The organism is Azospirillum agricola (assembly GCF_017876095.1).
Classification (GTDB): Bacteria; Pseudomonadota; Alphaproteobacteria; order Azospirillales; family Azospirillaceae; genus Azospirillum; species Azospirillum agricola.
Genome location: NZ_JAGINM010000002.1, coordinates 167817 through 278859 on the forward strand (window position 1 = coordinate 167817; position 111043 = coordinate 278859).

Sequence of the window (111043 nt, forward strand, 5' to 3'; positions counted from 1 at the left end):
TTCGATGGAGGCCAGCACGTGGCCGTCCGGCGGCGTGAACTTCACCGCGTTGTCGAGCACGTTGAGGATCATCTCGCGCAGCCGCCGGTGGTCGGCGCGCAGGCGGAAGGGCGCGCAGGGCTGCGCCGCCACGGTCAGCCGCTTCGGATCGGCCTTCGGCCCCAGCAGGTCGACGCAGGAACTCAGCAGCTGCGGCAGGTTGACGTCGGATTCCTGAAGCTCGATGGCCCCGGTCGAGCCGCGCGTGTAGTCGAGGATGTTGTTGACCATGGTCAGCAGCGACTTGCCGCTGTCCTCGATCAGCTTGGCGTACTCCACGTAGTCGGGGTGGCCGAGCTTGCCCATCCCCTCGCTGCCCAGCACGTCGGCGAAGCCGATGATCGAGTTCAGCGGCGTGCGCAGCTCGTGGCTCATCACCGACAGGAAATCCAGCTTGGCGCGGTCGGCCTGCCGGGCGGCGTCGAGCGCGCTGCTCAGCTCGGCGGTGCGCTCGGAGACGCGGCGCTCCAGGTCGCGGTTCTGCTCGACGGTGCGGCGGTAGAGGGTGCGGATCTCCACCATGTTGCGGACCCGGTGCAACAGCTCCCAGGCGATGAAGGGCTTGGTCAGGAAGTCGTTGGCGCCGAGCTCCAGCGACTTGCGCCGGGTCTCCTGGTCGGTCTGGGCGGTCAGCACCAGGATCGGAACATAGTCGGCGCCGAACACCGGCCTCAGACGCTCCATCAGTTCGAACCCGCTCATGTGCGGCATGCGGATGTCGATGAGCAGCAGGTCGAAGGATTCGCCGGCGCACAGGTAGGGGACCTTGCGCGGATCGGTCTCGCCGCGGATGCGGGCGTAGCCGTCATGGGTCAGGATCTCGCGCAACAGCTCCACGTTGGAGATGTTGTCGTCGACGATCAGGATGCTGGCATCCTTGATCTGGCGTTCGAGCGACGGATCGATCTGGCTTCGGATCATCGGGACGCGGCCCTCACGTTCGAGACGAACCGTCTGTTTGGGACACAAGCCTTGCCGGGTCACCGCTGAAATGCAACGACTTTATTGCAATGGTTCGGCACCTTTCCCGGCAACGACGCGTCGTCCAATGCCTCACGCGCGCTTGTCCCAGCCGCCGCGCTCGTTCTGCTGCCAGTAGGTCAGGGAATGGCCGGCGGCCTTGCACGCCTTCCAGCGGCCGCGCGCGGCGAGAACGGCCTCCTCGTCGTTGCCGTCGAACAGGTCGCAGACAAGCTCGAAGCCGCCCATGCGGTCGCTGACCGACCCATCCACCGTGACCAGCACGGTGGCGCCGTTGGGGTTCTCGTCCTCGGCGGTCAGCCAGACCGGCTGCTGGTCGGCGAATCCGTCGCGCGCGGCGCCGTGTGGCAGGAAGGAGCCGGGATCGTAGGTCCACAGATGCTGGTTGAGCGCGTCCACCCGCTCGGCCGAGCCGGCGAGGACGACGGCGCGCCAGTTCCGCTCCAGCACCTTTTCCAGGATCTTGGGAAGCGCCTGCTCCAGCGTCCGGCGCTGGAGATGATAGAATCGGACTTCGGTCATGGGCCTCGTTCCGGGGAACGCCCCTCTCCCGCCCTGGGAGAGGGGCTTGATCGTCAGCCCTCGTGGAAGTCCGCGACGAAGCGGTCGAGCAGGCGCACGCCGAAGGCGGTGGCGCCCTTCGGCACCGTGGCGCTGTCCTTCTTGGCCCAGGCGACGCCGGCGATGTCGATGTGGGCCCACGGCACGTCGTTGACGAAGCGCTTGAGGAACTGCGCCCCGACGATGCTGCCGGCGCCGCCGCCCGACCCGACATTCTTCATGTCGGCGGCCGGAGTCTCGATCTCCTTGTCGTAGGCGTCGTTCATCGGCAGGCGCCAGACCGGCTGGCCGACCTTCAGGCCGGCGGCGGTCAGGTTGGCCGACAGCGCGTCGTCGTTGCTGAACAGGCCGGCGTGCTCATGCCCGAGCGCGACGATGATGGCGCCGGTCAGGGTGGCGAGGTCGATCATCAGCTTGGGCTTGAAGACGTCCTGCGCGTAGGACAGGCAGTCGGCCAGCACCAGACGGCCCTCGGCGTCGGTGTTGATGACCTCGATGGTCTGGCCCGACAGCGAGGTGACGATGTCGCCCGGCCGCTGCGCGGTGCCCGACGGCATGTTCTCCACCAGCCCGACGATGCCGACGGCGTTGACCTTGGCCTTGCGGGCGGCCAGCGCGTACATGGTGCCGATGACGGTCGCCGAACCGCCCATGTCCCACTTCATGTCCTCCATGCCGGCCGCGCCCTTGATCGAGATGCCGCCGGTGTCGAAGGTCACGCCCTTGCCGATGAAGGCGACCGGGCGCTGGTCCTCGGCGTCGCCGTTGCCGTTGTAGCGCATCACCACGACGCGCGCCTCGTTGGCGCTGCCCTGCGCCACGCCGAGCAGCGCGCCCATGCCGATCTTGCGCAGCTTCTTCTGGTCGAGGATCTCGACCTCGACGCCGAACTCGGTCAGCGCGCGGGTGCGCTCGGCGAGGCTCTCCGGATAGATGACGTTGGCCGGCTCGGACACCAGATCGCGGGCGAAGAACACCGCGTCGGCCAGACCGTCGAGCTTGGCGAAGGCCTTCTTGGCGGCGTCGGGCTCGGCGACCAGCAGCGTCAGCTTGCGCAGGCTCGGCTTCGGCTCCTTCTTGTCGGCCTTGCGGTCGTTGGTGCGGTACTTGTCGAACTTGTAGGAGCGCAGGCGGGCGCCGAAGGCGATCTCGGCGGCGGCCGCCGCGCCGGCCAGGGCGGCGCCGGACGGCAGGTCGACCAGCACCGACACCTCGTCGCCGGCCTTGTCGAGCGCCGCGAACAGCGTGCCGCCGGCCGATTGCAGCACGAGGTCGGAGATCTCCCCGGCCTTGCCGACGCCGACCAGCAGGATGCGCTCCAGTTCGACGCCCGCCGGGGCCAGCAGGGTCAGCGTCTCGTCCTTCTTGCCGCTGTAGCGCGCGGCGGCCATCGCGCGGCCGAGCGCGCCGCCGGTCTTCTGGTCGAGTTCCTGGCCGAGCACGCCCAGGCTGCGGTCGGCGGCGACGGTGACGGCGAGGATGCCGCTGCTGGGCAGGGCCGGCTTGGCGAAGGAGAACTTCATGTGGTCCTCTTGAGATGTCGGCTTGGGATGGCGGGGGCGGCGGGACGCGCCCGGAAGCGATGAAGCGGGGGAAACCCTAACCCAGCGATAAGGAGCGCGCCACCCCGCCTGTCAAGGCATAGGACGGCGCGACCTCCCTGGCCCGGCCCTTACGGGATCAGGCGTCGATCGCCTTGCCGAGTTCGAGCGGATCGACCTCCTCCAGCCCGGCCCCCTCCCCGGCCCCCTCCCCGGCCTCGGCGGTGGGGAAGCTTTCCTCCGCCTTGCGGTCGAGCACGGCGGCGAAGAAGCCGTCGGTGTCGTGGCGGGCCGGCGTCAGGCGCAGGAACGGGCCGTCGACCGGCGGCGTGCCGGCCTCCTCCTCCGCCCAGACCTCGGCGATCGGCTTCACCGTGAAGTCGGGATGGGTCTGGAGGAACGCCTCGACCTGCCCCTCGTTCTCGTCGTGCAGCATCGAGCAGGTGGCGTAGATCAGCCGCCCGCCCGGCTTCACCAGACGCGCGGCGCTGTCCAGGATGTTGGCCTGGAGCGGCAGCAGCTGCTCCAGCCCCGGCCCGAGCTGGCGCCAGCGGGCGTCGGGGTTGCGGCGCCAGGTGCCGGTGCCCGAACAGGGCGCATCGACCAGCACGCGGTCGAACTTGCGCTTGTGGCGCTTCACCCAGGGGTCGCGCTCGCTGGTCAGCGGGTGCGCCTCGATGTTGTGCAGGCCGGCGCGGCGGAACCGCTCGGTGGCGCGCTTGAGGCGCTTCTCCAGCACGTCGCAGGCGACGACGCGGCCCTTGTTCTTCATGTAGGCGGCGATGGCCAGCGTCTTGCCGCCGGCCCCGGCGCAGAAATCCACCACCTGATGGCCGGGCCGGGGCGCCACGGCGAGCGCCACGAGCTGCGACCCCTCGTCCTGGATCTCGACCAGCCCGTCCTTGAAGGCGCCGACGCCGGCCAGCTGCGGGCGGCCCTTGACCCGCAGGCCCCAGGGCGACCACTGCGTCGTCTCCGCCGTGATCTGCACCTTGCTCAGCGCCTTGATGGCGCTCGCCTGGTTGGCCTTCATGGAGTTGACGCGCAGGTCGAGCGGCGCCGCGTCGAGCAGCTTCTCCATCTCCACCGCGAAGCGGTCGCCGAGCGCGGCGCGCATCGGGCCTTCCGCCCACTCCGGACACTCGACGCGCACGGTCTCCGGCATGTCCGGGTGGTCGAGCGTGTGGGTGTCGAGCGCTGTGACCAGCGCCAGCTCCTCGTCCGTCAGGCGGGCCGGGGCGAACTTGCCGCCGCTGAACATCTCCAGCACGACGCCGGCGTTGCGGCGCTCCTCCAGCAGCGAATAGGCCAGCACGCGGGCGCGCGGCGTGGCGCGCGGGAAGCCCGTCCGCTCGATCCACCAGCCGAGCCGGGCGTGGCGCCGCAGGATCGCGTAGGAGGTCTGCGCGATGTGCGTGCGGTCCTTCGACCCGATGAAGCGGCGGTTGCGGAAATAGGCGCTCATCACCGCGTCGGCGGGGCGGGGGGTCTCGTCGATCTCGGTCAGCAGATCGATGACCGCCTGGAGGCGGGCGGCGGGTGTCATGGCGGCGAAGTCCTGCGGAGATGAAAAGGAGGGCATGGCAATGCCGGCGGACGCGAAGCCGCGTCGGCCCATCCTGTCGATACCGCGTTTACCGGTGGCTTGTCACGCCTTGCGCGCGCGGCGGCGGCGAGGCCCGCCGGGAGGGAGCCGTGACAACACCGCGCGGGTTACTCCGAACGCGCAGACGGCCATTGACGGACATTCCGCCACCCGGCAAAAACGAAGGAGGGATGTGACCAAGCCGTGACAGTTCACGGTGGGGACCCGCCTCCCGGGGCCTTTCGAAAATTCCGGATCCTGTGGGGGCGTGGGCAATGGCGGCTGCGGTCGGAGGGGGAGTCGTGCGTGGGATGGCGCGTGCGGCTGTGATGTGCGGCATGGCGCTGCTGGCGGCCTGCGCCGGGACGGCCGGGCCGGAGTCGCTGGCCCAGCGCCCGGCCTCGCAGCGGGTGAGCCTGGATCAGGTGGCACCCGACTTCCGCACGCTGGCCGGCTGGACCGACGACGACCACGCCCAGGCGGTTCCCGCCGTGCAGCGCACCTGCGGCTGGGTGAAGGGACAGCCGCCGGGACGCGCGCTGGGGCCGCTGCGCGCCGCCGGCACCACCGACGACTGGCGTTCCATCTGCGCCGCCGCCCGCGACCTGCCGGCCGGCGACCCCGAGGCGGCCCGCCGCTTCTTCGAGACCTTCTTCACCCCGGTGGCGCTCGGCACCGGGCAGGACGGGCTGTTCACCGGCTATTACGAGATCGAGCTGCGCGGAAGCTGGACGCGCACCGACCGCTACACCGTGCCGCTCTACCGGATGCCGCCGCGCGGCAAGCGCGGCCTGCCCACCCGCGCCCGCATCACCGACGGCGCGCTGAAGGGCAAGGGGCTGGAGCTGATGTGGGTCGACGACGCGGTCGACGCCTTCTTCCTGGAAATCCAAGGATCGGGCCGGGTGCGGATGACCGACGGCTCGCTGGTCGGGCTGGGCTACGCCGGGCAGAACGGTCACGGCTATTATCCGATCGGCCGCCACATCATCGACCGGGGCGACGCCACGCCGGAGCAGATGTCGCTGCAACTGATCCGCTCCTGGCTGAAGGCCCATCCCGGCGAGGCCAAGCGGGTGATGGACCTGAATCCCTCCTACGTGTTCTTCAAGCCGCGCGCCGACGGCGGCCCGCGCGGCGCCCGCAACATGGAGCTGACGCCGGGCCGCAGCCTCGCGGTGGACCCCGAGCACATCCCGCTCGGCGTGCCGCTGTGGCTGGAGGTGCGCGAGGCGCCGGTGCCGGGCGGGGCGATCAACCGGCTGGTGCTGGCCCAGGACACCGGCGGCGCCATCAAGGGGCCGGTGCGCGGCGACCTCTACTGGGGCCACGGCGCGGAGGCCGAGGACGGGGCCGGCGTCATGAAGGCGCGCGGGCGCTACACCATGCTGTCGCCGCGCAACCTGTCCATCGAGACCGCCCAGCGGAGATAGGGAGATCACTCTTGCGGCTGGCCCGCCTGACCGCCCTGCCCGACCGCGCGGGCGCGCTCGCCGCGCTGGAGGCGATCTTCTTCGCCTCGACGACGCGGACCGAATTCGCCTCCGAGGCGGAACGCCGCGCCTTCCTGGCGACCTGGACCGGCTGGTACGTCGGGCACGCGCCGGCCGACCTCTGGTTCGCCCTGGCGGAGGACGGCTCCGGGAGCGAGACGGTCGTCGGCTACCTGACCGGCTGCAAGGACAGCGCCGGAGCGGAAGCGCTGGCGCGGGTCATCCCGAAATACGAGGTCTTCGCCGACCGCTTCGCCGCCTACCCCGCGCATTTCCACGTCAACGTCCGGCCCGGCTGGCGCGACCATGGAATCGGACGGCGGTTGGTGGACGGCTTCGCCGAGGATTGCCGGGCCGACGGCCTGCCCGGCGTGCATCTGGTGACGGGGGTCTTCGCGCGCAACGTGACCTTCTACCAGCGGGCCGGCTTCACCGACGCGCTGCAACGCGGCGCCCTGCTGTTTTTGGGCCGGAGGCTGTGCTAGGCAGGGCGAAACCTCCGAAAGCCCGTTCCCATGTCCCGCCCGCCGCTGCTCATCGAAAGCCCGCACAACGCGCAGTTCAAGCTGTGGGAATCCGCGCTCGACGGGCGCGGCCTGAAGAAGCACGGCAAGTTTCTGCTCGCCGGGCTGAAGACGGTGCCGGAGGCCCTGCGCCACCACCCCGGCCGGTTCGAGCGCCTGCTGTTCACCGATCCGGCGCAGATCGCCGGCTGGTCCATCCCGCCGGGCGTCGAACCGGTGCAGCTCGCCCCTGCCCTGTTCCGGACGCTGGACGTCTCGGGAACCGGCTTCCCGCTGCTGGTCGGCGATGTGCCGCGCCTGCCCGCCCTCGATCTGAGCCGGCCGCCGCAAGGGCTGGAACTGCTGTGCGCGCTCGGCGATCCCAGCAACCTCGGCGCCCTGCTGCGCAGCGCCGCCGCCTTCGGCGCGTCGCGGATCGTGCTGCTGGAGGGGGCGGCGCATCCCTTCCACCCGAAATGCCTGCGCGCGGCGTCCAACGCGCAGTTCACGCTGACGCTGCTGCGCGGCCCGCGCTGGGCCGAGGTCAACGCGGCGGCGGGGCCGCTCTACGCGCTCGACGGCGGCGGCGCGGATTTGACCGGCTTCGACTGGCCGGCGGACATGCGGCTGATTCTGGGGGAGGAAGGCCAGGGCGTGCCGGACGACTGCCCGGCAACGCGGCTGTCGGTGCCGACGACCGGCAACGTGGAATCGCTGAACGCGACCGTCGCCGTGAGCGTCGCGTTGTTCGCGCGCTTCGCGGCGGTGGGCCGGTAACGCCCTCTCCCACTCCGGGAGAGGGAGGGGATCCGCCGAAGGTGGGGAGGGTGAGGGGCTATGGGAACATGGACTTTGCACCAAGCCCGATACCCCCTCACCCTTCCCACGGCTTTGCCGCGGGCCCCTTCCCTCTCCCGGGGCGGGAGAGGGAGGACACGGACCTCACCCCTGACGGTAGTTCGGCGACTCGTTGGTGATGGTGATGTCGTGGACGTGGCTTTCGCGCAGGCCGGCGTTGGTGATGCGGACGAACTGGCACTTCTCGCGCATCTCGGCGATCGAGGCGCTGCCGGTGTAGCCCATGGCCGCGCGCAGGCCGCCGACGAGCTGGTGGATCACCGCCGACACCGGGCCCTTGTAGGGGACGCGGCCCTCGACGCCTTCCGGCACCAGCTTCATGGTCGAGACTTCCTGCTGGAAGTAGCGGTCCGCCGAGCCGCGCGCCATCGCGCCGACCGAGCCCATGCCACGGTAGCTCTTGTAGGAGCGGCCCTGGAACAGGATGACCTCGCCGGGGCTCTCGTCGGTGCCGGCGAACAGGCTGCCCAGCATGGCGACGCTGGCGCCGCCGGCGATGGCCTTGGCGAGATCGCCCGAATATTTGATGCCGCCGTCGGCGATCACCGGGATGCCGTGCTTCTCGCACTCGTCCACCACGTCCATCACGGCGGTGAGCTGCGGCACGCCGACGCCGGCGATGATGCGGGTGGTGCAGATGGACCCCGGACCGATGCCGACCTTCACGGCGTCGACGCCGGCGTCGATCAGCGCCTTGGCGGCCTCCGCCGTGGCGACGTTGCCGGCGATGACCTGGGTGTAGCTGGACAGGGCGCGGGCGGCGCGGACCTGATCGAGGACCTTCAGCGAATGGCCGTGCGCGGTGTCGACCACCAGCACGTCGACGCCCGCGTCGAACAGCGCCTCGGCGCGCGCCAGCCCATCGTTGCCGGTGCCGGTGGCGGCGGCGACGCGCAGGCGGCCCTTGCCGTCCTTGCAGGCGTTGGGATAGGCCTGCGCCTTCTCGATGTCCTTGACGGTGAGGAGGCCGATGCAGCGGTAATCCTCGTCGACCACCAGCAGCTTCTCGATGCGGTGCTGGTGGAGAAGGCGCTTGCCCTCCTCCTGGCTGACGCCCTCACGCACCGTCACCAAGTCCTTGGTCATCAGCTCGCTGATCGGCTGGCGCGGGTCGGTGGCGAAGCGGACGTCGCGGTTGGTCAGCATGCCGACCAGCTTGCCGCTGCCGAGCGCGTCGCGGCTCTCCACCACCGGGATGCCGGAGATGCGGTAGTCGGCCATCAGTTGCAGCGCGTCGGCCAGCGTCGCGTCCGGCGTGATGGTGATCGGATTGACCACCATGCCCGATTCGTACCGCTTGACCTTGCGGACCTCCTCGGCCTGCTGCTCGATGGTCAGGTTGCGGTGGACGACGCCGATGCCGCCGGCCTGGGCCATGGCGATGGCGAGACGGCTCTCCGTCACGGTGTCCATCGCCGAGGACATCAGCGGGATGCCCAGCTCGATGGACTTGGTCAGCCTTGTCCGGGTGTCCACGTCGTTCGGCAGGACGGAACTCTCGGCCGGAACCAAAAGGACGTCGTCGAAGGTCAGGGCCTCGCGGATTTTCGTGTCGCGCGCCATGCTGTGGATCTCCCGGAAGAAAAACGTGGCGCACTATACACAAGAGAATGGGCTTGTGAACCCGTGCGCACACAGCATCTGTCATGCAAAGCGGTGAAGGAGGACCGAATTCGCGGGCCCTCCCAACCATCCGCTCAATCGTTGGCGTTCCCGCCACGGAAACCGGTGGCGACCACGTAGGTCTCCGAGGATTCCGCGCGGCTGGCCGGCGGCTTGGCGTGGCGGACCACGGCGAAGTCGCGCTTCAGCCGGTCGAGCAGCGACCGTTCCGCCCCGCCCTGGAACAGCTTGGCGACGAAGGCGCCGCCCGGCGCCAGCACCTCCTCGGCGAAGTCGTAGGCGGCCTCGGCCAGCGCCATGATGCGCAGGTGGTCGGTCTGCTGGTGGCCGGTCGTCGGCGCCGCCATGTCGCTCAGCACGACGTCGGCCGGTCCGCCCAGCGCCTCCTTCAGCCGGTCGGAGGCGCCGTCCTCCAGGAAGTCGGCCTGCATGGTGGTGGCGCCGGGAACCGCGTCCATCGGCAGGATGTCGAGCCCGACGACCTTCCAGCCCTCCTTGGAGACCTGCACCTTCTCCACCGCGATCTGCGTCCAGCCGCCGGGGGCGGCGCCCAGATCGACCACCCGCTTGCCGGGGCCGAGCAGCCGGAACTTCTCGTCCAGTTGCAGCAGCTTGAAGGCGGCGCGCGAGCGGTAGCCGCGCTTGGTCGCCTCCGCCACGTAGGGGTCGTTCAGGTGCCGCTCCAGCCAGCGCGTGGAGGATTCCGAGCGCTTGCCGGCGGTCTTCACGCGAACCGTGGCGCGGCGCCCACCCGGACGCGACGACGAATTCTTCTCAACCATGATGCTTCTCAATACCCTCGATCACCCGGCCCGGCGGCCGGTCATTCCCCGGCCGACCCGATCAGGTCCACCAGAATTCCCTCGCGCAGGCCGCGGTCGGCGATGCGCAGCCGCTCGACCGGCCAGACGTCGCACAGCGCCTCCAGCACGGCGCAGCCGGCGACGACCAGATCGGCGCGGTCCTGCCCGATGCAGGGATGCCGCGCGCGGCCGTCGAAGTCCAGTCCGACGAGGTGCCCGATCACCGTGCGGGCGTGATCGATGCGCAGATAGCTGCCGTCCACCGCCCGGCGGTCGTAGCGGCACAGCCCCAGATGCACGCCGGCCAGCGTCGTCACCGTGCCCGAGGTGCCGAGCATCTGCACCTGGCCGGCGGCGACGCGGCGCTGGATGTTGTTGCGCGCCTCGAAGGGGGCGATGGCGTCGGCCACCGCCTCGACCATGCGGGCGTACATGGCGGGCGTCACCTCCGGCCCGCCGAACTCCTCGGTCAGGCCGATGACGCCGCAGCGGATGGAGGTCTGGTCGAGGACGCGCGGCGCCCGGCCGCGCGCCTGCTCCAGCCACATCAGCTCGGTCGAGCCGCCGCCGATGTCGAAGACCAGCGCGTAGGGGCTGTGGGTTTCCAGCAGCGAGGCGCAGCCGGCCAGCGCCAGCCGGCCCTCCTCCTGGCTGGAGATGATCTCCAGGGCGATGCCGGTCTCGCGCTCCACCGCCTCGACGAACTCGCCGCAATTGACGGCGCGCCGGCAGGCCTCGGTGCCGACGGCGCGGGCGGCGGTGACGCCGCGCCGCTCGATCTTGGAGCCGCAGATCCGCAACGCGTCGATGGTGCGCTCCATCGCGCTGTCGGACAGCCGGTCGTTGCGGCTCAGCCCCTCGCCCAGCCGGACGATGCGCGAAAAGGCGTCGATCACGCGAAAGCCGCCGCCGGGGGCGGCCTTCGCGATCAGCAGGCGGCAGTTGTTGGTCCCGAGATCCAGCGCGGCGAAGACCGGGCGCGCCAGCGCCGACGAACGCAACCGTCCGGTGTCGTTCTGCCGTTCGCCTTGCACCTGCAAATCCACGAAGTCTTCCCGCCGCGCTTAAAGAGCGGAGTGTAACCCGGTTTGCGGTCCGGCGGGAACCCCTCTTCCGGGAAATCCCGCCGGCTGGATGATGGCATGCGCTACTTGCCGGTCACGAAGGGACAGGTGCTGGACTCCAGCGGCAGGAAAGCCTCCGACGCCGGAATGCTGCGGACCTGGGTGTAATAGTCCCACGGCGCCTTGCTTTCCGCCGGGCTCTTCACCTGATAGAGCGCCAGATCATAGAGCACGCGGCCGTCCTTGCGGATGCTGCCGGGGGTGCCGAAATAGTCGGTCGGCATCGCCTTCATCCTGGCGGTCACCGGCTCGGAATCGGTGGTGCCGGCGGCCTTGACCGCCTTCAGCCAGTGCAGGGTGGCGAGGTAGGTGTTCGCCTGCTCCTTGCTCGGCATCTTGCCGTGGCGCTCGAAGAAGCGCTTGGACCAGGCGCGGGTTTTATCATTCTGGTCCCAGTAGAAGCCCTCGGTGACGTAGAGGCCCTTGGCCAGATCCAGCCCCAGCGAATGCACGTCGGTGATGAAGACGATGTAGCCGACCATGCGCTGGCCGCCGGCCGTCAAGCCGAACTCGCCGGCCTGCTTGATGGCCCCGATGGTGTCGGCCCCGACGTTGGCGAGCGCCACGACCTTGGCGCCGCTGGCCTGGGCGCTCAGCAGGTAGGAGCCGAAATCGCTGGTGCCGATCGGGTGCTTGACGCTGCCCAGCACGCTGCCGCCGGCCTGTTTGATGGCGTCGGTCGCCGCCTTCTCCATCGCCGTGCCGAAGGCGAAGTCGGCGGTGATGAAGTACCAGGAGGTGCCGCCGGCCTGCACCACCGCCTTGGTGGCACCAACCGCCAGCGACGCCGTGTCGTCCGCCCAGTGGATGCTGTAGGGCGAGCATTGGGCGTTGGTCAGCTCGGTCGTCGTCGCGGCGCTGATCATCAGCACCTTCTTCTTCTCGCGCGCCACCGCCTGCACGGCCAGCGCCACCGAGGAAACGGGGATGTCCGTCACCATGTCGACGCCATCGAGGTCGAACCAGCGCCGCACGATGTTGGAGGCGACGTCCGGCTTGTTCTGCATGTCGGCCGAAACGATCTCGATCGGCCGGTCGAGCACCGTGCCGCCGAAATCCTCCACCGCCATGCGGGCGGCGACCGTGGCGCCCTTGCCGCCGATGTCCGACGCGAAGCCGGCCTCGTCCGCCAGGACGCCGATCCTCACCGGCTGGGCGGCCTGGGCCGGAATGGTGAGCGCCGTGCCGGCGAGCAGCGCCGCCGCGACGGCTAGGGGCCGTATCGTTGCGTTCAATGGTTCCTCCCGTTTGCTTTGTTGGCCGTTTGCTTTCCTGGAACGCTTCTTGCCGTCTTTTTCGGAACGCCAACCGTTTGCCGGCCCGTGGTGAGAGCCAGACCGTTTGTTAGTCAACACAAACAGTATCGTATGAAACTTTATCGCTGTCGAGAGGCCGTGTCGCGGGGCGGAGAGACGAAACCCTCCCGCCGATCGCCGTTGCGACGTCCGGGGAGAACGCCGTGCTGGAGCGGAAGCCGCCCCCCAACAGACAAAAAGAAAACCCCCGCACAGACTGCGGGGGTTTCCGTTGAGGGGCCTGACGGCCCACAGGTCTTGTCGCCGGTCAGGCGAGGAACCTTCGAAATGTTCAGGCCGAATGTTTCGGCTTCATCAAGTAAGCGCCGGTGGAGCCATGATATTACTCACCCTCCCTTGCTTCGGTATCGAGTATCCGCCTCAAGTCGAGCGACTTGAGCGAAACCTTGAGCGGTGAAGCTGTTTTCGTCACCTCAGCGATTACTGTAAGAAGAAGCCTGAACCTGATTGGACCGGCTGTCAACAGAGGAAAACATCGGAAACGGCGATTTTTTGCTGACGATCAAACAAAAAAGAAACCCTCGCAAAGCATTGCGAGGGTTTCCGTTGCAAGCGCTGATGGCTCGCATGTCTTTCGCCCGATGGGCGACAAATCTCAAAACTGTTTAGGCCGAACAGATCGGCATGCTCAAGTAAGCGCCGGTGGAGTCATGATTTTACTCACCCTCCCTTGCTTCGGTATCGACTTTCGCTCGCGCAGTGTTGCTTGAGCTTAGCGGTTGACAGTGAAGCCGTTTTGTTCACCTCAGGCACGATTACTGTAATAAGAAGCCTGCGCCTGTTCGCCGGGCCTGTCAAGAGCCCGTCCTATTCCCGCATTGCGAAATTCGACGCAGCGGCGCGGGCTGGCCTTTTGCCCCCTCCGCACCACTTTGTGATCCATGCCGAACGAGGACGAGAACCGATTGGGTGGCCGGATCGCGCGCTACGCGCGGGTCGGAACCGCCGTGGGCGGCCTGGCCGCCCGTTTCGCCGGGGAACGGGTGCTGGGCATCCCCCTGCAACGCGACAAGCACGCGGCCGAGCTGCGGGCCGCGCTGGGCGGGCTGAAGGGGCCGCTGATGAAGGTGGCCCAGCTTCTCTCCACCATCCCCGACGCCCTGCCCCGCGAGTATGTGCAGGAGCTGTCGCAGCTCCAGGCCGACGCGCCGTCGATGGGCTGGCCCTTCGTCAAGCGGCGGATGGCGAGCGAGCTGGGGCCGTCCTGGCAATCCCGCTTCCAGAGCTTCGAGCATGACGCCGCCGCCGCCGCCTCGCTCGGGCAGGTCCATCGGGCCATCGGGCCGGACGGGCGGCGGCTGGCCTGCAAGCTGCAATACCCCGACATGGCCTCGGCGGTGGAGGCGGATCTGCGGCAGCTCGGGCTGATCCTCGCCATCTTCGAGCGCACCGACAGCGCCATCTCGACCCGCCACATCCAGACGGAGATCGGCGCCCGCCTGCGCGAGGAGCTGGATTACGAGCGCGAGGCCAAGCACGCCCGCCTCTACCGCGCCATGCTGGCCGACACGCCCGGCGTCCATGTGCCGGAGATCGTCGGGGAGCTGTCGACCCGCCGCCTGCTGACCCTGGAATGGGTGGACGGCCGCAAGATCCTGGAGTTCGTCGCCGAGCATCCGGAGGCGCGCGACGAGCTGGCGATGAACATGTTCCGCGCCTGGTACGTGCCCTTCTACAATTACGGGGTGATCCACGGCGACCCGCATCTGGGCAATTATTCGGTCCGCCCCGACCGCTCGATCAACCTGCTGGATTTCGGCTGCGTGCGCGTCTTCCGGCCGAGCTTCGTCAAGGGCGTGATCGACCTCTACAACGCGCTGCGCAACGACGACCAGGAGGCGGCGACCGAGGCCTACCGGACCTGGGGCTTCGCCGACCCGTCCAAGGAGCTGGTCGAGGTCCTGAACATCTGGGCGCGCTTCGTCTACGCCCCGATCATGGACGACCGCAGCCGCCGCATCGAGGAGACCAACGCCGGCCATTACGGCCGCGAGACCGCCGGCAAGGTCCATGCCGAGCTGCGCCGGGTCGGCGGCGTGGCGATCCCGCGCGAGTTCGTCTTCATGGACCGCGCCGCCGTCGGGCTGGGCTCGGTCTTCCTGCACCTGAAGGCGGAGGTGAACTGGTACCAGCTGTTCCAGGGGCTGATCCGCGACTTCGACGTCGAGGGGCTCGCCGCCCGGCAAGCCGCCGCGCTCGCCGCCCAGGGGCTGCCTCCGCCGGAATGAACGGCGTTCGGACAGAAGCGATTTTGACACGGATGAACAGGATGCGGGCTTCGCCCGCCCACGGATGAACATGGATGAACGCCGGTCGGCCGTCATCCGTGTTCATCCGTGTCAAAATCCGTGTTCATTCGTGTAAAAAGCCACTCTCCACCGGCCGCACCCCACCGATTGTCCCGCCCTGCCCTACCGCATGCCTTCCCAAGGGCGGGTGGTTCGGTCTATAGCTGCCGCCTCCATGAAGACCGCCGATTTCGATTTCGACCTGCCGCCCGACCGGATCGCCGAGCATCCCGTCCGGCCGCGCGACGCCGCCCGCCTGCTGGAGGTGGGCGAAAGTCTGCACGACCGCGTCGTGCGCGACCTGCCGGCGCTGTTGCAGCCCGGCGACCTGATGGTCGTCAACGACACCCGCGTCATCCCCGCCCGGCTCGACGGCCGGCGCGGCGAGGTCGCGGTGGAGATCACCCTGCACAAGCGGCTGGGCGAACGGGACTGGGCGAGCTTCGCCCGGCCCGGCAAGCGGCTGAAGCCCGGCGACGTCATCGTGATCGCCGAGGATTTCTCTGCCGAGGTCATCGCCAAGGACGGCATGGAGGTGCGGCTGCGCTTCTCCGCCGGCGGCCCGGATCTCATGGAGGCGCTGCACCGCCACGGCCGCATGCCCCTGCCCCCCTACATCCGCCGCAAGTCGGACACGGACGACGACGCCGACTACCAGACCGTCTTCGCCGCGCGCGAGGGCGCCGTCGCCGCCCCCACCGCCGGTCTGCACTTCACGCCGGAGCTGCTGGCGGCGCTCGACGCGCGCGGCGTCCGGCGGGTTCCGGTGACGCTGCATGTCGGGGCCGGCACCTTCCTGCCGGTGAAGGTCGACGACATCGCCGAGCACAGGATGCACAGCGAGTGGGGCGAGATCTCCCCGCAAACCGCCGAGGCGGTGAACGCCGCCCGGCGCGACGGCGGGCGGATCGTCTCGGTCGGCACCACCGCGCTGCGCATCCTGGAGACGGCGGGGCGCCCGGACGGCACGCTCGCCCCCTTCAGCGGCGACACCAGCATCTTCATCACGCCGGGCTACCGGTTCCGCATCGTCGATCTGCTGTGGACCAACTTCCACCTGCCGAAATCGACGTTGTTCATGCTGGTCTGCGCCTTCGCCGGCTTCGACCGCATGAGGGCGGCCTACGCCCACGCCATCGCCGCCGAGTACCGCTTCTTCAGCTACGGCGACGCCTCGCTTCTGCACAGGACGGACACACCATGACCGGAATCGGCTTCGAGCTTCTGGCGACCGACGGCCGGGCGCGGCGCGGGCGCGTGACCACCGCCCACGGCTCCATCGAGACGCCGGCCTTCATGCCGGTCGGCACCGCCGCCACCGTCAAGGCGATGACCACCGACGCCGTGGCCTCGACCGGGGCCGAGATCCTGCTCGGCAACACCTACCACCTGATGCTGCGGCCGACGGCGGAGCGGGTGGCGCAGCTCGGCGGGCTGCACCGCTTCATGAACTGGGACAAGCCGATCCTGACCGACAGCGGCGGCTTCCAGGTGATGAGCCTGTCCGACCTGCGCACCATGTCGGAAGAGGGCGTCACCTTCAAATCGCACCTCGACGGCAGCCGCCACCACCTGACGCCGGAACGCTCGATCCAAATCCAGCACCTGCTGGACAGCAACATCACCATGTGCCTGGACGAATGCACGCCCTTCCCGGCGACCCAGGCGCAGGCGGAATCCTCGATGCGGCTGTCGATGCGCTGGGCGAAGCGCAGCAAGGACGCCTTCGTCGAGCGGCCCGGCTACGGCCTGTTCGGCATCGTCCAGGGCAGCGTCTACCCGGAGCTGCGGGCGGAGAGCGTCGCGGCCCTGTCCGACATCGGCTTCGACGGCTACGCCATCGGTGGGCTGGCGGTCGGCGAGGGGCAGGAGACGATGTTCACCGTGCTCGACTTCACCGAGCCGGCGATGGTCCGGGAGCGCCCGCGCTACCTGATGGGCGTCGGCCGGCCGAGCGACCTGATCGGCGCGGTGCGGCGCGGCGTCGACATGTTCGACTGCGTGATGCCGACGCGCTCGGGCCGGACGGGGCAAGCCTTCGTGCGGCGCGGCACCATCAACATCCGCAACGCCCGCCACACCCACGACGAGCGCCCGCTCGACGCCGAGTGCGGCTGCCCGGCTTGCCAAAAATACAGCCGGGGCTATCTGCATCATCTGTTCAAGGCGAACGAGATGCTGGGGCCGATGCTGCTGACCTGGCACAACCTGCATTACTACCAGGATCTGATGCGGGAGATGCGGCAAGCCATCGCCGAGGGCCGGTTCGAACAGGTCGCCACCGCCCTGGAAGCCCGGCTGAACGAGGGCGACGTCGAGGCGACCGCCGATCCCATCGGCAAGCCGCCGAAGCCGCCCAAGCAGAACCGCCCGCAGCAGACGCCGAAAGCCGAAAAGGCCCCTGTCGAGAAGACCGAGGCCGGGACCGCCGTGGCCGCAGAGGACAAGAGCGATGAGTGAGAACATCTACGCCAACCTGACCCAGCTCGGCGGCGCCACGGTCCAGCCGAAGACGCCGGAAGAGGCGGTGCTGGAGCGCGTGCCCAACCCGAACCCCGGCGACGGCTACGTCGTGCGCTTCACCGCGCCGGAGTTCACCTCGCTGTGCCCGATCACCGGCCAGCCCGACTTCGCCCATCTGGTCATCGACTATGTGCCCGGCGACTGGCTGGTCGAGAGCAAGTCGCTGAAGCTGTTCCTCACCAGCTTCCGCAACCACGGCGCCTTCCACGAGGCCTGCACCGTCGGCATCGGCAAGCGTCTGGTGGCGGAGCTGTCGCCGGTCTGGCTGCGCATCGGCGGCTACTGGTACCCGCGTGGCGGCATCCCCATCGACGTCTTCTACCAGACCGGCGAACCGCCGAAGGGCGTGTGGATCCCGTCGCAGGACGTCCAGACCTACCGTGGCCGGGGCTGAGCGGCCGCCGAGCGACCCGGCGCTGTTGCGGGAACGCATCCGCGACCGCGCGCTGGCGCTGGGCTTCGACGCGGTCGGCTTCGCGCCGGCCGCCCTCGGACCGGAGGCGCGTGAAAAGCTGGCCGCTTTCCTGGCCGCCGGCCGTCACGGCGACATGGGCTGGATGGCCGAGCGCAGCGACCAGCGCAGCCACCCCCGGGATCTGTGGGACGAGGCGCGGACGATCATCGCGCTCGGCACCAGCTACGCCCCGCACGCCGACCCGCGCGGGCTGCTGGAGCATCCCGACCGGGGAATCGTCTCGGTCTACGCGCGCAACCGCGACTACCACGACCTGATCAAGGGGCGGCTGAAGACGCTCGGCCACTGGCTGCACCACCAGACCAAGGCCGGGGTGAAGGTGTTCGTCGACACCGCCCCCGTCATGGAAAAGCCGCTGGCCGAGCGCGCCGGGCTGGGCTGGCAGGGCAAGCACACCAACCTCGTGTCGCGCGACCACGGATCCTGGCTGTTCCTCGGCGAAATCTACACGACGCTGGATCTGCCCGCCGACGAGCCGGGCCGCGACCGCTGCGGCTCCTGCACCGCCTGCCAGACCGCCTGCCCGACGAACGCCTTCCCGGCGCCCTACCAGCTCGACGCGCGGCGCTGCATCTCCTATTTGACCATCGAGAACAAGGGGCCGATCCCCGACGACCTCAAGCCGCTGATCGGCAACCACATCTACGGCTGCGACGACTGCCTCGCCGCCTGCCCGTGGAACAAGTTCGCCCGCGCGACGCGCGAGCCGGCCTTCCTGCCGCGCGCCGAGCTGACCGCGCCGCGCCTCGCCGATCTGGCGCAGTTGGACGATCCGGGGTTCCGGCAGGTGTTCAGCGGCTCGCCGGTCAAGCGGATCGGCCGCGACCGCTTCGTGCGCAACGTGCTGGTGGCCTTGGGCAACAGCGGCGACCGCCGCCTGCGCCCGGCCGCCGAAGCCCTGATCGACGACCCCGGCGACGTCGTGCGCGATTCGGCGCGCTGGGCCATGGAAAGACTGACGCGATGACTGTTTACGGCCCCGCCTCCCCCGACGATTTCGACGCCATCGCCCGGCTGTCGCGGACCGGCTTCGGCGTCCCCCGCGACCTGTTCGACCGCTACGCCGCGCTGTTCGGCAACGACACCATCCGCAGCCTGCGCGGCGCGGACGGGCGCTCCATCGCCGGCTGCGCCGCGCTGTGGGGCATGGACCAGTGGTTCGGCGGCCGCCCGGTGCCGGCCCAGGGAGTCGCCATGGTGGCGGTCGAGCCGGCCCTGCGCGGCGGCGGGACCGGATCGGCCCTGATGCGGAGGGTGCTTGCCGAGGGGCGGGAGGCCGGGGCCGCCGTCTCCGTCCTGTGGCATTCCACCCTGCCCTTCTACCGGCGGCTCGGCTACGGGCGCGGCGGGGTGTCCTGCGGCTGGAGCGCGCCCCCGGCCGCCCTGGGCGCCCCCTCCGCCGAACCCGGAGATTGCATCCGGCCGGCCGACCCGCTCGACGCGGCCCCGCTGGCCGCGCTGCGCCGCGCGCTGCTGGCCGGCGCGAACGGCCTGCCCGAGCGCAACGAGGCCCTGTGGAACCTCGCCCTCTGCCCGGACGGCGAGCCGTCCGACGTCTTCCTGCTGTGCGGGGCGGACGGGCCGGAAGGCTACGTCGCGGTGACGCCGCCCAAGGACGGGCTTCTGACCGTCGCCGACCTGTGCGCGCCGACCCCGCTGGCGCTGCGGCTGGCCCGGCGCCTGCTCGCCGGCTACCGCGCCCAGGTGGAGCGGGTGGCGTGGCAAGGCGGCCCCGACGACCCGCTGGCGCTGCTGGCCGACGATGCCGGGGTGCGGATGGACGGGCGCGAGGAATGGCTTCTGCGCGTCCTGGATGTGCGGCGCGCGCTCACGGCCCGTGGTTATCCGCCGAGCGTCGTGGGTTCTATGACTTTCGATACAAATGATCCTCTAATTCCCGACAATTCGGGATGCTTCCATCTTCAGGTTGACGGAGGCACCGGCGTAATCGCCGAACGCGCGCAAGACGACTCGGCGGTCGCGAGAATTGGGATCGCCGCTTTTTCGACGCTGTTCAGCGGCCACGCCTCCGCTCGCGCGCTTCGGCAAGCAGGGATGTTGGACGGCGAAGATGTCGTGATTGAAACCCTCGACCGGTTGTTTTGCGGCGCACACCCCTGGATGAACGATCGCTTCTGAAAATCAGGGGCGCTACCTGACCTGCATCAAACCTGAAATTAACCCATGGTGCTTAACTAAGGGGGTAAGAGCGGCAATCGCACCGCAGGCCATCGGGGAGTTCACCATCCATGACGATCGGAACACGGATCGCGCTCGGTTTCGCCACCGTGCTGCTGCTGACGGTTGCCGTGGCGTTCGTCGGCTGGAACAGCTTGCGCACCTATGCCGAGCGCGTCGATCTCGCCGCCCACACGGCCGAACTCGACGCCCGGCTGAAGTCCGTCCGCATCGAGGAGGCGCGCTTCGTGACCGAGCGCGACGCCAAGGCGGCAACCAGCGTGCCGGTGATGCTCGACGCGCTGCGCGGCGAGGCGCAGGACACCCGCGCGGCGCTCGCCGCCGGCGAGGGCTTGCGGCTGGTGGACGACATCCTGGCGGGCATCGACGGCTACCGCGCCGCCTTCGCCAACTTCGTCGCCCAGGACAACGAGGCGCACACCCGCACCGCCAGCATGGAGACGCGGGCCAGCGCCCTGAAGGACAACGCCGAGAAGATCGGCAGGCAGCAGTCCGACCGCTACGACCAGAACATGGTCAGCCAGAAGGACGCCGACACCGCCGTCCGCCACAGCGCCGAGACGGCCGAGCGCGCCAACCGGCTGATCGAGCGCGTGCAGGAGGCCCGCCGGCTTCAGAGCGAGTATCTGCGCACCGGCGCCACCCTGCTGCCCGACCGCATCGCCGCCGCCATCGACGAGCTGGTGGCGACCGCCGAGACGGTGGAAAAGGATCTCGCCGGCACCAACGACGAGACGCTGTCCCAGCAGATCACCGCCGACACCCACGCCTACCGCGACGCCTTCCGGGCGATGCGCGCCATCGCCGGCCCCGTTCCCGAGGACCGCGCCCAGGCCGTCGACGAGGCGGCGCGCGCCGCGCAGACCCGCGCGCTGGAGCTTCAGGAAAACCAGACCATGGTGTCCTCGGCCCTGCTGGAGGCGTCGGCCTACGCCCAGTCCGAGGTGAACGAGGCGGTGCTTCTGCGCGGTCTGGCGATGCGGCTGGTGCAGAGCGCACAGTCGGCCATGCTCGGCCAGCGCGACTTCCTGCTGAGCGGTTCGGCCGCCTCTCAGGCCCTGGTGACGGGCGCCGTCAAGGAGACGCTGGACCTCGCCGCCAAGGCCGCCCCCCTGCTGGTCGACAAGGAGGGCCGCGCCCTGATCGCCGCGACCACCGAGGCGGCGCGGGCCTTCGACACCGAATTCGCGGCGCTGGTCGCCACCAGCCGCAAGCAGCACGACGCCTCGCTGGCGATGGCCAAGGCCGCCGCGTCGGTCAGCGACCAGGTCGGCCGTCTGGTGACGATGCAGCGCGACGACCGCGAGAGCGGGCGCGCCAGCTCCGGCATGGTCATCGCCGTCGGCTCCGCCGTGGCGCTGCTGCTCGGCGCCATCATGGCCTTCGTCATCGACCGCGCCATCACCCACCCGCTGCACGCGATGACCGGCGCCATGGGCCGTCTGGCCGAGGGCGACCTGTCGGTCGACGTGCCCGGCAGCGACCGCAAGGACGAGCTGCGCGCCATGGCCCAGGCCATGACCATCTTCAAGGACAACGCCCTGGAGATGCAGCGGATGGAGCGCGAGCGCGAGGAGATGCGCCAGCAGATCGACGCCGACCGCCGCCGCACCATGAACGAGTTCGCCAACGGCTTCGAGCAGGCGGTGTCGGGCGTGGTGGTGTCGCTGACCGAATCGGCCGGCACGCTGGGCCGCGACGCCCAGGAGATGTCGTCGGACGCGGCGCTGACCACCGCCAAGTCGACCGCCGTCGCCACCGCCTCGCAGCAGGCGACCAACAACGTGCAGACCGTCGCCGCGGCGGCGGAGGAGCTGTCGGCCTCCATCGCCGAGATCTCGCGCCAGCTCAACGCCAGCTCCGACGCGGCGGTTGGCGCCGCGCAGAAGGCGGTGCAGACCAACGGCATCGTCGAGGGGCTGTCGCACGCCGCCGAGCGCATCGGCCAGGTGGTCGGGCTGATCGGCGAGATCGCCGAGCAGACCAACCTGCTGGCGCTGAACGCCACCATCGAGGCGGCGCGGGCGGGCGAGGCGGGCAAGGGATTCGCCGTGGTGGCGACCGAGGTGAAGAACCTCGCCGGCCAGACGGCGAAGGCCACCGAGGAGATCTCGACCCAGGTGACGGAGATGCAGTCGGCCACCGTCAGCGCGGTCGACGCGATCCGCACCATCTCCGACGCGGTGACCACCATCAGCCGCACCGTGACCGACATCGCCCAGGCGATGGAGCAGCAGGGCATGGCGACCCGCGAGATCGCCCAGAACGTCCAGCAGGCCGCCGAGGGCACCCAGCAGGTCATGCAGAACATCGCCGAGGTGACGACCGCCGCCAGCAAGACCGGCGGAGCCGCCGACGCGGTGCTGCTGGCCAGCCGCACGCTGGCCGGTCAGGCCGACCGGCTGCGCGGCGAGGTGCAGGGCTTCCTCAACAAGGTGCGGACGGCGTAGGGCTTCGAAAGCCCTTCCCTCACGGGGGGAGGGGCTTTTGCCTTTTTGAGAAATCTCCGCTCAGGCGGCGGCGGTCCAGCGGCGGATCGGCGCGCGCGACAGCGAGGAGTTGCTGTAGGCGCGCAGGCTGGTGATCTCCGCCCCGATCCAGTCGGGAAGCGGCAGAAGCTGGTTCGGATCGGACAGCTCGACCTCGGCGATGACGAGGCCGGCGTTCTCCCCCTCGAACACGTCGATCTCCCAGCAGAGGCCGTCCTGGCGGTGCAGGTAGCGGGTCTTGCGGACGACGCGGCCGGTGCAGGAATGGCGCAGAAGCTTGCGGGCCAGATCGACGCCCAGCGGGTATTCCAGCTCCTCGCGGCAGGCCCCGGTCTTCCGGGTCTTGATGGTGAGGGTGGCCTCGTCGTCGGTCAGACGGACACGGACGGTGTTGTCGCCGCTCTGCGGCAGATACCCCTGGATGATGCGCACCCCGTTCCGGCACAGATGCCGGATGTTCCTGCGGACCAGGAAGCGGCGCTCGATCTCCAGTGCCATGGCTTGGCCTTTTGGACAGTCCGATGGCAGGGAGCCTAGTAAAAACGGATGGGTTGGGCAAGCCATCCAGTCGCGTGCTTTTCGCGCTGCCGCCATGACCGCCGGACGGCGGTGCGCGACGGATGGCCGCAACGATGCTACCCTGCGGCATGTCCGACGCCGATTTCCTGCCCTGGCTGATCCTGTCGGCTCTTTATGGGCTGCCGCTGCTGCACGTCGCGCTGTCGCCGCGCGGGGGCGGCTGGCGTCCGCCGCCGGGGTCGCGCTGCCCGTTCGGCCCGCGCGCCGGCTGGCTGGTGATGGTGCTGATGCTGGGGCCGGTCGGTTGGCTGCTGTTCGCGCTCCGCCGGCCCTCCCGCATCCGGGGAAAACGGGGCTAGGTCAGATCCGCCCCATCAGCAGCAGCACGATCAGGACGATCAGCAGAACGCCCAGGATCCCGCTCGGCCCATAGCCCCAGCCGCGGCTGTGCGGCCAGGCCGGGACGGCACCGAGCAGCATAAGAATCAGAATGATGAGCAAAATCGTGCCGATCATGGCATCCTCCCAAGTGACGGACAGGCAGTGATCGGAACGGGAATTCCACGGCTTTGTTCCAGCTTGGGGAGAGTGCCCCCTCCGGTTGCCACGAAGGGGTGAGGCGCCTCCCCGTCCGACACCCCCGAACGGGACCGGCGGATCGTCCGCGTCACTCCACCGGCCGCAGCAGCGCGCCCTGGCGCAGCAGTTCCTTCTGCACCGCGCGGGCGGGGATGGCGCGGGGCTGCTCGCGCCGGGCGCTGGCGAAGGCGGCGCAGACTCCGGCCGCCTGCCCCGTCGCCATGCAGGTCGGCGTCACCCGGTAGGAGGAATGCGCCTCGTGGCTGCCCGAGATGCAGCGGCCGGCGACCAGCAGATTGTCCATCCCCTTCGGGAGCAGGGCCCCCAGCGGCACCTCGTACCATTCGCCGCTCGGCACCTTCCTCAGCGTCGTGCCCTTGCCGGTCGGGCTGTGGATGTCCACCGGGTAGGTGCCGCGCGCCACCGCGTCCTCGAACTTCGCGGCGCCCAGCACGTCCTCGGCGGTCATGCGGTAGTCGCCGACGATCCGCCGCGTCTCTCGCACGCCGGCGGCGACGCCGGTCTGGCACAGGTGCGAGTCGGCGAAACCCGGCACGTATTTCCGCATGAAGGCGGCGATCTGCGCGGCCTGCCGCCGGCTTTCCCATTCCGCCCGCGTCAGGTCGAAGACATCGGTGCCGAGCACGCCGGTCACGCGGGTGCAGTTCAGCGCCACCTCGTCGGGATGGGTGGTGCCGAAGAACAGGATGTCCTCGCGGGTCAGCGACAGGTCGCCGTTGGCCGTCGCCTTCGAGACGAGGTCCCACAGCCCGTGCACGCCGCGCCACTGCGTCGGGTTCTCGTGGACGAAGCGCGAGAACAGGTCGCGGTCGAAACCGACCAGCCGGAACATCAGCGTCATCGGCTGGACCAGACCGTCCTCCTCGCGGCCGACCTCGTAATCGGCCCCGGACAGCGCCGCGATGTCGCCGTCGCCGGTGCCGTCGACGATGGTGCCGGCCTCGATCACCAGCGGGCCGGACTTGGTCTCGAACACCACGCCGGTCGGCCGTCCGCGCTCGCCGACGATGCCGGAGGCGAAGGCGTGCAGCAGCACCTTCACCCCGGATTCGTCGAGCACCTCCTGCGAGACGGCCTTCAGGATCTCCGGGTCGAAGGGCACGGTGAAGCCGGTGTCCGGCGACGGCGGGATGGCGCCGTGGGCGGCGTAGAGCCGGCCGAGGAACAGCGACAGGGCGCCGCCGACCACCGGCTCGCCGGGGCCGTGGTCCTGCGGCATCAGCTTGGTGTTGTCGACCACCGCGACCGAGCCGCGCTGGGTGTAGAAGCTCATCCACGGCATGACCAGCGCCACCGTGGCGTTGCCACCGAGGAAGCCGTAGCGCTCGACCAGGATGGTGTCCGCCCCGGCCTGGGAAGCACCGATCGCCGCCGCCATCCCCGCCGGCCCGCCGCCGACGACCAGCACGTCGCAGCGGCCGACGCGGGTGGCGGCGCGCGGCGGCAGCATCACGGTGGCGGGGTTGGACGGCAGGGTCAGGACGGGCACGGGTCGGTCTCCTTCATGCTGGGCGTGTTGCCTGTCCCCTCTCCGCCTGGAGGGGGAACAGGCGAATGCGAAGCGGCTCCCTCACTCCCCCCTTGCGGCGCGGGTGGCGAGCGGAGCGGTGGTGCGGGCGAGATCCTGGAGCGCGGGCACCCGGTCGCGCAGCAGGGCGCGCTGCTCGTCGCGGTGGTCCCACAGCCGGTCGAGGTCGGCCAGGAAGGTTCCCGCCGTGGTGTGGGCGACCGTGGCGCGCGGCTCCATCCCCAGCGAGGTCAGGAAATCGAACACCTTGGAGGCGTAGGGCAAGGCGATCAGCGGGGTTCCGGTGATCGCCGCGAAGATCAGGAAATGCAGCCGCATCCCGACCGCCATCTGGAAATGCCGCATCAGCCCGATGATCTGGCGCGGCCCGTACTGGTACTTCAGCAGATGCGCTCGATCGGGCAGCGCCATGCGGCCCATGACGCGGTGGGCCTCGCGCACGTCGGCGCGCTCCATCGGCACGAACACCACGTCGGCGCCGAAACGCTCGACGATGAAGTCGGCCGCCTCGGCGAGAAGCTGGTGATAGGCGGCGTCGGACAGGTCGGGTGCGGCCGCCCCCTGCTCGCGCACCGACAGGCCGACCAGCGGCCGGTCGCGCGGAATGCCGGCCTCGGCCAGCATCTCGTCGGTGAAGGGATCGGGGGTCAGCAGCAGGGCCGGGTCGGCGGTGACGTCCACCGGCAGGCGGACGCCGATCTCCTCGATCAGCCGCTTGGCGCTGAGTTCGCGCACGGTGATGCCGCCCATGCGGTCGAGCCCGTCGCGCACCGCGTCGCGCTCGGTCTGGTCGCGCAGCGGGCCGACGCCGATGGCGAAGGTGTGGGTGGGAATGCCGAGCCGCTGGGCGATGGTGACCTCGCGCAGGTAGGTCCGCGCCTCGCTGTCGTAGAGGATGCCGCCGCCGCCGAGCAGCAGCAGGTCGAGCCGCTCGACCTCCGGCATGATCTCGTCGCGCATCGCCTCGCGCGGGTTCAGCACGCGGTCGACCGCGTGGTGCTGGCGGGTGTGGTCGGCGTTGCGGGTGAAGACGACGATCTCCACGCCGGGGACCGTGGCCCGCAACTGCTCGATGGCGGAGGTCAGGATCGCCTCGTCGCCCGTGTTCAGACCGCCGTAAGAGCCTGAAATGCCGATGACCGTCATGCCGCCTCGCTGGGTTGCGCGTTCAGAAGGCAACCGGCCGGCCCACGCGAAAGTTCCCCTTTCGGGGCTGCACTCAAGGGACAGACAAGCGGCCGGAAGCTGCGCTATGCTCCCCCTCAATCCGAGGCGCCGAACAATCCGGCCCCACCATGGTAACGAGGGAAAACGAGAGCATGGACACTCCGCTGTGGCGCCCGAGCGAGGAACGCGTCGCCCAGGCCAACCTGACCGCCTTCCGCGAGGCGGCGAACGCGCGCTTCGGGCTGCGGCTGGATGATTACGAGGCGCTCTACAACTGGACCATCGCCGAGAAGGAGCGCTTCTGGCGTTTCCTGTGGGAGTGGGCCGGGCTGACGGGCGACCTCGGCGGGGTCGATCTGCTGGACGGCGACAAGATGCCGGGCGCCCGCTGGTTCCCCGAGGCCAGCCTGAGCTACGCCGAGAACATGCTGGCCAACGCGCCCGACGACACGGCGCTGGTCTTCTGGGGCGAGGACAAGGTCAAATACCGCTGGTCGGGCGCCGAGCTGCGGGCGACCGTCTCGCGGCTCCAGCAGGCGCTGAAGGCCAAGGGCGTGACCAAGGGAGACCGGGTGGCGGCGATCATGCCGAACATGCCGGAGACGCTGGCGGCGATGATCGCGACGGCCAGCCTGGGCGCGGTATGGTCCTCCTGCTCGCCCGACTTCGGCGTGCAGGGCATCGTCGACCGCTTCGGCCAGATCGAGCCGAAGGTGGTCTTCGCCCCCGACGCCTACTGGTACAACGGCAAGAGCCACGACGTCCGCGCCAAGGTCGCCGAGGTGCTGAAGGATCTGCCGACCGTCGTCGCCACCGTCATCGTGCCCTACGTCGCCGAGGCGCCGGATCTGTCCGCCATCCCGAACGCCGTCGGCTTCCGGGAGTTCATGGCGCCGCACCCGGCCGCCGAGCCGGTGTTCGAGCGGGTCGCCTTCGACCACCCGCTGTTCATCCTCTATTCGTCGGGCACCACCGGAAAGCCGAAATGCATCGTGCACGGCACCGGCGGCACGCTGCTCCAGCACGTCAAGGAGCACCGGCTGCACTGCGACCTGAAGCCGGGCGACCGGCTGTTCTACTTCACCACCTGCGGCTGGATGATGTGGAACTGGCTGATCAGTGGGCTGACGAGCGGCACGACGCTGGTCCTCTATGACGGCTCGCCCTTCGCGCCGAACGGCAACATCCTGTTCGACTACGCCGACGCCGAGGCGATCAACGTCTTCGGCACCTCGGCCAAGTTCATCCAGTCGCTGGAGAAGTCCGGGCTTCGGCCGATCGAGACCCATTCGCTGGCCAGCTTGCGGGCGATCGCCTCGACCGGCTCGCCGCTGATGCCCGAGAACTTCGACTTCGTCTACGAAGGCATCAAAAAGGACGTGCATCTCGCCTCGATCAGCGGCGGCACCGACATCATGTCCTGCTTCGTGCTCGGCAACCCGATCGCCCCGGTGTGGAAGGGCGAGATCCAGACGCGCGGCCTCGGCATGGCGGTGGAGGCGTTCGACGACAACGGCCACGCCGTGCGCGGCGAGAAGGGCGAACTGGTCTGCACCCGCCCCTTCCCCAGCATGCCCATCGGCTTCTGGGCCGACCCGGACGGCGCCAAGTACCGCGCCGCCTATTTCGACCGCTTCTCCAACGTCTGGGTCCACGGCGACTTCATCGAGCAGACGCAGCATGGCGGCTGGGTGATCTACGGCCGCTCCGACGCGGTGCTCAACCCCGGCGGCGTGCGCATCGGCACCGCCGAGATCTACCGGCAGGTCGAGCAGCTTCCCGAGATCATGGAGGCGGTCTGCATCGGCCAGGAGTGGGACGGCGACGTCCGCGTCATCCTGTTCGTCGTGCTGCGCGAAGGCATGACCCTCGATTCCGGGCTGGAGGCGACGATCCGCAAGCGGATCAAGGACAACTGCTCGCCGCGCCATGTGCCGGCGAAGATCGTCCAGGTCAGCGACATCCCGCGCACGCGGTCGGGCAAGATCACCGAGCTGGCGGTGCGCGACGCCGTTCACGGCCGCCCGATCAAGAACACCGAGGCGCTCGCCAATCCGCAGGCGCTCGACGAGTTCCGCGAGCGGGCCGAGCTGGGCGGCGCCTGATGGGGCTGCCGGCGCTGTTCCTCGACCTCGACGGGGTGCTGGCCGATTTCGACCGGGGCGTCGTCGCGGCCACCGGCAAACGGCCGGAGCAGTTGCCGATGAAGGAGATGTGGCGGGCGCTGTCCCGCCACCCCGACTTCTTCGGCACGCTGGAGTTCATGCACGACGCGCAGGAGCTGTGGGCCTTCTGCGCGCCCCACCGGCCGACCATCCTGACCGGCCTGCCGCTGGGGAGCTGGGCGCCGGCGCAGAAGACCCGCTGGGTCGCCCGGATGCTCGGGGCCGACGTCCCGGTCATCACCTGCATGGCCCGCGACAAGCCGCGCCACGGCGGCCCCGGCACCGTGCTGGTCGACGACCGGGAAAGGGCGCAAGAGCCCTGGGAGGCGGCGGGCGGCGCCTTCATCCTGCACCGCAGCGCGGCGGAAAGCATCGCCATGCTGAGCAAGCTGGGGTTCTGAACCCGATCCTTGGAAGCGGCGCGGGAGAAACCGTGCTTCGCAAGATCCCCCTCTCCCCCCCGGGGAGAGGGCCGGGGTGAGGGGGACACACCGCAAGAATTCTCGGGAATGGGCCGCCACGCATCCCCCTCACCCTAACCCTCTCCCCGGGGGGGAGAGGGGATCTGGTCCGGCTCCAAAGGATGTGTGAATGCCGTAGCGTGACGGCACCGAGAGCGGCGGCCGTCAGTCCGCTTCCAGACCGAGGAAGCTCCAGGACACGTCGCCGCGTCCGAGCATGTCCTCCCGCTGGCCGTGATGGATGCAGCGGAGGCCGGCGGAAGCGGCGAGTTCGATGGTCTCGGCGGCCGACACGTCGTGCATCGTCCGCCCCGCCGGCACCGGCCCGTGCCGCAAGGACATCACGACCCTGCCCTTGCGGGTCAGCAGGGCCGCGAGATGCGGCATGGCGACGCCGCGCTGGGCTTCGTCGAGGTGCATCCACACGGCGGTCAGCATCACGACGTCGTAGCGCCCGCCCCGGCCTCTCACCACCGCCAGCTCCGGCAGGCTGTCGTCGATCCAGACGATCGGCTGCGCGGCGTGGATGCGCATCCCCGCGCCGCGAAGCTCCATCGTCGGTTCGACGGCGGTCACGTCGTGACCGGAGCTCGCAAGGGCGGCCGCGTCGCGCCCCGTGCCCGCGCCGATGTCGAGGATACGGCTCGGCTGGGACGGAAAAAGGTGAAGCACATCGCGGTGGACATCGGAAAACGTCACGCTCTCGTACTGCTCCGTGAGCGCTTCCGCGTTCTCGCCATACCCGCTGTTGCTGCGCATTTCGTCCCTCCTTGTGCCCGCGCGTGGCGGCAGCCGGCGCGTTACTTCGGCGTGCCCTTCCACACCTGGAACTGGGTGGTCTCCAGCAGCAGGTCGGCGTGGCCGAAGGCGGTCTTGAACAGCTTGCCGACGCCGGCCGTCCGCTGCGTCACCGCCACCAGCGAGCCGCGCAGCTTGAGATACTGCTTGGTGCCGGCGACCAGCGCCTCCAGCATGCCGAAATCCTCGTCCTTGCCGCGGTGGAGCGGCGGGTTGGACAGGATCAGCCCGAAGCGCTCGCGCGTGCCGAGACCGGCCAGCCCGTCGCTCAGCACCAGTTCGGCGTCCGGCACGTTCTGCCGCGCGGCATGGAGGGCCACCGCGTCGATGTCCAGCAGGGTCAGCGGCGCATCCGGCTGGCGCTCGCGCACCGCCCGCGCGATCACCCCGGCGCCGCAGCCGAAATCGAGCACCCGCGTGCCGGCCGCGACCTCCGGCAGCACCCGCAGCAGGCACTCGGTGCCGGGGTCGAGATGGCCGTGGGCGAACAGGCCGGGGTAGGAGACGAGATCCAGCGGGGCGGCCGGTTCGGGCAGCGGCAGGGTCACGCTCTCCCGCCACGCCTCCAGCGCGCCGCGCGCCGGGGCGTCGGTGCGGCGGGTTTCCAGGACGCGGGCGCGGCGCTTGATGGTCAGCGTCTCCGCCCCCTCGACCAGCCCGTCGAAGCGCTTGGGCGCCGATGTCACGCCCTCGTCGTTGCTGCCGACGATCCACAGCGGCGCCCCCGGCGCCAGCCGCGCCGCCAGCGCGTGCAGCGCCATCCCGAAGGAGGCCCAGCCGCGCGGCAGCCGCAGCACCGCCCCGTCGAAGGGACCGTCCGCCGGCCAGGGCGTCGCCACGCGGCCGTCTTGGGCCAGCCGCAGCCAGGACACGACCTCCGCCCCGCCCTCGGCGAGCGCCCGTTCGATGCCGCCGTCGGAATCGAAGGCGACGAGGATGCGCCCCTGCGGCCGGCGCTCGGCCAGGGCTTCCGCCGCGACGGCGGCGATGGTGGAATCGCGGTCCGTCGCGCGGTTGTCCAATCGGCTCACTGTATCTTGACCTTCAGACGGTGAGGATTGCCCTCTCCCCCCCGGGGAGAGGGTTGGGTGAGGGGGACGCATCGCATGCCGTCAGCGGAAAGAAGTCGCTGAGCGATTCTTTCTTCCGCCCTTCCGGGCGTGACGCCCCCTCACCGGCCCTTCGGGCCAGAGGTCGCTCGCAAGTCTCGCGACCGCGCTCCACCTCTGGTCACCTTCGGTGCCCAGCCGGCCTTCGGCCGGCCGGTTCCACGCCTCTCCCCGGGGAGGAGAGGGTTGAACGACGAAAAGCCTCAGTTCTTGTCGCGCATCAGGCGCGCCTTGTCGCGCTGCCAGGTGCGTTCCTTCTCGGTGTTGCGCTTGTCGTGCTTCTTCTTGCCGGTGGCGATGCCGAGCTCGACCTTGGCCATGCCGCGGTCGTTGAAATAGACCGACATCGGAATCAGCGTGACGCCCTTCTGCTTGATCCCGGCCGCCAGCTTGTCCAGCTCGCGGCGACGGATCAGCAGCTTGCGCGGGCGCTTGGGCTCGTGCTGGAGCCAGCGCCCGGCCTGGAGGTATTCGGGGATGTAGGCGTTGAACAGGAACAGCTCCCCGCCCTTCAACCCCGCATAGGCCTCGTTCACGCTGGCGCGGCCGTTCCGCAGCGACTTCACCTCGGTGCCGGTCAGCATGATGCCGGCCTCCAAGGTGTCGTCGATGAAGAAGTCGAAGCGCGCGCGACGGTTCTGCGCCGCGTATTTTTTTACTTCCGTGTCGCGCGACACTGCGTTCTCCTCGGCAGCCCGTTGTCCTTACGACAGCAGGCCGGCTTTGCTCATGGCCGCGCGCACGGCGGTGCGGGCGGCGTCGGAGGCCGTGACCAGCGGCAGGCGGACCTCGTCGGTCGACAGGCCGAGCAGGCTGGCGGCGAACTTCACCGGGGCCGGGCTGGTCTCGACGAACATGGCGTCGTGCAGCGGCGACAGCACGTCGCGCAGGCGGAACGCCTCCTTCAGGTCGCCCTTGGCCCAGGCGGTCTGCATCGCCGAGCAGAGCGCCGGCGCGATGTTGGCCGTCACCGAGATGCAGCCGGTGCCGCCCTGCGCGTTGAAGCCCAGCGCGGTGGCGTCCTCGCCGGAGAGCTGGATGAAGTCGGGGCCGACCTCGGCCAGCAGGCGCGACGGGCGCGACAGGTCGGCGGTGGCGTCCTTCACGCCGACGATGTTCGGCAGCTTGGCCAGCCGGGCCATCGTGGCCACAGACATATCCACGACACTGCGGCCCGGAATGTTGTAAATGAAGATCGGCAAATCCGCCGCGTCATGGATCGCCTTGAAATGCTGGTACAGACCCTCTTGAGACGGCTTGTTGTAGTAGGGCGTGACCACGAGCGCCGCCTGCGCGCCCGCCTTCTTGGCGTGGCGGGTGAGCGCGATCGCCTCGTCGGTCGAGTTGGAGCCGCTGCCGGCCATCACCGGCACCTTGCCGCCGGCCGCCTCGATGCACAGCTCGACGACGCGGTTGTGCTCGTCGTGGGACAGGGTGGGCGATTCGCCGGTGGTGCCGCAGGGGACCAGGCCATGGGTGCCCTGGGCGACGTGCCACTCCACGAAGGACTGGAAGGCGGCCTCGTCCACTTTCCCGCCCTTGAACGGAGTCAAGAGAGCGACGATGGAACCGTGGAACATGGCAGCCTCCTCAGACGGACTTCTGGAAAAAAAGAGTTGCGCACATTAGACCTCCCCGCCGTCTTGGGCAAGAGCGCCAGAACGGCAATTTTGGCGGCTTTGCTCGCCCTCCCCGCCCCCGTTTCCGTGGTGGCCGGAGCCTTGACCCCGCAGGATCTGGCGCTCTACCGGCAGGCCTTCAAGGCGGCCGACAACGAGCGCCACGACGAGGCGCTGCGGCTGGCCGGACAGGCCGCCGATCCGCTGCCCGCCAAGGTGATCCGCTGGATGGCGCTGGCGACGCCGGGCGGCGGCAACTTCGCCGAGATATCCTCCTTCATCCGCGACAACCCCGACTGGCCCAACCAGGCGCAGTTGCGCCGGCAGGCCGAGAAGGCGATGCCGGTCGATCTCGACGCCGACCAGGTGCTGGCCTGGTTCCGCCAGTATCCGCCGCTGTCCAACGACGGCTTCCTGATGCACGCCGACACGCTGATCGGCAGCGGCAGCACGGAACGCGCCGTCCCCCTGATCCGCGCCCGCTGGGTCGAGAGCAACTTCACCGCCGACGAGGAGGCCGCCTTCCTCGTCCGCTACCGCTCGCACCTGCGTCAGCAGGACCACAAGGCGCGCATCGACCGGCTGCTGTGGGAGCGGCAGGAGGCGCCGGTGCGCCGGATGCTGCCCTTCTTCGACGACGCCTACGACACGCTGATCGAGGCGCGCATCGCGCTCGACACCGACAGCGGCAACGCCGACGCGGCGGTCGGGCGGGTGGCGCCGAACCTGCGCAACGACCCCGGCCTGCTGTTCGACCGCGCCCGCTGGCGGCGGCGCAAGGGCGACGACGCCGGGGCGCTGGAGATCATCACCCAGGCCCCCGCCGAGATGGGCCGCCCGCAGGCGTGGTGGAGCGAGCGCCATCTGCTGGCGCGGCGCGCCATCGAGCGCGGCGACCACAACCTCGCCTACCGGCTGGTGAAGGCGCATGGACAGAAGGACGGCTCCGGCTTCGCCGAGGCCGAGTTCCTGGCCGGCTTCCTGGCGCTGCGCTTCCTCGACCAGCCGTCGGAGGCGTTCAACCATTTCAACAAGCTCTACCGCTCGGTCAGCGCGCCGATCAGCAAGGCGCGCGGCGCCTACTGGTGCGGGCGCGCCGCCGAGGCGCTCGGCCAGACCGCCCAGGCCAACGAGTGGTACGCCAAGGCCGCCCCCTACGGCACGACCTTCTACGGCCAGCTCTCCGCCCGGCACCTCGCCGGCGGCAAGGTCACCCTGCCCGCCCCGCCGCAGGTGTCGAACGCCGAGGCGACCGCCTTCGAGCGCCGCGAGGTGGTGCGCGTGGTGCGGCTGCTCGCCGAGATCGAGGGCAGCGACGACGAGCGGGTGACCGCTTTCCTGCGCCGCCTCAGCCTCGACGCCAAGACGCCGGCCGACTACACGCTGGCCGCCCGGCTGGCGAGCGCCGTCGGCCGCCGCGATCTGGCGGTCGCCGCCGCCAAGGACGCGGCGCAGAACGACGTCTTCCTGGTCGAGGCCGGCTACCCGATGATCGACGCCCGCCCCGCCTCGCCGGAGCTGGCGCTGGTCCATGGCATCATCCGCCAGGAGAGCACCTTCAACACCCGCGTCGTCTCCTCGGCGGGAGCGCGCGGGCTGATGCAGCTCATGCCGGCCACGGCGCAGCTCGTCGCCGGCAAGCTCGGGCTGAAGCACGCCAGCGGGCGGCTGACCAGCGACCCCGACTACAACGTCACGCTGGGGTCGGCCTACCTGTCGGATCTGATCGACCGCTTCAACGGCTCCTACGTGCTGGCGATCGCCGGCTACAACGCCGGGCCGAACCGGGTGCGGCAGTGGATCCAGACCTACGGCGACCCGCGCTCCGGCAGCATCGACGTGGTGGACTGGATCGAACTGATCCCGATCTACGAGACGCGCAACTACGTGCAGCGGGTGATGGAGGCCGTGCTGGTCTACCGCTCGCGCCTCCAGGGGACGAAGGCCGATCTGAATCTCGACCGCGACCTGCGGCGCTGACCGTCGCGCCGCCGCTTCCGCCGGTTCAGAAAACGCAGGATTCGGGGACCGAGTCCTGCGTCCAGTCCGCCAGCGGCACGGGTCTGGCCGGGATGGCGATGGGCTTCCCGTTCCGCACCCCCTTGCCGGACAGCAGGTTCAGGTCGCATGACCCGCCGCCCTTCGGATCCAGTGTGTCGCGGGACGCATTGGTGTAGCCGGCAACCACCAGAACGCCGTTGCGGAAGGCGATGGTCAACTGCTCGCGCCAGCGGTTGCGGCCGATGGCGTCGTTCTGGAACACCACCACCAGCGAGCCGCGCGGCGTGATCGACATCTCCGGCAGCGTCCCGGCGAGCTCGCCCTTCCAGCCGATGGCCTGCCGGTACAGCGTCGGATCGGCCGGCAATGCGCCATCGACCGACAGATGGACCGCCAGATCGGCCTCGTCGTCCAGCCCGGTCAGCACCGCGCGGTCGGGAACGCCGTCGCCGTTGAGGTCGCCCGACAGCGTGGCGATCACCGGACGAGCGACGCCGCGCGGGCTGTCCGACGCCGCCGGATGCGGGGTGACCGTAAGAAGAATGGCGGAAAGCAGCGCAAAGGCGGCCGGCGTGTTGCGGGTCAGCATGATTGACGAAGCCTCGCGGTCGGGTGAAGCCGGAATGATCGGAAGCCGCTCCCGACGGAACCGCGCGGATTGGGCCACGAGCGCCCCCACCCAGCCCTTCCCTGCCGGGTAGGCCTTTGGTCCGCCGGAAGCGGAGAAGGGGCAAGGGGGCAGTCGCGGCCGCCATGCGGGCGGGGCGCGGGGGGACAGGTCCCGGAACGGGGTGTCCTTATGAAGCATCCGCATCGCTTTCCGAACGAAAAACGGAATGTTATTCTATATTCCAGGATAATAGATCATTTTCGTCCCTCGGAGATTGCATTCATCATGACGATAAGACGGATTTTCGTCACCCTTGCCGCGGCCATCGCGCTGTCGGGTTGCGTAAAAACCATGGCCGACATGTCGGGGGTTCCGAATTCGAAATACCAGCCGATTCTTGCGGACGACTCCGACAAGAAGGAGTGGATTTCCCTGATAACCGCCAACATGGGAAAAGTCGTTACCGACGAAACCGGCGAGTATTATTTCGGAGATAAGGAGATCGCCGGGCGAAAATACATTCAGTCCCTGACGCTTCGTAAACCGTACATTGATTTGGCACGTTCGATGCTGGCGCAGGGTGTCGGCGTGCTTGAACCGGTTTACCGGCCGCAGTTGACGGCGGGCGGAGTCCTCCGCAACGAAATCGACTGGGCGGAGACCCAGGAACTGCACAAGGCGCTGTCGGGCAGCTTCAAGCTGGCTCCGCTGGCGACCAGCCGGAAATACGCCACGCTCCTGGACCAGTGGCGCAAGACGCTGGAGCAGAAATACGCGGACGCGGTGCGCAGGCACCTTACCCCGACCCACGCCAATCCGATCCTCGCCGCCGCCGACAACATGTCGAACGAGAACGGGCTGATGGCGACGACCCTGCGGGGGGATTTCGCCTTCTACGGCAAATTCTATTACGAGAATGTGCTGGAGCGCCTGAAAACCGAAAAGGTCGATTTCGTTCTCTCGACCTCGGTCATGGCCAATGAAATGAACCAGTCGCTCAAGATGATCGGGGCGTTCATGGACGATCCGTTGCAGCGGGCCGGCACCGAGAACACCGTCAAGGCGATTCCCTCCTACCGCGAGTATACGGAGGCGTCGCGCCTGAACATGGCGCTGAAGTCCAACCGCATGGCGATGGGCGACCGCATCGACTGGAATTTCCTGTCGGAAGCGGTGTACCGCGACCTGAAGGTGACCGGATTCACCAACGCCCCGGCGCTGGTGGCGCTCAGCCTCTTCACGCCCGACAATGTGCAGACCGTCGAACAGATGAGCTACAACCCGATCTCGGCCAAGAGCATCGGACTTCAAATGATCGGGGCGACCAACGTCGCCTACAAGGAGATGGCGGCCGACATGCAGGAGGAGAACAGGAAAATCCTCGCGGAGATCGATCGTGAATACGTGGTGGGAAAGGCGAACCGCCGCCAGATGATCAACGCCCTGCTGAACCACATGGCGGAAGGCAAGCGGGCGATGGGCATCGTCTCCGGCCTGAAGAGCAACACCCTGCGCTGACGGAAGCGCCGAGCCGGCATTCCCCGCACATCGTCCCGGAACCGATCCCACACATGCGGGATCGGCTCCGGAAGGGATGCGCAACGAAGCTCCGTGGGCGTTTCACGGCCTTTCGACCTTACCCGAGAGCGTCCGGTCGATTTCAGAACGGGATTTCGTCGTCCAGATCCTCGTGACGGGGCGGAGCGCCACCGCCGCTGCGGCCACCGCCGGAACCGGCGCCACCGCCATACCCACCGCCGCCGCCACGGGACTCGCCGCGCGACTCGTAACCGCCACCGCCACCGCCACCGCCATAGCTGCCACCGCCGCCTTCCTCGCGGTTGCCGCCGGTGAAGTCGATCTCGGCCACGCGGACCGACAGGCCGGCGCCGCGGGTACCGTCGCGCTTCTCGAACTCGCGCAGCGTCACCTCGCCGGAGATGACGACGGCCTTGCCCTTGGTCAGGTGCGGAGCCAGCGACTCGGCGCGGCGGCCCCAGATCGAGCAATCGACCCACTGGGTCGTCTTGCGGTCGCCGAAGCCAACGTCGTTGGCGACGCGGAAGCCCAGCACCTTCTCGCCGCTCTGGGTCGTGCGCAACTCGCCGTCGGCGCCCAAGCGTCCCGTAAACGTCCAAACATTCATCGCTCGATACTCCGTAAGCGCGAGTGTCCCAGCATCCTTGCCGGCCCATGGGGATGCCCGGCGGTGGGCATCCGGATGCCGAGGGTTCCCGTTCGCGGGGGCCAGCGTGACAAGTCGCGACCCCGCCATGGTCCGGCCGCACCGAAGCACGGGGACGGGGCGCGGGTCAACCGCCGTCGAAGCGTTCCCATCGCGCCGGCGCGGAGCACTCACCCCACCGCGCCGAACAAGAACACTCCATGAACATTTATAGCAGAACAAGGGGCGCCGGGAAACGGATTCCTTCGGCGTAACGTCGAGGAGACGAAAAAGACCGGATGCCCGCGCTCAGCGCAGACGGCGGGCGGCCAGATCCAGCACCACCTTCAGCTGCCCGTGCGAAAAGGGCTTGTGGACCACGCCCAGCGGGTAGGTCTCGGTGATGCGCGCCATGACGCCATGGTCGGCGTAACCGGACAGGAAGATGGAGCGGATGCCATGGTCGGTGTGAAGCCGCCGCGCGGCCGCGATGCCATCGCCGCCGGCCAGACGGACATCCATCAGCGCGACGTCCGGGCGGACCCGCGCCGCGATCTCGACCGCTTCGGCTTCCGTCGCCGCCGTCCCGCAGACGGTGTGGCCAAGATCGCTGACCACCATGCAGACGGCTTCCGCCGACAGCTGCTCGTCTTCGACGACCAGAAGGCGCAGGGGGCGGCTCGGCGGGCGGGGCCGGGAGGCACCGGTCGATCGGGTCAGGGTATCGGCCTTCAGCATCGGGACCGACCTCGGCGAACGTTGCGGGCAATCGCTGCGTTTTTTGGTAAAATTTAATTTACCATTTCTCCAGTCATATTACCCTCACCCCGAAATTGCAAGCGCATTCGTTGCGAAAATGAACTTTCGGGCGGGACTCCGGACAGAGTGCGCCGCCCCGCAGCCAGCGGGCCGAAGCCAAGCGGGATGACGGACAAGGATCAGCGGCCGGCCGGGCCGAGCCAGTCGATGCCGCCCGGCTTCACGGGGGACGGGCCGCCGCTTCGCGTCGCCGCCGCGCGGGACGGGGGAGGCGTGGGGGACGGCCGGGCGGCGAGCCAGGAGGCCGACGGCGCGCCGGGACCGGGACCCGAGGCCGCCGGGGCAGCCGGGGCGGCCGGGACCGGAGGAACGGCGTCGGGGACGTGGGGCGGCGGGACCGGGAAAGGCGACGCCGCCCGCGCGACCGGCGCGGGCTCCTCCGGCGGGAGCGGTTGGGCGGGCGGCGCCGGCGCGCAGGGCGGGGCGGCGGCGGACGGGCGGACGGGCGGGGCGTCGGCGGCGGCCAGCCAGGAGGACCGGTCGTCGTCGGGCAGCGGGCCGGTCCGCGTGTTCAGCCGCCGCGTCTGCTCGCGGATGTCCAGCAGGGTGGTGACGGCGACCTGGAGCAGCGGCGCCATCGCCGCCGCGTCGGTCAGCTGTTCGGCGCTGAGCGCGGCGAAGCGGTCGCGGATGTCCTCGACCGCCTCCTCGACGCGGTCGCGCAGCGTGGCGGCCTCGTGCGCCAGACGCTCCACATCCTCCCGCAGGGTCGAGATCTCACACGCCTGCCGCAATTCGTGGAAGCCGATTCCCGAAGCGGAAGCCGATCCGGAACGACGGTCGCGCGACCCGAAAGACCCGAAGTCGTGAGGCATCCTGACCAGACCCTGGAGATTCGATCCTGTTCGATCCTGAAACCGCGCCAACACCGGAAACCGTCGCGCGGCACGCCGCAAGCTGCTTGTTTAACGCCGTTAAGAGCGCTTGGAAACCGTTTGCGCGCTGTGGCCGCTTGTACTATTTTTTGCCCGCCGGGGGAACGGATTCCTTGCGGCTTCTCGTTCCCGCGGCATCCAATCCAACGCCCAATTCTTTCCGGAATCCCCGACGGTGTCGATCGATCGCACGGAACTTGAACGGCTCCTTGCCGATCGCCCCACCGGCAACCGCAGCGCCATGCAGGCGGTACGCGAAAGCTATGCCGACATCGGGCTGATGCGCGAACGCGGCCTGTCCTGGGCCGAAATCTCCGAACTGCTGGCCAGGCTGGGCGTGACCGCCCGCGACAACCAGCCGATCTCGGCGGTGACGCTGCGCTCCGCCTTCTTCCTGGTCGGCAACGAGGGGCGCGGCGACGAATCGGCGGAGGATGCCTCCGCGACCCCGCCGGAAACGCTGGCCGCCGTGCATCAGGCGGCGCTGGAGGCCCGGCGCCCGCCGGCCGCCGCCGATGGCCCCACCGAACCTCCCACGCGTCCGCCCCCCCAGCCGCGACGCAGCGACGCGGCCGGCGGCCTGGAAACGGGCGCGGAGGAGGCGCGGAGCGAATCGGCGGACAACGCCCCACCGAGCGACGGGATTCCGGTGGACGAAATCCACACGGACCAAATCCACACGGACCAAATCCCGGCGGACCAAATCCCCGACAGCGAAGCGACGGCCCCGGAGACAGGGATCGCCGCCGCGGCGCCCCCGCCGGCGGAGGACCCCGCCGCGGCCCCTCCCGAGCCGGAACCCGCCCCCACGGAACCGCCCGTTCCGGAGCCCCAGGCTCCGGCAACTCCGGCGGCTCCGGTCGACGCACCGCTCCCCGACGCACCGAACCCCGGACCGGACCATCCCGAACCGGCGCATTGGGACATGGGCTTGCCGGAACCGGCGGCCGTGCCCCCCCTGCCCGCGGCTCCGCCGCCCACGGCATCGCACGTCACCCGCTCACCCCTCTCTCACGACGAAACAACGAACGTTTTTTGGAAAGGCGATCGCATGCTGGGCACGATCTTCGTCCTCAATGACCGCGGCGGCGTCGGCAAGACGCTGCTGTCCCATCACCTGATGGCGACCGCCATGCTGGAAGGCCTGCAACTGAAGGTCGTCGAGTACGAGGTGAACGAGCGTCTCGCCCGCCTGTTCGGTCCGGAGGTGGTCGAACACCGCCGCATCACCCAGGACTTCATGAACATGATGGGCTCGGGCGACGGCTTCTACGAGTTCTGGGATCTGATCGGGCCGGAGTTGCAGCGCGGCGGCCGCCTGTACGACTTCGGCGGCAACATCTCGCAGTGGTTCTTCAACTGGGCCGAGGTGTCGGGCTTCGACTATTACGTCGGCGATGGCGAACGGCTGACCTTCATGGTGCCGGTCACGGTCGATCTCGCCTCGCTGTCCACCGGCATGGCGACGCTGGAGCGGGTGGCGGCCATCGCGCCGAAGGCCAAGCGCGTGCTGGTCGAGAACGGCTCCTCCGGCCCCTTCAGCCAGTTGGAGGACAGCCAGTACGCCCGCCGCAAGGCCGAGATGGTCGAGCGCGAGGGCGTCCACGTCATCGCGATGCCCCCCTGCACCGCCCCGGCCTGGGCGCGGCTGACCGGCCACCGGCTGGATCAGGTCGCCACCATGACCCGCGAGGATCTGGTGAAGCTGGGCATGACGCCGCCGGTCGCCTCGCGCTCGCTGATCGTCATCCACGAGTGGCTGCGCAACATGCGTCTGGCGCTGTCGCCCTACCTGCACGACGCCTTCCGCCAGACCGGCAACGCCCCGGCCAAGGCCGGCGCCCGCTGAGCCCCTTCCCTTCCCCGGCCACGCCCGGCCGGGGAAGGGTCTTTCGGACGGAGCGCGAAAGCGCGGAGCGGGACCTAGGCCGCGCCGCGCGCCGCGCCCGCCGAATACAAGTCGCCCTTCACGGGCGCCACCGTCTTCACCTGATAACCCGGCCGGGCGCTGAAGCGGCGGTTGGCGCGTTCGGCGGCTTCGCGCTCCGAGTCCGCCCACACCAGATACTCGCGCCCGCGCGCCCAATCGAGCGCCAGCGGGTGCGCGGCGTCGATCTCGCCGATCTGCTGGTTCACCACCGTAACCAGCCACTCCTTGTCGTTGGGGTTGCGACGGTCGGTCAGGATCAGGATCTGCGGGCGCCGCCTGGCCTGGGCTTCCGACAGGCGGCGCTGGACCTCCGACTGCTCCTTGCGCAGACCGACCACGTCGCGCATCAGCTCCTCCATCTCGGCGTGCAGCTTCTCCTCCTCGCGGTGGAGGCGCCGGATGTTGCCCTCGAGCGTGTCGAGCTTGCTCCGCGCACCCCGCACCCGGTTGCGGGTCTGCGACACCCGCGCCTCCACCGTCAGCAGCACGTTGCCGAGCCACGCCCCGATGGCGACGATGGCGAGGACGATGATGAAGTTGAGCATCATCAGACGGCATCCACCTTCGGCGGCAGCGCCGGCTTCTTCGGCGCGCCCTTGCCGGCGCGCTGGAAGGACGTCTCGAAGCCCATCTTGAAGGGAAAGGCCACGTCCACCATCTGCCGCGCCTCCTCCTGGCTGGCCGCCCAGATCTCGGCGACGTTGGCGCAGCGCCAGATCGGGTTGACCTGCGCCCGGTCCCCGTTGAGCCGGGCGGCGGCCGACGCCTTCTCCTGGCTGACGCTGGCGACGAACTTGGTCAGTCCGGCCTGCGGGTCGCCGACCTCGTGGACGAACAGCGGCGGCTGCTCGGCCAGCTCCCGGATCTGCTTCTCCGCCTTGCGGATGTCGGCCTCCAGCCGGTGCTTGTCGGACGCCTGCCCGTTGCGGCGCTGGACCAGCCCGTTCACCCGGTCCTGGAGGTCGTGCGACTCGGCATGGAGGACGTAGATGCGGTTCTCCAGCTGGTCGAAGCCGGAGCTTTTCTCCAGGATGCCCGGCAGGAAATCCTTCAGCATCATGGCCACGGGGATCGCGGCCAGCATGATGACGACGATGGCGATCAGGAACAGCGTCGTGTTCGACATCCGTCCGCCAGCACTCCCAAACCCGCGCGCTCGCGCCCTGGAGCCGGGCCAGCGCCACCCGACGGGGCGCGACCGGAACCGCATGGAAAGCAGAATCCCCGAACAATCCGGTTTCGTCAACGAAACGTGACGGAATTCGACGATCCGAATCGCAACCGCCACGGGTCGTTACGCCAGCGCCACATCGACCATGCGGCGGAGCCCGTCGCGCACCGGGCCGGGCCGGCGTTCGTCGGCCAGGGTGGTGAACCAGTGCGGCGGCGGGTTGCGGCCGGCGGCGCGGGTCCAGGTCAGGGCGCGCAGAACCGCCTCGGCCTCCGGCGTCGGGTCCGTCACCGGGTCGATGCCGTTCAGAATCGCCCAGATCCCGGCCCAGCAGCGCCCGACCGACCACGGGTTGTAACCGCCGCCGCCGACCACGAGGATCCTGGGCGCCAGCGGCAGCAGCGCCGCCACCGAGTCCCACAGCGCGCGGTTGGACAGCTCCAGCCGGCTCAGCGGATCCTCGGCCAGAGCGTCGGCGCCGGTCTGGATGACGAGAATCTCCGGCCGGAAGGCGCGGCCCAGCGGTAGGATGGCCTTCTCCATCAGGTACGCCATCTCGCTGTCGTTGAAGCCGGGCGGCACCGGCAGGTTGCGGGCCTGGACGGCGTGGCGATCCTCCGCCCTTCCCGTGCGGGGCCAGCGGCCCTCCTCGTGGACCGAGACGGTCAGCACCCGCCCATCCTCCGCGAACGCCTCCTCGACCCCGTCGCCGTGGTGGGCGTCGAGATCGACGTACAGCACCCGCCGCACCCCCTGGTCGAGCAGTTCCAGGATGCCCAGCACCGGCGCGTTGAAGTAGCAGAAGCCGCTGGCCCGTCCGGCCCGCGCGTGGTGGGTGCCGCTGGCCGGGGCGTAGACGATGCCGGACGGACGCTCCAGCAGCAGCCGCGCCGCCTGGATCGCCGAACCGGCGCTGGTCGCCGGGCGCCGGTACATCTCGGGGAAGACCGGATTCTCCAGCTTGCCGAGGTTGTGGCGGGCGGCGGTCTCCGCATCGACCCGCTGCTCCGCCTCGGCGCGGCGCAGGGCGGCGATGTAGTCGGGCGTATGGAACCGGGCAAGCTCGCGCTCCGTCGCCACATGGGTGTCGAGATACCGCGCCTCGGGAAGCCAGCCCATGGCGCGGCTGAGGTCGATCACGGTCGAGACGCGCGGAATCGCCAGCGGGTGCTTCGGCCCGTAGGTCGAGCCGCGGTAAATCTCGCCGCCGATGAACAGGGGAACAGGCAAGGGATGATCCGGTCTGGCCGCGGCGCGAGCGGGACGCCGCCGTCGATGACGTGGCGCGGCCGGAACCTCCGGTCAAGGGCCGGCGCCATGCGCGTTTCCGCAAGGCGGGATGGCGCCACCGCCCCCTTGCGGCGCCCGCCGCCGCCCGCCTATAGTCGGCGCCTTCACTGGGGGGAGCCGATGGTCGGCTGAGAGGTCCCGAGGCGTGGGACGACCCCTGGAACCTGATCCGGTTCACACCGGCGTAGGGATCAGTGAGTCATGACCGACGTCCTTCTCCGTTCCGGCGCCCGGCCGGTCCCTCCCCCCGTCGCGGCCCTGCCCGTCACGGTGTCGTCGGCGCGGCTGACCTATGGCGGGACGGTGCTGTTCTCCGACCTGACCCTGACGCTGGAAGCCGGGCGGACGACCTGCCTGCTGGGGCCGAGCGGCGTCGGCAAGACCACGCTGCTGCGCGTGCTGGCCGGGCTGGCCGATCCCGAGCCGCCGACCCGCGTGGAAGCCGGCGACGGCCGGCCGTTGGGCGGGCGCATCGCCTACATGGCCCAGCAGGATCTGCTGCTGCCCTGGCTGTCCGTGCTCGACAACGCGCTGCTCGGCGACCGGCTGCGGCGGCGGAAGCCGGACGCGGACCGGGTGGAGCGCGCCATCGCCCTGCTCGCCCGCGTCGGGCTGGCCGGGCGCGAGCGCGACCGTCCGGCGTCGCTGTCCGGCGGGCAGCGGCAGCGGGTGGCGCTGGCCCGCACGCTGATGGAGGACAAGCCGCTGGTCCTGATGGACGAGCCCTTCTCGGCGCTCGACGCGCTGACCCGGCTGCGGCTCCAGGAGACGGCGGCGGAGACGCTGGCCGGCCGCACCGTGCTGATGGTGACGCACGACCCGCTGGAGGCGCTGCGCATCGGCGACCGCCTGCATGTGATGACCGGGCGCCCGGCGGCCATCGGTCCGGCGCTGGAGCCGCCCGGCACCGCCCCGCGCCGGGTCGACGATCCGGCCCTGCTGGCGCTCCAGGCCGAGCTGCTGCGCAGGTTGGCGGCATGAGGGGGCCGGCATGAGGGGGCTGGCGCGCGGCGCCGTCACCCTGGCCGTGCTGCTGGGGGCGTGGCAGGGGCTGGTCTGGCTGACCGGCCTGCCGCGCTACCTGCTGCCGGGTCCGCTGGCCGTCGCCGAGGCGATGCAGCGGCAGGCGCCGCTGCTCCTCCAGCACGGGCTGACGACGCTGACCGAGATTCTGCTGGGCCTGGTCGGCGGGGTGGTGCTGGGGAGCCTCAGCGCCCTGACGCTCGCCCGCTTCCGCGCGGCGCAGCGCTGGCTGATGCCGCTGCTGGTGGTCAGCCAGGCCATTCCGGTCTTCGCGCTGGCGCCGCTGCTGGTGCTGTGGCTCGGCTACGGCATGGCCTCGAAGATCGCCATGGCGGTGCTGATCATCTATTTCCCGGTCACGACCGCCCTGTTCGACGGGCTGCGCCGCACCGATCCCGGCTGGCTCGACCTCGCCCGCACCATGGGGGCCACGCCGGCCGCGACGCTGTGGGCCATCCGCCTGCCGGCGGCCCTGCCCGCCTTCTGGTCGGGGGTGCGGGTCGCCGCCGCCGTGGCGCCCATCGGGGCGGTGATCGGCGAATGGGTCGGCTCCTCCTCCGGCCTCGGCTACCTGATGCTGCACGCCAACGCGCGCATGCAGATCGACCTGCTGTTCGCCGCCGTGCTGGTGCTCGGCCTGTTCGCGGTGGCGCTCTACGCCGCCGTGAACGCGCTGGCCCGGCGCGCGCTGCCCTGGCAATCCGACACGCAACCGGCGGGCGGCCTCAACGGATAGACGGCCCGCTCCATGGACAAGAGGAAATCGGGATGAAGCGCATGTTCGCCGTGGCGGCCGTCGCCGCCGGCTTGATGACGGCCCTGCCGGCCGTGGCCCAGGAAAAGGCGGGCGACAAGCTGTCCGTCATGCTGGACTGGTTCGTCAACCCGGACCACGCCCCGCTGGTGGTGGCGCAGGAGAAGGGCTTCTTCAAGGAGGCCGGGCTCGACGTGACGCTGACCGCGCCCGCCGACCCCAACGACCCGCCCAAGCTGGTGGCCGCCGGGGGCACCGACCTCGCCATCTCCTACCAGCCGCAGCTCATCCTCCACGTCGCCGAGGGGCTGCCGCTGGTGCGCGTCGGCACGCTGGTGTCGACGCCGCTGAATTCGGTCGTCGTGCTGCGCGACGGGCCGGTGAAGACGATTCCGGACCTGAAGGGCCGCAAGATCGGCTTCTCCATCGCCGGCTTCGAGGACGCGCTGCTCGGCGCCATGCTGGAGAAGCACGGGCTGGGCCTGAAGGATGTCACGCTGGTGAACGTGAACTTCTCGCTGTCGCCGTCGCTGCTGTCGGGGCAGGTCGACGCCGTGGTCGGCGCCTTCCGGAACTTCGAGCTGAACCAGATGGAGATCGAGAAGCATCCCGGCCGCGCCTTCTTCCCCGAGGAGGAAGGGGTGCCGCCCTACGACGAGCTGATCGTCATCGCCCACAAGGACAAGACCGGCGACGCCCGCATCAAGCGCTTCCTGGAGGCGGTCGAGCGCGCCACCCTCTACATCCTGAACCACCCGGAGGAGGCGCAGACCGCCTTCGTCAAGGACCGCCCCGAGCTGAACGACGAGCTGAACCGCCGCGCCTGGGCCGACACGCTGCCGCGCTTCTCGCACAGCCCGGCGGCCCTGGACAGTCAGCGCTACGCCCGCTTCGCCGAATTCCTCAAGGCGCGCGGCTTGATCCAGACGGTCGAGCCGGTCGAGCGCTACGCGGTGGTGGTCAAGTAACGCCTTTCCCGCGCGGGTCCTGTTGCCAGAACGGCGCGCGGAGCATTACCTAGAGGGTCAATGCTCCGCCGTCCCGTCCGGACGCAGAAGGGAGCCGACCCACAGCGAGGGAAGCGCATGCCGATCAAGACCATCCTCCTGCACATGGCGAACGACGACGCCCACGCCAGCCGGCTGGCGGTCGCCGCGGCGCTGGCCAAGCGCTTCTCCGCCCATGTCGAGGCTCTCTACATCGCCACCCCGGTGTCGATGCCGGCGGGGGCGACCGGCCGCGCCGCCTCCTACGGCTACATCGCCGAGGCGACCGCCATCGCCCACGAGAACGCCGAGCGCATCGAGGCCGAGGTCTCCCTCGCCCTCGACGGCGTTTCCCATCGGTGGAGCGTCGACGAGGGCGACCATGTCGAGCTGCTGGCGGAGCGCGCGACCTACGCCGACCTCGCCATCGTCGCCCAGTCCGCCGCCGAGCGGTCGGGGGAGCGGGTGCCGCTGCATGTGCCGGACCGGCTGCCGCTGGCGACCGCCTGCCCCACCCTGGTGCTGCCGCCCGACCAGCCGGCGACGGCGCCCATCGGGCGCAACGTGCTGATCGCCTGGAAGAACGGCCGCGAGGCGACCCACGCGGTGCGCAACGCTATGCCCTTCCTGGAGACGGCGGAATCGGTGACGGTCCTGACGGTCACGCCGCCGGGCCGGCGCGACGGGGACGGGCCGGCGCTGGTCGACTGGCTGGCGCGACACGGCATCGCCGCCGCCCAGCGGACCGAGACCGCCACCGGCGGCGGCGAGGTCGGCGACCGCATCCTGTCCACCGCCGCCGATCTCGGCGCCGACCTTCTGGTGATGGGCGCCTACGGCCATTCGCGCCTGCGCGAGCTGGTGCTGGGCGGCGCCACCCGCAGCGTGCTGGCCGGCATGCCGCTGCCGACGTTGATGTCCCACTGAAAACGCTTCGGGCGGCATGGAGTGAACCATGCCGCCCGAAGGGATCTCGCCAACGATCGGAAGACCGGCCGTCAGGCCATCGCGCGCAGGTCGCGGAAGCCGATCATGCGGCGGCTGTCCTCGTCGAACAGGGCCAGACGCACGGTCTTCAGGCTGTCCCAGACGCCGATGCGGGCGACCTTCTGGAACTCCTGGATCGCCAGATGGCAATCGCGCAGACGGTAGTTCGGCACGCGCGACGCCAGATGATGGACGTGGTGATAGCCGATGTAGCCGGTCACCCAATGCAGCCAGCGCGGCAGGTCGTAGAAGGAGCAGCCCTCGACCGCCGCCTCGTGGAAGTCCCACTCGTCCTGGCTGCGCCAGTAGACGTTCTCGAACTGGTGCTGCACGTAGAACAGCCAGATGCCGATGGTCGCCGCCAGGATCACCACAGGGGCCCACACCATCAGCACCGGCAGGGCGCCGAAGGCCAGCATGAAGGCGGCGAGGCCGCCGGCGATCATCGCGTTGGTCGACAGCACGCTGAGCCACGCCTTGACGTCGCGCGTCTGGTCGCCGAGCGGGAAGCGGAACTTCCACATGAACAGCACCGTCGGGCCGATGCCGAACAGCACGACCGGGTGGCGGTAGACGCGGTAGGCCAGACGCTTCCAGCGGCCGAGCGCCAGATACTCGCGCACCGTCAGGGTGTCGATGTCGCCGGTGCCGCGCTTGTCGAGGTTGCCGGAGGTCGCGTGGTGGATGGCGTGGTCGCGCCGCCAGACCTCGTAGGGGGTGACGGTGAAGACGCTGAGGCAACGCCCCACCCAGTTGTTCGCCCAGTCGGCCTTGAAGAAGGAGCCGTGGCCGCAATCATGCTGGAGCACGAACAGCCGGGTCAGGAACAGCGCCGCCGGCACCGCCAGCAGCAGGGTCAGCCAGTAGCCGACCTCCAGCGCGAAGCCCATCGCCGCGACCAGCGCCACCAGGGGCAGCAGGGTGGTGGCGAGCTGGCCCAGGCTGCGGCTGGTCACCGGGCTCTTGTAATCGGCGAGCCGCTCCGCCCAGAAACGGGCCTGCGCCTTGCGGTGCGCGGCCTTGGCGGCCGGATCTTTCATGGAGGATGCGCAAGGCGGAACGGTGGTTTCGGCGGGCGAAACCGGGGCACCAAGCAGCGGCGCCGGAGCGGCAACGGTCATCGAGAAGGGGTTTCCGCGGTCAAAGTTGGCCAGGGGGTCGTCCGGACTGCAAAATAGCGTATGGCCGAAGGAAATACTGTCGCAAAGTTGGGGCGCGGCGATTTTTCCGCTTTCCGGAATGCTGCGGCGCACAGAATCCGTCAACCGTAACGTCTTTGTGCTTCCACGGTGAGACCCAGCCCGACCGACCCGAAGATGTTGCCCTCGACCACGCGGGCGCCCGGCGCCTCGGCCAGGATGGCGGCGCGGACCTGCGGCAGCAGGGTCGAGCCGCCGGTCAGGAACACCGCGTCGATGCGGTCCGGCGTGACCCCCGCGTCGGCGAGGCAGGAGCGGATGCGGTCGCCGATCCGCCCCGCCAGCGCCCCGGTGGCGCGGTTCAGCCCGGCGACGTCGACCGGCAGCGCCAGCTCGCCGTCGCCCCAGTCGATCGCCAGCCGCGTTTCGTCCGAATCGGACAGGGCGATCTTGGCCCGCTCCACCGCCATCGCCAGCGCGTGGCCCTGGCGGTGCTCGACGATGCCGATCAGCCGTTCGATATTGTCCGGCACGGCGGAATCGCGCCGGAAGCGCTCCAGCTCGGCCATCGCCTTGTTGGTGTAGAGGAAGTTGATCTTCGACCAGGTCGCCAAGTCGAAATAGATGCTCCTGGGCGCCAGCAGCCCGGCCCGCTTCATGGCGCTGCCGTGGCCCAGCTCCGGCATGGCGGTGGCGAGGCTGAGGTCGCGGTCGAAGTCGGTGCCGCCGACGCGGATGCCGTCGTTGGCCAGGATGTCGCCCGAGCGGTCGGGCCTGCCGCGCCGCTCCGGCCCGATGCGGACGACCGAGAAGTCGGAGGTGCCGCCGCCGATGTCGGCGATCAGCGCCAGCTCCTCGCCGGGCACCTGCTGCTCGTAGTCGAGCGCGGCGGCGATCGGCTCGAACTGGAAGGACACCTCGCGGAAACCGGCGGCGCGCGCGATGGCGCCCAGCGTCTCCTCGGCCGCGGCGTCGCCGGCCGGGTCGCCATCGACGAAATGCACCGGGCGGCCGACCACAACGTCGGTCAGGGGAGCGCCGTGGGCGGCTTCGGCCCGCGTCTTCACCGTGTCGAGGAAGGTGCCGATCACCGCCCGGAAGCTGATGCGGCCCTTGCGCAGCGCGGTGTCGGCGTCGATCAGGTCGGTGCCGAGCATCGACTTGATGGAGCGCATCAGCCGGCCCTCGACTCCCGAGACGTAGGAATCGACGGCGGCCTGCCCGATGGTCACGGCGTCGGCCTCGAAATCGAAGAAGACCGCCGTCGGCAGCGTCGTCCGCACGCCGTCCAGCGCCAGCAGGCGGAAGGCGTCGCCGTCCCGCACGCCCAGCGTCGTGTTGGACGTCCCGAAATCGAGTCCGCAAGCCGTCATCGCCCGTCCCCCTCCTGCCCTCCGGCCCCGGTCTGCGGGCCGCGGAAAAGGGGCGAGCGTATAACGGCTCCGGACGGCGGGATCAAGACGCGCGTGCGGACAGGCGCGCGGACGCGAGGCCCGACAGCGCCGGCCGGCTGGCCAGCAGGATGGGCAGCAGGAACAGCATCAGGTTGGCCCAGGAGAAGCGGCGGTCGTCGCGTGGCGGCGGCGCCCATCCGCCGCTGGTGCCCTGATGCTCGGGCATGGCGGAGAGCACGCCGCCGGAGGTCGCCCGCGCCGGCCGGTTGGCGAACATGTTGCGGTCGATGCCGTGCGCCATGGAGCGTTCGGCCAGAGCCGGCGCCACCGCGTTCGCCAGCGCGGCGAGCCGGCCCTCGGCGCCGACGAACAGCTCGCGCTGGGGGGAGTCCGCCAGCGCGACGATGGCGGCGGCGACCTCCTCCGGCTGGTGGATCGGCTCCATCGGCTTGACGGCGCGGCCGGTGTAGTTGGCGGCGTGCTGCCACAGCGGCGTGTCGACGGCGGCGGGCATCACGGTGCAGATGTGGATGTCGGGTTCGTCGACCAGTTCCTGGCGCAGCGATTCGGTGAAGCCGCGCACCGCGAACTTGCTGCCGACATAGGCGGTGGCGTAGCGCTGGCCGACGTTGGCGACCATCGAGGCGGTGTTGATGACGACGCCCCGCCCCTCGTCGAGGAAATGCGGCAGCACCGCGCGGCAGCCATGGACGACGCCGAAGAAGTTGGTCTGGACGACCCGCTCGAAGACGTCCTCCGGCGTCTCCTCGAAGCTGCCGAGCGCCAGCACGCCCGCGTTGTTGACCCAGACGTCGATGCCGCCGAAGCCGGCCAGCGCCCGCTCGGCGAGGCGGCGCACACCGTCCTGGTCGGTGACGTCGGTCGGCACCACCATGGCGCGCCCGCCGGCCTCGACGCAGGCCTCGGCCACCTCGTGCAGGGCGGCCAGCCGCCGCGCCGCCAGCACCACCGAGGCGCCCCGCCGCGCGAACTCCAGCGCCGTCGCGCGGCCGATGCCGCTGGAGGCTCCGGTGATGACCACCACCCTGTCGTCGAACCGCGTCGCCATCTGCCGTTCACTCCCGAATTCCGAACGCTCCGCCACCGACAACAGAAAGGCGTCCGGAATGTCGCGGCGGCGCGGGGTCCGCGCCAACCGGCTGGAGTAGGTCCGGCGAACCCGCTACAGTCATACGCCCGGTAAGGGTTTGGTTTTCCCGGAAACGGATAAGGAGCGGGCGCGGTGCCGGCGAGAGAGCTTGACGTGACGGGGCTGCATTGCCCGCTGCCCATCCTGCGGACACGGGCGCTCCTGGACCGCATGGCGCCGGGGGAGGAGGTGATCGTCACCGCGACCGACCCGGCCTCGGTCATCGACTTCAAGCATTTCTGCAACACGACCGACAACCTGCTGGTCGCTCACGAGGTCCGGGCCGAGACACGCCCCGACGCCGCCCACGCCACCCTGTTCGTCTACCACATCCGGCGCGGCGGCTGAGCCCGTCCCGGTCGCGGAAGGATTCCCGATGCCGCCTTCCCTGTCTCCTTCCCTGCCCCCCGCCCTGTCTCCCGCCCTGCCGCCGCCGCTGCGCCCCGGCGCCGTCATCCACGGCCCCGGCTCGGTCGGGGTCGACAGGCTGCTGGACGATTTCGCGGCGGAATTGATCCGCCGGGGCTTCCGCGTCGGCGGGCTGGTCCAGCGCAACCACGGCGCCATCGACGACGCCTGCGCCGAGGTGATGGAACTGGTGGACGTCGCCACCGGCCACGCCTTCGACATCACCCAGCGGCTGGGCCGGGAATCGCAATCCTGCCGGGTCGACCCCACCGGGGTCGCCGACGCCAGCCAGGCGGTGCGCCGCGCGCTGGCCGAGCGGGTCGACCTGCTGGTGATCAACAAGTTCGCCGGGCTGGAGGCGACCGGCGACGGGCTGATCGACGAGATGCTGGCCGGCATCGCCGACGGCATCCCGCTGCTGACCAGCGTCGGCAGCCGCTACCTCAACGAATGGCAGGCGGCGACCGGCGGCTTCAGCGACTGGCTGGCCCCGACCATGGAGGCGCTGTGGCGCTGGTGGGGGCCGCAGCGGCTCTACGAGGATCTGCTGCTCGGCGTCGCCGACGTTCCGGTCCGCCGCGTGGTGGTCGGCGCCCAATGGGCGCTGGTGGAGACGGACGAGGGCTCCGGCCGGAGCGGACTGGGCGTCGCCGCCCGCCAGACGCCCGGCAACGGCCAGGAGCCGACGGAGCGCTGGGCCGGAAGGAGCCTGCGCGATCTCGCCGCGCTCGCCGCGCGCGGCTGGGATCCGCTGGACCTCGTGGTCGGGATGGCGGCGATCAACGCCCATTACAACCGCCCCGGCCTGACCGGCGCCGCCGGCAACGGGCTGGACCTGTTCGCCGGGGTCGAGGGGCGCGTCGTGGTGGTCGGCGGCTTCCCGCAGATCGCCAGCCGCCTGCCGCGCGCCCAGGTGATCGACATGGCACCGCGCGACGGCGAGTATCCGGAGGCCGCCTGCGACTGGCTGCTGCCCGGCGCCGAGGCGGTGGCGATCACCGCCTCGACCTTCGCCAACCGCACCCTGCCCCGCCTGCTGCGCGTCGCCGCCGGCGCGCGGATCGCCCTGATCGGTCCCGGCACGCCGCTGACCCCGCGCCTGTTCGCCTACGGCATCGAATCGCTGGCCGGCTTCGTCGCGGAGGACCGCGACGCGGTGGCCCGCACCATCGCGGCCGGCGGCGGGTCGCGCGATTTTCACCCGCATGGCCGGATGGTCACGCTGCACCGGCCGCCCATCTCATAAGAAGACCACCAGGAGAGAGAGACACACCATGGCCGATCTGGATCCCCAGACCCGAGTCGAGCTGGAAGCCGCCGCCTTCCGCGGTCTGGTCGAGCATCTGCGCAAGCGCACCGACGTGCAGAACATCGACCTGATGAATCTCGCTGGCTTCTGCCGCAACTGCCTGTCGAAATGGTACGCCGCCGCCGCGAAGGAACGCGGTGTCGCCCTGTCCGACGAGGACGCCCGCGTCGCCGTCTACGGCATGCCCTATTCCGAATGGAAGGCCAAGCACCAGAAGGAGGCCAGCCCCGAGCAGCAGCAGCGCTTCGAGGACACCAAGCCCCTGCACGCCGAGATCAGCGGCCACACCGCGCGCTGACCCCGTCACACGCCCCCTCAGGCGCTGACCGAGAAGGGCTGCACGACGGCCTCGAACGGCTCCAGCGCCTCGCAGGCGGCGGCGTGGGCCGCCAGGGCGGGCCAGCGGGCCGCGTCGAAGACGCCGGGATGCGCCTCGCCGACGAAGCGCAGGACGCAGCCGACCGCGATGTCGGCGTGCCCGATGGCGCCACCGAACCACCAGGGACCGGGACGCCCGGCCCGGTCGGCCTCCAGCGCGTCGAGAACGCCGGCGATCTGCGACGCGCAGCGCTCGATCCAGACCGCCGACGTCTCCTGGTGGAGCACCCGCTCATACACCAGGCTCACCGCCTTGTCGGCGAGGCCGGTCGCCAGGGCGCAGACCTTCAACGCCCGGCGCCGCTCCGGCCCGTGCCGCGCGATCAGGGCCCGATCCGGTCCGGCCAACTCGTCGAGATGGTCGAGGATGGCGCCGCTTTCGATCAGCACCTCGCCGTCGTCGAGAACCAGGGTGGGAACGCGCTTCAGCGGGTTGAAGCGGGCAACCTCCGCCGCGTCGCCGAAGACCGACCAGGGCCGGTGTTCATAAGCGATTCCGTAAAGCCGGAGCGCGATGGCCACGCGCCGCACGAAGGGGGAATCATATTGACCGATCAGGATCACCGTTGCCTCCACCGACAGGACCGATGTTTGGACGGCGACCCTAGCATGATCCCCGCCGGCAACCGACGGATTCCCGGAGACGTCCCGCCCGTCGTGACGTTCCCGCAATGCGTCGCGCACGTTACAATTTCAACGAGAACCGTTTTTAAGTTAAAATCACTCCTAACTTGAGTTAGGTAGAGAGCCGGCGGTCTCTTTGAAACCACCGCGATTTGCCGCCGCCCCACCCGCCGCCCCACCCGCCGGAGACATGCGGAACATGGCCGAACCCGTCACCGCCCTGGTTGTCGACGACGAGGAAATGACGCGTGCCATCGTGGCCGGCTATCTGGCCCGCATCGGATACCGCACGCTCGAGGCCGAGACGCTGGCGCAGGCGTGGAGCATCCTGAACACCCCCGACGTCACCATCCATGTCGCCCTGCTCGACCGCCGCCTGCACGACGGCGACGGTCTGGAGCTGTACGAGCGCATGAAGGCGGTGCCGGCGCTGGCGGAGATTCCGGTCATCATCCAGACCATCTCCGACAGCAGCGCCGAGATCGCCGCGGCGGTCCGCGCCGGTGTCTTCCACTACCTCATCAAGCCCTACGACGGCGCCCTCCTGCGTTCCGTCGTCCGCGCGGCGGAGGAAAGCTCCGGACGGATGAAAAGCCTGCGCGGCAATCTGCGCTCGCGCGCCGACGCCATCGCCCTGCTGCGCGACGCGACCTTCCGTTTCCGGACCCCGCAGGAGGCGCAGAATCTCGCCATCGCCCTGTCCTCGCTCGCCAACACCACCCACAGCCTGACCTTCGGGCTGTCGGAAATCCTGATGAACGCGGTGGAGCACGGCAATCTCGGCATCGGCTTCGAGGCCAAGAGCATCCTGAAGGTGGACGGCAAGCTGGGCGGGGAGATCGAGCGGCGGCTCGCCCTGCCGGAGAATCGCGACAAGCACGCGACCCTGCGTGTCGAGCGCGGCGACGACCGCATCGTCTTCACCGTCACCGACACCGGCCCCGGCTTCGATTCGAGCCGCTACCTGACGCTCGACGCCTTCCAATCGACCGCCACCCACGGGCGCGGCATCGCGCTGGCCCGCATGGTCGGCTTCGACCGGCTCACCTATGTCGGCACCGGCAACCAGGCGGTCGGCGTCGTCGACCTCACCCGGTCCGGGCCGGACGCCGACGGTCCCACGGCCGGCGGCCGGTAGGGTCGGCGGCCGGCGGTGTCAGCGGCCGCCGCAGACGCGACGCACGAAGGCGTCGATGTCGCCGTGCAGGGTCGCCGCCCGCCGCGCCAGATCACCGGCCGATGCCAGGACCTGGCTGGCGGCGGCGCTCGCCTCCTGCGCGCCGCCCGACACCTGGGTGACCGCGCCGGCCACCGTCCGCACGCCGTCGGAGGCGTCGTGGATCGACCGGCTGATGCCGCCGATGGCCGCGCTCTGCTCCTCGGCGGCCCCGGCGATGCCGACGGCGATCTCGTCGATGTCGTGGATGATGGCGCCGATGTGGCGGATCGCCTCGGCGGCGTCGCGGCTCACCGCCTGCACCTGGGCGACCTGGGCGTGGATGTCCTCGGTGGCCTTGGCGGTCTGGCTGGCGAGGTTCTTCACCTCGGTCGCGACGACGGCGAATCCCTTTCCGGCCTCGCCCGCCCGCGCCGCCTCGATGGTGGCGTTCAGCGCCAGCAGGTTGGTTTGGCCGGCGATGGCGTTGATCAGGGTGACCACCTCGCCGATCTGTTCGGAGGCCGCGATCAGCAGGCCGATGGTGCGGTCGGCGTCGGCGACCTTGCCGACCGATTCCCGCGCCAGCGTCGCGGTGCGGGTGACGCCGCGCGCCACCTCGCCGATCGCGCCGGACACCTCGCCGGTCGCGGCGGCGACGCCGTCCACGTTCACCGACACCTGCCCGGCCGCCGAGGCGGCGGAGGTCGACTGCTCGCTCGCCACCGACGCGACGTGGGTCATCGACGATGAAGCCGATTCCAGCTGCGCGGCGCTGGCCGAGAGGCTCTGCGCCACGCCCTTGATGTTGTCGCCGATGCGGGTGGCGCTGTCGACGAACTCGCGGCTCTTGCCGTCCATCGCGTCCAGCCCGGCGTTGATCGAACGGGAATAGGCGCCGAACTCGCCCAGCATGCCGGTCATCACGATGCGGCGGAAATAGCGCCCCTCCGCCGCGAAGCGCATCGCCGCGTTGGCCTCCTTGCCGAAGGATTCCACGCGGTCCAGCAGGCGGTTGAGCGTGCGCAGCAGGTCGGCGATCTCGTTGTGGCCATGGATGTGCAGGACGCGCGGTTGCAGGTCGCCGCGCTCCGCCGCCGCCAGCACCGCCCCGGCGCGGGCGAGCGACCGGGCGGTCAGCGCCAGCCAGCGCGCCATGAGGATGGAGCCGGCCAGCGCCGCCAGGGCGAGCGCCGCCATGTCCCAGCGTCCGCCCATCCCGCCCAGCGCCGCCTGGAACGCGGCCAGCGCCCCGACCAGCCAGACCGCGATCCGCGCCTTAGAGACCGAGGACAAATTCGTCATAGCTCATGCCCTTCCCGCGCAGGAGTTCGTCCAGCATCCCGGCCGAGGCCGCCATGGCGTCGGAGGGCGCGCGGTGGCGCGCCTCCTCCTCCCGCAGCGCGGCGTACAGGCCGATGGCCGCCTCCACCGCCCGGCGCTCGGGCAGGCGGCGGCTGGAATGGTAGCCGGCGATGGTGCCGTCCGTGTCGAGCAACGGCGTGACATGGGCGAGCACCCAGTAATGGTCGCCGTTGCGCGCCCGGTTCACGACATAGGCGAAGATCTCGTGGCCGCCCTTGATGCGCTCCCACAACAGTCGGTAGACGCAGCGCGGCATGTCGGGATGGCGCACGATGTTGTGCGGACGCCCGAGCAGCTCGTCCTCGGAGAAGCCGCTGACCCGCAGGAAGACGTCGTTGGCGTAGGTGATGACGCCCTTGAGATCGGTCTTGGAAACGATGATCTCATCGGCCGCGAACCTGCGTTCGTGGCCGGTCAGGGGTGCTCTGGTCGAGGTCATGGCCGCCCGTCTCCCCGCAAGGGCACCCGGTGGTAATACCGGATGTCAAGGCTGGATAGCGGAGCAACTGTCCGATCGCCGCATTTATCGCACACGAACGGGTGCGGCAAAACCGCACGCGCGCTCAGGGCTTCAGGGTTCCTTTACCTATGGGGTGCGGTGCCGGTCACATTCCCGGCTCATAGACGACCACCCGGTTCCGCCCCTCGTGCTTGGCCCGGTAGAGCGCCAGATCGGCGCGGTGGATGGCCTTCTCCAGCGTGTCGGTCGCCCCCTCCAGCCCGGCGATGCCGATGCTGGAGGTCAGGTGGAAGCGGCCGTCCGGACCCGGAATCGGCATGCGCGCCAGATAGCGGCGCACCCGCTCCGCCACCACGCGGGTCTCGTCGGCGGTGGCGCCGGGCAGCACGACGACGAACTCCTCGCCGCCCAGGCGGCCCAGCAGATCGTATTCGCGCAGGATCGCCTGGCAGCCGGCGGCGACCATGCGCAGGGCGTCGTCGCCGGTGGCGTGGCCGTAGCTGTCGTTGATCCGCTTGAAATGATCGACGTCGAGCACGAAGACCGCCAGCGGCTCGTGGAAGCGGTGGGCGCGGGCGAGCTGCTGGCGCGCCAGATCCATGAAGGAGCGCCGGTTGTAGATGCCGGTCAGCGGATCGCGCGACGCCATGTCGCGCAACGCCTCCTCCATGTTGCGGCGCTCGGTGTAGTCGTAGATCCAGGCGAGGTTGACCTCCACCCCCTGGATGATCGCCTGGTTGACGGTGAACAGGGTCCAGAAGGGCGACCCGTCGGCCTTCTTGAACTGGACCTCCATGTTCACGACGGCGCCGGCGGCGCGCAGCCGCTCCAGCACCCGCTCGCGCTGGTGGTTGTCGAGATAGTAGTCGCGCGCCCGGCTGCCGACCAGCCGCTCGCGCGGCAGACCGATCAGCTCGGCGAATCGGGTGTTGACGAAGATGATCCGCCCGTCGTCGCGGCGCGACACCGACACGCCGATCGGGCTTTGCTCCAGGATCGCCTCCAGCCGCGCCTCGTTCGGCTGGGAGTCGATGAGGTCGTGGATGACGCCGACGATGCCGCCGATGTTGCCGGCGCTGTCGCGGAAGGACACCTTGCTCAGGCTGGCCATGCGCAGGCTGCCGTCGGCGACGGGCACCGGTTCCTCGTAATGGGACTGCGCCTCCCCGGCCAGAAGCCGGCGGTCGTGGGCGGCATGCACCTTGGCGGAGCCGGGCTCCATCAGCGCGAAGGCGGTCCGTTGCAGGATGTCGCGGCGGTCGAGCCCGGTGTAGCGCTCGAAGGCGCTGTTAACGTCGGCGTACTGCCCGCGAACGTCCTTGACGAAGACGGGCACCGGCAGGGTGTCGAACAGCGCCTCCCGCATCAGCAGGCGGTTGTGCAGTTCCAGCTCGCGCCGCCGCCATTCGTCGATTTCCGTGAAGACGCTGAGTTGGAGCGGCGTCCCGTCGGGTCCCTCGATGGGCGTGGCGGTTTCGGCGACCCACAGGCAACGGCCGTCGCGGCGGCGCAACTGCCGCTCCTTTGCCGACGCGGCGGCCGCACCGCTGGCGACCTCCAGGTCGGTCAGGCGCATCCCGGCCAGCGACGGCACCGGATGACCGAGCAGGGCGTGCAGGGCCGGATTGGCGTAGCGGATCTCTCCCGTCGACGCGACCACGCACACAGCCGCCGGCAAAACGTCGAACGCCCGCCATCCCGCCTGGCGCGGGTCGTTCCCGTTTCCCTGAGAGATCATCGCCGTGCTACCCGAATCGAACATGCGTATTAGTTTCCCATAAAATATTATTTCCTTGCAATGATGGTATTTCGCGATTGAAGCACGCGCCCCCGCCCGTCCCAGCCAGGGGGCCGGCCGACGGGTTGGGTGGAGGCGGATTCTTTTGATCGTTCAACAGGCTGAAGGCTGGCGGGGGCGACAGGCCCCGGCGCAGGCGTCGCGCAGGCGGCGGCGGGCCTCGCCGTCGGCCGGCAACCCCAGGCGCAGCCAGTCCGGCCGCTGCTCGAATCGGCGGACCAGAATGCCGGCTTCGCCCAAAATCCGGTGGAGCGACCGGGCGTCGGGATGCGTCACCAGACGGAAGAGGTCGGTGCCGCCGACAACGGCCAGCCCGACGCCGGTCAGCAGCCGGTCCAGCGCTTCCGCCTCCGACCGCAGGCGGATCCGCGTCGCGGCGATCCAGTCGCGGTCGGACAGCGCCGCCGCGGCGACCGCCAGCCCCGGTCCGGACACCGCCCAGGGACCGACGGCCGCGCGCAGGGCCGCCGCCAGGGCCGGCTCGGCCAACGCGACACCGAGCCGCAGGCCGGCCAGCCCGAAGAACTTCCCGAAGGAGCGGAGCACGACCAGCCCCGGCGTCCCGGCGAAGGGCGCGACGCTGCCCGCCGGATCGCAATCGGCGAAGGCCTCGTCCACCACCAGCCAGCCGCCCCGCCCCGCCTGCCGCTCCGCCAGGGCCAGCAGCCGGGCCGGTTCCAGCAGCCGCCCATCCGGGTTGTTCGGGTTGACAACGACCAGCACGTCGGCGTCGGCGGTTTCCGGATCGGTGGTTTCGGACAGCCGATGGCCGGCGCCGGCCCAGCAGAGCGCGTGCTCGGCGTAGGTCGGGGCCAGCACGGCGACCCGGCCCGGCGCGCGCAGGCGGGGCAGAAGCTGGATCAGCGCCTGCGATCCCGACGCGGCGGCGACCAGTTCGGGCGACGGCGCGCCGTAGCAGACCGCCGCCGCCTCGCGCAACGCCATCTCCGCCCCGCGCGCGGGCAGCCGGGTCCAGGCGTCGGGCGGGATCGGCGGCAACGGGTAAGGCCATGGGTTGATGCCGGTCGAAAGATCGACCCACGGCTGCGGGGCGTCGGGAAAGGCGGCGCGCGCGCCGTCCAGGTCGCCGCCATGCAGGATGCCGTCCCGCACGCTCCCCTCCCGCAAATCCTTGGTCGCCGCCGTGCTTTCGGCCATCATCCCGCCCCCGATTCCGCTCATGAAACCCTACCCGCCTGAACCCGACCCGCCCGAACCCAACCCGCCCAAACCCAACCCGCCAGGATTCCGCCGTCGTGCCGCTTCATCCATTCCTGCTCGCCGCCGCCCTCGCGATCGAGGCGATGGCCGGCTACCCGGACGCACTCTACGCCCGCGTCCGCCATCCCGTCGTGTGGATCGGTGCGCTTATCGCGCAGCTCGACCGCGCGCTCAACCATGAGGGCGACGGCTTCGCCCGCCGCAAGGCCTTCGGCGCGCTGGCCCTGCTGGTCCTGCTGCTGACGGTGGGCGGCGTCGCGGTGGCGGTGGCGTGGCTGTGCCGGCTGCTGCCCTTCGGCTGGCTGCTGGAGGCGGCGCTGGCCTCGACCCTGCTGGCGCAGCGCAGCCTGCACGAGCATGTCGCCGCCGTGCCCAGGGGCTTCGCCAAGAACGGGCTGGAGGGCGGACGGGCGGCGGTGGCGATGATCGTCGGCCGCAACCCGGCGACGCTCGACGAGCCCGCCGTCTGCCGCGCCGCCATCGAGAGCCTCGCCGAGAATTTCTCGGACGGCATCGTCGCCCCGGCCGTCTGGCTGCTGGTCGGCGGGTTGCCGGGAATCGCGCTGTACAAGGCGATCAACACGGCGGACAGCATGATCGGCCACCGCACCCCCCGCCACGAGGCGTTCGGCTGGGCGGCGGCGCGGCTGGACGATCTGGTCAATCTGCCGGGTTCGCGCCTGACCGCCCTGCTGCTGACCGTGGCCGCCCGCTTCACCACGGGGGCCGATCCGGCGGAGGCGTGGCGGTCGGTGCGGCGCGACGCCCACCGCCACCGCTCGCCCAACGCCGGCTGGCCGGAGGCGGCGATGGCCGGCGCGCTCGACCTGCGGCTGGGCGGCCCGCGCGTCTACGGGGCGACGCGCATCGAGGATGTCTGGCTGGGCGGCGGACGGACGGCGGCGACCCCGGCGGACATCGGGCGGGCGCTGGCGCTCTACCGGCGGGCCTGCGTCGTGCTGGGGGCGAGCGCGCTGGTGCTGGCGGTGTTCGGGTAGGGAGGAAGGCTCCCCGTCACTCCGCCATGGCGAGCAGCCCGTCGATGTCGATCTCGCGCTCCAGCCGTTCGGCGATGGCGTCGAGCGCCCGGTCGACCGCCGCGCCGTAGGACAGCTCCGATCCGCCGCCTCCCAGCCCGGCCAGGAAGGCATCGCGGAATCCGTCGGCGCCGAACAGGCCGTGCAGGTAGCAGCCCTGGACGCGGCCATCCTCGGACACGGCGCCGTCGCTGCCGCCCTCCGCAAGATCCAGCATCGGGCGGGCGCGGTCCGGCCCGTCGGTACGGCCCATGTGCATCTCGTAGCCGGCCACGGCGGCGCCGGTGCGGCGCTCGGTGCCCCGTGCCTCCTCCAGCACCTTCGGCCCCTTCAGCACGGTGTCGACGTCCAGCAGCCCGAGCCCGGCGGCCTCGCCCGGCGGCCCCTCGATGCCGTCGGGGTCGGCGATGCGGCGCCCCAGCATCTGGTAGCCGCCGCAGATGCCGAGCACCCGCCCGCCGCGCCGCCAATGGGCCAGCAGATCGACGTCCCAGCCCTGGGCGCGCAGGAAGGCGAGGTCGGCGATGGTCGCCTTGGTCCCCGGCAGGATCACCAGATCGCAATCCCCCGGCAGCGGCCGTCCGGGCGGCACCATGGTCAGCGACACCCCCGGTTCCTGCGCCAGCGGGTCGAAATCGTCGAAGTTGGCGATGCGCGACAGCATCGGCACGGCGACGCGCAGGCCGTCACCGCCGCCGGCGCGCGTGCGGTCGAGCGCCACCGCGTCCTCCGCCGGCAGGGTCGCCGCCTCGGCCAGCCAGGGCACGACGCCGAAGCCGCGCCAGCCGGTGTGCCGTTCGATGATGCGCAGCCCCTCGTCGAACAGCCGGACGTCGCCACGGAACTTGTTGATGAGGAAGCCCTTGATGCGCTCCCGCTCGTCGGGCGGCAGCAGCGCGTGGGTGCCGACGAGGCTGGCGATCACCCCGCCCCGGTCGATGTCGCCGACCAGCAGCACCGGCACCCCGGCGGCGGTGGCGAAGCCCATGTTGGCGATGTCGCCGGCCCGCAGGTTGACCTCGGCCGGGCTGCCGGCGCCCTCGACGACGATGATGTCGGCCTCCGCCCCCAGCCGCTCGAAGCTGTCAAGCACGGTGCCCAGCAGTTCGCGCTTGCGCGCCTGGTAGTCGGCGGCCCTCGCCGTGCCGACCACGACGCCGCGCACGACGATCTGCGAGCCGACGTCCGACTGCGGCTTCAGCAGCACCGGATTCATGTGGACGGTCGGCGCCACCCCGCAGGCCCGCGCCTGGAGCGCCTGAGCCCGGCCGATCTCGCCGCCGTCGGCGGTCACGGCGGCGTTGTTGGACATGTTCTGCGGCTTGAAGGGCCGCACCGACAGGCCGCGCCGCACCAGCGCCCGGCACAGCCCGGCGACCAGCAGCGACTTGCCGACGTCCGACCCGGTGCCCTGGAGCATGATCGCGCGCGCCCGGCGCGGCGCGGCCGCCGGGGTCGCCGTGGGAGCGGTCATGGATCAGAACTCGATGCCGGCCTGGGCTTTCACCCCGGCCTCGAAGGGGTGCTTGACCAGCGTCATCTCGGTGACGAGGTCGGCGGCGGCGATCAGCTCCGGCTTGGCGTTGCGGCCGGTGACGCAGACATGCAGGTCGGGACGGCGCGCTTTGAGGACCGCCAGAACCTCGTCGAGCGGCAGGTAATCCATGCGCAGGGCGATGTTCAGCTCGTCCAGCACGATCAGGCGGTAGCGCGGGTCGTCCATCATCGCCCTGGCCTTGGCCCAGGCGGCCCCGGCGGCGGCGACGTCGCGGGCGCGGTCCTGGGTGTCCCAGGTGAAGCCCTCGCCCATCGTGTGGAAATCCACCAGATCCTCGAAGCGCTCCAGCGCCACCGTCTCGCCGGTGGACCAGGCACCCTTGACGAACTGCACCATGCCGACCCGCATGCCGTGGCCGACCGCCCGCATCATCAGCCCGAAGGCGGCGGTGGACTTGCCCTTGCCCTTGCCGGTGTGGACCATGAGAAGCCCCTTCTCGATGGTCTTCGAGGCCAGCGTGCGCTCCTGCAACGCCTTGCGGCGCTTCATCTTCTCGGCGTGGCGGCGGTTGGCCTCGGCCTCGTCGCCGGTTTCCGGGGTGTCGGTCCTGTTGGACTCGGTCATAGAGCGTTTCCTTTCACGAACAGCGGCAGGCCGGCCACGGTGAGGACGACGCGCGGGGCCAGCGCCGCGATGGTCTGGTGCAGCCGGCCGGCGTGGTCGCGGAAGCGGCGGGCCAGCGCGTTGTCGGGCACGATGCCGAGCCCGACCTCGTTCGACACCAGCACGATCCGGCCGGGCAGCGCCGGCAGCGTTTCGGCCAGGGCCGCCGCTTCGACGGCAACGTCGGCCTCGGCCATCATCAGGTTGGTCAGCCACAGGGTCAGGCAATCGACCAGCACGCCGGTGCCGGGGGCGGCGTGGCGGCGCAGGGCGCCGGTCAGATCCAGCGGCTCCTCGATTGTCGTCCAGTCCGGGCCGCGATCGTCGCGGTGCATCGCCACCCGCTCGGCCATCTCGTCATCCCAGACCCGCGAGGTGGCGATGTAGACACGGGGGCCGCCCAACGCCCTCACCAGCCCCTCGGCGTGGCGGCTCTTGCCGGAACGGGCGCCGCCCAGCACCAGGGTCAGATCCGGGCCGCTCACCATGGCGAGCCGTCGCGGTGATGGTAGGCGCCGTCGCGCCACACCATGTCCTCGTCGGAATAGTCGATGACGTCGCCGGCGCTGCGGTCGCCGACCTCCAGGTAGCGGGCCGGACGGTCGCCGCGGTTGACCAGACGGTGGCCGTCCGCCGCCCCGGCCGGGAAGCCCGCGCACATGCCGGCGGCCAGCCGCGTCTCGCCGGCGTCGGTGACCAGCACCAGCTCCCCCTCGACCACATAGACGAATTCGTCCTGCCGGCTGTGCCAGTGGCGCAGGGCCGAGGAGGCGCCGGGGTCGAGTCGCGTCAGGTTCACCCCGAACTTGCTGATTCCCAGCGGATCGCCCAGCGTCAGCCGGTGGCGCCCGGCGACCTGCGCCCGGAACGGTTCCGGATAGTCGGTCTCGCCGGGGCGCGCGGTCAGCGTCGCCGGATCCAGAACAGGCGCCTTTGGCGGGGCGGAATCGGTCGTCACGGCCGTCTCCTGCGGTTGCGGGTGGCGACTGTCGCAAACCCGGCCGGCGGCGTCAAACCGCACGCGGCGCAACTGGACAGGGCCAGGCTCCGGCACCATTCTCACCGCACCGCGCAACGACCATCCGCGAGCCCGATGTCCCAGCTTGAAATTCTCAGCCACCGTCCCGCCGGTCCCGCCAAGCCGGCGCCGCTCCTGTTCGTCCACGGCGCCTTCAGCGCCGCCTGGATCTGGGAGGCCAAGTTCCTGCCCTGGTTCGCCGAACGCGGCTGGGAGGCGCACGCCGTCTCCCTGCGCGGCCATGGCGGCAGCGAGGGGCGCGAGCGGCTGCACGGCTTCGGCATCGCCGATTACGTCGACGACGTGATGGAGGCGGCCGGGCGCTGCTCGGCGCCGCCGGTGCTGATCGGCCATTCGATGGGCGGCATGGTCGTGCAGCGGGCGCTGCGCAAGGGCGGCTTCCCGGCCGGCGTGCTGATGGCCTCGGCCCCGCCGCACGGGCTGCTGTCCTCCACCATGGGGCTGATGTGGCGGGCACCGCATGTGTTCCAGCAGATGTCGGTGCTGATGACGCTGGGAACCTCGGCCGTCGATCCGGCGGCGGTGCGCCGCGCCATGTTCTCCGACCAGATGCCGGAGGCCGAGGCCGCCGTCTACGAGCCCTACCTCCAGGAGGAGTCGCGCCGGGTGCTGATGGACATCGGCGGCTGGATTCCCTTCCCGCTCCTGCCGCCGCGCGACATCCCGGTGATGATCATGGGCGCGGAGAAGGATCTGCTGTTCCCCCGCGAGGAGGTTCTGTGGACCGCCCGCGCGCTCGGCACCGAGGCGGTGTTCATGCCGGGCATGGGCCACGCCATCATGCTGGAGCATGGCTGGGAGAAGGCCGCCGAACGGATCGACGGCTGGCTGTCCGAGGCCCTGATGAAACGGGCGGCCTGAGCATCGGCCAAATTGTTTTGTAAACTGATTGTTAGTAATACGGTCGATATCCTCGACGCCACGCCCGCCCCGCCGATCCCCGGCACGGGCGGAGCGCCAACGGAGAGGGGTGGACCATGAAAGGCTTTTCAGTCTCGGTCAACGACTGGGGGGTCCACGCCATTCTCTACAAGAGCCTGAGCGAGGGCGACCGCCCGGCCTGGATCGCGGCGCTGCGCGATGCCGGCGACCGGGTGTGCGGCCGGCCACGCCCGGCCGGCCTGTTCCTCGATCTCCGCGACGCGAGCGACGCCGCCCTGTCCCCGGCCCATCTGGAAGGGCTGGCGAAGCTGCTGACCCGCGGCGGGCTGGGACGGAGCGCGGTCCTTCTGACCGATCCGGTGCTGGCGAGGCGGCTGGCCGCCGCCGGGAAGGCCGCCGACCTGAGAATCCTCGTCAGCGACGGGCGCGACCGCATCCTCATCACCGCCGCCTACGGCTGGATCCTGAACGGCACGGAGCCGCGCGGCGGACGGGAAGCCGGAAGGGCGTCGGGCGACATCCTGCCCTTCCCCAAGGCGCCGCACCGCCCGCCCGCATCGACCGACAGCTTGCGCCAAGCCTCCTGACGGCCGTTCAGGCCGGCCGGACGCCCGGCGGCGGCTCGGCCCTGAGCCGTTCCGCCAGCGCCCGGAAGCCCGGCCCGCGCGGGTCGCTGGCCCGCCAGACCAGACCGACGCGGCGGCCCGGCGGCTCTCCCTCGAAGGGTCGGTAGGCGATCAGCCCGCCGACCGTCGTGCCCTCCCCGGCCGCCAGCTGCGGCATCAGCGTGTAGCCGGCGCCGGCCGCCACCATGTGGCGCAGCGTCTCCAGGCCGGTGGCGTGCCGCATGCCGCGCGCGGTGGCGCCGCAGGCCGCCAGCGCCTGATCGCGCAGGCAATGCCCCTCCTCCAGAAGGACCAGCTCGCTGGGATCGAGGTCCGCCAGCGCGATGGAGGGCAGCTCCTCCAGCCGGTGTCCCGCCGGATGGGCGAGCAGGAAGGGCTCGAAGAACAGCGCCTCGGTCGCGAATCCATCCCCCTCGACCGGCAGGGCCAGCAGCACGGCGTCGATGCGCCCCTCGCGCAGTTCGTCCAGCAGCCCGTCCGTCCGTCCCTCCGACAGGATCAGCCGCGCGTCGGGAAGATGCCGGCGCATCACCGGCAGCGCGTGGGGGAACAGATAGGGCCCCAGCGTCTGGATCGCCCCGATGGCGAGGTCGCCGGCCAGCGCCCCCTCCATCCCCCGCGCCAGGGTCAGCAGACGGCGGGCCTCCTCCAGCACGATGCGGGCCTGCCGGATCACCAGCTCGCCCGGTTGGGTCGGCAGGACGCGGCGGCTCGTCCGTTCGAACAGGGTGACGCCCAGCACCTCCTCCAGCTTGCGGATCTGCGCGCTGAGCGACGGCTGGCTGACCGCGCAGCGTTCCGCCGCCCTGCCGAAATGCCGCTGCTCATCGACGGCGACGACATATTCCAGGTCGCGCAGGGACAGCCCGGCCAAGTTCATAGAATCTCCCTATCGATCCGTTCAGAACCATGTCTTGGATATATTGAACCGAGCGGCGGATAACCAGGGGCGACAGCGGTCCAAACCCAGAAACGCAGAAAAAACGCGAAGGATGAAGCCCATGAGCAGCCTGACCACCGCCGCCGGCATCCCCGTCGCCGACAACCAGAACTCGCTGAGCGCCGGCCCGCGCGGCCCGCTGCTGATGCAGGATTTCCATCTGATCGAGAAGCTCGCCCATTTCAACCGCGAGCGCATCCCGGAGCGCGTGGTCCACGCCAAGGGGGCCGGCGCCTATGGCGTCTTCCGCGTCACCCGCGACGTGACGCCCTTCACGAAGGCGGCCTTCCTGTCGGCGGTCGGCAAGGAGACCGAAGTCTTCCTGCGCTTCTCCACCGTCGGCGGCGAGAAGGGCTCGGCCGACGCCGACCGCGACCCGCGCGGCTTCGCCGTGAAGTTCTACACCGAGGAAGGCAACTACGATCTGGTCGGCAACAACACGCCGGTGTTCTTCGTCCGCGACCCGCTGAAGTTCCCGGACTTCATCCACACGCAGAAGCGCAACCCGGCGACCAACCTGAAGGACCCGACGGCGGTCTGGGACTTCTTCTCGCTGTCGCCGGAGACGATGCACCAGCTGACGATCCTGTTCAGCGACCGCGGCACGCCGCGCGGCTACCGCCACATGGACGGCTTCTCCAGCCACACCTTCTCGTGGATCAACGCGGCGGGCGAGCGGGTCTGGGTCAAGTACCACTTCAAGACCCGCCAGGGGATCGAGAATTTCACCGCCGGGCAGGCGGCGCGCGTCGCCGGCATCGACCCCGACCACGCCACCCGCGACCTGTTCGCCGCCATCGGGGACGGCGACTTCCCGGCCTGGACCGTCTCGGTGCAGATCATGCCGGAGCTGGAGGCCGAGCGTTACGCCATCAACCCCTTCGACCTGACCAAGGTGTGGCCGCACGCCGACTACCCGCTGATCGAGATCGGCGAGCTGGTGCTGAACCGCAACCCGGAGAACTATTTCGCCGAGGTCGAGCAGTCGGCCTTCAGCCCGGCCAACGTGGTGCCCGGCATTTCCTTCAGCCCGGACAAGATGCTGCAAGGCCGGCTGTTCGCCTACGCCGACGCCCACCGCTACCGGCTGGGCGCCAACCACGGCCATCTGCCGGTCAACCGCCCGCACGCCACCGAGGCGCGCACCTACCAGCGCGACGGCGCCATGCGCTTCGACGGCAACGGCGGCGGCCGTCCGAACTACGAGCCGAACAGCTTCGGCGGCCCGGCGCAGGATCCGGGCAAGGCCGAACCGCCGCTGCGCGTCTCCGGCGACGCCGACCGCTACGACCACCGCGCCGGCAACGACGATTACGCGCAGGCCGGCGCCCTGTTCCGCCTGATCGGCGCCGAAGCACAGGATCGCCTGATGGACAACATCGCCGGCTCGCTGGGCAAGGCCCCGGCCTTCATCCAGCAGCGCCAGCTCCGCCATTTCCTGGCCGCCGACCCGGCCTACGGCGCCGGCGTCGCCAAGCGGCTGGGGGTGGAGGTTGAAGCGGGCGTGGCGGCGGGGTGATCCCGTGAAGCGGGCGATAAGCCCTCTCCCCGGGGGAGAGGGCAAAGCACGCCCCTTAAGTCCGCACCGCCATCACCATGTAGGCCATGCCCTCGCCGTAGCTCGCCAGCTTCGCCGCGAGGGCCGGGCTGGCGTCCGCGTAGGGCACAAATCCAACCCGGTCCCAGTAGCTCCGCGCGCCCGGCGTCGAGGTCAGCGCCAGCCAGCCGTACCCCCGCCGGGCGGCCAGCGAATGCGCCTCCTCCAGCACCGACGCGCCCAGCCCAAGCCCGCGCGTCCGCGGCAACAGCGCGATGTCGTGCAGGTAGAGGCAATCCGCCCCGGCCGGCAGCTCCCCCAGCGGGGCGTCGAGCGGCGGCGGCACCCCCAGCAGCCCCGGATGCATCACGCCGTAGCCCAGCGCGCGCCCGTCACTCCCCTCCGCCAGCCGGCAGCCGTCCGGAAAAAGCGCCAGCCGCTCGGCGAAGACCGCGCGTTCCTCCGGGTAGTCGGGATGCACGACGTCGGCGATGGCCAGCACCGCGTCGAGGTCCGTCCCGCCCATCGCTCTCCACCGCACGCTCATCCGCCTTCTCCGCTTTGCAACCCGTTCAAGATCTTCCGGCCCACCCGTTCGGCGCGCTATGGTGACTCCCCACGCTTGAGGAGACACCACCATGCCCGACACCGCTGTGGCGAGCCTGCTGCCCACGGTCCGCACCATCGCCCACGAGGCCGGTCAGGTGATCCTGCGCTTCTACAACGACGGCATCGACGTCGCCACCAAGGTCGACGGCAGCCCGGTGACGCAGGCCGATCACGCGGCCGAGGCGGTGATCCTTCCCGCCCTGCACCATCTGACCCCCGGCATCCCGGTGGTGGCGGAGGAGGCGACGGCCGCGGGGCACCGGCCGGACATCTCCGGCGGGCGTTTCTGGCTGGTCGATCCGCTCGACGGGACCAAGGAGTTCATCTCCCGCAACGGCGAGTTCACCGTCAACATCGCGCTGATCGAGAACGGCGTCCCGGTGCTGGGAGTCGTCTACGCCCCGGCGACCGGCGACCTCTACGCGGCGGCCGGGCCGGGCACGGCGGTGCATTGGGCGGAGGGGCGGCACGACCACCCCATCGGCGTGCGCAACCGCCCGGCCGACGGGCTGACCGTGGTCGCCAGCCGGTCGCACGGCAGCGGCGCCGCGTTCGACGCCTTCCTCGCCGGCCACACGGTCAAGAACCGCATCACCTGCGGGTCCTCGCTGAAATTCTGCACCGTGGCCTGCGGCAAGGCGGATCTCTACCCGCGCTTCGGCCCGACCAGCGAATGGGACACCGCCGCCGGCCACGCCGTGCTGGTCGGCGCCGGCGGCCGGGTCGAGCAGCCGGACGGTTCGCCCCTGCTCTATGGCAAGCCCGACATCGCCAACCCGAATTTCATCGCCTACGGATGGTGAAGGATCTCGGCGAAGCGGCCGTCGCGGTCCTGACCGCCGCGTGGCCGCTGGAGAAGGTGCGCCTGACGCGCGCCTACGCCGCCGCGTGGCGCGACGGCACCCTCTCCCCCGCCGTCACCCTCGCCCCGCCCGACCGCCCGGCGCGGCCCGAGCGGCCCGAACTGAAGCTGCCGCGCGACATGCCCAAGCGCGGGCGCGGCGGCAGCGCGCAGAACCGCGTCGCCCTGCTGCACGCGCTGGCCCACATCGAGCTGAACGCCATCGATCTCGCCTGGGATCTGGTCTGCCGCTTCGCCTCCGCCGGCCTGCCGAAGGGATTCACCGACGACTGGGTCCGGGTCGCCGACGACGAGGCGCGGCATTTCGTCATGCTGGAGGAGCGGCTGAACGCGCTCGGCGCCTCATACGGCGACCTGCCGGCCCATGACGGGCTGTGGCAGGCGGCGACCGAGACCGCGCACGACCTCGCCGCCCGGCTGGCGGTGGTGCCGATGGTGCTGGAGGCGCGCGGGCTCGACGTCACCCCCGACACGGTGCGCCGCCTGCGCGATTTCGGCGACCAGGAGAGCGCCGACCTGCTCCAGACCATCCACGACGAGGAGATCGACCATGTCGCCGCCGGCCGGCGCTGGTTCGTCCATCTCTGCGCCCAGCGCGGCGTCGAGCCGGTCGTCCTGTGGCAGGAGCTGGTCGCCCGCCATTTCCGCGGCGGCCTGAAGCGCCCCTTCAACGTGCCGAGCCGCGAGCGCGCCGGCTTCGGCCCGGAATATTACGAGCCGATCACCCCGCTTCCCGAACGGACCGCCCCGAAACAGACCGTCCCAAAACAAGCCGCCCCAAAACAAGCCGCCCCAGAACAAGCCGCCCCAGAACAAGCCGCCCCAGAACAAGCTGCCGTTGACCGGCACCGCGAAACCCGGTAAGGCGCAGGGCATCATGGCCGTATACACCGAAGTCTCCGACGAGGATCTCAGCGCCTTCGCCGCCCAGTACGATCTGGGCGCGGTGCTGTCGTGCAAGGGCATCGCCGAGGGGGTGGAGAATTCCAACTTCCTGCTGGTGACCGAACGCGGCCCCTACATCCTGACGCTCTATGAGAAGCGCACGCGGCGGGAGGATCTGCCCTTCTTCCTCGGGCTGATGGAGCATCTGGCCGAGAAGGGCGTCGCCAGCCCGCTGCCGGTGCCCGGCCGCGACGGGGCGGCTCTGCGCGAACTGTGCGGCCGGCCGGCGGTGATCGTCACCTTCCTGGCCGGCATGTGGCCGCGCCGCATCCACCCGCAGCATTGCGCGCAGCTCGGCGAGGCGCTGGCCCGCCTGCATCTGGCGGTCGCCGATTTCCGGATGGAGCGGCCGAACGCGCTGGCGCTGGCCGGCTGGCAGGACCTGTTCGCCAAGTCGGCGTCCCGCGCCGACGAGGTGGCGCCCGGCCTGCGCGCGACGCTGGAGGCCGAGCTGGCGGCGCTGGAGGCCAACTGGCCGGCCGGCCTGCCGTCCGGCGTCATCCACGCCGACCTGTTCCCCGACAACGTGTTCTTCCGGGGCGACAGCCTGTCGGGGCTGATCGACTTCTACTTCGCCTGCAACGACTTCCTGGCCTACGACATCGCCATCTGCATCAACGCCTGGTGCTTCGAGATCGACGGGTCGTTCAACGCCACCAAGGCGCGGCTGCTGCTGACCAACTACCGCAAGGTCCGCCCGCTGTCGCGCGCCGAGCTGGACGCCCTGCCCTGGCTGTGCCGGGGCAGCGCCGTGCGCTTCCTGCTGACCCGGCTCTACGACTGGCTGAACCACCCGCCCGGCGCCTTCGTGCGTCCCAAGGATCCGCTGGAGTATCTGCGCAAGCTGCGCTTCCACCAGACGGTGCGCGGTCTCGGCGACTATTTCCTCGACGACGAACAGCCGGCGGAAGCCTGAATCATGAGCGACGAGCAGGGCTCCAAGGCGGTGGACATCTTCACCGACGGCGCGTGCAGCGGCAACCCCGGCCCCGGCGGCTGGGGCGCCATCCTGCGCTACGGCGCGGTCGAGAAGGAGCTGTATGGCGGCGAGCCGGCGACGACCAACAACCGCATGGAGCTGATGGCGGCGATCCAGGCGCTGGAAGCGCTGAAGAAACCGGTGACGGTCCGCCTCTACACCGACAGCGAGTATGTGAAGAACGGCATCACCAAGTGGATCCACGGCTGGAAGGCCAAGAACTGGACCACCGCCGACAGGAAGCCGGTGAAGAACGTCGACCTGTGGCAGCGGCTCGACGCCGCGCAGCGCCAGCACCGGATCGAGTTCCATTGGGTGCGCGGCCACGCCGGCCACCCGGAGAACGAGCGCGCCGACGAACTCGCCCGGCGCGGCGTCGCGGACGTGCGCGCCCAGGGATAACGCGGTCCGCCGGTCGCGGCGCCCCCCGCTCCAGGGCGGGGGAAATGTCCTGTCGCTTTTTACGCGTGCCCGGCTTCGCCCGACAGCATCGAGACGCTGACGCCCAGCTTGGCGATCGAGCGTTCCCATTTCGCCTCGAGGTCGGTGTCGAACAGCAGTTCCTCGTCGCAGGGCACGTTGAGCCAGCCGTTGGCCTGGAACTCGGCGTCGAGCTGCCCCGGCCCCCAGCCGGCGTAACCGAGCAGCAGGAGGTTGCGGCGCGGGCCGCGATCCTCGGAAATGGCGCGGAGGATGTCGATGGTCGCCGTCAGGGCGACGTCGTCGTTCACCACCAGCGTGCCGTCCCGCACATAGTCGGTGGAGTGCAGCACGAACCCCCGCCCCGATTCGACCGGGCCGCCGTAATGGACCGGCAGGTTGTTGACCGGCTGCGACACCTCCATGTCGAGCTGCTCCAGCAGATCCTCGAAGGTGATCGAGCCGAACAGCCGGTTGATCACCAGCCCCATGGCGCCTTCCTCGCTATGGGCGCACATGTAGATCACGGTGCGCTGGAAACGGGGATCCTCCATTCCGGGCATGGCGATCAGCAATTGGCCGGTCAGCGATTCCGAGGACTTGGTGAGGCGCGGCATGGGCGGGTATCCTTGTCGTCGGTCGGGGAACGGCGTGAAGCCGCGCCTGTCCGAACGTTCGGTTGTGGTGGGCGCTCTCGTGACGCTTTCACCGGAGTGTGACAGCAGCGGCCGAGCTTTGTCACCTATATATGGGTGCGGCGGTCCGCGTGGCCCTTCAGATATGAGAACAGTGCCGACGATGAAAAGGTTTGCCCCTCCCGCGCTCGCCCTTCTCGGTCTGCTGGGGGCCGCGTCCGCCGCCCCCCCCGCCCTCGCCGGAGAGGCCCGGAGCCCCTGGTTCAAGGCCGGGCAGGTCGAAGCCCGTCTGGTTTCCTCGGTCCGCGGCACCGGCGACCTCGCGGCGCTGCCGCTCGGGCTGGAGCTGCGGCTGGAGCCGGGCTGGAAGACCTATTGGCGGTCCCCCGGCGACGCCGGGTTCGCCCCGCGGCTGGACTGGAGCGGCTCGGCCAACCTGAAGGAGGCGTCGCTCGCCTACCCGGCGCCGCACCGCTTCTCCGTGCTGGGCTTCGAGACGGCGGGCTACGACGTCGAGGTGATGTTTCCGCTTCAAGCCGTCCCGGCCGAGCCCGGCAAGCCGGTCGATCTGGCGCTCACCGCCGAACTGCTGGTCTGCTCCGAGATCTGCGTGCCGCAGACGGTCAAGCTGGCCCTGTCGCTTCCCGCCGGACCGGCGGCGCCGTCGGATTCGGCGAACGACGTCGCCCGCGCCCAGTCGCTGGTGCCGCGCCAGGGCAACAGCCTGCTGGCCGTCGAATCGGTGCGCGCCAGCGGGGCCGCGCTGGAGATCGAGGCGACCGCCGCCGACGGCTTCGTCTCCCCCGACGTCTTCGTCGAGACCGACCCGCCGCTGACCTTCTCCGCTCCCAAGGCGGTCTTTTCCGACAACGACCGCCGCGTGCGGCTGACCGTTCAGGCGTCCGACCCGCCGCAGGGACTCGACCTCGCCGGGCGGGCGGTGACGCTGACGCTGGTGGACGGCGCGCGGTCGGTGGAGGCTCCGGCCACGGCGGCGCCGGGACGGACGGCCCCGTCGGGGGGGCTGTGGGCGATGCTGGGGGTGGCGCTGCTCGGCGGGCTGATCCTCAACCTGATGCCTTGCGTGCTGCCGGTGCTGTCGCTGAAGCTGCTGTCGGTGGTCAAGCAGGGCGGCCGCGCGCCGCGCGCGGTGCGGGCCGGCTTCCTCGCCAGCGCCGCCGGCATCCTGACCTCCTTCCTGGTGCTGGCGTCGGCGCTGGTCGCGGTGAAGGCGGCGGGCGGCGCCGTTGGTTGGGGCATCCAGTTCCAGCAGCCGCTGTTCCTCGTCTTCATGGTGGTGCTGGTCACCCTGTTCTCGGCCAACCTCTGGGGACTGTTCGAGGTCCCCTTGCCGCGCGCCCTGGCCGACCGGCTGGAGGGCGACGGGCTGGCCGGTCCCTTCGCCACCGGAGCCTTCGCGACCCTGCTGGCGACGCCCTGCTCGGCGCCCTTCCTGGGGACGGCGGTCGGCTTCGCGCTCGCCAACGGGCCGGCCGAGGTCTTCGCCATCTTCACGGCGCTGGGGATCGGACTGGCGGCGCCCTATCTGCTGGTCGCGGCGTGGCCGCGTCTGGCCGCCTGGCTGCCGCGTCCGGGGCGCTGGATGGCGACCCTGCGGGCGATCATGGGCTTCGCGCTGGCGCTGACGGCCCTGTGGCTGCTGTCGGTGCTGACCGTGCAGATCGGGACGGCGCCGGCCGCCGGGGTCGGGGGACTGATGATCGCGCTGGTGGCGGTCCTCTGGGCCGGACGGCGCCTGGCCGGGAACGGCCACCGGGCCGGGCCGGCGCTGGCCGGTGTGCTGGCGGTCGCGGCCCTCGCGCTGCCGGCGGCGTTCGGCCCCCTGGCCGGCGCCGGGGCGGTGACGGTCACGGAGGCGGCGGCCCGCTGGACGGGCTTCGACGAGGCGGCGATCCGCGACCATGTCGCCGCCGGCCGCACCGTGTTCGTGGACGTCACCGCCGACTGGTGCATCACCTGCCAGGCGAACAAGAAGCTGGTGCTGAACCGCGACACCGTCGCCAAGCGCTTCGACGATCCCGCCCTGGTCGCCATGCGCGCCGACTGGACGCGGCCGGACGACGGCATCGCCCGCTTCCTGGCCTCCCACGGCCGCTACGGCATCCCCTTCAACATCGTCTATGGGCCGGGCGCGCCACGGGGCATCGCGCTGCCGGAACTGCTGAGCGAAGCGGCGGTGATCGAGGCGCTCGACCGCGCCGCCCGTCCGCAGAACGGAATAGTGGGGCCGCTGACGGCCGCGCCGTCTTGCGGTGGCGGCGCAGGCTGCTAGAGTTCGCCGCCAAACCCGTTCACCCATAAAAAATCAGGAAGGGTTAGAGACATGAGCATCCAGGTTGGCGACACCATCCCGTCGGTCACGCTGAAGCACCTGACCGCCAACGGCATGCAGGACGTGACCACCGACGAGCTGTTCAAGGGCAAGAAGGTCGTCCTGTTCTCGGTTCCCGGCGCCTTCACCCCGACCTGCTCGGCCAAGCATCTGCCGGGCTTCGTCCAGAACGCCGAGGCGCTGAAGGCCAAGGGCGTCGACACCATCGTCTGCCTCGCCGTCAACGACCCGTTCGTCATGCGGGCCTGGGGCGACAAGGGCAATGTCGGGGATTCGGTCGTCATGCTGCCGGACGGCAACGCGACCTTCACGTCGGCGCTGGGCCTGACGATGGACGCGTCGGGCCATGGCCTGGGCACGCGCGGCAAGCGCTTCGCCCTGGTGGCAGAGGACGGCAAGGTCACCCACGTCGCGGTCGAGGAGCCGGGCAAGTTCGAGGTGTCCTCGGCCGAGGCGATCCTCGCCACGCTGTAAACGGCGACGGGCGGGGACGGGCCTTTCGTCCCCGCACCGGCCCGCTCCGGCCGTCCCTACTCCACCCAGCGCGCGGCGGCCGCGTCGTCGCTGTCCTTGGCCTCGACCCAGCGCTCCCCGCCCGGCGTCGCCTCCAGCTTCCAGAAGGGCGCCCTGGTCTTCAGCCAGTCGATCAGGAACCGGCAGGAATCGAAGGCCGCGTCCCGATGCGCCGACGCGGTGGCGACGAGGACGATCTGGTCGCCCGGCTCCAGCCGGCCGTAGCGGTGGACGATCAGCACCTCGTCGAGCGGCCAGCGGCGCCGGGCCTCCGCCTCGATGGCCTCCAACTGCCGCTCGGTCATGCCGGGATAATGCTCCAGCGTCATGGCGCTGACCGCCTCGCCGCCGGCGATGTCGCGCACCAGACCGGCGAACAGCGTCACCCCCCCGACCGACGTCCGCCCCGCCGTCAGCGCGGCGTATTCGGCGCCGACGTCGAAATCCTCGGCCTGGACCCGGACCGTCATTCAGCCCCCCGTGACCGGCGGGAACAGGGCGACCTCGTCGCCCGGCGACAGCGGGTGGTCGTAGGGCACATGCTCCTGGTTGACCGCGACCTTGACCACCTTGCTGTTGGCCAGCGCGTCGGCGTGCCGCTCGCTGCGGGTCTTCAGCCACTCGACCAGCGCGCCGACCGTCGTCACCTCGGCCGGCAACTCGACCGTCTCGGCCGGCACCCCGATCTTGGTGCGCAGCCACGCGAAATACAGAATCCTCATCACCGGACCTCGTTGAAAGGCAGGAAATCCACCGTCATGCCCGGCTCGACCCCGGCCAGATCCTCGGGCAGCTCGATCAGCCCGTCGGATTCGACCAGCGAGGACAGGACGCCGGCCCCGTCGCGCGGGTGCTTCACCACGCCCAGGACTCCATCGGCGTCGCGGACCAGCGAACCGCGCAGATACTCGCGACGGCCGGGCTTCTTCTTGTAGACGAACGCGGCGCGCACCGGAAACAGCGGCGGCGCCCCGTCGGCCGCGCCCATCAGCCGCAGCAGGATCGGCCGGGCGATGCGCAGAAAAGTGACGACCACCGCCACCGGGTTGCCGGGAAGCCCGATGAAGGCCGCCTCCCCCACCCGGCCCAGCGCGACCGGACGGCCGGGCTTGATGGCGAGGCGCCAGAAATCGAGCCGCCCCTCCGCCTCGACCGCCGCCCGGACATGGTCCTCCTCCCCGGTGGACATGCCGCCGGAGGTGACGATCGCGTCCTGCGTCGACGCCGCCCCGGCCAGGGCGTCGCGGATCGTCCCGACGCGGTCGGGCAGGATGCCGAGGTCGGTCACCGCGCAGCCGAGCCGCGCCAGCAGGGCCATGAGCGCGAAGCGGTTGGCGTCGTAGACCGCGCCGGGTGCGAGCGCCGTTCCCGGCTCCCGCACCTCGTCGCCGGTCGAGAAGACGGCGACCCGCAGCGGCGTCCGCACCGCCACGTCGCGCTGCCCGAGCGAGGCGAGCAGGCCGATGTCCTCCGGACGCAGCCGCCGTCCGGCGGCGAGCACGGTCGCCCCCGCCGTCACGTCCTCCCCGGCCGGCCGCCGGTTGGCGCCGCGCCGGATGCCGGGCGGCAGCGTGACGGTGCTCGCGCCGTCACTGGCGGCGGTGCGGCAATCCTCCTGCATGAAGACGGTGTCGCAGCCGGCGGGCATCGGCGCGCCGGTGAAGATGCGCACCGCCTCCCCCCGCGCGGCGGGCCGGCCGAGCGCCTGCCCGGCCGCCACCCGTCCAATCACCGGCAGGATCGTGGGCGCATCCGGGGCGAGATCGTCGAAGCACACCGCGTAGCCGTCCACCGCCGCGTTGTCGTGCGGCGGGACGCTGAAAGGGGCGATGACGTCGGCGGCCAGCACGCGCCCGAGCGCCCCGGCCAGGGGCACCCGCTCCAACGCCGTGACCGGATGCGTCCGCTCCGCCAGCAGGGCGAGCGCGCGATCCACCGTCATCATCCCGCCGCCGAAGGCGAAGCAATCGTCGCTGAGTTGCACCATGGGACCACTCTAGTCCGCCGCACCCGTGGCTGCGAAGGGGGAAATGGGACCCGCTTCGGTGCCGGTCAGTCGAGGCCGGCCGCGATCTCCCCGACACGCCGGAAGAGCCGGTCCGGCCGGTGGGCCTCCAGCGCGTCGCCCCGCGTGTAGCCCCAGGTGACGGCGGCGCAGGCGACGCCGACCCGCCGCGCCGCCTCGATGTCGCGCAGCTCGTCGCCGATGGCGATGGCGTCCGCAGCCGGGATGCCGGTGTCGCGCAGGATCCCGCGGAACTTGGCCGGCTTGCCGAACAGCGAGGCGCCGCAGGCGTAGCGCGACACCAGCGCCGCGTTCTCCGGCCCCAGGATGCGGCGGATGTTGTCCACCGAGTTCGAGCTGACGATGGCGACGGTGACGCCGCGCCCGGTCAGCGTCCGCAGCATCGCCGGCACCCCGTCGAAGAGCCGGATGCCGTCGATGTCCCGCGCCATCAGCCGGCGCATGTGGCTGGCGATGAAGGGCAGCTTCCACATGGGCACCCGCAGGTGCCGCATGATCCGGCGGGCGTCGTAGCCGCGCAGCGTCTCCATCTCCTCCGGCCGGACCGGCTGGAAGCCGTAGCGTCCAGCGACGCCGTTGAGGACGCCGACGAACCAGGGAAAGGAATCGGCCAGCGTGCCGTCGAAGTCGAAGATGACGAGCCTGTGGGGCATGGAAGGGACGCGTCAGCGCTCCAGCCCGCAGCGGGCCATCACGAAGGCGGCGATGGCCTCGGCGTCGTCGAGATCGAGCAGCGGGACCGGGCAGCCCGGCACCGGCCCGTCGCTGGCCACGGCGACGATCTGCGGATCCTCGGGCGCGATGAGCGGCTTGCCGACCGCGCTCCGCCACACCTCGATCTTCTCGTGCGGCTCGCGCTTGAAGCCCTCGATCAGCAGCAGGTCGACCGGCGCCAGCTTGGGCAGCAGGTCGGCGAGCGCCGGTTCCGGATCATCCCCGCGCAGCTCGTGCATCAGAGCCCAGCGCTTGGGTGAGCTGACCAGCACCTCGGTGGCCCCGGCCAGCCGGTGGTTGTGGCTGTCCTTGCCGGGATGATCGATGTCGAAGCCCTTGTGGGCGTGCTTGATCGTGGAGACGCGCAGGCCCCGCGCCGTCAGCGCCGGGATCAGCCGGACGACCAGCGACGTCTTGCCGCTGCCGCTCCAGCCGGTCAGACCGAAAATCTTCATGTCGGAAACTCGTGTCGAAGGGTCTCAGCCGGCGCTGCCGGCGGACCGGGCGGCGGCGCCGCGCTTGGGCGGCTGCTCCGCCATCATGTGGGTCAGGCCGGCGCGCATGTAGTCCCAGCCGGTGTAGAAGGTCAGCGCCGCGGCGATCCACAGGCCCACCGTGCCGAGGATGGTCGAGGGGATCTCCGGCGGGGCGTAGTCGCCGACGATCAGGAAGCCCAGCGCCACCATCTGGATGCCGGTCTTCCACTTCGCCAGCCACGTCACCGGCACGCCGACATGCAGGCCGGCGAGATACTCGCGCAGCCCCGACACCAGCACCTCGCGCAGCAGGATCGTCACCGCCGGCAGGATCGACAGGCCGCCCAGCCGCCCGAATCCGGCCAGCATGATCAGCGTCGCCGCCACCAGCAGCTTGTCGGCGATGGGGTCGAGGAACTTGCCGATGACGCTCTCCTGCGCCCAGGCGCGGGCGAGGTAGCCGTCGAACCAGTCGGTGATGCAGGCCGCCGCGTAGAGCCCGCAGGCGGTGTAGGCGGCCCACGCCTCCGGAATGTAGAACAGCCCGACGACCAGCGGGATCACCGCGATTCGCGACAGGGTCAGCAGGTTGGGCAGGCTGGTCAACATGATCGGAGGCTCGAACCGCTGGAGGGCAGGAAGAATGCGGGCATCCTCATTCTAACCGTCGGGATGGAAGTGATCGTATATCTTTTTCGCCACCGCCCGATTGATCCCTTCCACCGCCTCCAGATCGGCCAGCCCGGCCCGCGCCACCGCCGCCCCGCTGCCGAAATGGTGCAGCAGCGCCTTCTTGCGGGCGGGGCCGATGCCGGCGATCTCGTCGATCGGGGATTTGCCGATCGCCTTGGTGCGCTTGGCCCGGTGGGTGCCGATGGCGAAGCGGTGGGCCTCGTCGCGCAGCCGTTGCAGGAAATACAGCACCGGGTCGCGCATCTCCATCTGGAAGGGCGGCCGGTTCTCCATGAAGAAATGCTCGCGCCCGGCGTCGCGGTCCGGCCCCTTGGCGATGCCGACCAGGGTCACGTCGTCGATCCCCAGCTCGGCGAAGACCTCCAGCGCGACGTTCAACTGGCCGAGGCCGCCGTCGATCAGCACCAGATCGGGCCAGGTGCCGAGCGTGCGTTCCGGATCCTCCTTCACCGCGCGGCCGAAGCGGCGGGTCAGCACCTCGCGCATCATGGCGAAGTCGTCGCCGGCCGCCCCCTCGCTCTTGATGTTGAACTTGCGGTAGGCGTTCTTGATGAAGCCCTCCGGCCCGGCGACGATCATGGCGCCGATGGCGTGGGCGCCCTGGATGTGCGAGTTGTCGTAGACCTCCACCCGCTCCGGCGCGGAATCCATGCCGAAGACGCCAGCCACCCCCTCCAGCAGCCGCGCCTGCGACGAGCTTTCGGCCAGCCGGCGGCCGTGCGCCTCGCGCGCGTTGGTCAGGGCGTGCTCGACGATGCGGCGCTTCTCGCCGCGCTTGGGCTCGGCCAGCTCGACCTTGTGGCCGGCGCGCACGGCCAGCGCCTCGGTCAGCAGCTCCAGTTCGGGCAGCGCGTGGCTGACCAGCACCAGCGGCGGGGCGGCCTTGTTCTCGTAGAACTGGGCGACGAAGGCGGCCAGCACCTCCTCCGTCTCCGCCGCCTTGTCGTGGCTGGGGAAATAGGCGCGGTTGCCGTAGTTGCGCCCGCCGCGGAAGAAGAAGACCTGGATGCAGGTGACGCCGCCCTCGGCGTGGGCCGCGACGACGTCGGCGTCCTCCACCACCCCCTCGACGTTGATGTCCTGGTGGGCCTGGATGGCGGTCAGCGCGCGGATGCGGTCGCGGTAGCGGGCCGCCGCCTCGAAGTCCATCGCCTCGGAGGACTCCATCATCCTCGCGGCGAACTCCGTCTGGATGTCGCGGCTCTTGCCCGACAGGAAGGCGCGCGCCTGCCCGACCTGGGCCTGATACTCAGCCGGGGTGACGCGGCCGACGCAGGGCGCGGTGCAGCGCTTGATCTGGTATTGCAGGCAGGGCCGCGAGCGCGCGGCGAACACGGTGTCGGCGCAGTTGCGCAGCAGGAAAGCACGCTGGAGCGCGGTGATCGTCCGGTTGACCGCCCCGGCCGAGGCGAAGGGGCCGAAATAGTCGGCGTCGCGCCCGCGCGCCCCGCGGTGCTTGGTGAGCTGGGGGTAGTCGTGGTCCCTGGTGATCATGATGTGCGGAAAGGTCTTGTCGTCCCGCAACAGCACGTTGTAGCGGGGCATCAGCTTCTTGATCAGATTCGATTCGAGAAGCAGCGCCTCCACCTCGGTGTGGGTGTTGACGAACTCCATGGTCTCGGTCTCGGAAACCATGCGCTGGAGGCGGATCGGCAGCTTGGCGACCTGGGTGTAGTTGGTCACCCGGCGCTTCAGGTTGCGCGCCTTGCCGACATAGAGCACCGCCCCGTCGCCCGCCAGCATGCGGTAGACGCCCGGCGTCTGCGGCAGCGTCTTCAGATGCTCGCGGATGATCTCCACGCCGCGCGCGAGGTCGGCGGGGCGGCGGCGGAGGCGCGGGGGAGCCGTCTCCGGGCTTTGCGCCGGGTCGGCAGGCGGGTTGGCGGGCGGGTCGCCCGGCAGGCTGGCGGCCGGGTCGGAGGGCTGCGTTTCGGACATGGCCAGAATGTCGTCGAGCCGCCGCGCGGGGTCAACCGCAAGCCGCGCGAAAGGCGCGGAGGCGTCGGTTGCCCCACCCGGAAAGACTATCCACCAATCCTGTGGATAAGTTTGTCGATAACGAAGGGGGTAGTGGGCCGGGAGCCAAGCGTTGCAAGGGTTGCCGCACAGTTGCCTAAAAATGAGGCATTTTTTCTAAACCATTGATTTATATACGTCAACACTGAATCGACTGTGGCAAATCGCCCACAGGCATAAAAATGTCATAGCCCCAAAGGCGGAGCTTGCGTCGCGGAGGGCACCTGTGTAAAACGCGCGGTCCTTCACGGCCAGGCCGCCGCCCGCCGGCCCTTCCGGCGGTGGGGAAACGGTGCGTCCGGACCGTGTGCAGCGCACCCCGCCTCCCGTCATTCGACGGGCACGAAGCCATGCGCCGGCTGCGCCCATCCGAGATGCTCGCCGCCGTCCAGCGCGATCATCTGGCCGGTCATCGCCGGGGCCGAAACCAGGAAGCGGATGGCCGCGCAGATCTCCTCCGGCGTCGTGCCCCGGCGCAGCGGGGTGGAGTCCCACTGGGCGGCGAACTCCGCCTCGCTCTGGCGCTCGTTGCGCAGGGTCGGGCCGGGGCCGATGCCGTTGACGCGGATGCGCGGGGCGAGCGCCTGCGCCAGCGTGCGGGTCAGCGCCCACAGCCCCATCTTCGACACCGTGTAGGAGAGGAAGTGCGGGGTCGGGTTCCACACACGCTGATCCAGCAGGTTGACGATCAGGCCGCCCTCCTCCGGCGGCAACCGGGACGCGAACTCCTGCGACAGCACGAAGGGCGCGCGGAGGTTCGCCTCCATGTGCGCGTCCCAGGAGTCGCGGGTGGCGTCGGCGACCTCGTCGCGCTCGAACCGGGAGGCGTTGTTGACCAGCAGGGTCAGCGGACCGAGGCGGTCGATCACGGCTGGGACCAATGCCCGCACCTCCTCCTCCCGACCGAGGTCGGCGGCGAAGGCGGCGGCCCGCCCGCCGGCCCGCTCGATCCCGGCGACGACGGCGTCGGCGTCGGCGCGGGAGCGGCGGTAATGGACGGCGACGGCCCAGCCCTGGGCCGCGAGATCGAGCGCGATGGCACGCCCGATGCGCTTGCCGGCTCCGGTGACGAGAGCCGCTTTCCTCTTGATCTCGACCATGCCGCCATAGGTACCTTGCCACCGTCGCGGGTCAAGGGGAGACGGAGGACAAACCGCCCATGCTGCGCGAGGCTTTGGAGTATCTGACCACCCCCTGCGACCCGCTGCCCCGCCGCCTGGGCTATCTGTCGGAACTGGTCGCGCTGGGCGCGCGGTACCGGCGCCAGCGCCGCGCCTGGGCGCCGCACGTCGCCGCCTGCCGGCGCTTCATCCTGGAGGCGATGGAGCGGGCTCCGGACGGCGGGCGCGCGCTGGTCGCCGGCTCCGGCCTGCTGATCGAGGTGCCGCTGGACGAACTGGCCAGCCGGTTCGACGAGGTGGTGCTGCTCGACATGCTGCACGCCCGCCCGGTGCGGCGGCGGGCGGCGGGCGTCCCCAACGTGCGCCTGCTGACGCTCGACGCGACCGGGGCGCTCGGCCCGCTGGCCGAGGCGCTGGACGCCGGGCGGGGGCTGCCCGCGAGCTTCGCGCCGCCGCCCGTTCCCGGCGGGGGCTTCGCCTTCGCGATCTCCTGCAACCTGCTGTCCCAACTGCCGCTGCTGCCGCTGGACGCGGTGGAGCGGCGGGCTCCCATGGTTCCGCCGGCGGAGCGCGTCGCCTTCGCGCGGCGGCTCGCCCGCGACCATCTGGAGTGGCTGGGCGGCATCGCCGACACCGCCGCCCTGTTCACCGACATCGAAAGCCAATGGCTGGAGTCCGGCACCATCCTGGAGCGGGAGGATTCGGTCTGGGGCCTTCCCCTGCCCGCCCCGGACCTGTCCTGGCTGTGGGACATCGCCCCGGCCCCCGAGCAGGACCGCCGCCACGACCTGCGCCACAGCGTCGGCGCCTGGTTCGACGTCCGCACGGTGACGAGCGCGCTGTCCGCCTGTTGATGCGAAGGGAAACCCCATTCCATCGGAACAGGAGACCGGCATGGCGACCGACCAACGCAAGGAACCACTCGACATCCGCGACACCCGCGCGCAGCCCGACGTGGACGAGCGCGAGATGGGCTTCCAGAACGTCGAAGGCCCCGGCGCGGATGCGGATTACGGCATCCCCGGCAGCGAGGAGGCCCACGCGCTCGGCACCGGCCCCCTGCCCCGCGCAGGCGAGGACGGCCGCGACCGCCCGCGGCCCGAACAGATCCAGGACGACCGGATCGTCGACGACCGCAACGTCGCGGTGGATGGCGGGCGCGATGGTGGCGATGAGTAATTGTTCGCGATCATATTGATTGACCAAGCTGATACGCCCAGCGTTGGTCGGCAATGCAGGCATGGCGCTTCTTGGGACAGCCTTGTTTCCCTATCTTCAGGGGCGAAACAAGAAAGTCCGGGGAGGGGACGTCTCTCTCGACGAGGAGATATCCCTGCCATGTCCAAGACCATGATTTACGAACGAGACCCGCGCAGCCACGAAGAGATCATGAAGGCCGCCCGCCAGATGCGCGCCGACTACATCCGCGAACTGTTCGGCAAGCTGCGCGCCGCGCTGACCGGCCACGACGGTCACGGCACGATCCTGACGCCGCACGCCCGCTGACACCACCCTGTTCATGGTGACGATCCGCAAGGCGGAGAGACGAGGCCGACGCCCGTTTCTCCGCCTTTCGGCGTTTGCGAATGGCTTTTGGAAAGGGGCGGACAACGCCGCCCCGTCCTCGCCCCTCACTGGGCGTTGACGATCTCGCCATGCAGGGTGCAGGCGGCATCGGCCAGATCGACGAAGCGGTCGGTGATCTGGTCGGGCTGGGTGATGGACTTCGGATCCTCGCCGGGGAAGGCCTGGGTGCGCATCTTGGTGGCGACCACGCCGGGGTCGATCAGGTTCACCCGCAGCGGCGACGCGGCGATCTCCAGCGCGTAGGTCTTCACGATCATCTCCAGCGCCGCCTTGCTGGCTCCGTAGGGGCTCCAGTAGGGATAGGGCGCCTTGGCGGCGGAGGACGTCACGAAGATCGCCCGGCCGTTCTCCGACGTGCGCAGAAGCCGGTCGAAGGAGCGGATCAGCCGGTAGTTCGACGTCACGTTCAGGTCCATCACCCGCGACCACAGCTTCGGATCGTACTGGGCGATCGGGCCGAGCGCCTCCAGCGCGCCGGCGTTGCTGACCAGTATGTCGAGCTTGCCGAAGCGCTCGTACACCGAATAGCCGAGCTGGTCGATCTTGTCGTAGTCGCGCAGATCCAGCGGCACCAGGGTGGCGTTGTGGCCGGTGGCCTTCTGGATCTCGTCGTCCACCTCCTCCAGCCCGCCGACGGTGCGGGCGGTCAGGATGACGTGCGCGCCCTCGGCGGCAAAGCGCTTGGCGACGGCGGCGCCGATGCCGCGCGAGGCGCCGGTGACAAGGGCGATGCGGCCGGACAGACGGGACATGGGCTCTGGCTCTCGGATTCGAGGATTGCAGGAACAAGCCCTCTCCCCCCCGGGGAGAGGGTTGGGTGAGGGGGAGGCATCTCATGCCTTGAACCGGAAGCCAATGGCTGGGCCATCCTCTTTTCCGGCCTCCGGCCGCAACGCCCCCTCACCGGCCCTTCGGGCCACCCTCTCCCCAGGGGGAGAGGGTTACATCGCGGGAGAGGGAGATTTTCTTACGCCCTGACGGCGACGTTGGCTTCGACCGGCGGGCTGTCCAGCGCGTCGGTCAGGGCGATCGGGTAATCACCGGTGAAGCAGGCGTCGCAGTAGCTGAGCTTCGCCGGGTCGCGCTTCTCCTCGCCCATCGCCCGGTACAGGCCGTCGAGCGAGATGAAGGCGAGGCTGTCGGCCTGGATGAACTCGCGCATCTGCTCCACCGTCATGCGGTGGGCGAGCAGCTTGCTCTGCTCGGGCGTGTCGATGCCGTAGAAGCAGGGGTGCGAGGTCGGCGGGCTGGAGATCCGCATGTGGACCTCGGCGGCCCCGGCGGCGCGCACCATCTCGACGATCTTCTTCGAGGTCGTGCCGCGCACGATGGAATCATCCACCAGCACGACGCGCTTGCCCTCGATCATCGCGCGATTGGCGTTGTGCTTCAGCTTCACGCCGAGATGGCGGATCTGGTCGGTCGGCTCGATGAAGGTGCGGCCGACATAGTGGTTGCGGATGATGCCGAGGTCGAAGGGCACGCCGCTTTCCTGGGCGTAGCCGAGCGCCGCCGGCACGCCGCTGTCGGGAACCGGGACGATGACGTCGGCGGGCACCCCGGCCTCGCGCGCCAGCTCGCGGCCGATGCGCTGGCGGGCCTGATAGACGGAGGTGCCCTCCATCACGCTGTCGGGCCGCGCGAAGTAGATGTATTCGAAGATGCAGAAGCGGCGGCCGTGCGGCTGGAACGGCCGCATGCTGTGGACGCCCGAGCCGTCGATGACGATCATCTCACCCGGTTCGACGTCGCGCACCAGCTCGGCGCCGACGATGTCGAGCGCGCAGGTCTCGCTGGTCAGGATGTGGGTGTCGCCCAGCTTGCCGAGCACCAGCGGGCGCACGCCCAGCGGGTCGCGCACGCCGATCACCTCGTTGGAGGTCAGCGCGACCAGAGAGAAGGCGCCCTCGACCTGCCGCACCGCCTCGATCAGCCGGTCGACCGGCGAGCCGCCGCGCGCCGTCGCCATCAGATGGACGATGACCTCGGTGTCGGTGGAGGACTGGAACAGGCAGCCGCGGCGGACCAGCTGGCGGCGCAGGGTCTGCGCGTTGGTCAGGTTGCCGTTGTGGGCCAGCGCGAAGCCGCCGAACTCGAAGTCGGCGTAGAGCGGCTGGACGTTGCGGATCGAGGTGTCGCCGGTGGTGGCGTAGCGGACATGGCCGATGGCCGTGCCGCCCTTCAGCTTGGCGATCACCGCCTCGGAGCTGAAATGGTCGCCGACCAGGCCCAGCGTGTGCTGAAGATGGAAGCGCCCGCCGTCGAAGCTGACGATGCCCGCCGCCTCCTGACCGCGATGCTGAAGGGCGTGCAGCCCCAGCGCGGTGATGGCGCCCGCCTGCGGGTTGCCGTAGATCCCGAACACGCCGCACTCCTCGCGCAGCTTGTCGTCGTCGAACGGATGCGTCGTCAGCATCGCTAAGGTCCTTCGTGAAAGCGCCCCTGCCGGGCGCCGTAAACGCGGTGAACTCACAACGAAAAAGAGCAGAAAACCGCGCTTTTTATCGCGCGTTCTGCATCAGCCGTTCAATCTCGGCGCGGTCGCGGTCCTTATAACCGGTATCGGATTGCGACGCACCCCCGGTCTTCGGTTGGCTGGGCACCGGCGTGGACAGGCGGTCCAGCGCCTCCTTGGCCTCCATCGCCCGCTTGGCCTGCTCGCGCGCGATGTCCATCTGCCCCACCCCTTCCTTGCGCAGAGTCTCCGGCACGAAGTCGTAGAGCATGGCGGCGCCGTTCGCCAGGAAGGGCCGGGTCTTGGCGGTTTGCAGCCAGACCGGATGCTCCGCCGTGTTGGGCACCAGCCACACGAAGAAGAGATAGGCCACCGACACCAGAATGGCACCCTTGGCCAGACCGAAGACGAAGCCGAGCGAGCGGTCGAGCGCCGACAGGCCGGAATTCTGCACGCCGCGCGACAGCGCCCGGCCGACCAGGGTCAGCACGACCAGCGAGACGATGTAGAGGCCGACGGCGGTGACGGCGTAGGCCACCATCTCCAGCTTGATCTGCGCCTGCACGAAGGGCAGGACATGCGGCAGCGCGTAGAGCGTCACCACCGCGGCACCGGCCCAGGCGGCGACCGACAGCACCTCGGCCACCAGGCCGCGCGTGAAGGCCAGCAGCGCCGCCAGCAGCAGCACCGCGATGACGGCGAGATCCGCCGGGTTGACGGGAAAATTCTCCATGGTCGTGTCGTACCCTCGTCCCTGCTCTCACTCGTCGTCGCGATGGCGCGGCCGGGCCGGCCGCGAGCCCTGCTGGAACAGCGGCAACAGTTCGCCCAGCTGCTGCAATTCCACGCTTTTCAATCCGTTGTCGGCGTTGCGTCCACGCTTGCCGGTGCGCCGCGCCGGGAAGATGGCGGAGGAGAAGCCGAGCTTCGCCGCCTCCTTCAGCCGCGTGTCGGTCTGGCTCACGGCGCGCACCTCGCCCGACAGGCCGAGTTCGCCGAACACCACGGCGTCGGCCGGCACCGGCTCCCCGGTCAGCGAGGACACCAGCGCGGCGGCGACCGCCAGATCGGCCGCCGGCTCGGTGATGCGCAGGCCGCCGGCCACGCTCAGATACACGTCGTTGGCGCCGATCTGCACGCCGCAGCGCGCCTCCAGCACCGCCAGCACCATGGCGAGCCGCGCCGAATCCCAGCCGACCACCGCGCGGCGGGGCGTGCCGAGCGGCGACGGCGCCACCAGCGCCTGCACCTCGACCAGCACCGGGCGGGTGCCCTCCATCCCGGCGAAGACGGCGGCGCCCGACACGTCGCCGCGCCGTTCGGCCAGGAACAGGGCGGACGGGTTGGCGACCTCGCCGAGGCCGCCGTCGCCCATCTCGAAGACGCCGATCTCGTCGGTCGGGCCGAAGCGGTTCTTCACCGCGCGCAGGATGCGGAACTGGTGGCCGCGCTCGCCCTCGAAATACAGCACCGTGTCGACCATGTGCTCCAGCACGCGGGGACCGGCGATCGTCCCCTCCTTGGTGACGTGGCCGACCAGCAGCAGCACGACGCCGCGCCGCTTCGCGACGCGGATCAGCTCCTGCGCGCTGGCGCGCACCTGGGCGACGGTGCCCGGCGCGCTGTCCAGCACGTCGACATACATGGTCTGGATCGAATCGATGACGATGATCTCGGGACCGTTGGCCTCGTCGAGCGAGGCGACGATGTCGCGGACGTTGGTCGCCGAGGCGAGGCTGACCGGCGCGTTGGCGCAGCCCAGCCGCTGGGCGCGCAGCCGCACCTGGTCGACCGCCTCCTCGCCCGAGACGTAGGCGCAGCGGTGGTTCTGCGCCAGCCGCGCCATCGCCTGGAGCAGCAGCGTCGATTTGCCGATGCCGGGATCGCCGCCGATGAGGATCGCCGAGCCGGGCACCAGACCGCCGCCGCACACCCGGTCGAACTCGGCGATGCCGGTCAGGCGGCGGGGCGGGGCGGCGCTCGATCCCTCCAGCCCGACGAACTCCAGCCGGCGGCCGCGCGAGACGCCCAGCCCCTTCGGCGCCGCGTCGGGGGCGGCCTCCTCGACGAGGCTGTTCCATTCGCCGCAGGCGTCGCAGCGCCCCGCCCATTTCGGAAAGGATGCGCCGCAGGCTTGGCAGACGTAGCGGGTGGTTGGCTTCGCCAAAGGTCTGGTAGTCCGATGGGGGTAAGACGGCCAACATATAGCAAGGCGTTTCCGGGAATCCTATGGCCCCGGCCGGGTCCAGCCATGAAAATGCGGGGGCTTTTTTCGGCCCGCCGAGGTGGTAGTTTACTGCGACGACGAACATTCGCACCACGACGACGAAGACCGGGGGATTTGTGGCGGACAAGGAAGGCAAGCGCATCGTCCTGCATGGACCGGAGGGGTTCGAGGCGATCCGCAAGGCGTGCCGGCTGGCGGCGGAGACTCTGGACTACATCGGCGCCTTCGTGGTGCCGGGGGTCAGCACCGGCCGCCTCGACCAGTTGATCGAGACGTTCCAGCGCGACCGCGGCGGCATCCCCGCCACCATCGGCTATCACGGCTACCCGAAGGCCTGCTGCATCTCGCCCAACCATGTCGTCAACCACGGCATCCCCAGCGACGACAAGCGGCTGGCCGAGGGCGACATCGTCAACATCGACGTGACGGTGATCCTCGACGGCTGGTACGGCGACAGCAGCCGCATGTATTTCGTCGGCGAGAAAATCGGCGTGAAGGCGCGCAATCTGGTCGACCTGACCTACCGCTGCATGATGGCCGGCATCGCCCAGGCGAGGCCCGGCAATCATCTGGGCGACATCGGCCACGCCATCCAGACGCTGGCCGAGGCGAACCGCTGCTCGGTGGTGCGCGACTTCGGCGGGCACGGCATCGGCCAGGTCTTCCACGACGCCCCGCACGTCGACCATTTCGGCAGGCCCGGAACCGGCGTCGAGCTGAAGCCCGGCATGGTCTTCACGGTGGAGCCGATGATCAACGCCGGCCGCCCCGAGGTGAAGATCCTGTCGGACGGCTGGACCACCGTGACCCGCGACCGCTCGCTGTCGGCGCAGTTCGAGCACCAGATCGGCATCACCGAGGACGGCTGCGAGATCTTCACCCTCTCCCCCGCCGGCTTCACCCAGCCGCCCTACGGAGCCGCCTGAGGTGAGCGCCGACTCCGGCGGCGAGGCCCCGCTGAAGCCCTGGACGGTGCTGGGCAGCCGCGAGCTTCTCGACGCCAGCCCCTTCCTGAAGGTGCGCGCCGAGACGGTCGAGCTTCCCGACGGCCGCCGGGTCGAGAGCTTCTATCAGGTCGAACAGCCCGACTACGCGCTGATGTGCGTCGAGACCGAAGACGGGCGGTTCGTCATGCTGCGCACCTACAAACACGGGGCGCGGCGGGTCAGCCTGACCTTTCCGGCCGGCGCCCTCTCTCCCGGCGAGGATCCGCTGGCCGCCGCCAAGCGCGAGCTGCTGGAGGAGACCGGCTACGTCTCCGACGCGTGGACCGGGCTTGGCGACTTCGTCGTGCAGGGCAACCATCGCGGCTGCGCCTGCCACATGTTCCACGCGCGCAACGCCCGAAAGGTCGCCGAGCCCGACGACGGCGACCTGGAGGAGATGCGGATCGAGCTTCGCACCCGCAAGGAACTGATCGAGGCGGCGGCGCGCGGCGACTACGCCTTCCTGCCGGTGATCGCCATGCTGGGGGCCGTGCTGCTCCCGGAACTGCGCGAGGGTCTGAGCATGGCGGCGCGGGCGCAGGGCGCCTGACCATGGTAGGGTGAGGAGCGGAACCGCAGCGGAAGGTGTGGTTATGGTTGCCCTGCGCAAGCATCGGACGATGACGGTGGCCGAGTTCCTCGCTTGGGAGGAACGGCAGAGCGAGCGTCACGAATTCCATCACGGCGGGATCGTCGCCATGGTCGGCGGAACCGTGGCGCACAACCAGATCATCGGAAACATCGACCGCAAACTGGCCCGCCAGTTGCGCGGCACTCCGTGCCGTGTTTTCCGCGAAAGCCTGAAGACCATCGCCGACGACTCGGTTTTCTATCCGGATGTCCTCGTCACCTGCGCCAAGCTGAACGACCAGGACCGTCTGGCCGCCGAGCCGAGCGTGATCGTCGAGGTGCTGTCCGACAGCACGGCCGCGCGCGACCACCTGACCAAGAGCGCCGCCTACCGCACCCTGCCCTCGCTGACGCAGTATGTGATCGTCCACCAGCGCGCCGCCGCCGTGGAGAGCCTCCGCCGCGACGGCGAAGGCTGGCTGCACGAGGTGGTTTCAGGCGAAGGCGGCATCCTGCGCCTTCCGGCGCTGGCGGTCGAGTTGCCGCTTGCGGTCGTCCACGAGGACACGGAGGTACCCTTCGCCCTCGATGGCGAATCCGCCGACGAGGAGGAGCGATGACGATGGAAGCCTTCAACGCCGACCGGCTGATCGCGCTGCTCGGCCTCCAGCCGCACCCCGAGGGCGGGTTCTACGTGGAGACCTACCGCGCTCCCGCCGAGGGGCGCGGCGCGGTGACGGCCATCTACTTCCTGCTGAATGCCGGCGAGCGCTCCCATTGGCACAAGGTGGACGCCGTCGAGATCTGGCTGTGGCACGGCGGCGCGCCGCTGGAACTGTCGATCCACGACGGGTCCGAAGCCGAGACACGGGTTCACACGCTCGGCATGGACCTCGCGGCGGGCGAACGGCCGCAGGCGGTGGTGCCGGTCGGCGCGTGGCAGTCGGCGCGCAGCCTGGGGGATTGGTCGCTGGTGAGCTGCACGGTGGCGCCGGCCTTCGAGTTCGCCGGCTTCACCCTGGCCCCGCCGGGCTGGGAACCGGGGCCGGCCTGACGCCGGCCCCCTCCCGTCACTCCTTGGCGTAGGGATTGTTGCCCTTGCGCAGCAGCAGCCGCAACGGCACGCCCGGCAGGTCGAAGCTATCGCGCAGATGACCGATCAGGTAGCGCTGGTAGCTCTCCGGCAGGTCGAGCGGCTTGTTCACGAACAGCGCGAAGGTCGGCGGGCGCGACTTCACCTGGGTCACGTAGCGGATCTTCACCCGGCGCCCTTCGATCAGGGGCGGCGGGTGGTGGTCGAGCACGCCCTCGATCCAGCGGTTGAGCTGCGAGGTCGGGATGCGCCGGTTCCACACCGTGTAGGTGTCGACGATGGCGTCCAGCAGCGTGCCGAGCTTCTGGTTCCTCAGGGCCGAGATGGTGACGACCTTGACGCCCTTGATGTAGCCGAGCGCCGCCTCCAGCTTGTCCTCGACCTGCCGCAGCGCCATGGCGCGGTCGTCGACGATGTCCCACTTGTTGACCGCGATGACCAGCGAACGGCCCTCCGAGATCACCATGCGGGCGATGTTGAGGTCCTGCTTGTCGAGGATCGCCTCGGCATCGACCACCAGCACCACAACGTTCGCCATGCGGATGACGCGCAACGTGTCGGCGACGGCCAGCTTCTCGACCTTCTCGTCGACGCGGGCGCGGCGGCGCATGCCGGCGGTGTCGACCAGCTTGAAGCGGCGGTCGCGCCATTCCCAATCGACGCTGATCGCGTCGCGGGTCATGCCGGCCTCCGGCCCGGTCAGCACCCGCTCTTCGCCGACGAGACTGTTGAGCAGGGTCGACTTGCCGACGTTGGGACGGCCGACGATGGCGATCTGGATCGGCTTGGTCTTGTCCTCTTCCGGCTCCGGCTGGTCGCCGATGGGGATCGGTCCCTCGTCGGACGCGTCGGCGGCGGGGGCCTCGGTTTCCGGCTCGTCCTCGGCCTCCTTCGGAACGAAGGGCAGCAGCCCCTCGACCAGATCGGCCATGCCCTCGCCATGCTCGGCGGAAAGCGGGATCGGGTCGCCCAGCCCAAGCTCGTAGGATTCGTAGAGCCCGGACTTCGACGCCTTGCCTTCGGACTTGTTGGCGACCAGCAGGACCGGGGTCTTGCTCTTGCGCAGGATGGCGGCGAAATGGCGGTCCATCGGGGTCACGCCGGCGCGCGCGTCGATGATGAACAGCGCGACGTCGGCGCGTTCCAGCGCCTGCTCGGTCTGGCGGCGCATGCGCGCCTCCAGGCTGTCGTCGGTGACGTCCTCGAGCCCGGCGGTGTCCACCACCGTGAAGGACAGGCCGCCGACGAATCCGGGCGCGGAGCGCCAGTCGCGGGTGACGCCCGGCGTGTCGTCCACCAGGGCCAGCTTCTTGCCGGCCAGGCGGTTGAACAGGGTCGATTTGCCGACATTCGGCCGACCGACGAGAACGACTGTGAACGACATGGCGCCAGGCTTTTCCTAAAAACAGACGAGAAGCATCAACGGAACGCGGCAAGCGTCCCGTTGTCGCACAGGACATAGAGAGTGTTGTTGGCAACGACCGGCGGCAAGTAGGCGGCCGCCGGCAGCTTGCGGGTGACCTCGACCGCGCCGTTGTTCGGCGACAGGCCGAGCAGCTGGCCGTTCGAGCCGGCCACCCACAGGCGGCCGCCGGCCAGCACCGGCCCCGCCCAGGTGATCGGGCCGGTCTTGTCCTTGGGATCGTCGTAGCGGTCGAGCGGAGCCACCCAACGGGCACGGCCCGCCTGACGGGTCACCGCCACCAGTTCGGCGTCGTTGGTCACGGTGAACAGATAGTCGCCGGCCAGCCACGGGGTCTGGGTGCCGCCGATCTCGGCCTCCCACACCCGGTTGCCGATCCGCTCGTCGATGGCGACCATGCGGCCGGAATGGCCGATGGCGTAGACGATGCCACGGTCGATCACCGGCAGGCCGCGGATGTCGGCGAGGTTGCTGAGGGCCCCGGTGCGGCGGATGGCGGCGAGGCTCTCCTGCCACGCGACGCGGCCGGTCTCGGGCCGCAGCCCGAACAGCTCGCCCGACGAGTAGGGGGCGACGACCAGGGTCGACGTCGCGGCCGGGCTGGCGGCGCCGAGCAGGCCGGCGGTCTCCAGGATGCCCTGCTGCGACCATTGCACGGTGCCGTCGCCGGTCGACAGGGCGACGATCTGGTTGTCGAGCGTCAGCACGAGGACCCGCCCGCCCGACACGGTCGGAGCGCCGCGCACCGGGCCGGCGACGCGCTTGCGCCACAGGATCGAGCCGTTGGCCGGATCCATCGCCATCACCTCGGCGAAGCCGGTGGCGGCGTAGAGGCGTCCGTCGGCGTAGGACACGCCGCCGCCGGTGGCGCCGCCCCGCTCATGCTCGGGCTTGGTGTCGACGCGCCACAGCGACCGGCCGGTCTGCTCGTCGAGCGCCGCGACATGCGCGTCGGCGTCCATGGCGAAGATCTTGCCGTCGGCGACCACCGGAACGCCCAGCAGGGCGCGCGAGCTGCTCGACCCGCTGCCGATGTCGCCGCGCCACGCCTCGGACGGGCTGGCCGCAAGGGCGAGGTGGCCCATGGCGTGGTCCGGCGTGCCGCCCGCCTGCGGCCAGGCGACGTTGGCGGCCGGCGGCGGCACGGTGACCGCGACGTCGGCCAGACGGGCGTCCGGCTCGATCTTGCGCTCGCGGGTCAGGACGGAGACGCGCTGCCCCGGCAGCGGCGGTTCGGGGGTCTTGCCGAACCAGTCGCCGACGGTGTCGCAACCGCCCAGCAGGACGGCGAGCAGCGAAGCGGACAGGAGCGCCGAACGGCGCAGAGGACGGGCCGTGGTCATTCGTCAGGTCTTGCCGTAGAGGGAGGCGAGGTCGGCGGCGCGGGAGCGGACGCCGCTCGGCGCCTGCTGGTCGTCGGCCAGTTGCTGGAAGAGGCCGCGCGCCTTGGCGGTGTCGCCGCTGCGGGCAGCCAGCAAGGCGGTCAGCTCGCGCGCGGTGAAGCGCCACGGGCTGCTGTCGGCGGTCAACGGCTGGAGCCTGGCGGTGAGCTGGGCGGCGTCGCCGCTCTCGACCCGCTGCATCGCCCCCAGCAGGGTGGCGAGGTCGCGGTAGACCGGATCGACGGCGCTGTTGGCGGCGATGCCGTCATAGATCGTCGCGGCGTCGGCCGGCTTGCCCTGGCGCAGCAGCAGCGCCGCGGCGTTGAACTGGGCGAAGGCGGCCATGCGCGGGTCGGCGCTGCCGGCGTAGGCGGCGAGCGCCTCGACGCCCTTCTCCGGCCCCTGCGCGGTCTGCGAGATGGCGGTGACGAGAGCCGCGGTGTCCTGCTGCTGCTTGGAAGCCTGCCAGTTGCGCCACGCGGTGTAGCCGCCGGTTCCGGCGACCAGAAGCACGGCGGCGGCGATCATGGCGCCGCCATACTTCTTGAACACATGCTCCGCGCGATCGCGGCGCAGATCCTCGTCGACTTCGCGGAAAATATCGCTCATGGCGCTGCGGTGCGGTCCTTGTTCGTGCGGCCGGGACGGCGGCGCGGTCTCGGGTCGGGCGGAACGGCACCCCCGGCTGGCCGGAGGGGCCTGTCCGCGCCATCACAGGGCCGGATAGCATTGGGTACCACGCCCGGTCAAGTGCGCACGGCGCCCCGCCCCCCATGCCCCCTGGGGATTCGGATGGCTGAATAGGCGAAAGGCCGTACGGGACGACGCCCGCACGGCCTTTTTTCAGCGCACCACCCGATGTCAGCGAAACACGGAGGGAAACGAGGTCGCCCCGGAAACCGTCAGGCCGTCATCGCCGCGGCGGCGATCACCGCCTGCGTGCGGTTCTTGACGCCCAGCGACTTGAAGATGGCGGTGACGTGGATCTTGACGGTGCCTTCCGACAGACCCAGTTCATAGGCGATCTGCTTGTTCGACTTGCCCAGCCGCAGGCATTCGAGAACCTCGCGCTGGCGCTGGGTCAGGCCGTAGCCGCCGCTGCGGTCGGCGACGTCCAGCGGCGAGCGGCGGCGCGGCGCCGCGTCCATGCTGGCCGTCAGGGCGCCCGGCGGGACATAGATGCCGCCGGAGAAGACGAGGTTCAGCGCGCCCATCATGACCTTGACGCTGCTGGATTTCGGAATGTAGCCGGTGGCGCCGTGGTCGAGCGCGCCGCGGATGTCGCCCAGCGCCTCGGAGGCGGAGATGACGACGATGGGAACCCCCGGCTGCAAGGCCTGGACGTCGCGCAGACCGTCGAAGCCCGGCCAGTTCGGCATGTGCAGATCCATCAGCACGATGTCGTAGGTGATGTCCGACCGGCAGCGGTCGAGCAGTTCGTTGAAGGTCCCCGCCTCGATGAAGGTGGCATCGCCATGCAGCTGCTCGAGCAGCCGCCGCAGCCCTTCACGGAACAGCAGATGGTCGTCACCGATCAGGATTTTCATGATCCCCGTCACCCTCGTTCGCCGCCCCTTGCGGGCCTCGCCTTCGCGTCCGGTAAGCCCCCGCGGCCCCCGGATCGTCTCGCTCGCCTTAACTGGCTTGGGTGATTGATACCACGATCGGAAGAGGGGCTGTATATCGACAAGGGCCATAGGTCATTAGCCGCCGCACCGCGCCATGACCGAACCATACGGCAGAGCGCGCCCAAGCATTGCCCCGGCCATAAGTCATAGATTCGCGGCAGGAAACCCGATTCGGGACTGAGCCCGTCCAATCGAAGCACTCGAAAAGGCAAGAATCGTCTCCGTTCGCGCAGGGAATCGTCTTGGAACCTTTGCGAAGCGATCCCGTTCGTGTGGGCAGAGCTGAACTAACCCCGAATCGAGGGCGCGGAGGGTTAGGCCCAACCGTTCGAATCTCCCGGAAGGATCCCTGTACCAACGCGCAATCGGCTGTGACCCGTTCAGCACACAACATTCCAGAGGTGTTACCGTCCCGAAACAAGAAGCGACCATCCTGGCTGTGCTTGACGATCTCGGTTGATAATCCATCGTTCGATTTACGTGCCACCTCATCAATTTCTAAATTATTCCAGGACCACCAGCGAACTCTTCTCTTTTACAGGCATACTTGGAAGATTTTATGAAATATCGGGATTGCGCGTGCCTGGGCCGGCCGAACACACGGTCGGTTTTCCATTCAACCGAGACGCAGGCGGCAATGCCCGGTTCGGGCTGGCCGTGGATGCCTCCTCCAGACAGAGCTGACCCATGCACACACATCATGAGTACGCCCATGAGAAAGCATCGAACCAGACCCGCAACGCGGTGACCCCCATGCATGTCTGCCTGATCCTCGACAACAACGCGCTGACCGAAACCGTGGTGCAGGCGCTCGACCGTGGCGGCCGCCATCGGGTGACGGTGCTGCACGACATCACCGACCTGACGCAGAGCGCGCTGACGCCGGACGCCATCCTGATCGGCCTCCAGCAGTTCACCGCGCTGCGCGAGAACGAGCCGATGGTCTATCTGCGCCTGTCGCGGCGGTCCCGGATCGTCGTGGTGCTGTCGTCGCGCGAACTGCTCGACGCCGCCCACATCCTGGCCTTCGCCGACGCCTGGGTGTTCGAGGATCTCAACGTCGACCGCATCAACGAGTTGCTGGACCTCGGGCTGGAGGGCCATTGCCTGATGCCCAAGCAGTTCCTCTCGCGGCTGGGCGTCGACGAAATCCGGCTCAGTCTGCTGCCCCGCCTGTCCGACCCGGAATACGAGACCCTGCGCCTGCTGGGCCAGGGGCTGAACAACCGGACCATCGCCAACGCGCTGGACCTGTCGGAGGCGGTGATCAAGTCGATGGTGCGCAGCGTGCTGTCCAAGCTCCATTTCCGCAACCGGACCGAGGCCGGGGTCTTCGCCGCGCGCCAGCAGGGCGCCCTGCAATCGGCGCGCGACGGGGTCGTGCCCCCCCACATGCACGCCGCCCAGCAGCAGCGCGCGGCGGGAGCCTAGCCCCGCCGGCCTCCCCCCACGGCCCATCGGCTTCGAAGCCCTCCGGATCACAAGTCCGGAGGTTTTTTTGCGACGTCCCCACGGTCACGTCCCTTGCGCGCCCCCCGGCATCCGGCCGGGTCGCGGGTTTCGGCAAGGGACGCCCCGGCAAGGGACGCCCACGCGAAAAGCCCCTCCTCCTGATGGAAGAGGGGCTTCTCGCGGTCGAGCCGTGGTGGGGAACGGTTACTGGTGGGCCGCCGTCACGGCGGCCGCCACCACGCCGGCGCCGGCCAGTTCGCCGCCGATGCCGTTGTTGAGCGCCCAGATGGCGGCCTGGGTGCGGTTGGAGGCGTTGATCTTGCGCAGCAGGCTCTTCAGGTGGACCTTCACCGTCGCCTCGGTGATGTTCAGGTGGTTGGCGATCATCTTGTTGCTGTCGCCGTTCAGCAGGCAGCGCAGGATCTGCACCTCGCGCTGCGACAGCCCCTTGCGCGACACCGGCATCTCGGTGCCGTTGCCGTTGACCCGGCCGGAGATCAGAAGCGCGGCCAGATGGGTCGGGAACACCTTCTCGCCCATCATCACCAGCTTCAACGACTGGGCCAGAGCGTCGGACGACAGGTCCTTCATCAGGTAGCCGTCGGCCCCCGCCTCAAGCGCGTTGGCCAGACGGCGGGTGCAGAGGTCGCTGGTCAGGATGACCATGCGGGCGTCCGGCAGTTGGGCGCGCAGGCGGCGCATCCCTTCCGCCTCCTCGTCGCCGCCGTTCTGAAGGTCGAGCAGGACGAGCTGTGGACGCAGGCCGTTCTCGACGCTGTTCAGCGCCTCGCGGAGGTTGCCGGCCTCGGCGCCGATCTGGAACGGCGAGTCGTCGAGCAGCCGCTTCAATCCCTCGCGGAACAGCTTGTTGGAGTCGATCAGAAAAGCACGCACTGTGTCCATGGTCAGCTCCCGCGAATTTGGATCGATCGTCGTGACACGGCGGACCAGAAAACGATTCCGATCGTGTGGGCGTCCGGCTATCCGAACCGTCCGGCACCGCCCTCCTTCGAAGTCTTCGGCCTACCAATATTTAGGGTGAGCTTACCCCCGTGTCGTGTCCTACGTTACCACTCTCCGGAGTTAAAAGAAGAACGCATTGGACATATGCGCAAAGCCACGACCTCTTGAAGGTGTAAACGGCCTCGTTGAAAGTATTCGTCTCACCCCATCGAAAAGGTTATTCTTCGTGACAACCACCACTTATTTGTCAATAAAAACGCGCATTGGGTGATGTGGATTCTAAAAATAGCGCCGTGAATTGCAGAAAAGCCGCTGCGCGGAAGGCCGCGCCATCCCCTCCTCCCATCCGGGACCATAGCCTTTCGGCGTAACGGCCGCCCCCTGCCCGAGCGCCCGCCCCACCCCTTTTCCGCGTCCTCCGACCGGCCTTGACGAGCCGCCCCCGCCCATGCGCTTCTGCGGCCGCGAATCGCGGGGATGGCATGACGGGCTGGCAGATCATCGGGGCGGGAATCGCCGGCTATCTCCTGCTTCTGGCGCGCAGCGCCTGGAAGCAGGGGGAGTTCCGCCAGTTCCTGCGCAGCCTCGCGATCGTCGCGATCCTCTGCGGCGCCATCGCGGGCATCGTGGCGGCTGTCATCCTGCTCGATTCGCCACCCTAGACGGGTCGCTCCGTGCAACGGAAAAGGCCCTCCCCCGGCGACGGGGAAGGGCCTCTGAGTCGGGCCGGATCGGGAATGGATCAGATCTGGCCGCGCTCGTTCGCCTGACGCATCAGGACATACTGGCGCATCATCTGGTTGCGGAAGCGGTAGCGCTCCCGCCCGGGCTCGATCACCGGGGCCAGCACCGCGCCATGGTCCTCGCGGGTCAGGCGCTTCAGCAGGTCGAGCATCTCCCGGCTCGGCGGCTCGCCCCCCTCCCCCGCCAGATCGGCCGGGTCGAAGGTGCCGTAGGCGTCGGCCGGGCACAGACCGGCGGCGAGCAGCGCGTCCTCCAGCTCGCCGCGCCGTTCGGCGGCCAGGGCGCGGGCGTAGCTGTCGACGATGCCGCGCTCGGCCTCCTGGAGACAGCGGGCGACGGCGTAGGCCAGATCCGAACGCTCCACGATGTTGCTGCCGCGGCTGACCGCGCTGCGCGCCGCGTGCAACCCCAGAAGCTGGGCGTAGTAGGGAAGCCCGCGCACGAACTCGGCGATCCGCTGCACCACGTCGGGCGCAAAGCCGATGCCGGCGTTCTCCGCCCCGGCCTGGATCAGCCGGCCGATCTCCTGGTCGGTCATCAGCGGCAGATGCACCGGCACCAGCGAACGCTGGATCGACGGATGCTTGCCGAGAAGCTGGTCGAGATTCTCGGCGACGCCGACCACCAGCAGGGTCACCGGGATCGAGCTGTCGGTCAGGTTCTTGAACAGCTCGGCCAGCTTGTTGCGGAAATCCTCGTCGGTGACGCGGTCGTACTCGTCGAGGATCAGCAGCACATGGGTGGCGTGGATGCCCGACAGCACCTCGTTCAGCTCGGTGACGCTGAAGGTGCCGTCCGGCAGCAGCTCGTTGAAGCTGGCGAAGTTGCGCCGCGCCGCGAAGGGGTTGTCCGCCCCGGAGCGGTAGTAGGTCGAGGGGATCTTCTTCAGGAAATGCCGGAAGATGTCCTCGAAGCTGAGTTCGGCGCTGCACGTCAGCTTCAGCGACAGGTAGCCGGCCTGGGCGGCGATCTTCTCGATGCCGTTGGCGACGGAGGTCTTGCCGCGCCCGCGGTCGCCGTAGAGGATGACGTGCGCCCGCTCCTCCTCGATGGCCGAGATGATCCGGCGCAACGTGTCGCTGCGGCCGATGAACAGGCCGTTGAGCTGCTGCTTGGGCCGCGTCGGGGTGAAGGCCTCGCGCAGCAGGCCGTTCAGTTCCGGCGTCAGCCCCTTCAGCATGGCCGGCGCGTTCACCCCCATGCCGCCGCGGAAGCCGCCGTTGACGGTCATGGTGAAGCGCGGCAACTCGGTGTCGCCCGCATCGCCGCCGCCGGGCGCCGGGAACATGCGCCCGCGATGGTCGCCCGTGGCGTCCTGGCCGAGAATGTCCGGCTGGCGGGGCGCCGCCGGTCCGCGCATTCCATCCATCCCGCGCATCCCGTCCCCGCGCATCCCATCGACGGGCCGCAGATGGGAGGGACCGGGCGGACGGGCGAAGCCGTGATGGGCCGAACCCGCCGCCGGCGCGCCGCCGGCGGGGGCACCGCCGCCCAGACCGCCGCCCGTTATGCCGACGCCGCCAGCGGCGCCTGCTGCCGGTACTCGCTCGTCCGCCGCCGTGGCCGTCCGCCGTTTCCGAAAGAAGTTGCGCATCCGTCCCAGTCCTCACGCTTGTCGGCGTTTGCGGCACCGGCCCCGGCAAGCGCTTGTTTCAGCGAGGGAACCGATCCGCGTCTACCCGATGTAAGCGATGCGGCCGGCGGGATGGGTTGGGATTTCGGATATCATACCGACGCAGCATCGCCCTTCCGGCGAATCCGTTCGGATGAGGGGGCGGCCCCCGTCTCATCCCACCAGCAGCGGGCCGACCATGATCCAGCCGTAGAGGCTGGCCAGCAGCACCGCGAGCGTCACGCATTCACGCACGAAAGCCAGAACCGTCATGCCACCCTCCAATGTTCGCGTTGTGTTCCTTCCTGATACCAGAACGAACGGGGTGCGGCAACGGGTAAGTTCCGATTATGTTCCTATTAAAATCCCTATGCGTTCCTATTCGGGATGGAAATGGGATAGGGTGTGGTTCTTTTCGGAAAGGTAACAAAAAGGCCGGCGGGACCACCGAAACCAAGGGATCAGGACGGATTGGGAGCGTCGTCGTAACGGATCAGATCCATCCAGGCGCGCTCCAGCCGGCGCAAGGTGCGGTAGGTCGTCTCGAAATCGGCGCCGTCGGTCTCGCTGCGCACAAGGTTGTCGGCACGCGCGGCCTCCAGCCGCCTCAGACCTTCGCAGGTGGCGAGGCCGCGCTCCGACAGGCGCAGCCGGGCGGCGCGGCGGTCGCGCTGCGACGGCGTGCGGTCGACATAGCCGGCCTCGACCAGATGCTTCAGATTGTAGGAGGCGTTGGACCCCAGATAATAGCCGCGCTCCAGCAGGTCGCGGACCGACAGTTCCTCGTTCCCGATGTGGAGCAGCATCAACGCCTGGGTCGGGCTGAGGTCGGTGACGCCGATCCGCGCCAGTTCCATCCGCAGAACATCGAGAAACCGCCGCGTGATGCTCTCCATGACGCGGCCGAGGTCGGTGTAGACCGCCGGGGTCGCCGCACTCTGCATGATCGTGCTTCCTGTTGCCGTAGCCCTGTCCGTCCCCAAGGGGGAACGCGAAGGGGACGGCGATGCCCGCCATTCCCCTGGCCCGCCACGATGAAGGGCTTTTGTCGCGAATTGGGGAGACAAACTTGGGACGCCGGAAACGGTCGCGGCCGGAGCCGGAACATCAGGTCGGCGGCAAGAGGTTCGAAAAGATTTTGACACGGATGAACACGGATGCCGGCTGCGCCGGCTCACGGATGAACGGGATGGGGACGACATCCGTGTTCATCCGTGGATATCCGTGTTCATCCGTGTCTGAAAAGTGGATGTCCGGAGACCACGCTCACAGAGTGCCGGCGTAGGCCCCGCCGTCCAGCAGGATGTTCTGCCCGGTCATGAAGCCGGATCGGGCGGAGCAGATCCAGGCGCAGGCGGCGCCGAACTCGTCGGGGTCGCCGAAGCGTCCGGCCGGGTTGCTCTGGCGGCGCAGGTCCATCTCCTCGTCGATGCTGCGGCCCGACGCCTTGGCGCCGCCCTCCATGGTCTTGCGCAGGCGGTCGGTCTCGAAGGGGCCGGGCAACAGGTTGTTGATGGTGACGTTGTGCTTGACCGTCTGGCGCGACAGCCCGGCGACGAAGCCGGTCAGCCCGGTCCGCGCCCCGTTGGACAGGCCGAGGATCGGGATCGGCGCCTTCACCGCGCCCGAGGTGATGTTGACGATGCGGCCGAAGCGGCGGCCGATCATGCCGTCGACCGTCGCCTTGATCAGCAGGATCGGCGCCAGCATGTTGGCGTCGAGCGCGCGGATCCAGTCCTCGCGCTCCCAGTCGCGGAAGTCGCCCGGCGGCGGACCGCCGGCGTTGTTGACGAGGATGTCCGGCTCCGGACAGGCGGCGAGCGCGGCGGCCCGTCCCTCCTCGGTGGCGATGTCGCCGGCGGCGGTGGTCACGGTCACGCCGGTGGCGGCGCGGATCTCGGCGGCGGCGGCCTCCAGCGCGTCGGCGCTGCGGGCGGTCAGGGTGACGTGGACGCCCTCCCTGGCCAGGGCCAGCGCGCAGGCCTTGCCCAACCCCTTGCTGGCGGCGCAGACGAGCGCGCGGCGGCCGGCGATGCCCAAATCCATGGCGTATCCTCCCTATCGTCGTGTCGCTACTATCGTGTCCTTGGCCGGTGTTCCAGTTCGGCCAGAACCTCGCGGGCGAGCGGGACCGTCACCCGGCGGTGCCCCGCCAGCGAGGCGTGGTCGAGCGCCGCCACCAGGGTGCGCGCGGAATCCAGCGAGCGCTCCATCCGCGTCAGCAGGTAGGTGACGACCTCCAGCCCCGGCCGAAGCTGGCGGTCGGCGAACAGCTTGACCAGCACGGCGGCGAGCAACGCGTCGTCGGGGGCCGCGACCTCGACCGCCGGCGCGCCCTTGATGCGCGAGCGCAGGTCGGCCAGCCGCGCCCGCCAGCGCGACGGCGCCTTGCGGGACAGCAGCAGCAGATGGCCGCCCTGCTCGCGGGCGAGGTTGTAGAGGTGGAACAGCGCCTCCTCCCGCGCCGGCTTGCCGGCGACCTTGTCGGCCTCCTCGACCACCACGGCGTTGGCGGCGGCGAGCAACTCCGGCAGGTCGGCGGCGTCGAGGCTGGCGCCGCTGGCGATGACCGCGTGGCTGCGCGCCCGCCAGACATGGCCGAGATGGGTCTTCCCGCAGCCCGCCGGTCCATACACGGTCAGGGCCGGCGCCGGCCAGGACGGCCAGCGGTCGAGCCACGCCACCGCGTCGGCGTTGCTGGGCGCCACGAGGAAATCCTCGCAGCCCATCGCCGTCCGGTGCCCGAGGTCGAGCGGAATCTGTGCCGGCAAGCTCATCGGGAACTCAAGGCAGGAGGAAAGGCGGCCCAAAAGGAAAAACGGTCAAGGTTCCGGCGTGACGCCCCGGTAGTAGCCGCTTGAGAGATACTGGCGCAACGCGAAGCGGGTCAACACGCCGATGACCGCGGCCACCGGAACCGCCAGCAGCACGCCGAGGAAACCGAACAGGCTGGCCCCGGCCAGCAGGGCGAACATCACCCAGACCGCGTGCAGGCCGACCTTGTCGCCGACCAGCTTGGGCGTCAGGACGTTGCCCTCGATCGCCTGCCCGAACAGGAAAATCCCGACCACCAGCCCGACTCGCCAGAACTCGTCGAACTGGAGAAGGGCAAGCCCGGTGCTGGCGACGAAGCCGAACAGCGACCCGACATAGGGGATGAAGGACAGCAGCCCGGCGACCAGCCCGATGACCAGCCCGAAATCGAGCCCGGCCGCCGACAGCGCCAGCGCGTAGAACAGGCCGAGCACCACGCAGACCAGCGCCTGCCCGCGCACGAAGCCGGACAGGGTGGAGTCCACCTCGCGCGCCTGCGCCCGGATCGTCTCGGCGTGCTGGAGCGGCAGCCAGGCGTCCACCTTGGCGACCATCACGTCCCAGTCGCGCATCATGTAGAAGGCGACGATCGGCGTGATGAACATCAGCGACAGCACGTCGAACAGAGCCAGCCCGCCCGACAGGATGCTGCTCACCACCTTGGCGATCCAGCCGGCGACGTCGCCGGCGTAGGTGCCGGCGGCGGCGCGCAGCCGCTCCATGTCGTCGGGCGGCAGCCGGTGCAGCAGCCGGTTGATCGCCGGCAGCGCCCGTTCCTTCACCAGGGTGGCGTAGTGCGGCAGCACCTCCAGCAGATGGGCGATCTGGCCCTGGACCAGCGGCACAAGCAGCAGGACGAACAGCACCAGCACCAGCAGGAAGGACAGCAGCACCAGCGTGGTGCCGAGCCAGCGCGGCAGGCGCACCGCCTCCAGCCGGTCGACCAGCGGGTCGAGCAGGTAGGCCAGCGCCAGCCCGACCACGAAGGGCAGCAGCATGCCGGCAAGCAGCCACAGGGCGAGGACGAACAGGCCGAGCCCGATCAGCCAGAAGCGGATCTGCTTGGACTCCGTCACCGGACACCGCCGAGCCGGTTGAACAGCAGCGCCGCGCGCCGGGCGTAGGCGAGGCCGGAGGCCGCCGTCGTCGCCGCGCAGACATAGACCAGCGCCTCCACCAGCTCCATCTCGAACAGCCGCGGATTCGGCAGCCCCAGCGCGGCCGGCGCCAGCACGGCGGCGGCCAGCGCGATCTGCACCACCGTGTTCACCTTGCTGATGTAGAGCGGCTGCATCGCCAGCGTCTCCTTCAGAGTGAACAGCAGGATGACGCCGGCGATGATCATGACGTCGCGGAACACCACCAGCATGACCAGCCACAGCGGGATCAGCCCGACATGGCCGAGCGCCACGTAGACGCCGACGATCAGCGCCTTGTCCGCCAGCGGGTCGAGATAGCCGCCCAGCACGGTGCGGGCGCGGAACATGCGGGCGATGGCGCCGTCCAGCGCGTCGGACAGGCCGGCCGCGACGAACAGGCCGAAGGCCCAGACCATGTTCCCGGTGAGGATCATGTACATGGCCAGCGGCACCGCCAGGATGCGCAGGAAGGTGATGATGTTGGGAACGCTCACGGTGCGTTTCTCACCGGCAGGGTGCCCAGGTTGCGCGGCGGCGCGCCGAGCCCGCCGGTGGGATAGGCCGCGGCCGGCGCCGTTCCCAGCGGAGCCGAGGGCGCCAGAGGGATCGCGCCGGGGTTGGCGGCCGGGGCCGCCGCATCGCCCGAGCCCGAGCCGCGCGGCAGCAGGGTGAGCTGCCAGCCGGCGGCGGACACCGGCAGCGGCGCGGTGCCCATGGCGGCCGGCGGCGCCACGCGGGTCAGGCCGAGGTCGCGCTTGTTCAGCAGGGGGGCCAGACGGTCGGGATCGCCGCGATGGGTCAGGTTGACCAGCGCCTCGGAGCGGGTCATCGACAGCAGCTCGTTGCGGGTCACGGCGGCAAGGCCGGCCAGCCGCTTGCGCGTCTCCACCCAGTCGGCGGCGCTGCCCAGCGGCACGCGGACCAGCGTGGTCTGCTCCGGCCCGGTCGCCGTCACGTTGTTGCGGCGCCACGCCTCGTCGAGCTGCGCGCCGACCTGGGTCACGGCACGGGTCAGGAAATCGGCCGGCCGGTCCGAAGCGTCGGGCTTGACGTTGACGGTCTGGGTCTCGCGGGTGCCGTCCAGCCCGTAGCGGGTGAGATCCACCACCAGACCGCGCGACAGGTCGGGGCCGCCGGCCGGCAGCTCCGTCCGCGCGACGATGACCCCGCCGGCGTGGTAGCGCTGGGCGATGCGGCCGAGCGCGTCGGCGTTGCCGCTCACCGCCTCCTCCGTGCCGATGGCCTGGGCGTCGGGCAACTCGCCGTCCGGCACCACCAGCGGCACCAGCGAAGAGGTCGCCGGACGCTCCTCCCAGGCGGCGCGCCAGGGGGTGCGGTCCTCCCACAGCAGGGTGCGCCCGTCGGTGACGGTCAGCGGCAGCACCACGAAGGGGCGGGTCGGCGGCTCGACATACTGGGCGCTGCCGGCGCCGCCGATGGCGTCGCGCACCGCGTTGGGTCGGAAGCGCACGGTGATCGACCCGACGTAGCGGGTGGCCGACACCTTCTCCTCGTCGATCTCGAAGCCCTGGACCAGACGGGCGATGTCGTTCTCCGACAGGCGCGGCGGGTTGCCGCCGCCGGGGACGAGACGCTTGTACAGCTCGACCCAGGCCTTGCTCTGCGCCTCGCGGATCGCCTGATCGCGGGCGGTGTTGGCGTTGGCGGCGTTGATGTCCACCTTGACGCCCGACACCGCGAAGGCGTCGGCGGCGGTGTTGGCCGTCGGTGTGGAGGAGGGCAGCGCGGAGGGCGACGGCGGCGCGGCGGTTTGCGCCCCGGCCGGCCCGCCCGAGAGGACGCAGGCGACGGACAGGGCGGCGAGACCCGCAAACAGCGGCGCGCGGCGGCGGTGGAGCATTGCAATGCCTTCCGATTCGAGTATGTTCGGGCCGATCCAACGGCCCGGTATATAGCTCAGCCCAAGCGAGGATACCATCAGCACCCAGTCCTATAACATGTCCGACGCCTACAAGCAGGCCGGTGTGGACATCGACGCGGGCAACGCGCTTGTCGAAGCGATCAAGCCCCTTGCCCGCTCCACCGCGCGCTCCGGCTCCGACGCGGGCCTCGGCGGCTTCGGCGCGCTGTTCGACCTGCGCGCGGCCGGCTACCAGGATCCGCTGCTGGTCGCCACCACCGACGGCGTCGGCACCAAGCTGAAGGTCGCGATCCTGGCGAACCGCCACGACACGGTCGGCATCGACCTTGTGGCGATGTGCGTCAACGACCTGGTTGTTCAAGGGGCGGAGCCGCTTCTCTTCCTGGATTACTACGCGACGGGCAAGCTCGACGTGGCCGCCGGCCGCGCCATCGTGTCGGGCATCGCCGAGGGCTGCCGCCAGGCCGGCTGCGCGCTGGTCGGCGGCGAGACCGCCGAGATGCCGGGCATGTATTCGGAAGGCGACTACGACCTCGCCGGCTTCTCGGTGGGTGCGGTCGAGCGCGAACACGCGCTGACCGGCTCGGCCGTGCAGGCGGGCGACGTGGTGCTGGGGCTGGCATCGACCGGCGTGCATTCCAACGGCTACTCGCTGGTCCGCAAGCTGGTCGAGAAATCCGGCCTCGGCTACGACGCCGAATGCCCCTGGGACTCCTCCAGGACGCTGGGCGAGGCGCTGCTGACCCCGACGCGCATCTATGTGAAGAGCACGCTGAAGGCCGTGCGCGCCGGCAGCGTCCGGGCGCTCGCCCACATCACCGGCGGCGGCCTGATCGAGAACATCCCGCGCGTGCTGCCCGACGGGCTCGGCGTGACGCTGGACGCCTCGACCTGGACCCTGCCCCCGGTGTTCGGCTGGCTGATGAAGACCGGCGGCATCGCGCCCTACGAGATGGCCCGCACCTTCAACGTCGGGCTCGGCATGGTCGCCGTGGTCCCGGCCGACAAGGCGCAGCAGGCGATCGACATCCTCACCGAGGGCGGCGAGACGGTCTTCACCGTCGGCACCGTCACCGCGCTGAAGGACGGCGACGCCCGCGTCACCGTCACCGGCATGGATGCGGCGTGGGCTCCGTGACCTCCGCGAAGCTCAAGCTCGGTGTTCTGATCTCGGGCCGGGGCAGCAACCTTCAGGCGTTGATCGACGCCTGCGCCGCCCCGGACTTCCCGGCCGAGATCGCGCTCGTCCTGTCCAACAAGGCCGACGCCTACGGGCTGGAGCGCGCGGCGGCGGCCGGCATTCCGACCACGGTGGTCAGCCACCGCGATTTCCCCGGCGACAAGCCCGCCTTCGAGGCGGCGATGGACGCCAGGCTGCGGGGAGCCGGCGTCGAACTGGTCTGCCTCGCCGGCTTCATGCGCATCCTGTCGGAAGGCTTCGTCGGGAGCTGGCGCGACCGGCTCATCAACATCCACCCGTCGCTGCTGCCCTCCTTCAAGGGGCTCGACACGCACGCGCGGGCGCTGGCGACGGGGGTGCGGTTCCATGGCTGCACCGTGCATTTCGTCCGCCCGGCGATGGATGACGGGCCGATCGTCGCGCAGGCCGCCGTTCCGGTCCTGCCCGGCGACGACGCGAACTCCCTCGCCGGCCGGGTGCTGGAGTCGGAGCACCGGCTCTACCCGCACGCCGTCCGCCTGATCGCCGAGGGCCGCGCCCGCGTCGATGGCGATCTGGTGCGGATCGAGGGCGCTCCCCTTGCCTTGGACGCGGTGGTCAACCCGCCCTTTTAAGCGTTCAAGCGCAGACACTTGATCCCCACCCATCCTCCCCCGCCTCGCAGGGGAGGATGGGTGGGGATCAAGTGTTCCCCCCTTCCGAAAAAAGCCCTCCCAAAACGCTCGGGCATTGCCGGTTTCTGTTGCGCTTCCCATCTGCTTCGGCAGAATTGCGGGCAACACAAACCAAAAGGAGGGTTTCTGAGATGGCCGCCGTCGGTTCCAACCCGGTCAGCGAAGAGCTGGTCCGCACCCACATGCAGAATTGGATCGCCTTCACCAAGTTCGTGAAGCTCAGCACCGCCGGCGTCATCGCCGTTCTGGTCCTGATGGCGCTGATCACCCTGTAGAAGCGATCCCGTCCTTGCGCCGCCGGTTCCTCCCGGCGGCGTTTCCCCCGGCTCCGCCCGCTCAGCCCGCCTCCTTGGAGCGCCTAGCAGAATTCCGTTTTCGCCATCGGTGCCCCATGGAACCGTCATCCCCGCGAAGGCGGGGATCCAGGCTTTTCCCATGGGTTCCTCTCGGAAAACTCTGGATCCCCGCCTTCGCGGGGATGACGAGTCGAGAGACGACTCAAGCTTCTGTTAGGCGCTCTTAGCCCGCCCCCAACGCGTTGGTCATGCCGCGCAGCAGGTCGCGCATGCTCTGCGGACGGTCCTGCCAGCGCATGGCGAGACCGGCCAGGAGCACCTTCTCGAAAGACGGCGGCAGGGCGGCGCCGAGTTCGTTCGGCCGTGGAACCCGGTCGCTCACGAAACGGGCGGTGGCGTCCGGTGGCGTCTTGCCGGTCAGCGCCAGATACATGGTGGCGCACAGGGCATAGACGTCCGACCAAGGGCCCTGCCGGCCCTCGTTGGAATATTGCTCCGGCGGGGCGTAGCCCGGCTTCAGGATCACGGTCAGCCCGTCCCCCTGCCCCGCCGACCGCCGCGCGGCGCCGAAATCCAGCAGCTTGCGCTCACCCGCGCTGGTCAGGAAGATGTTGTCCGGGCTGATGTCGCGATGGATCAGCCCCTGCTCGTGGATGGTCTGCAACGCCCTCATGATCGGCGTCAGCACCCCCAGCGTGCGGCGCACGTCGATCCGCCCGCCGCTGTCGGCCAGATACTTCTTCATGGTGCGGCCCTCCAGCAGCTCCATGACGAGATAGGCGGTGGCGTTCTCCTCGAAGAAATCCTGGACGCCGACGATCTCCTTGATGTCGCGCAGCCGGGCGAGCATCCGCGCCTCGTCGAGGAACTTCGCCAGACCGGCGGCGAAGCCCCGCGCGTGCTCGTCGGAGAAGGGAACGACGCCGAAGGAACCGGGCGCCCGTGAAATCAGGTTCGAGGGGTAGAATTCCTTGATCGCCACCTTCACGCGCAGCCGGTCGTCCCAGCCCAGATAGGTGGCGCCGAACCCGCCCTGCCCCAGCACCCGGCCCACCCGGTAACGGCCGAGCAGCGCCGTGCCGGGCATCAGGTGCACCCCCGGCCGGTTGTCGGAACTGGCGGGGTAGCCGCAATTCCGGCAGGCGTCGCGCGTCGGCCGGTCGGCGAAGCAGCTCGGGCAGCGCCCGTCCAGACCGGTTCCCGAGAGTCCCGGACCGGAACCGGGCGGCAGCGCGACCGTCACCGCCGGTCCGGGGGGAACCATGACGGTGTCGGCGCCCTGCGGCGCCATCGCACGGGCCTGTGGCCCCGCAGGGGGCGTCGCCGGAGGCGGCGCCGACACGGTGGCGGCGGCCGAAGGGCCGGGCGGCTGCGGCGCGGGGGCCGGGGCCGTCGCCATCTGCCGCAGCCGGTCGAGCAGCTCGAACAGGCGCCGCACCTCGGCCTGCGCCATCTCGTTGTTCTGCTGGGCGGCGAGTTCGGCCTGGAACTGCGGCTGGCGGACGATCTCCAGGATGTGCTGGCGCATCAGCGGCAGGGCGCCGTCCTCGCGGATCAGGCCGGAGCAGGCGATCTCGGCCAGCCGGATGGTGCGGCGGCGCAGCACCGGCTCGACCTGCCGCAGCCGCGCGGCGAGATTCCCCGATTTGGCGTAGCCGTCGATCGCCCGCTCCGCCTTCGCGGCGATCGGCCCGCGTGCCTCCCACGGCAGGGCGGAGTCACGGATCGCGTCGAGCGCGCCCGCCAGATCCCGCTCCAGCAGCCCCGTGTCGGGCGTCTGGACCAGCATGTTCTCGATCAGCAGCTCATTGCCCACGGCGGCGTCGAGCGAGGCCGCGATCTCGCCCATGTGCCGCTCGGCCGCCGGAACCGCGGCCACGGCGGTCAGGTAATGGATGCGGCAGATCAGGTCCGGCTGCCCCTCGCCCAGCCCGACGATGGAGCGGCGGTAGGCGCTCGCCCCGCCCTGCTCCAGCCGGCGGGAGTAGCGGACGGTCAGCGCGTCGGCCATTGCCGGACCGCCGATCAGCCCGTTGCGTGTCAGCAGATGGCCGAGCAGCGTCCGCAGGCACTCGGCCTCCTGGTCGAAGGCGCCCCGCCCCAGCGGCTGCGGCGCCTTCAACTGACGGCGGACACGGTCGAGCACGGCCAGCCGCGCCTGCGGCAGCTTGCCCTGGCGGAACAGCGCGTTCAGCACGCCCAGCCGGTTCGGTCCCATCGCGTCCATGCGGACCCGGCCGCACAGCAGCTCGCACAGCGTGACCAGCAGCGCGCCGGGCGGCAGCCCGCCGCCCAGCAGCTCGACCCCGGCGGCGGCCGAGCACAGCACGTCGCCGATCATGCCGTCGACCACGCCGGACAGACGCTCGTCGCGGTCCCACTGGAGGATGTCGAGCAGCCGGTCGAGCTTGGCCGACCAGCTCTTGAGTTCGTACAGCTCCAGGCTCAGCGCGACGCGCAGGTCGTAGGCGGCATCGCCGGTCGGCGATTGGCCCGGCGCGGCCGCCAGCACGGAATCGACGGCGGAGCGGCCCTTGGGAATGTCGGCGAAGGCGATCTGGGCGGCGCGCGCCTTCGCCCAGGTCTCGTCGACGGCGGCCTGGAGCGCCAGCCGGCGGGCGCGCGGCTCCTGACCGGGCAGACGCCCCTGGACGGCGGCGATCCGCGCCACCGCGCTTTCCACCAGTTGCCCATGCCCCAGCAGGACCTTCAGCGGCTTGGCGTGGTGGATCAGCTCGGTCGGGGTCAGAAACAGCGGATCGAGGTAGGAGCGCAGGGCGATGCCGATGACCATGCGGCCCTGCCAGCCGTGACATTCGGCAAGGCTTCCGCACAGCTCCGCCTCGTCGAAGGCTCCGACGGCGGAGGGCGGCGGGGGTGCGGCCGGACGGCTGGGCAGAGGGCTGGGCACGCGAGCCTTTCGACACGGGGGGCAGGACCGGCGGGCGCTGGCGGAACGCGGTCGCTGGCAGT

General features: G+C 70.1%; 110 protein-coding genes and 1 riboswitch (1 of these 111 running past the window's edge). Of the genes, 47 read left to right on the forward strand and 63 right to left on the reverse strand.

Translation table 11 applies throughout. The annotated features are described in order from the left end of the window. The 4 genes from J2847_RS03160 to J2847_RS03175 form a co-directional block, all read right to left on the reverse strand. A protein-coding gene (locus J2847_RS03160) for an ATP-binding response regulator (protein WP_209776934.1) crosses the window boundary here: on the reverse strand, positions 1-960 show its 5' portion. It extends 255 nt beyond the left edge of the window; 960 of the gene's 1215 nt are visible here — the first part of the coding sequence; it begins with the start codon at positions 958-960; its stop codon lies off the left edge, out of view. A gap of 132 nt (positions 961-1092) precedes the next feature. Next, positions 1093-1542 (reverse strand): DNA polymerase III subunit chi, encoded by a 450-nt coding sequence (locus J2847_RS03165; protein ID WP_085556735.1) that lies wholly within the window; start codon positions 1540-1542, stop codon positions 1093-1095. 53 nt (positions 1543-1595) lie between these two features. Then, entirely contained in the window at positions 1596-3104 is a 1509-nt protein-coding gene (locus J2847_RS03170) for a leucyl aminopeptidase (RefSeq protein ID WP_209776936.1), read from the reverse strand. 157 nt (positions 3105-3261) lie between these two features. Further along, on the reverse strand, positions 3262-4668 hold the full coding sequence (locus J2847_RS03175; RefSeq protein ID WP_209776937.1) for an RsmB/NOP family class I SAM-dependent RNA methyltransferase: 1407 nt from the start codon (positions 4666-4668) through the stop codon (positions 3262-3264). Positions 4669-5018: 350 nt separating this feature from the next. Here J2847_RS03175 and mltA point away from each other — a divergent pair, with 350 nt between their 5' ends. The 3 genes from mltA to J2847_RS03190 are packed head-to-tail and all read left to right on the forward strand — an operon-like array spanning position 5019 to position 7480. Next, positions 5019-6140: a murein transglycosylase A gene (gene mltA, locus J2847_RS03180; protein WP_233474249.1), complete on the forward strand. Its 1122-nt coding sequence runs from the start codon at positions 5019-5021 to the stop codon at positions 6138-6140. A gap of 11 nt (positions 6141-6151) precedes the next feature. Beyond that, complete coding sequence (locus J2847_RS03185) at positions 6152-6685, forward strand: GNAT family N-acetyltransferase (protein ID WP_211114592.1); 534 nt, start codon at positions 6152-6154, stop codon at positions 6683-6685. A gap of 30 nt (positions 6686-6715) precedes the next feature. Then, positions 6716-7480 carry a TrmH family RNA methyltransferase gene (locus tag J2847_RS03190; protein WP_209776941.1) on the forward strand — a complete coding sequence of 255 codons (765 nt, stop codon included), beginning with the start codon at positions 6716-6718 and terminating at the stop codon, positions 7478-7480. Between the two features lie 165 nt (positions 7481-7645). Here J2847_RS03190 and guaB read toward each other — a convergent pair whose 3' ends face one another. The 4 genes from guaB to J2847_RS03210 all read right to left on the reverse strand — a co-directional run bounded on the left by guaB (position 7646) and on the right by J2847_RS03210 (position 12346). Beyond that, positions 7646-9124, reverse strand: coding sequence for an IMP dehydrogenase (gene guaB / locus J2847_RS03195; protein WP_209776942.1), 1479 nt, complete (start codon positions 9122-9124; stop codon positions 7646-7648). Positions 9125-9258: 134 nt separating this feature from the next. Further along, a complete protein-coding gene (locus J2847_RS03200) occupies positions 9259-9966 on the reverse strand; it encodes an RlmE family RNA methyltransferase (RefSeq protein WP_209776944.1) in 708 nt (235 codons plus the stop codon). A 41-nt stretch (positions 9967-10007) separates the two neighbouring features. Beyond that, positions 10008-11033: a Ppx/GppA phosphatase family protein gene (locus J2847_RS03205; RefSeq protein WP_209776946.1), complete on the reverse strand. Its 1026-nt coding sequence runs from the start codon at positions 11031-11033 to the stop codon at positions 10008-10010. Positions 11034-11134: 101 nt separating this feature from the next. Next, on the reverse strand, positions 11135-12346 hold the full coding sequence (locus tag J2847_RS03210; RefSeq protein WP_211114593.1) for an ABC transporter substrate-binding protein: 1212 nt from the start codon (positions 12344-12346) through the stop codon (positions 11135-11137). Between the two features lie 455 nt (positions 12347-12801). Here J2847_RS03210 and J2847_RS03215 point away from each other — a divergent pair, with 455 nt between their 5' ends. The 8 genes from J2847_RS03215 to J2847_RS03250 all read left to right on the forward strand — a co-directional run bounded on the left by J2847_RS03215 (position 12802) and on the right by J2847_RS03250 (position 22362). Continuing rightward, positions 12802-13137, forward strand: a complete 336-nt coding sequence (locus J2847_RS03215) for a hypothetical protein (protein WP_209776947.1) — start codon at positions 12802-12804, stop codon at positions 13135-13137. A gap of 171 nt (positions 13138-13308) precedes the next feature. Continuing rightward, positions 13309-14655: an ABC1 kinase family protein gene (locus J2847_RS03220; protein WP_209776949.1), complete on the forward strand. Its 1347-nt coding sequence runs from the start codon at positions 13309-13311 to the stop codon at positions 14653-14655. A 235-nt stretch (positions 14656-14890) separates the two neighbouring features. Further along, entirely contained in the window at positions 14891-15919 is a 1029-nt protein-coding gene (queA, locus tag J2847_RS03225; protein WP_209776950.1) for a tRNA preQ1(34) S-adenosylmethionine ribosyltransferase-isomerase QueA, read from the forward strand. Next, complete coding sequence (gene tgt, locus J2847_RS03230) at positions 15916-17175, forward strand: tRNA guanosine(34) transglycosylase Tgt (protein ID WP_209776952.1); 1260 nt, start codon at positions 15916-15918, stop codon at positions 17173-17175. Before queA ends, tgt begins: the two co-directional genes overlap by 4 nt. After that, positions 17168-17632 (forward strand): preQ(1) synthase, encoded by a 465-nt coding sequence (gene queF / locus J2847_RS03235; RefSeq protein ID WP_209776954.1) that lies wholly within the window; start codon positions 17168-17170, stop codon positions 17630-17632. The genes tgt and queF overlap by 8 nt, the downstream gene beginning before the upstream one ends. Next, on the forward strand, positions 17619-18680 hold the full coding sequence (gene queG / locus J2847_RS03240; protein ID WP_209776956.1) for a tRNA epoxyqueuosine(34) reductase QueG: 1062 nt from the start codon (positions 17619-17621) through the stop codon (positions 18678-18680). The genes queF and queG overlap by 14 nt, the downstream gene beginning before the upstream one ends. After that, positions 18677-19852, forward strand: coding sequence for a GNAT family N-acetyltransferase (locus J2847_RS03245; protein WP_209776957.1), 1176 nt, complete (start codon positions 18677-18679; stop codon positions 19850-19852). Before queG ends, J2847_RS03245 begins: the two co-directional genes overlap by 4 nt. 110 nt (positions 19853-19962) lie before the next feature. After that, positions 19963-22362 carry a methyl-accepting chemotaxis protein gene (locus J2847_RS03250; protein ID WP_209776959.1) on the forward strand — a complete coding sequence of 800 codons (2400 nt, stop codon included), beginning with the start codon at positions 19963-19965 and terminating at the stop codon, positions 22360-22362. A 60-nt stretch (positions 22363-22422) separates the two neighbouring features. Here J2847_RS03250 and J2847_RS03255 read toward each other — a convergent pair whose 3' ends face one another. After that, positions 22423-22899, reverse strand: a complete 477-nt coding sequence (locus J2847_RS03255) for a CYTH domain-containing protein (RefSeq protein WP_209776960.1) — start codon at positions 22897-22899, stop codon at positions 22423-22425. Between the two features lie 149 nt (positions 22900-23048). On the opposite strand from J2847_RS03255, the gene J2847_RS03260 reads away from it, so the two are divergent. Then, positions 23049-23279: a hypothetical protein gene (locus tag J2847_RS03260; RefSeq protein ID WP_223677894.1), complete on the forward strand. Its 231-nt coding sequence runs from the start codon at positions 23049-23051 to the stop codon at positions 23277-23279. Position 23280: 1 nt separating this feature from the next. Here J2847_RS03260 and J2847_RS03265 read toward each other — a convergent pair whose 3' ends face one another. The 3 genes from J2847_RS03265 to J2847_RS03275 form a co-directional block, all read right to left on the reverse strand. Then, complete coding sequence (locus J2847_RS03265; protein ID WP_209776962.1) at positions 23281-23436, reverse strand: DUF3309 family protein; 156 nt, start codon at positions 23434-23436, stop codon at positions 23281-23283. Between the two features lie 151 nt (positions 23437-23587). After that, positions 23588-25009, reverse strand: a complete 1422-nt coding sequence (locus tag J2847_RS03270) for an FAD-dependent oxidoreductase (RefSeq protein ID WP_325169318.1) — start codon at positions 25007-25009, stop codon at positions 23588-23590. An 81-nt stretch (positions 25010-25090) separates the two neighbouring features. Then, complete coding sequence (locus tag J2847_RS03275) at positions 25091-26194, reverse strand: polysaccharide pyruvyl transferase family protein (protein ID WP_209776963.1); 1104 nt, start codon at positions 26192-26194, stop codon at positions 25091-25093. Positions 26195-26367: 173 nt separating this feature from the next. Between J2847_RS03275 and J2847_RS03280 the strand changes: the two genes are divergently transcribed. Together J2847_RS03280 and J2847_RS03285 are read left to right on the forward strand one after the other, a co-directional pair. Then, positions 26368-28320, forward strand: a complete 1953-nt coding sequence (locus tag J2847_RS03280; RefSeq protein WP_209776964.1) for an acetoacetate--CoA ligase — start codon at positions 26368-26370, stop codon at positions 28318-28320. Further along, positions 28320-28781, forward strand: a complete 462-nt coding sequence (locus J2847_RS03285; RefSeq protein WP_209776965.1) for a hypothetical protein — start codon at positions 28320-28322, stop codon at positions 28779-28781. Before J2847_RS03280 ends, J2847_RS03285 begins: the two co-directional genes overlap by 1 nt. A gap of 225 nt (positions 28782-29006) precedes the next feature. Here J2847_RS03285 and J2847_RS03290 read toward each other — a convergent pair whose 3' ends face one another. The 4 genes from J2847_RS03290 to dapA form a co-directional block, all read right to left on the reverse strand. Beyond that, positions 29007-29600, reverse strand: a complete 594-nt coding sequence (locus J2847_RS03290) for a class I SAM-dependent methyltransferase (protein WP_209776966.1) — start codon at positions 29598-29600, stop codon at positions 29007-29009. 41 nt (positions 29601-29641) lie between these two features. Next, positions 29642-30670 (reverse strand): methyltransferase, encoded by a 1029-nt coding sequence (locus J2847_RS03295; RefSeq protein WP_209776967.1) that lies wholly within the window; start codon positions 30668-30670, stop codon positions 29642-29644. Between the two features lie 281 nt (positions 30671-30951). Next, positions 30952-31425, reverse strand: coding sequence for an SsrA-binding protein SmpB (gene smpB, locus J2847_RS03300; protein WP_085556710.1), 474 nt, complete (start codon positions 31423-31425; stop codon positions 30952-30954). Positions 31426-31452: 27 nt separating this feature from the next. After that, a complete protein-coding gene (dapA, locus tag J2847_RS03305) occupies positions 31453-32328 on the reverse strand; it encodes a 4-hydroxy-tetrahydrodipicolinate synthase (protein ID WP_209776968.1) in 876 nt (291 codons plus the stop codon). Positions 32329-32469: 141 nt separating this feature from the next. Between dapA and J2847_RS03310 the strand changes: the two genes are divergently transcribed. Next, positions 32470-34347, forward strand: coding sequence for a lytic transglycosylase domain-containing protein (locus J2847_RS03310; RefSeq protein WP_233474250.1), 1878 nt, complete (start codon positions 32470-32472; stop codon positions 34345-34347). 25 nt (positions 34348-34372) lie between these two features. Here J2847_RS03310 and J2847_RS03315 read toward each other — a convergent pair whose 3' ends face one another. Next, positions 34373-34957, reverse strand: coding sequence for a hypothetical protein (locus J2847_RS03315; protein WP_209776971.1), 585 nt, complete (start codon positions 34955-34957; stop codon positions 34373-34375). Between the two features lie 210 nt (positions 34958-35167). Between J2847_RS03315 and J2847_RS03320 the strand changes: the two genes are divergently transcribed. Then, entirely contained in the window at positions 35168-36496 is a 1329-nt protein-coding gene (locus J2847_RS03320) for a hypothetical protein (RefSeq protein ID WP_209776973.1), read from the forward strand. Positions 36497-36638: 142 nt separating this feature from the next. On the opposite strand, the gene J2847_RS03325 is transcribed toward J2847_RS03320, so the two are convergent. From J2847_RS03325 to J2847_RS03335, 3 genes are all read right to left on the reverse strand, one after another. Beyond that, positions 36639-37124, reverse strand: a complete 486-nt coding sequence (locus J2847_RS03325) for a single-stranded DNA-binding protein (RefSeq protein ID WP_209776974.1) — start codon at positions 37122-37124, stop codon at positions 36639-36641. A 327-nt stretch (positions 37125-37451) separates the two neighbouring features. Then, positions 37452-37880, reverse strand: coding sequence for a response regulator (locus tag J2847_RS03330; protein ID WP_209776976.1), 429 nt, complete (start codon positions 37878-37880; stop codon positions 37452-37454). A 200-nt stretch (positions 37881-38080) separates the two neighbouring features. After that, positions 38081-38776, reverse strand: a complete 696-nt coding sequence (locus J2847_RS03335) for a hypothetical protein (RefSeq protein WP_233474251.1) — start codon at positions 38774-38776, stop codon at positions 38081-38083. A 235-nt stretch (positions 38777-39011) separates the two neighbouring features. On the opposite strand from J2847_RS03335, the gene J2847_RS03340 reads away from it, so the two are divergent. Further along, entirely contained in the window at positions 39012-40685 is a 1674-nt protein-coding gene (locus tag J2847_RS03340; protein ID WP_209776977.1) for a hypothetical protein, read from the forward strand. Positions 40686-40759: 74 nt separating this feature from the next. Here J2847_RS03340 and J2847_RS03345 read toward each other — a convergent pair whose 3' ends face one another. The 3 genes from J2847_RS03345 to J2847_RS03355 all read right to left on the reverse strand — a co-directional run bounded on the left by J2847_RS03345 (position 40760) and on the right by J2847_RS03355 (position 43167). Then, positions 40760-41314, reverse strand: a complete 555-nt coding sequence (locus J2847_RS03345; protein ID WP_209776979.1) for a hypothetical protein — start codon at positions 41312-41314, stop codon at positions 40760-40762. Next, positions 41314-41892, reverse strand: coding sequence for a hypothetical protein (locus J2847_RS03350; protein ID WP_209776980.1), 579 nt, complete (start codon positions 41890-41892; stop codon positions 41314-41316). The genes J2847_RS03345 and J2847_RS03350 overlap by 1 nt, the downstream gene beginning before the upstream one ends. A gap of 168 nt (positions 41893-42060) precedes the next feature. Beyond that, positions 42061-43167, reverse strand: a complete 1107-nt coding sequence (locus J2847_RS03355) for an acetoin utilization protein AcuC (RefSeq protein ID WP_209776982.1) — start codon at positions 43165-43167, stop codon at positions 42061-42063. Between the two features lie 160 nt (positions 43168-43327). Then, a riboswitch (TPP riboswitch) is annotated at positions 43328-43436 on the forward strand. On the opposite strand from J2847_RS03355, the gene J2847_RS03360 reads away from it, so the two are divergent. From J2847_RS03360 to J2847_RS03375, 4 genes are all read left to right on the forward strand, one after another. Continuing rightward, positions 43429-44208 (forward strand): ABC transporter ATP-binding protein, encoded by a 780-nt coding sequence (locus tag J2847_RS03360; protein ID WP_209776983.1) that lies wholly within the window; start codon positions 43429-43431, stop codon positions 44206-44208. It overlaps the preceding riboswitch by 8 nt. A gap of 10 nt (positions 44209-44218) precedes the next feature. Further along, complete coding sequence (locus tag J2847_RS03365; RefSeq protein WP_209776984.1) at positions 44219-44986, forward strand: ABC transporter permease; 768 nt, start codon at positions 44219-44221, stop codon at positions 44984-44986. 32 nt (positions 44987-45018) lie between these two features. Further along, positions 45019-45972: an ABC transporter substrate-binding protein gene (locus J2847_RS03370; RefSeq protein ID WP_209776986.1), complete on the forward strand. Its 954-nt coding sequence runs from the start codon at positions 45019-45021 to the stop codon at positions 45970-45972. Positions 45973-46089: 117 nt separating this feature from the next. Then, on the forward strand, positions 46090-46917 hold the full coding sequence (locus J2847_RS03375; RefSeq protein WP_209776988.1) for a universal stress protein: 828 nt from the start codon (positions 46090-46092) through the stop codon (positions 46915-46917). A 71-nt stretch (positions 46918-46988) separates the two neighbouring features. On the opposite strand, the gene J2847_RS03380 is transcribed toward J2847_RS03375, so the two are convergent. The 3 genes from J2847_RS03380 to J2847_RS03390 all read right to left on the reverse strand — a co-directional run bounded on the left by J2847_RS03380 (position 46989) and on the right by J2847_RS03390 (position 50579). Continuing rightward, positions 46989-48017 carry a fatty acid desaturase gene (locus tag J2847_RS03380; protein ID WP_209776989.1) on the reverse strand — a complete coding sequence of 343 codons (1029 nt, stop codon included), beginning with the start codon at positions 48015-48017 and terminating at the stop codon, positions 46989-46991. A 221-nt stretch (positions 48018-48238) separates the two neighbouring features. Continuing rightward, complete coding sequence (locus J2847_RS03385; protein ID WP_209776991.1) at positions 48239-49489, reverse strand: Hsp70 family protein; 1251 nt, start codon at positions 49487-49489, stop codon at positions 48239-48241. 82 nt (positions 49490-49571) lie between these two features. Next, the gene (locus tag J2847_RS03390; RefSeq protein ID WP_209776992.1) at positions 49572-50579 is read right to left on the reverse strand and encodes an SDR family oxidoreductase; all 1008 of its coding nucleotides are present in this window, start codon (positions 50577-50579) and stop codon (positions 49572-49574) included. 195 nt (positions 50580-50774) lie between these two features. Here J2847_RS03390 and J2847_RS03395 point away from each other — a divergent pair, with 195 nt between their 5' ends. From J2847_RS03395 to J2847_RS03405, 3 genes are read left to right on the forward strand one after another with little or no spacing between them, the layout of a single operon-like run. Continuing rightward, positions 50775-51008 carry a sulfurtransferase TusA family protein gene (locus tag J2847_RS03395; RefSeq protein WP_247877521.1) on the forward strand — a complete coding sequence of 78 codons (234 nt, stop codon included), beginning with the start codon at positions 50775-50777 and terminating at the stop codon, positions 51006-51008. Positions 51009-51036: 28 nt separating this feature from the next. Further along, complete coding sequence (locus tag J2847_RS03400) at positions 51037-52314, forward strand: DUF2478 domain-containing protein (RefSeq protein ID WP_209776994.1); 1278 nt, start codon at positions 51037-51039, stop codon at positions 52312-52314. 28 nt (positions 52315-52342) lie between these two features. Then, positions 52343-52675 carry a DUF1244 domain-containing protein gene (locus tag J2847_RS03405; protein ID WP_209776996.1) on the forward strand — a complete coding sequence of 111 codons (333 nt, stop codon included), beginning with the start codon at positions 52343-52345 and terminating at the stop codon, positions 52673-52675. Between the two features lie 17 nt (positions 52676-52692). Here J2847_RS03405 and J2847_RS03410 read toward each other — a convergent pair whose 3' ends face one another. Beyond that, positions 52693-53319, reverse strand: coding sequence for a glutathione S-transferase family protein (locus tag J2847_RS03410; protein ID WP_209776997.1), 627 nt, complete (start codon positions 53317-53319; stop codon positions 52693-52695). Between the two features lie 259 nt (positions 53320-53578). Between J2847_RS03410 and J2847_RS03415 the strand changes: the two genes are divergently transcribed. Continuing rightward, entirely contained in the window at positions 53579-54517 is a 939-nt protein-coding gene (locus J2847_RS03415; protein WP_209776999.1) for a response regulator, read from the forward strand. 18 nt (positions 54518-54535) lie between these two features. Here J2847_RS03415 and J2847_RS34770 read toward each other — a convergent pair whose 3' ends face one another. The 4 genes from J2847_RS34770 to cobD all read right to left on the reverse strand — a co-directional run bounded on the left by J2847_RS34770 (position 54536) and on the right by cobD (position 59340). Next, the gene (locus tag J2847_RS34770; protein WP_209777001.1) at positions 54536-55840 is read right to left on the reverse strand and encodes a methyl-accepting chemotaxis protein; all 1305 of its coding nucleotides are present in this window, start codon (positions 55838-55840) and stop codon (positions 54536-54538) included. Then, the gene (locus J2847_RS03425; RefSeq protein WP_209777002.1) at positions 55815-56339 is read right to left on the reverse strand and encodes a PAS domain-containing protein; all 525 of its coding nucleotides are present in this window, start codon (positions 56337-56339) and stop codon (positions 55815-55817) included. The genes J2847_RS34770 and J2847_RS03425 overlap by 26 nt, the downstream gene beginning before the upstream one ends. A 166-nt stretch (positions 56340-56505) precedes the next feature. Continuing rightward, the gene (locus J2847_RS03430) at positions 56506-58122 is read right to left on the reverse strand and encodes a sensor domain-containing diguanylate cyclase (protein ID WP_209777004.1); all 1617 of its coding nucleotides are present in this window, start codon (positions 58120-58122) and stop codon (positions 56506-56508) included. Positions 58123-58251: 129 nt separating this feature from the next. Continuing rightward, positions 58252-59340, reverse strand: a complete 1089-nt coding sequence (gene cobD / locus J2847_RS03435) for a threonine-phosphate decarboxylase CobD (RefSeq protein WP_325169319.1) — start codon at positions 59338-59340, stop codon at positions 58252-58254. Between the two features lie 74 nt (positions 59341-59414). Between cobD and cbiB the strand changes: the two genes are divergently transcribed. Beyond that, positions 59415-60377, forward strand: coding sequence for an adenosylcobinamide-phosphate synthase CbiB (cbiB, locus tag J2847_RS03440; protein ID WP_209777005.1), 963 nt, complete (start codon positions 59415-59417; stop codon positions 60375-60377). 16 nt (positions 60378-60393) lie between these two features. Here the strand turns inward: cbiB and J2847_RS03445 are convergent, their stop codons facing one another. Genes J2847_RS03445 through J2847_RS03460 form a run of 4 tightly spaced genes read right to left on the reverse strand, consistent with a single transcriptional unit; the run spans position 60394 to position 63535 of the window. Next, on the reverse strand, positions 60394-61890 hold the full coding sequence (locus tag J2847_RS03445; protein WP_233474252.1) for a cobyric acid synthase: 1497 nt from the start codon (positions 61888-61890) through the stop codon (positions 60394-60396). A gap of 3 nt (positions 61891-61893) precedes the next feature. After that, a complete protein-coding gene (cobO, locus tag J2847_RS03450; protein ID WP_209777007.1) occupies positions 61894-62538 on the reverse strand; it encodes a cob(I)yrinic acid a,c-diamide adenosyltransferase in 645 nt (214 codons plus the stop codon). After that, positions 62535-63065, reverse strand: a complete 531-nt coding sequence (gene cobU / locus J2847_RS03455; RefSeq protein WP_209777009.1) for a bifunctional adenosylcobinamide kinase/adenosylcobinamide-phosphate guanylyltransferase — start codon at positions 63063-63065, stop codon at positions 62535-62537. Before cobU ends, cobO begins: the two co-directional genes overlap by 4 nt. Then, positions 63059-63535: a cupin domain-containing protein gene (locus J2847_RS03460; protein WP_325169320.1), complete on the reverse strand. Its 477-nt coding sequence runs from the start codon at positions 63533-63535 to the stop codon at positions 63059-63061. The genes cobU and J2847_RS03460 overlap by 7 nt, the downstream gene beginning before the upstream one ends. A 135-nt stretch (positions 63536-63670) precedes the next feature. On the opposite strand from J2847_RS03460, the gene J2847_RS03465 reads away from it, so the two are divergent. Together J2847_RS03465 and J2847_RS03470 are read left to right on the forward strand one after the other, a co-directional pair. After that, positions 63671-64477, forward strand: coding sequence for an alpha/beta hydrolase (locus tag J2847_RS03465; protein WP_209777012.1), 807 nt, complete (start codon positions 63671-63673; stop codon positions 64475-64477). Between the two features lie 116 nt (positions 64478-64593). Next, positions 64594-65085 carry a hypothetical protein gene (locus J2847_RS03470; protein WP_209777013.1) on the forward strand — a complete coding sequence of 164 codons (492 nt, stop codon included), beginning with the start codon at positions 64594-64596 and terminating at the stop codon, positions 65083-65085. Positions 65086-65092: 7 nt separating this feature from the next. Here the strand turns inward: J2847_RS03470 and J2847_RS03475 are convergent, their stop codons facing one another. After that, on the reverse strand, positions 65093-66004 hold the full coding sequence (locus J2847_RS03475; protein ID WP_209777015.1) for a LysR substrate-binding domain-containing protein: 912 nt from the start codon (positions 66002-66004) through the stop codon (positions 65093-65095). A gap of 121 nt (positions 66005-66125) precedes the next feature. Between J2847_RS03475 and J2847_RS03480 the strand changes: the two genes are divergently transcribed. Beyond that, the gene (locus tag J2847_RS03480; protein WP_209777016.1) at positions 66126-67583 is read left to right on the forward strand and encodes a catalase; all 1458 of its coding nucleotides are present in this window, start codon (positions 66126-66128) and stop codon (positions 67581-67583) included. A gap of 55 nt (positions 67584-67638) precedes the next feature. Here the strand turns inward: J2847_RS03480 and J2847_RS03485 are convergent, their stop codons facing one another. Then, on the reverse strand, positions 67639-68127 hold the full coding sequence (locus J2847_RS03485; protein ID WP_233474253.1) for a GNAT family N-acetyltransferase: 489 nt from the start codon (positions 68125-68127) through the stop codon (positions 67639-67641). Between the two features lie 112 nt (positions 68128-68239). Between J2847_RS03485 and cysQ the strand changes: the two genes are divergently transcribed. The 4 genes from cysQ to rnhA are packed head-to-tail and all read left to right on the forward strand — an operon-like array spanning position 68240 to position 71398. Next, a complete protein-coding gene (cysQ, locus tag J2847_RS03490) occupies positions 68240-69013 on the forward strand; it encodes a 3'(2'),5'-bisphosphate nucleotidase CysQ (RefSeq protein WP_209777019.1) in 774 nt (257 codons plus the stop codon). Continuing rightward, positions 69007-69936 (forward strand): ferritin-like domain-containing protein, encoded by a 930-nt coding sequence (locus tag J2847_RS03495; protein ID WP_209777021.1) that lies wholly within the window; start codon positions 69007-69009, stop codon positions 69934-69936. Before cysQ ends, J2847_RS03495 begins: the two co-directional genes overlap by 7 nt. Positions 69937-69949: 13 nt before the next feature. Further along, complete coding sequence (locus J2847_RS03500) at positions 69950-70933, forward strand: homoserine kinase (protein WP_209777023.1); 984 nt, start codon at positions 69950-69952, stop codon at positions 70931-70933. Between the two features lie 3 nt (positions 70934-70936). Continuing rightward, on the forward strand, positions 70937-71398 hold the full coding sequence (gene rnhA / locus J2847_RS03505) for a ribonuclease HI (protein ID WP_209777024.1): 462 nt from the start codon (positions 70937-70939) through the stop codon (positions 71396-71398). Positions 71399-71457: 59 nt separating this feature from the next. Here the strand turns inward: rnhA and J2847_RS03510 are convergent, their stop codons facing one another. Then, on the reverse strand, positions 71458-72033 hold the full coding sequence (locus J2847_RS03510; RefSeq protein WP_209777026.1) for a YqgE/AlgH family protein: 576 nt from the start codon (positions 72031-72033) through the stop codon (positions 71458-71460). A gap of 181 nt (positions 72034-72214) precedes the next feature. On the opposite strand from J2847_RS03510, the gene J2847_RS34505 reads away from it, so the two are divergent. Continuing rightward, entirely contained in the window at positions 72215-74344 is a 2130-nt protein-coding gene (locus J2847_RS34505) for a protein-disulfide reductase DsbD family protein (protein ID WP_209777027.1), read from the forward strand. Positions 74345-74395: 51 nt separating this feature from the next. Continuing rightward, positions 74396-74878, forward strand: coding sequence for a peroxiredoxin (locus J2847_RS03520; RefSeq protein WP_209777029.1), 483 nt, complete (start codon positions 74396-74398; stop codon positions 74876-74878). Between the two features lie 56 nt (positions 74879-74934). On the opposite strand, the gene moaE is transcribed toward J2847_RS03520, so the two are convergent. The 8 genes from moaE to J2847_RS03560 all read right to left on the reverse strand — a co-directional run bounded on the left by moaE (position 74935) and on the right by J2847_RS03560 (position 81942). Beyond that, the gene (moaE, locus tag J2847_RS03525) at positions 74935-75387 is read right to left on the reverse strand and encodes a molybdopterin synthase catalytic subunit MoaE (RefSeq protein ID WP_209777031.1); all 453 of its coding nucleotides are present in this window, start codon (positions 75385-75387) and stop codon (positions 74935-74937) included. Next, on the reverse strand, positions 75388-75639 hold the full coding sequence (gene moaD, locus J2847_RS03530) for a molybdopterin converting factor subunit 1 (protein ID WP_209777033.1): 252 nt from the start codon (positions 75637-75639) through the stop codon (positions 75388-75390). It abuts the gene before it with no gap. Then, a complete protein-coding gene (gene moeA / locus J2847_RS03535) occupies positions 75639-76904 on the reverse strand; it encodes a molybdopterin molybdotransferase MoeA (protein WP_209777034.1) in 1266 nt (421 codons plus the stop codon). Before moeA ends, moaD begins: the two co-directional genes overlap by 1 nt. Positions 76905-76969: 65 nt before the next feature. Beyond that, complete coding sequence (locus tag J2847_RS03540) at positions 76970-77596, reverse strand: HAD hydrolase-like protein (RefSeq protein WP_209777036.1); 627 nt, start codon at positions 77594-77596, stop codon at positions 76970-76972. A gap of 12 nt (positions 77597-77608) precedes the next feature. Beyond that, positions 77609-78112 (reverse strand): molybdopterin-guanine dinucleotide biosynthesis protein B, encoded by a 504-nt coding sequence (mobB, locus tag J2847_RS03545; protein WP_085556664.1) that lies wholly within the window; start codon positions 78110-78112, stop codon positions 77609-77611. A gap of 24 nt (positions 78113-78136) precedes the next feature. Next, positions 78137-78742, reverse strand: a complete 606-nt coding sequence (pgsA, locus tag J2847_RS03550) for a CDP-diacylglycerol--glycerol-3-phosphate 3-phosphatidyltransferase (RefSeq protein ID WP_085556663.1) — start codon at positions 78740-78742, stop codon at positions 78137-78139. A gap of 51 nt (positions 78743-78793) precedes the next feature. Next, complete coding sequence (uvrC, locus tag J2847_RS03555) at positions 78794-80764, reverse strand: excinuclease ABC subunit UvrC (protein WP_211114595.1); 1971 nt, start codon at positions 80762-80764, stop codon at positions 78794-78796. 407 nt (positions 80765-81171) lie between these two features. Continuing rightward, positions 81172-81942 (reverse strand): SDR family oxidoreductase, encoded by a 771-nt coding sequence (locus J2847_RS03560; RefSeq protein ID WP_209777037.1) that lies wholly within the window; start codon positions 81940-81942, stop codon positions 81172-81174. A gap of 59 nt (positions 81943-82001) precedes the next feature. Between J2847_RS03560 and J2847_RS03565 the strand changes: the two genes are divergently transcribed. From J2847_RS03565 to J2847_RS03575, 3 genes are all read left to right on the forward strand, one after another. Next, entirely contained in the window at positions 82002-82817 is an 816-nt protein-coding gene (locus J2847_RS03565; protein ID WP_209777039.1) for a hypothetical protein, read from the forward strand. 40 nt (positions 82818-82857) lie between these two features. Continuing rightward, positions 82858-83142, forward strand: coding sequence for a hypothetical protein (locus tag J2847_RS03570; protein WP_209777040.1), 285 nt, complete (start codon positions 82858-82860; stop codon positions 83140-83142). Positions 83143-83301: 159 nt separating this feature from the next. Beyond that, positions 83302-83469 carry an RSP_7527 family protein gene (locus J2847_RS03575; protein WP_209777042.1) on the forward strand — a complete coding sequence of 56 codons (168 nt, stop codon included), beginning with the start codon at positions 83302-83304 and terminating at the stop codon, positions 83467-83469. Between the two features lie 125 nt (positions 83470-83594). Here the strand turns inward: J2847_RS03575 and J2847_RS03580 are convergent, their stop codons facing one another. The 4 genes from J2847_RS03580 to radA all read right to left on the reverse strand — a co-directional run bounded on the left by J2847_RS03580 (position 83595) and on the right by radA (position 88172). Further along, on the reverse strand, positions 83595-84302 hold the full coding sequence (locus J2847_RS03580) for an SDR family NAD(P)-dependent oxidoreductase (protein ID WP_209777043.1): 708 nt from the start codon (positions 84300-84302) through the stop codon (positions 83595-83597). A gap of 215 nt (positions 84303-84517) precedes the next feature. Beyond that, on the reverse strand, positions 84518-85966 hold the full coding sequence (gene purF, locus J2847_RS03585; protein ID WP_209777045.1) for an amidophosphoribosyltransferase: 1449 nt from the start codon (positions 85964-85966) through the stop codon (positions 84518-84520). Between the two features lie 85 nt (positions 85967-86051). Continuing rightward, positions 86052-86738, reverse strand: coding sequence for a CvpA family protein (locus J2847_RS03590; protein ID WP_085556656.1), 687 nt, complete (start codon positions 86736-86738; stop codon positions 86052-86054). A 27-nt stretch (positions 86739-86765) separates the two neighbouring features. Continuing rightward, positions 86766-88172 (reverse strand): DNA repair protein RadA, encoded by a 1407-nt coding sequence (gene radA, locus J2847_RS03595; RefSeq protein WP_209777047.1) that lies wholly within the window; start codon positions 88170-88172, stop codon positions 86766-86768. A gap of 176 nt (positions 88173-88348) precedes the next feature. Between radA and map the strand changes: the two genes are divergently transcribed. Genes map through J2847_RS03615 form a run of 4 tightly spaced genes read left to right on the forward strand, consistent with a single transcriptional unit; the run spans position 88349 to position 90842 of the window. Next, a complete protein-coding gene (gene map, locus J2847_RS03600) occupies positions 88349-89158 on the forward strand; it encodes a type I methionyl aminopeptidase (protein WP_209777048.1) in 810 nt (269 codons plus the stop codon). A gap of 1 nt (position 89159) precedes the next feature. Further along, the gene (locus J2847_RS03605; RefSeq protein WP_325169322.1) at positions 89160-89768 is read left to right on the forward strand and encodes an NUDIX hydrolase; all 609 of its coding nucleotides are present in this window, start codon (positions 89160-89162) and stop codon (positions 89766-89768) included. Between the two features lie 43 nt (positions 89769-89811). After that, positions 89812-90408 carry a Uma2 family endonuclease gene (locus tag J2847_RS03610; protein ID WP_209777050.1) on the forward strand — a complete coding sequence of 199 codons (597 nt, stop codon included), beginning with the start codon at positions 89812-89814 and terminating at the stop codon, positions 90406-90408. Continuing rightward, positions 90405-90842 carry a cupin domain-containing protein gene (locus J2847_RS03615; protein WP_209777052.1) on the forward strand — a complete coding sequence of 146 codons (438 nt, stop codon included), beginning with the start codon at positions 90405-90407 and terminating at the stop codon, positions 90840-90842. The genes J2847_RS03610 and J2847_RS03615 overlap by 4 nt, the downstream gene beginning before the upstream one ends. A 16-nt stretch (positions 90843-90858) precedes the next feature. On the opposite strand, the gene der is transcribed toward J2847_RS03615, so the two are convergent. The 4 genes from der to J2847_RS03635 form a co-directional block, all read right to left on the reverse strand. Continuing rightward, entirely contained in the window at positions 90859-92265 is a 1407-nt protein-coding gene (gene der, locus J2847_RS03620; RefSeq protein WP_209777054.1) for a ribosome biogenesis GTPase Der, read from the reverse strand. Between the two features lie 35 nt (positions 92266-92300). Continuing rightward, positions 92301-93647, reverse strand: coding sequence for a PQQ-like beta-propeller repeat protein (locus tag J2847_RS03625; RefSeq protein ID WP_209777055.1), 1347 nt, complete (start codon positions 93645-93647; stop codon positions 92301-92303). 3 nt (positions 93648-93650) lie between these two features. Beyond that, entirely contained in the window at positions 93651-94295 is a 645-nt protein-coding gene (locus J2847_RS03630) for a tetratricopeptide repeat protein (protein ID WP_209777057.1), read from the reverse strand. Positions 94296-94588: 293 nt separating this feature from the next. Then, on the reverse strand, positions 94589-95233 hold the full coding sequence (locus J2847_RS03635; protein ID WP_085556647.1) for a response regulator transcription factor: 645 nt from the start codon (positions 95231-95233) through the stop codon (positions 94589-94591). A 768-nt stretch (positions 95234-96001) separates the two neighbouring features. Here J2847_RS03635 and J2847_RS03640 point away from each other — a divergent pair. Further along, positions 96002-96745 carry a response regulator transcription factor gene (locus J2847_RS03640; protein ID WP_233474254.1) on the forward strand — a complete coding sequence of 248 codons (744 nt, stop codon included), beginning with the start codon at positions 96002-96004 and terminating at the stop codon, positions 96743-96745. A gap of 225 nt (positions 96746-96970) precedes the next feature. On the opposite strand, the gene J2847_RS03645 is transcribed toward J2847_RS03640, so the two are convergent. Then, positions 96971-97669, reverse strand: a complete 699-nt coding sequence (locus J2847_RS03645) for a LuxR C-terminal-related transcriptional regulator (protein WP_209777059.1) — start codon at positions 97667-97669, stop codon at positions 96971-96973. A 542-nt stretch (positions 97670-98211) separates the two neighbouring features. On the opposite strand from J2847_RS03645, the gene J2847_RS03650 reads away from it, so the two are divergent. Next, a complete protein-coding gene (locus J2847_RS03650) occupies positions 98212-98391 on the forward strand; it encodes a hypothetical protein (RefSeq protein WP_209777060.1) in 180 nt (59 codons plus the stop codon). An 80-nt stretch (positions 98392-98471) separates the two neighbouring features. Here J2847_RS03650 and J2847_RS03655 read toward each other — a convergent pair whose 3' ends face one another. The 7 genes from J2847_RS03655 to J2847_RS03685 form a co-directional block, all read right to left on the reverse strand. Then, a complete protein-coding gene (locus J2847_RS03655; protein ID WP_233474255.1) occupies positions 98472-99842 on the reverse strand; it encodes an AAA family ATPase in 1371 nt (456 codons plus the stop codon). A gap of 704 nt (positions 99843-100546) precedes the next feature. After that, complete coding sequence (locus J2847_RS03660) at positions 100547-101029, reverse strand: MarR family transcriptional regulator (protein ID WP_209777062.1); 483 nt, start codon at positions 101027-101029, stop codon at positions 100547-100549. A 322-nt stretch (positions 101030-101351) separates the two neighbouring features. After that, entirely contained in the window at positions 101352-102131 is a 780-nt protein-coding gene (locus J2847_RS03665; protein WP_209777063.1) for an SDR family oxidoreductase, read from the reverse strand. Positions 102132-102160: 29 nt separating this feature from the next. After that, entirely contained in the window at positions 102161-102862 is a 702-nt protein-coding gene (locus J2847_RS03670) for an HdaA/DnaA family protein (RefSeq protein WP_209777065.1), read from the reverse strand. Positions 102863-102907: 45 nt separating this feature from the next. Next, positions 102908-103975, reverse strand: coding sequence for an AI-2E family transporter (locus J2847_RS03675; RefSeq protein WP_209777066.1), 1068 nt, complete (start codon positions 103973-103975; stop codon positions 102908-102910). Then, a complete protein-coding gene (locus J2847_RS03680) occupies positions 103972-104532 on the reverse strand; it encodes a CDP-alcohol phosphatidyltransferase family protein (RefSeq protein ID WP_209777068.1) in 561 nt (186 codons plus the stop codon). Before J2847_RS03680 ends, J2847_RS03675 begins: the two co-directional genes overlap by 4 nt. After that, positions 104529-105899, reverse strand: coding sequence for a DUF2066 domain-containing protein (locus J2847_RS03685; RefSeq protein WP_209777070.1), 1371 nt, complete (start codon positions 105897-105899; stop codon positions 104529-104531). Before J2847_RS03685 ends, J2847_RS03680 begins: the two co-directional genes overlap by 4 nt. A gap of 97 nt (positions 105900-105996) precedes the next feature. Here J2847_RS03685 and purM point away from each other — a divergent pair, with 97 nt between their 5' ends. The 3 genes from purM to J2847_RS03700 all read left to right on the forward strand — a co-directional run bounded on the left by purM (position 105997) and on the right by J2847_RS03700 (position 108049). Beyond that, positions 105997-107058 carry a phosphoribosylformylglycinamidine cyclo-ligase gene (gene purM, locus J2847_RS03690; RefSeq protein ID WP_209777072.1) on the forward strand — a complete coding sequence of 354 codons (1062 nt, stop codon included), beginning with the start codon at positions 105997-105999 and terminating at the stop codon, positions 107056-107058. After that, on the forward strand, positions 107055-107714 hold the full coding sequence (gene purN / locus J2847_RS03695; RefSeq protein ID WP_411800559.1) for a phosphoribosylglycinamide formyltransferase: 660 nt from the start codon (positions 107055-107057) through the stop codon (positions 107712-107714). The genes purM and purN overlap by 4 nt, the downstream gene beginning before the upstream one ends. Before the next feature lie 191 nt (positions 107715-107905). After that, positions 107906-108049, forward strand: a complete 144-nt coding sequence (locus J2847_RS03700; protein ID WP_085556636.1) for an aa3-type cytochrome c oxidase subunit IV — start codon at positions 107906-107908, stop codon at positions 108047-108049. A 244-nt stretch (positions 108050-108293) separates the two neighbouring features. On the opposite strand, the gene J2847_RS03705 is transcribed toward J2847_RS03700, so the two are convergent. Further along, positions 108294-110981, reverse strand: coding sequence for a serine/threonine-protein kinase (locus J2847_RS03705; RefSeq protein ID WP_325169323.1), 2688 nt, complete (start codon positions 110979-110981; stop codon positions 108294-108296). Positions 110982-111043: the final 62 nt, after the last annotated feature.

Bases quoted from the DNA above. Each gene is read 5' to 3' on its own strand.
- J2847_RS03430 (WP_209777004.1), bottom strand. From the start codon at position 58,122: ATGTTCGATTCGGGTAGCACGGCGATGATCTCTCAGGGAAACGGGAAC.
- J2847_RS03565 (WP_209777039.1), top strand. From the start codon at position 82,002: ATGCTGCGCGAGGCTTTGGAGTATCTGACCACCCCCTGCGACCCGCTG.
- cobU (WP_209777009.1), bottom strand. From the start codon at position 63,065: ATGGTGAGCGGCCCGGATCTGACCCTGGTGCTGGGCGGCGCCCGTTCC.
- J2847_RS03335 (WP_233474251.1), bottom strand. From the start codon at position 38,776: ATGCCTCACGACTTCGGGTCTTTCGGGTCGCGCGACCGTCGTTCCGGA.
- J2847_RS03380 (WP_209776989.1), bottom strand. From the start codon at position 48,017: ATGAAAGATCCGGCCGCCAAGGCCGCGCACCGCAAGGCGCAGGCCCGT.
- J2847_RS03700 (WP_085556636.1), top strand. From the start codon at position 107,906: ATGGCCGCCGTCGGTTCCAACCCGGTCAGCGAAGAGCTGGTCCGCACC.
- J2847_RS03345 (WP_209776979.1), bottom strand. From the start codon at position 41,314: ATGATGCTCAACTTCATCATCGTCCTCGCCATCGTCGCCATCGGGGCG.
- J2847_RS03325 (WP_209776974.1), bottom strand. From the start codon at position 37,124: ATGAATGTTTGGACGTTTACGGGACGCTTGGGCGCCGACGGCGAGTTG.
- J2847_RS03265 (WP_209776962.1), bottom strand. From the start codon at position 23,436: ATGATCGGCACGATTTTGCTCATCATTCTGATTCTTATGCTGCTCGGT.
- J2847_RS03510 (WP_209777026.1), bottom strand. From the start codon at position 72,033: ATGCCGCGCCTCACCAAGTCCTCGGAATCGCTGACCGGCCAATTGCTG.
- J2847_RS03540 (WP_209777036.1), bottom strand. From the start codon at position 77,596: ATGCCCCACAGGCTCGTCATCTTCGACTTCGACGGCACGCTGGCCGAT.
- der (WP_209777054.1), bottom strand. From the start codon at position 92,265: ATGTCGTTCACAGTCGTTCTCGTCGGTCGGCCGAATGTCGGCAAATCG.
- J2847_RS03495 (WP_209777021.1), top strand. From the start codon at position 69,007: ATGGTGAAGGATCTCGGCGAAGCGGCCGTCGCGGTCCTGACCGCCGCG.
- pgsA (WP_085556663.1), bottom strand. From the start codon at position 78,742: ATGTTGACCAGCCTGCCCAACCTGCTGACCCTGTCGCGAATCGCGGTG.
- J2847_RS03590 (WP_085556656.1), bottom strand. From the start codon at position 86,738: ATGGAGAATTTTCCCGTCAACCCGGCGGATCTCGCCGTCATCGCGGTG.
- J2847_RS03360 (WP_209776983.1), top strand. From the start codon at position 43,429: ATGACCGACGTCCTTCTCCGTTCCGGCGCCCGGCCGGTCCCTCCCCCC.
- J2847_RS03660 (WP_209777062.1), bottom strand. From the start codon at position 101,029: ATGCAGAGTGCGGCGACCCCGGCGGTCTACACCGACCTCGGCCGCGTC.
- cobD (WP_325169319.1), bottom strand. From the start codon at position 59,340: ATGAGCGGAATCGGGGGCGGGATGATGGCCGAAAGCACGGCGGCGACC.
- purF (WP_209777045.1), bottom strand. From the start codon at position 85,966: ATGCTGACGACGCATCCGTTCGACGACGACAAGCTGCGCGAGGAGTGC.
- J2847_RS03330 (WP_209776976.1), bottom strand. From the start codon at position 37,880: ATGCTGAAGGCCGATACCCTGACCCGATCGACCGGTGCCTCCCGGCCC.
- J2847_RS03470 (WP_209777013.1), top strand. From the start codon at position 64,594: ATGAAAGGCTTTTCAGTCTCGGTCAACGACTGGGGGGTCCACGCCATT.
- J2847_RS03285 (WP_209776965.1), top strand. From the start codon at position 28,320: ATGGGGCTGCCGGCGCTGTTCCTCGACCTCGACGGGGTGCTGGCCGAT.
- moeA (WP_209777034.1), bottom strand. From the start codon at position 76,904: ATGGTGCAACTCAGCGACGATTGCTTCGCCTTCGGCGGCGGGATGATG.
- J2847_RS03190 (WP_209776941.1), top strand. From the start codon at position 6,716: ATGTCCCGCCCGCCGCTGCTCATCGAAAGCCCGCACAACGCGCAGTTC.
- J2847_RS03635 (WP_085556647.1), bottom strand. From the start codon at position 95,233: ATGAAAATCCTGATCGGTGACGACCATCTGCTGTTCCGTGAAGGGCTG.
- J2847_RS03580 (WP_209777043.1), bottom strand. From the start codon at position 84,302: ATGTCCCGTCTGTCCGGCCGCATCGCCCTTGTCACCGGCGCCTCGCGC.
- J2847_RS03625 (WP_209777055.1), bottom strand. From the start codon at position 93,647: ATGACCACGGCCCGTCCTCTGCGCCGTTCGGCGCTCCTGTCCGCTTCG.
- J2847_RS03640 (WP_233474254.1), top strand. From the start codon at position 96,002: ATGCACACACATCATGAGTACGCCCATGAGAAAGCATCGAACCAGACC.
- J2847_RS03685 (WP_209777070.1), bottom strand. From the start codon at position 105,899: ATGCTCCACCGCCGCCGCGCGCCGCTGTTTGCGGGTCTCGCCGCCCTG.
- J2847_RS03375 (WP_209776988.1), top strand. From the start codon at position 46,090: ATGCCGATCAAGACCATCCTCCTGCACATGGCGAACGACGACGCCCAC.
- J2847_RS03385 (WP_209776991.1), bottom strand. From the start codon at position 49,489: ATGACGGCTTGCGGACTCGATTTCGGGACGTCCAACACGACGCTGGGC.
- J2847_RS03260 (WP_223677894.1), top strand. From the start codon at position 23,049: ATGTCCGACGCCGATTTCCTGCCCTGGCTGATCCTGTCGGCTCTTTAT.
- J2847_RS03655 (WP_233474255.1), bottom strand. From the start codon at position 99,842: ATGGATGGAATGCGCGGACCGGCGGCGCCCCGCCAGCCGGACATTCTC.
- J2847_RS03630 (WP_209777057.1), bottom strand. From the start codon at position 94,295: ATGAGCGATATTTTCCGCGAAGTCGACGAGGATCTGCGCCGCGATCGC.
- mobB (WP_085556664.1), bottom strand. From the start codon at position 78,112: ATGAAGATTTTCGGTCTGACCGGCTGGAGCGGCAGCGGCAAGACGTCG.
- J2847_RS03560 (WP_209777037.1), bottom strand. From the start codon at position 81,942: ATGGTCGAGATCAAGAGGAAAGCGGCTCTCGTCACCGGAGCCGGCAAG.
- J2847_RS03400 (WP_209776994.1), top strand. From the start codon at position 51,037: ATGCCGCCTTCCCTGTCTCCTTCCCTGCCCCCCGCCCTGTCTCCCGCC.
- J2847_RS03500 (WP_209777023.1), top strand. From the start codon at position 69,950: ATGGCCGTATACACCGAAGTCTCCGACGAGGATCTCAGCGCCTTCGCC.
- J2847_RS03275 (WP_209776963.1), bottom strand. From the start codon at position 26,194: ATGACGGTCATCGGCATTTCAGGCTCTTACGGCGGTCTGAACACGGGC.
- guaB (WP_209776942.1), bottom strand. From the start codon at position 9,124: ATGGCGCGCGACACGAAAATCCGCGAGGCCCTGACCTTCGACGACGTC.
- J2847_RS03320 (WP_209776973.1), top strand. From the start codon at position 35,168: ATGAAGCATCCGCATCGCTTTCCGAACGAAAAACGGAATGTTATTCTA.
- J2847_RS03365 (WP_209776984.1), top strand. From the start codon at position 44,219: ATGAGGGGGCTGGCGCGCGGCGCCGTCACCCTGGCCGTGCTGCTGGGG.
- J2847_RS03650 (WP_209777060.1), top strand. From the start codon at position 98,212: ATGACGGGCTGGCAGATCATCGGGGCGGGAATCGCCGGCTATCTCCTG.
- dapA (WP_209776968.1), bottom strand. From the start codon at position 32,328: ATGTTCCACGGTTCCATCGTCGCTCTCTTGACTCCGTTCAAGGGCGGG.
- J2847_RS03390 (WP_209776992.1), bottom strand. From the start codon at position 50,579: ATGGCGACGCGGTTCGACGACAGGGTGGTGGTCATCACCGGAGCCTCC.
- J2847_RS03255 (WP_209776960.1), bottom strand. From the start codon at position 22,899: ATGGCACTGGAGATCGAGCGCCGCTTCCTGGTCCGCAGGAACATCCGG.
- J2847_RS03570 (WP_209777040.1), top strand. From the start codon at position 82,858: ATGGCGACCGACCAACGCAAGGAACCACTCGACATCCGCGACACCCGC.
- uvrC (WP_211114595.1), bottom strand. From the start codon at position 80,764: ATGTCCGAAACGCAGCCCTCCGACCCGGCCGCCAGCCTGCCGGGCGAC.
- J2847_RS03165 (WP_085556735.1), bottom strand. From the start codon at position 1,542: ATGACCGAAGTCCGATTCTATCATCTCCAGCGCCGGACGCTGGAGCAG.
- J2847_RS03480 (WP_209777016.1), top strand. From the start codon at position 66,126: ATGAGCAGCCTGACCACCGCCGCCGGCATCCCCGTCGCCGACAACCAG.
- tgt (WP_209776952.1), top strand. From the start codon at position 15,916: ATGACCGGAATCGGCTTCGAGCTTCTGGCGACCGACGGCCGGGCGCGG.
- queF (WP_209776954.1), top strand. From the start codon at position 17,168: ATGAGTGAGAACATCTACGCCAACCTGACCCAGCTCGGCGGCGCCACG.
- mltA (WP_233474249.1), top strand. From the start codon at position 5,019: ATGGCGCGTGCGGCTGTGATGTGCGGCATGGCGCTGCTGGCGGCCTGC.
- J2847_RS03445 (WP_233474252.1), bottom strand. From the start codon at position 61,890: ATGACCGCTCCCACGGCGACCCCGGCGGCCGCGCCGCGCCGGGCGCGC.
- J2847_RS03370 (WP_209776986.1), top strand. From the start codon at position 45,019: ATGAAGCGCATGTTCGCCGTGGCGGCCGTCGCCGCCGGCTTGATGACG.
- J2847_RS03280 (WP_209776964.1), top strand. From the start codon at position 26,368: ATGGACACTCCGCTGTGGCGCCCGAGCGAGGAACGCGTCGCCCAGGCC.
- moaD (WP_209777033.1), bottom strand. From the start codon at position 75,639: ATGAGGATTCTGTATTTCGCGTGGCTGCGCACCAAGATCGGGGTGCCG.
- J2847_RS03315 (WP_209776971.1), bottom strand. From the start codon at position 34,957: ATGCTGACCCGCAACACGCCGGCCGCCTTTGCGCTGCTTTCCGCCATT.
- J2847_RS03175 (WP_209776937.1), bottom strand. From the start codon at position 4,668: ATGACACCCGCCGCCCGCCTCCAGGCGGTCATCGATCTGCTGACCGAG.
- J2847_RS03200 (WP_209776944.1), bottom strand. From the start codon at position 9,966: ATGGTTGAGAAGAATTCGTCGTCGCGTCCGGGTGGGCGCCGCGCCACG.
- J2847_RS03475 (WP_209777015.1), bottom strand. From the start codon at position 66,004: ATGAACTTGGCCGGGCTGTCCCTGCGCGACCTGGAATATGTCGTCGCC.
- cobO (WP_209777007.1), bottom strand. From the start codon at position 62,538: ATGACCGAGTCCAACAGGACCGACACCCCGGAAACCGGCGACGAGGCC.
- J2847_RS03485 (WP_233474253.1), bottom strand. From the start codon at position 68,127: ATGGGCGGGACGGACCTCGACGCGGTGCTGGCCATCGCCGACGTCGTG.
- moaE (WP_209777031.1), bottom strand. From the start codon at position 75,387: ATGACGGTCCGGGTCCAGGCCGAGGATTTCGACGTCGGCGCCGAATAC.
- J2847_RS34505 (WP_209777027.1), top strand. From the start codon at position 72,215: ATGAAAAGGTTTGCCCCTCCCGCGCTCGCCCTTCTCGGTCTGCTGGGG.
- J2847_RS03645 (WP_209777059.1), bottom strand. From the start codon at position 97,669: ATGGACACAGTGCGTGCTTTTCTGATCGACTCCAACAAGCTGTTCCGC.
- J2847_RS03415 (WP_209776999.1), top strand. From the start codon at position 53,579: ATGGCCGAACCCGTCACCGCCCTGGTTGTCGACGACGAGGAAATGACG.
- J2847_RS03670 (WP_209777065.1), bottom strand. From the start codon at position 102,862: ATGAGCTTGCCGGCACAGATTCCGCTCGACCTCGGGCACCGGACGGCG.
- J2847_RS34770 (WP_209777001.1), bottom strand. From the start codon at position 55,840: ATGACGAATTTGTCCTCGGTCTCTAAGGCGCGGATCGCGGTCTGGCTG.
- queA (WP_209776950.1), top strand. From the start codon at position 14,891: ATGAAGACCGCCGATTTCGATTTCGACCTGCCGCCCGACCGGATCGCC.
- J2847_RS03610 (WP_209777050.1), top strand. From the start codon at position 89,812: ATGGTTGCCCTGCGCAAGCATCGGACGATGACGGTGGCCGAGTTCCTC.
- J2847_RS03170 (WP_209776936.1), bottom strand. From the start codon at position 3,104: ATGAAGTTCTCCTTCGCCAAGCCGGCCCTGCCCAGCAGCGGCATCCTC.
- J2847_RS03245 (WP_209776957.1), top strand. From the start codon at position 18,677: ATGACTGTTTACGGCCCCGCCTCCCCCGACGATTTCGACGCCATCGCC.
- rnhA (WP_209777024.1), top strand. From the start codon at position 70,937: ATGAGCGACGAGCAGGGCTCCAAGGCGGTGGACATCTTCACCGACGGC.
- J2847_RS03575 (WP_209777042.1), top strand. From the start codon at position 83,302: ATGTCCAAGACCATGATTTACGAACGAGACCCGCGCAGCCACGAAGAG.
- J2847_RS03290 (WP_209776966.1), bottom strand. From the start codon at position 29,600: ATGCGCAGCAACAGCGGGTATGGCGAGAACGCGGAAGCGCTCACGGAG.
- cysQ (WP_209777019.1), top strand. From the start codon at position 68,240: ATGCCCGACACCGCTGTGGCGAGCCTGCTGCCCACGGTCCGCACCATC.
- J2847_RS03465 (WP_209777012.1), top strand. From the start codon at position 63,671: ATGTCCCAGCTTGAAATTCTCAGCCACCGTCCCGCCGGTCCCGCCAAG.
- J2847_RS03350 (WP_209776980.1), bottom strand. From the start codon at position 41,892: ATGTCGAACACGACGCTGTTCCTGATCGCCATCGTCGTCATCATGCTG.
- J2847_RS03615 (WP_209777052.1), top strand. From the start codon at position 90,405: ATGACGATGGAAGCCTTCAACGCCGACCGGCTGATCGCGCTGCTCGGC.
- J2847_RS03250 (WP_209776959.1), top strand. From the start codon at position 19,963: ATGACGATCGGAACACGGATCGCGCTCGGTTTCGCCACCGTGCTGCTG.
- J2847_RS03425 (WP_209777002.1), bottom strand. From the start codon at position 56,339: ATGACCTCGACCAGAGCACCCCTGACCGGCCACGAACGCAGGTTCGCG.
- purM (WP_209777072.1), top strand. From the start codon at position 105,997: ATGTCCGACGCCTACAAGCAGGCCGGTGTGGACATCGACGCGGGCAAC.
- J2847_RS03405 (WP_209776996.1), top strand. From the start codon at position 52,343: ATGGCCGATCTGGATCCCCAGACCCGAGTCGAGCTGGAAGCCGCCGCC.
- J2847_RS03520 (WP_209777029.1), top strand. From the start codon at position 74,396: ATGAGCATCCAGGTTGGCGACACCATCCCGTCGGTCACGCTGAAGCAC.
- J2847_RS03220 (WP_209776949.1), top strand. From the start codon at position 13,309: ATGCCGAACGAGGACGAGAACCGATTGGGTGGCCGGATCGCGCGCTAC.
- J2847_RS03665 (WP_209777063.1), bottom strand. From the start codon at position 102,131: ATGGATTTGGGCATCGCCGGCCGCCGCGCGCTCGTCTGCGCCGCCAGC.